Origin of the sequence: Reichenbachiella agariperforans (genome assembly GCF_900142205.1) — a bacterium.
Taxonomy (GTDB): Bacteria; Bacteroidota; Bacteroidia; order Cytophagales; family Cyclobacteriaceae; genus Reichenbachiella; species Reichenbachiella agariperforans.
In genome coordinates this window covers 1,316,139-1,431,481 of the sequence record NZ_FRAA01000001.1, presented here as the reverse complement: position 1 = coordinate 1,431,481, position 115,343 = coordinate 1,316,139, and the positions used below count along the sequence as shown (strand labels likewise).

The 115,343-nt window shown below is 44.5% G+C and carries 87 protein-coding genes and 1 tRNA gene (1 of these 88 only partly in view); 41 read left to right on the top strand and 47 right to left on the bottom strand.

The genetic code is table 11. The annotated features are described in order from the left end of the window. Positions 1 to 226 precede the first annotated feature (226 nt). The 9 genes from BUB99_RS05615 (at position 227) to BUB99_RS05575 (ending at position 19,515) form a co-directional block, all read left to right on the top strand. A complete protein-coding gene (locus BUB99_RS05615; protein WP_084190364.1) occupies positions 227 to 3,934 on the top strand; it encodes a PA14 domain-containing protein in 3,708 nt (1,235 codons plus the stop codon). 324 nt (positions 3,935 to 4,258) lie between these two features. Then, positions 4,259 to 6,076: an arylsulfatase gene (locus tag BUB99_RS05610; RefSeq protein ID WP_073120624.1), complete on the top strand. Its 1,818-nt coding sequence runs from the start codon at positions 4,259 to 4,261 to the stop codon at positions 6,074 to 6,076. Between the two features lie 87 nt (positions 6,077 to 6,163). Then, complete coding sequence (locus BUB99_RS05605; RefSeq protein WP_084190363.1) at positions 6,164 to 9,214, top strand: galactose-binding domain-containing protein; 3,051 nt, start codon at positions 6,164 to 6,166, stop codon at positions 9,212 to 9,214. Between the two features lie 134 nt (positions 9,215 to 9,348). Further along, on the top strand, positions 9,349 to 10,680 hold the full coding sequence (locus BUB99_RS05600) for a hypothetical protein (protein WP_073120231.1): 1,332 nt from the start codon (positions 9,349 to 9,351) through the stop codon (positions 10,678 to 10,680). Positions 10,681 to 10,838: 158 nt separating this feature from the next. Further along, positions 10,839 to 11,570, top strand: coding sequence for an alpha/beta hydrolase (locus tag BUB99_RS05595; protein ID WP_245816803.1), 732 nt, complete (start codon positions 10,839 to 10,841; stop codon positions 11,568 to 11,570). 3 nt (positions 11,571 to 11,573) lie between these two features. Further along, positions 11,574 to 13,502 carry a hypothetical protein gene (locus BUB99_RS05590; RefSeq protein ID WP_073120229.1) on the top strand — a complete coding sequence of 643 codons (1,929 nt, stop codon included), beginning with the start codon at positions 11,574 to 11,576 and terminating at the stop codon, positions 13,500 to 13,502. Between the two features lie 10 nt (positions 13,503 to 13,512). Further along, positions 13,513 to 16,245, top strand: a complete 2,733-nt coding sequence (locus tag BUB99_RS05585) for a hypothetical protein (RefSeq protein WP_073120227.1) — start codon at positions 13,513 to 13,515, stop codon at positions 16,243 to 16,245. A 25-nt stretch (positions 16,246 to 16,270) separates the two neighbouring features. Continuing rightward, the gene (locus BUB99_RS05580) at positions 16,271 to 17,908 is read left to right on the top strand and encodes a sulfatase family protein (RefSeq protein WP_073120225.1); all 1,638 of its coding nucleotides are present in this window, start codon (positions 16,271 to 16,273) and stop codon (positions 17,906 to 17,908) included. 14 nt (positions 17,909 to 17,922) lie between these two features. Further along, entirely contained in the window at positions 17,923 to 19,515 is a 1,593-nt protein-coding gene (locus tag BUB99_RS05575) for a sialate O-acetylesterase (protein WP_073120223.1), read from the top strand. A 106-nt stretch (positions 19,516 to 19,621) separates the two neighbouring features. Here BUB99_RS05575 and BUB99_RS05570 read toward each other — a convergent pair whose 3' ends face one another. The 6 genes from BUB99_RS05570 to BUB99_RS05545 all read right to left on the bottom strand — a co-directional run bounded on the left by BUB99_RS05570 (position 19,622) and on the right by BUB99_RS05545 (position 23,109). Beyond that, on the bottom strand, positions 19,622 to 19,957 hold the full coding sequence (locus tag BUB99_RS05570) for a CREC-EF hand family protein (protein WP_084190362.1): 336 nt from the start codon (positions 19,955 to 19,957) through the stop codon (positions 19,622 to 19,624). Between the two features lie 69 nt (positions 19,958 to 20,026). Then, entirely contained in the window at positions 20,027 to 20,656 is a 630-nt protein-coding gene (locus BUB99_RS05565) for a DUF6702 family protein (RefSeq protein ID WP_073120219.1), read from the bottom strand. Positions 20,657 to 20,665: 9 nt separating this feature from the next. Beyond that, a complete protein-coding gene (locus BUB99_RS05560; protein WP_245816802.1) occupies positions 20,666 to 21,640 on the bottom strand; it encodes a YHYH protein in 975 nt (324 codons plus the stop codon). A gap of 95 nt (positions 21,641 to 21,735) precedes the next feature. Further along, the gene (locus BUB99_RS05555; RefSeq protein WP_073120215.1) at positions 21,736 to 22,212 is read right to left on the bottom strand and encodes a hypothetical protein; all 477 of its coding nucleotides are present in this window, start codon (positions 22,210 to 22,212) and stop codon (positions 21,736 to 21,738) included. Further along, complete coding sequence (locus BUB99_RS05550) at positions 22,205 to 22,510, bottom strand: hypothetical protein (RefSeq protein WP_073120212.1); 306 nt, start codon at positions 22,508 to 22,510, stop codon at positions 22,205 to 22,207. The genes BUB99_RS05555 and BUB99_RS05550 overlap by 8 nt, the downstream gene beginning before the upstream one ends. Next, positions 22,507 to 23,109: an RNA polymerase sigma factor gene (locus BUB99_RS05545; RefSeq protein WP_073120209.1), complete on the bottom strand. Its 603-nt coding sequence runs from the start codon at positions 23,107 to 23,109 to the stop codon at positions 22,507 to 22,509. Before BUB99_RS05545 ends, BUB99_RS05550 begins: the two co-directional genes overlap by 4 nt. 432 nt (positions 23,110 to 23,541) lie before the next feature. Between BUB99_RS05545 and BUB99_RS05540 the strand changes: the two genes are divergently transcribed. The 4 genes from BUB99_RS05540 (at position 23,542) to BUB99_RS05525 (ending at position 30,956) form a co-directional block, all read left to right on the top strand. Further along, the gene (locus BUB99_RS05540) at positions 23,542 to 24,912 is read left to right on the top strand and encodes an alpha-L-fucosidase (protein ID WP_073120204.1); all 1,371 of its coding nucleotides are present in this window, start codon (positions 23,542 to 23,544) and stop codon (positions 24,910 to 24,912) included. 73 nt (positions 24,913 to 24,985) lie between these two features. After that, the gene (locus BUB99_RS05535; RefSeq protein ID WP_073120201.1) at positions 24,986 to 27,340 is read left to right on the top strand and encodes a peptide-binding protein; all 2,355 of its coding nucleotides are present in this window, start codon (positions 24,986 to 24,988) and stop codon (positions 27,338 to 27,340) included. Between the two features lie 54 nt (positions 27,341 to 27,394). After that, the gene (locus BUB99_RS05530; RefSeq protein WP_073120198.1) at positions 27,395 to 28,825 is read left to right on the top strand and encodes a glycoside hydrolase family 30 protein; all 1,431 of its coding nucleotides are present in this window, start codon (positions 27,395 to 27,397) and stop codon (positions 28,823 to 28,825) included. A 142-nt stretch (positions 28,826 to 28,967) separates the two neighbouring features. Continuing rightward, on the top strand, positions 28,968 to 30,956 hold the full coding sequence (locus BUB99_RS05525) for a glycoside hydrolase family 97 protein (RefSeq protein WP_073120195.1): 1,989 nt from the start codon (positions 28,968 to 28,970) through the stop codon (positions 30,954 to 30,956). 418 nt (positions 30,957 to 31,374) lie between these two features. On the opposite strand, the gene BUB99_RS05520 is transcribed toward BUB99_RS05525, so the two are convergent. From BUB99_RS05520 to BUB99_RS05510, 3 genes are all read right to left on the bottom strand, one after another. Further along, positions 31,375 to 32,700: a sugar porter family MFS transporter gene (locus tag BUB99_RS05520; protein ID WP_073120194.1), complete on the bottom strand. Its 1,326-nt coding sequence runs from the start codon at positions 32,698 to 32,700 to the stop codon at positions 31,375 to 31,377. Between the two features lie 132 nt (positions 32,701 to 32,832). Then, entirely contained in the window at positions 32,833 to 34,065 is a 1,233-nt protein-coding gene (locus BUB99_RS05515; protein ID WP_073120191.1) for a glycoside hydrolase family 88 protein, read from the bottom strand. A gap of 55 nt (positions 34,066 to 34,120) precedes the next feature. After that, positions 34,121 to 35,041 carry an ROK family protein gene (locus BUB99_RS05510; RefSeq protein WP_073120188.1) on the bottom strand — a complete coding sequence of 307 codons (921 nt, stop codon included), beginning with the start codon at positions 35,039 to 35,041 and terminating at the stop codon, positions 34,121 to 34,123. Between the two features lie 825 nt (positions 35,042 to 35,866). On the opposite strand from BUB99_RS05510, the gene BUB99_RS05505 reads away from it, so the two are divergent. From BUB99_RS05505 to tsf, 7 genes are all read left to right on the top strand, one after another. Then, on the top strand, positions 35,867 to 36,544 hold the full coding sequence (locus BUB99_RS05505; protein WP_370453770.1) for a response regulator: 678 nt from the start codon (positions 35,867 to 35,869) through the stop codon (positions 36,542 to 36,544). A 12-nt stretch (positions 36,545 to 36,556) separates the two neighbouring features. After that, positions 36,557 to 37,597 (top strand): sensor histidine kinase, encoded by a 1,041-nt coding sequence (locus tag BUB99_RS05500; RefSeq protein WP_073120183.1) that lies wholly within the window; start codon positions 36,557 to 36,559, stop codon positions 37,595 to 37,597. 45 nt (positions 37,598 to 37,642) lie between these two features. After that, positions 37,643 to 38,359 carry an RluA family pseudouridine synthase gene (locus tag BUB99_RS05495; protein WP_215975956.1) on the top strand — a complete coding sequence of 239 codons (717 nt, stop codon included), beginning with the start codon at positions 37,643 to 37,645 and terminating at the stop codon, positions 38,357 to 38,359. Between the two features lie 127 nt (positions 38,360 to 38,486). Beyond that, entirely contained in the window at positions 38,487 to 38,930 is a 444-nt protein-coding gene (gene rplM / locus BUB99_RS05490; RefSeq protein WP_073120180.1) for a 50S ribosomal protein L13, read from the top strand. A 5-nt stretch (positions 38,931 to 38,935) separates the two neighbouring features. Then, positions 38,936 to 39,322, top strand: a complete 387-nt coding sequence (rpsI, locus tag BUB99_RS05485; RefSeq protein WP_073120178.1) for a 30S ribosomal protein S9 — start codon at positions 38,936 to 38,938, stop codon at positions 39,320 to 39,322. Positions 39,323 to 39,358: 36 nt separating this feature from the next. Next, positions 39,359 to 40,117, top strand: a complete 759-nt coding sequence (gene rpsB / locus BUB99_RS05480) for a 30S ribosomal protein S2 (protein WP_073120174.1) — start codon at positions 39,359 to 39,361, stop codon at positions 40,115 to 40,117. 136 nt (positions 40,118 to 40,253) lie between these two features. Beyond that, positions 40,254 to 41,084, top strand: a complete 831-nt coding sequence (gene tsf, locus BUB99_RS05475) for a translation elongation factor Ts (RefSeq protein WP_073120172.1) — start codon at positions 40,254 to 40,256, stop codon at positions 41,082 to 41,084. 276 nt (positions 41,085 to 41,360) lie between these two features. Here the strand turns inward: tsf and BUB99_RS05470 are convergent, their stop codons facing one another. The 16 genes from BUB99_RS05470 to BUB99_RS05395 form a co-directional block, all read right to left on the bottom strand. Continuing rightward, a complete protein-coding gene (locus tag BUB99_RS05470; protein WP_073120171.1) occupies positions 41,361 to 41,750 on the bottom strand; it encodes a response regulator in 390 nt (129 codons plus the stop codon). A gap of 117 nt (positions 41,751 to 41,867) precedes the next feature. Beyond that, complete coding sequence (metG, locus tag BUB99_RS05465; protein WP_073120169.1) at positions 41,868 to 43,931, bottom strand: methionine--tRNA ligase; 2,064 nt, start codon at positions 43,929 to 43,931, stop codon at positions 41,868 to 41,870. Positions 43,932 to 44,017: 86 nt separating this feature from the next. After that, positions 44,018 to 45,682, bottom strand: coding sequence for a transglutaminase domain-containing protein (locus tag BUB99_RS05460; protein ID WP_139280901.1), 1,665 nt, complete (start codon positions 45,680 to 45,682; stop codon positions 44,018 to 44,020). A gap of 230 nt (positions 45,683 to 45,912) precedes the next feature. Then, positions 45,913 to 49,674: a two-component regulator propeller domain-containing protein gene (locus BUB99_RS05455; RefSeq protein WP_170863738.1), complete on the bottom strand. Its 3,762-nt coding sequence runs from the start codon at positions 49,672 to 49,674 to the stop codon at positions 45,913 to 45,915. 602 nt (positions 49,675 to 50,276) lie between these two features. Next, entirely contained in the window at positions 50,277 to 51,551 is a 1,275-nt protein-coding gene (locus BUB99_RS05450; protein WP_084190359.1) for a sugar phosphate isomerase/epimerase family protein, read from the bottom strand. 1,459 nt (positions 51,552 to 53,010) lie between these two features. Further along, positions 53,011 to 54,333, bottom strand: coding sequence for an RIP metalloprotease RseP (gene rseP / locus BUB99_RS05445; RefSeq protein ID WP_073120163.1), 1,323 nt, complete (start codon positions 54,331 to 54,333; stop codon positions 53,011 to 53,013). Next, complete coding sequence (locus BUB99_RS05440) at positions 54,333 to 55,484, bottom strand: 1-deoxy-D-xylulose-5-phosphate reductoisomerase (protein ID WP_073120162.1); 1,152 nt, start codon at positions 55,482 to 55,484, stop codon at positions 54,333 to 54,335. Before BUB99_RS05440 ends, rseP begins: the two co-directional genes overlap by 1 nt. Before the next feature lie 80 nt (positions 55,485 to 55,564). Continuing rightward, a complete protein-coding gene (locus tag BUB99_RS05435) occupies positions 55,565 to 57,061 on the bottom strand; it encodes a GH3 auxin-responsive promoter family protein (protein ID WP_073120160.1) in 1,497 nt (498 codons plus the stop codon). Between the two features lie 141 nt (positions 57,062 to 57,202). Further along, a complete protein-coding gene (locus BUB99_RS05430; protein ID WP_073120158.1) occupies positions 57,203 to 58,249 on the bottom strand; it encodes a M42 family metallopeptidase in 1,047 nt (348 codons plus the stop codon). Positions 58,250 to 58,363: 114 nt separating this feature from the next. Continuing rightward, positions 58,364 to 58,447, bottom strand: a tRNA-Leu gene (locus BUB99_RS05425). A gap of 55 nt (positions 58,448 to 58,502) precedes the next feature. After that, positions 58,503 to 59,468, bottom strand: coding sequence for an L-histidine N(alpha)-methyltransferase (gene egtD, locus BUB99_RS05420; RefSeq protein WP_073120156.1), 966 nt, complete (start codon positions 59,466 to 59,468; stop codon positions 58,503 to 58,505). Then, entirely contained in the window at positions 59,461 to 60,774 is a 1,314-nt protein-coding gene (gene egtB, locus BUB99_RS05415) for an ergothioneine biosynthesis protein EgtB (protein WP_245816801.1), read from the bottom strand. Before egtB ends, egtD begins: the two co-directional genes overlap by 8 nt. A 114-nt stretch (positions 60,775 to 60,888) precedes the next feature. Further along, positions 60,889 to 61,425 (bottom strand): tellurite resistance TerB family protein, encoded by a 537-nt coding sequence (locus tag BUB99_RS05410; RefSeq protein WP_073120154.1) that lies wholly within the window; start codon positions 61,423 to 61,425, stop codon positions 60,889 to 60,891. Between the two features lie 41 nt (positions 61,426 to 61,466). Then, the gene (locus BUB99_RS05405; protein WP_073120152.1) at positions 61,467 to 64,403 is read right to left on the bottom strand and encodes a caspase family protein; all 2,937 of its coding nucleotides are present in this window, start codon (positions 64,401 to 64,403) and stop codon (positions 61,467 to 61,469) included. 22 nt (positions 64,404 to 64,425) lie between these two features. After that, positions 64,426 to 65,952: a hypothetical protein gene (locus BUB99_RS05400; protein WP_073120150.1), complete on the bottom strand. Its 1,527-nt coding sequence runs from the start codon at positions 65,950 to 65,952 to the stop codon at positions 64,426 to 64,428. Positions 65,953 to 66,021: 69 nt separating this feature from the next. Then, entirely contained in the window at positions 66,022 to 66,678 is a 657-nt protein-coding gene (locus BUB99_RS05395; RefSeq protein WP_073120149.1) for a hypothetical protein, read from the bottom strand. A gap of 176 nt (positions 66,679 to 66,854) precedes the next feature. Here BUB99_RS05395 and BUB99_RS05390 point away from each other — a divergent pair, with 176 nt between their 5' ends. Both BUB99_RS05390 and BUB99_RS05385 read left to right on the top strand, forming a co-directional pair. Further along, positions 66,855 to 67,877, top strand: coding sequence for an RluA family pseudouridine synthase (locus tag BUB99_RS05390; RefSeq protein WP_073120147.1), 1,023 nt, complete (start codon positions 66,855 to 66,857; stop codon positions 67,875 to 67,877). Then, positions 67,877 to 69,121 (top strand): lysophospholipid acyltransferase family protein, encoded by a 1,245-nt coding sequence (locus BUB99_RS05385; protein ID WP_073120144.1) that lies wholly within the window; start codon positions 67,877 to 67,879, stop codon positions 69,119 to 69,121. Before BUB99_RS05390 ends, BUB99_RS05385 begins: the two co-directional genes overlap by 1 nt. On the opposite strand, the gene prmC is transcribed toward BUB99_RS05385, so the two are convergent. Continuing rightward, on the bottom strand, positions 69,114 to 69,968 hold the full coding sequence (gene prmC, locus BUB99_RS05380; RefSeq protein ID WP_073120142.1) for a peptide chain release factor N(5)-glutamine methyltransferase: 855 nt from the start codon (positions 69,966 to 69,968) through the stop codon (positions 69,114 to 69,116). The two genes, BUB99_RS05385 and prmC, sit on opposite strands and share 8 nt — an antisense overlap. A 36-nt stretch (positions 69,969 to 70,004) precedes the next feature. On the opposite strand from prmC, the gene ribD reads away from it, so the two are divergent. Then, a complete protein-coding gene (gene ribD, locus BUB99_RS05375; protein WP_073120139.1) occupies positions 70,005 to 71,036 on the top strand; it encodes a bifunctional diaminohydroxyphosphoribosylaminopyrimidine deaminase/5-amino-6-(5-phosphoribosylamino)uracil reductase RibD in 1,032 nt (343 codons plus the stop codon). Between the two features lie 115 nt (positions 71,037 to 71,151). Next, positions 71,152 to 72,057, top strand: coding sequence for a class I SAM-dependent methyltransferase (locus BUB99_RS05370; RefSeq protein ID WP_073120136.1), 906 nt, complete (start codon positions 71,152 to 71,154; stop codon positions 72,055 to 72,057). Between the two features lie 51 nt (positions 72,058 to 72,108). Here BUB99_RS05370 and BUB99_RS05365 read toward each other — a convergent pair whose 3' ends face one another. From BUB99_RS05365 to BUB99_RS05350, 4 genes are all read right to left on the bottom strand, one after another. Further along, complete coding sequence (locus tag BUB99_RS05365; RefSeq protein ID WP_073120133.1) at positions 72,109 to 72,441, bottom strand: type II toxin-antitoxin system PemK/MazF family toxin; 333 nt, start codon at positions 72,439 to 72,441, stop codon at positions 72,109 to 72,111. Next, on the bottom strand, positions 72,428 to 72,676 hold the full coding sequence (locus BUB99_RS05360; RefSeq protein ID WP_073120130.1) for a ribbon-helix-helix domain-containing protein: 249 nt from the start codon (positions 72,674 to 72,676) through the stop codon (positions 72,428 to 72,430). Before BUB99_RS05360 ends, BUB99_RS05365 begins: the two co-directional genes overlap by 14 nt. Positions 72,677 to 72,791: 115 nt before the next feature. Continuing rightward, positions 72,792 to 75,143, bottom strand: coding sequence for a ribonucleoside-diphosphate reductase subunit alpha (locus BUB99_RS05355; protein ID WP_073120127.1), 2,352 nt, complete (start codon positions 75,141 to 75,143; stop codon positions 72,792 to 72,794). Between the two features lie 36 nt (positions 75,144 to 75,179). Then, on the bottom strand, positions 75,180 to 76,169 hold the full coding sequence (locus BUB99_RS05350; protein ID WP_073120125.1) for a ribonucleoside-diphosphate reductase small subunit: 990 nt from the start codon (positions 76,167 to 76,169) through the stop codon (positions 75,180 to 75,182). Positions 76,170 to 76,627: 458 nt separating this feature from the next. On the opposite strand from BUB99_RS05350, the gene rplU reads away from it, so the two are divergent. Both rplU and rpmA read left to right on the top strand, forming a co-directional pair. Further along, positions 76,628 to 76,936 carry a 50S ribosomal protein L21 gene (gene rplU / locus BUB99_RS05345; protein WP_073120122.1) on the top strand — a complete coding sequence of 103 codons (309 nt, stop codon included), beginning with the start codon at positions 76,628 to 76,630 and terminating at the stop codon, positions 76,934 to 76,936. A 9-nt stretch (positions 76,937 to 76,945) separates the two neighbouring features. Continuing rightward, positions 76,946 to 77,215: a 50S ribosomal protein L27 gene (gene rpmA / locus BUB99_RS05340; protein ID WP_073120119.1), complete on the top strand. Its 270-nt coding sequence runs from the start codon at positions 76,946 to 76,948 to the stop codon at positions 77,213 to 77,215. A gap of 168 nt (positions 77,216 to 77,383) precedes the next feature. Here rpmA and BUB99_RS05335 read toward each other — a convergent pair whose 3' ends face one another. The 3 genes from BUB99_RS05335 to BUB99_RS05325 form a co-directional block, all read right to left on the bottom strand. Then, positions 77,384 to 77,986, bottom strand: a complete 603-nt coding sequence (locus tag BUB99_RS05335; protein WP_073120116.1) for a superoxide dismutase — start codon at positions 77,984 to 77,986, stop codon at positions 77,384 to 77,386. A 106-nt stretch (positions 77,987 to 78,092) separates the two neighbouring features. Beyond that, a complete protein-coding gene (locus BUB99_RS05330) occupies positions 78,093 to 78,542 on the bottom strand; it encodes a nucleoside deaminase (protein ID WP_073120113.1) in 450 nt (149 codons plus the stop codon). Next, the gene (locus BUB99_RS05325; protein WP_073120110.1) at positions 78,539 to 79,189 is read right to left on the bottom strand and encodes a DcrB/PsbP domain-containing protein; all 651 of its coding nucleotides are present in this window, start codon (positions 79,187 to 79,189) and stop codon (positions 78,539 to 78,541) included. Before BUB99_RS05325 ends, BUB99_RS05330 begins: the two co-directional genes overlap by 4 nt. Positions 79,190 to 79,286: 97 nt before the next feature. Here BUB99_RS05325 and aspS point away from each other — a divergent pair, with 97 nt between their 5' ends. The 4 genes from aspS to BUB99_RS05305 are packed head-to-tail and all read left to right on the top strand — an operon-like array spanning position 79,287 to position 82,969. Continuing rightward, positions 79,287 to 81,041, top strand: coding sequence for an aspartate--tRNA ligase (aspS, locus tag BUB99_RS05320; protein WP_073120107.1), 1,755 nt, complete (start codon positions 79,287 to 79,289; stop codon positions 81,039 to 81,041). 3 nt (positions 81,042 to 81,044) lie between these two features. Beyond that, positions 81,045 to 82,154, top strand: coding sequence for a BamA/TamA family outer membrane protein (locus tag BUB99_RS05315; protein ID WP_073120104.1), 1,110 nt, complete (start codon positions 81,045 to 81,047; stop codon positions 82,152 to 82,154). 51 nt (positions 82,155 to 82,205) lie between these two features. Beyond that, positions 82,206 to 82,568: a response regulator gene (locus BUB99_RS05310; protein ID WP_073120101.1), complete on the top strand. Its 363-nt coding sequence runs from the start codon at positions 82,206 to 82,208 to the stop codon at positions 82,566 to 82,568. 2 nt (positions 82,569 to 82,570) lie between these two features. Then, positions 82,571 to 82,969: a DUF2721 domain-containing protein gene (locus BUB99_RS05305; RefSeq protein ID WP_073120098.1), complete on the top strand. Its 399-nt coding sequence runs from the start codon at positions 82,571 to 82,573 to the stop codon at positions 82,967 to 82,969. A gap of 62 nt (positions 82,970 to 83,031) precedes the next feature. Here BUB99_RS05305 and BUB99_RS05300 read toward each other — a convergent pair whose 3' ends face one another. The 3 genes from BUB99_RS05300 to BUB99_RS05290 form a co-directional block, all read right to left on the bottom strand. Continuing rightward, positions 83,032 to 83,352: a hypothetical protein gene (locus BUB99_RS05300; protein ID WP_073120095.1), complete on the bottom strand. Its 321-nt coding sequence runs from the start codon at positions 83,350 to 83,352 to the stop codon at positions 83,032 to 83,034. 222 nt (positions 83,353 to 83,574) lie between these two features. Further along, positions 83,575 to 84,612 carry a glycoside hydrolase family 5 protein gene (locus tag BUB99_RS05295; RefSeq protein ID WP_073120093.1) on the bottom strand — a complete coding sequence of 346 codons (1,038 nt, stop codon included), beginning with the start codon at positions 84,610 to 84,612 and terminating at the stop codon, positions 83,575 to 83,577. A 261-nt stretch (positions 84,613 to 84,873) separates the two neighbouring features. Continuing rightward, positions 84,874 to 85,068 (bottom strand): hypothetical protein, encoded by a 195-nt coding sequence (locus BUB99_RS05290; protein ID WP_073120090.1) that lies wholly within the window; start codon positions 85,066 to 85,068, stop codon positions 84,874 to 84,876. A gap of 38 nt (positions 85,069 to 85,106) precedes the next feature. On the opposite strand from BUB99_RS05290, the gene BUB99_RS05285 reads away from it, so the two are divergent. The 5 genes from BUB99_RS05285 to BUB99_RS05265 all read left to right on the top strand — a co-directional run bounded on the left by BUB99_RS05285 (position 85,107) and on the right by BUB99_RS05265 (position 97,408). Continuing rightward, positions 85,107 to 87,740, top strand: a complete 2,634-nt coding sequence (locus BUB99_RS05285; protein WP_073120087.1) for a glycoside hydrolase family 3 C-terminal domain-containing protein — start codon at positions 85,107 to 85,109, stop codon at positions 87,738 to 87,740. An 89-nt stretch (positions 87,741 to 87,829) separates the two neighbouring features. Continuing rightward, complete coding sequence (locus BUB99_RS05280) at positions 87,830 to 90,955, top strand: SusC/RagA family TonB-linked outer membrane protein (RefSeq protein ID WP_221407487.1); 3,126 nt, start codon at positions 87,830 to 87,832, stop codon at positions 90,953 to 90,955. 18 nt (positions 90,956 to 90,973) lie between these two features. Next, entirely contained in the window at positions 90,974 to 92,482 is a 1,509-nt protein-coding gene (locus BUB99_RS05275) for a RagB/SusD family nutrient uptake outer membrane protein (RefSeq protein ID WP_073120084.1), read from the top strand. A gap of 69 nt (positions 92,483 to 92,551) precedes the next feature. Then, positions 92,552 to 95,899 carry an FG-GAP-like repeat-containing protein gene (locus BUB99_RS05270; RefSeq protein WP_084190358.1) on the top strand — a complete coding sequence of 1,116 codons (3,348 nt, stop codon included), beginning with the start codon at positions 92,552 to 92,554 and terminating at the stop codon, positions 95,897 to 95,899. A 123-nt stretch (positions 95,900 to 96,022) separates the two neighbouring features. Next, positions 96,023 to 97,408: an endo-1,4-beta-xylanase gene (locus BUB99_RS05265; protein ID WP_084190357.1), complete on the top strand. Its 1,386-nt coding sequence runs from the start codon at positions 96,023 to 96,025 to the stop codon at positions 97,406 to 97,408. Positions 97,409 to 97,470: 62 nt separating this feature from the next. Here BUB99_RS05265 and BUB99_RS05260 read toward each other — a convergent pair whose 3' ends face one another. From BUB99_RS05260 to BUB99_RS05220, 9 genes are all read right to left on the bottom strand, one after another. Beyond that, positions 97,471 to 99,123: a glycoside hydrolase family 43 protein gene (locus tag BUB99_RS05260; protein ID WP_245816800.1), complete on the bottom strand. Its 1,653-nt coding sequence runs from the start codon at positions 99,121 to 99,123 to the stop codon at positions 97,471 to 97,473. 117 nt (positions 99,124 to 99,240) lie between these two features. Beyond that, positions 99,241 to 100,650, bottom strand: coding sequence for a cytochrome P450 (locus tag BUB99_RS05255; protein WP_221407486.1), 1,410 nt, complete (start codon positions 100,648 to 100,650; stop codon positions 99,241 to 99,243). A 406-nt stretch (positions 100,651 to 101,056) separates the two neighbouring features. Then, positions 101,057 to 101,446, bottom strand: a complete 390-nt coding sequence (locus BUB99_RS05250) for a nuclear transport factor 2 family protein (protein ID WP_073120076.1) — start codon at positions 101,444 to 101,446, stop codon at positions 101,057 to 101,059. 65 nt (positions 101,447 to 101,511) lie between these two features. Next, positions 101,512 to 102,402: an MBL fold metallo-hydrolase gene (locus BUB99_RS05245; protein ID WP_073120073.1), complete on the bottom strand. Its 891-nt coding sequence runs from the start codon at positions 102,400 to 102,402 to the stop codon at positions 101,512 to 101,514. Positions 102,403 to 102,485: 83 nt separating this feature from the next. Next, positions 102,486 to 103,067, bottom strand: coding sequence for a Crp/Fnr family transcriptional regulator (locus BUB99_RS05240; protein ID WP_073120070.1), 582 nt, complete (start codon positions 103,065 to 103,067; stop codon positions 102,486 to 102,488). A gap of 235 nt (positions 103,068 to 103,302) precedes the next feature. Then, positions 103,303 to 103,590 (bottom strand): type II toxin-antitoxin system RelE/ParE family toxin, encoded by a 288-nt coding sequence (locus BUB99_RS20740; protein ID WP_073120067.1) that lies wholly within the window; start codon positions 103,588 to 103,590, stop codon positions 103,303 to 103,305. After that, positions 103,578 to 103,760 (bottom strand): hypothetical protein, encoded by a 183-nt coding sequence (locus BUB99_RS05230; RefSeq protein ID WP_073120064.1) that lies wholly within the window; start codon positions 103,758 to 103,760, stop codon positions 103,578 to 103,580. Before BUB99_RS05230 ends, BUB99_RS20740 begins: the two co-directional genes overlap by 13 nt. Before the next feature lie 685 nt (positions 103,761 to 104,445). Further along, positions 104,446 to 105,099, bottom strand: a complete 654-nt coding sequence (locus BUB99_RS05225; RefSeq protein WP_073120062.1) for a hypothetical protein — start codon at positions 105,097 to 105,099, stop codon at positions 104,446 to 104,448. A gap of 312 nt (positions 105,100 to 105,411) precedes the next feature. Further along, the gene (locus tag BUB99_RS05220; protein WP_073120059.1) at positions 105,412 to 106,377 is read right to left on the bottom strand and encodes a formylglycine-generating enzyme family protein; all 966 of its coding nucleotides are present in this window, start codon (positions 106,375 to 106,377) and stop codon (positions 105,412 to 105,414) included. Positions 106,378 to 106,958: 581 nt separating this feature from the next. Here BUB99_RS05220 and BUB99_RS05215 point away from each other — a divergent pair. The 6 genes from BUB99_RS05215 to dnaN all read left to right on the top strand — a co-directional run bounded on the left by BUB99_RS05215 (position 106,959) and on the right by dnaN (position 113,407). After that, entirely contained in the window at positions 106,959 to 107,777 is an 819-nt protein-coding gene (locus BUB99_RS05215; protein ID WP_073120056.1) for a purine-nucleoside phosphorylase, read from the top strand. A 126-nt stretch (positions 107,778 to 107,903) separates the two neighbouring features. After that, on the top strand, positions 107,904 to 108,815 hold the full coding sequence (gene gldA / locus BUB99_RS05210; RefSeq protein WP_073120053.1) for a gliding motility-associated ABC transporter ATP-binding subunit GldA: 912 nt from the start codon (positions 107,904 to 107,906) through the stop codon (positions 108,813 to 108,815). Then, positions 108,815 to 109,546: a gliding motility-associated ABC transporter permease subunit GldF gene (gene gldF / locus BUB99_RS05205; protein ID WP_073120050.1), complete on the top strand. Its 732-nt coding sequence runs from the start codon at positions 108,815 to 108,817 to the stop codon at positions 109,544 to 109,546. The genes gldA and gldF overlap by 1 nt, the downstream gene beginning before the upstream one ends. Beyond that, the gene (gene gldG, locus BUB99_RS05200) at positions 109,543 to 111,219 is read left to right on the top strand and encodes a gliding motility-associated ABC transporter substrate-binding protein GldG (RefSeq protein ID WP_073120047.1); all 1,677 of its coding nucleotides are present in this window, start codon (positions 109,543 to 109,545) and stop codon (positions 111,217 to 111,219) included. Before gldF ends, gldG begins: the two co-directional genes overlap by 4 nt. Continuing rightward, positions 111,216 to 112,145 (top strand): DUF4340 domain-containing protein, encoded by a 930-nt coding sequence (locus tag BUB99_RS05195; RefSeq protein WP_073120045.1) that lies wholly within the window; start codon positions 111,216 to 111,218, stop codon positions 112,143 to 112,145. The genes gldG and BUB99_RS05195 overlap by 4 nt, the downstream gene beginning before the upstream one ends. Positions 112,146 to 112,279: 134 nt before the next feature. Next, entirely contained in the window at positions 112,280 to 113,407 is a 1,128-nt protein-coding gene (gene dnaN / locus BUB99_RS05190; RefSeq protein ID WP_073120042.1) for a DNA polymerase III subunit beta, read from the top strand. A 186-nt stretch (positions 113,408 to 113,593) separates the two neighbouring features. Here dnaN and BUB99_RS05185 read toward each other — a convergent pair whose 3' ends face one another. Both BUB99_RS05185 and BUB99_RS05180 read right to left on the bottom strand, forming a co-directional pair. Then, complete coding sequence (locus BUB99_RS05185; protein ID WP_139280899.1) at positions 113,594 to 114,715, bottom strand: carboxypeptidase-like regulatory domain-containing protein; 1,122 nt, start codon at positions 114,713 to 114,715, stop codon at positions 113,594 to 113,596. Between the two features lie 184 nt (positions 114,716 to 114,899). Then, positions 114,900 to 115,343: the end of a PAS domain-containing sensor histidine kinase gene (locus BUB99_RS05180; protein WP_073120036.1), read on the bottom strand. Its footprint extends 1,146 nt past the window's final position; 444 of the gene's 1,590 nt are visible here — the last part of the coding sequence; its start codon lies off the right edge, out of view; the stop codon is at positions 114,900 to 114,902.

The following is a 115,343-nucleotide window of genomic DNA, read 5'->3' as shown; positions in this document are numbered from 1 at the left end:
GCCATGATATTTATTCATTATCAAGCCAAACATACTTTTTGGATGATGATTTATACGTAGTGACCCATGAAGGATACGCTAGTAATCCAGTTTCCCTGATCTTGCTACAATACCAGAGGAATGTTATGATTCATGACTATCTGATAGGACTATAGTATTAGCATCAAATTGATCGTATGATCTGAGTTTGACTATTCTCTAGTAGAGGACAAAAAATGAGTATGATATGAAAGAAAAGTTACAAATAATGAAAAAATCCGTGTGGAGCAGATTGTGTTTGATCCTTGCTATTTTATTGATTGGTAGCCAATCCATGGCGCAGTTGATACATCCAGGTATTTCTCACAAGAAGTCTGATTTGGATCGGATGAAAGCAATGGTCGAGGCGGGAGAGGAGCCATGGGCGAGCAGTTTCGAAAAGTTCAAAGAGCAAAGCTCGGCCAGCTACAATTACAATGTCAATGGTAATTTGTCCATCACCACTTTGGACAATGCGGCTGATAGTAGGTTTTTGAATGACGGCTATGCGGCCTACCACAACGCCTTGATGTGGTACATCACAGGAGACGAAAGACACGCGCAAAAATGTGTTGAAATCTTCAATGCTTGGGTGAATTTGACCAGTACTGGAGGGATAGCCCTTTCTCAGGGACGTGGACCTTGGAAGATGTGTGAAGGAGCGGAAATCATCAAACATACCTATGATGGCTGGTCAGAAGAAGACCAAAAGAAATTTGGCGATATGTTGGTGTACCCAGGATGGTCTGGTACCGAAACCCCGACGGGTTCTACTACCTTCTATTGGGGCGTGTATCAAGGAGACCCTTCGAGACATGGCAACCAAGGACTCTTTGCCTATCGGTCACTCATGGCGATGGGTATTTTTCTAGACAATGAAATAATCTACGAAAGAGCCTTGCGATACCTCAAAGGATTGCCGCATAGAGCGGATGATTTGCCTTATCCATCAGGCCCACCAGTTACAGAGCCATTGACGACAGGCAATGAATACTACGAAGAGTTTCGGCAGGTGAGTATAGGTAATGAAATTGAGGATTATGGTTATAATGAAGTAATAGAAAACTACATCTATGAGAATGGCCAATGTCAGGAAAGCTCAAGAGACCAGACACATACGGTAGTGGGAGTTTTGATCATGAATTGTATCTCTGAAATGGCATGGAATCAAGGGGATGATCTCTATGGTCACCTAGACAACCGACAATTGTTGGGCTTGGAGTTTACCATGCGATACAACCTGAGTTGGGAGCATGCTTATCCCGATCAACCCGAGCCCTGGGAGCCTACGGTAGAAAGCGGAGAATACATTCAAAGGACTGACAGATCAGGGAGATGGAGGTCATTGAAAATCAATCCTTATGTAGCGAATAACCTTGAACCAGAAAATTTTGAAAGAGGAACGAATACGCTAATGCCCATCTATGAGATGAACTTGGGGCATTACAAAGACCGAATGATGCTCCCTAGCGAAGATTATAAGTGGATGCAGCGAGGTTTTGAGGTGATGACAGAAGAGATCGGTGTAGAAGATGGAAAAAATGCTGTTGATTATCCTGGCTGGGGTGGGTTGAAGTTTCGTCGTGTCAGCCCTGGAGATCCAGTGAGTGGCTATGATGAGGACGGGTTGCCCATGTATCAGATGAATGTGGTACCGGGAAGTATTGAAGCGGAAAATTTCGATCACTTTGCGCTCAGTGGTGAAGGTAAGGTGTATCATGACGTGGATGACTCCAATACAAGTGGAGAATATCGTACGGACGAAGGGGTAGATATAGCTGTTTGCTCAGAGGGCGGTTACCAAGTGGGAAGTTTAGAAGATGGAGAATGGATGACTTATACCGTACAGGTACCAGCTACTTCTCTGTACAACATCTCTATTAGCTACGCATCGGCGAGTGCTGGGGGGAAAATTAAATTTTCATTCAGCAATGAGGAGGTGACCGAGGAAATCACGGTCCCCAATGGCGTGGGCTATTCAACTGGCCTGGATGATTGGCAGGATTTGGCGATTGCCAATGATGTGATCTTGAGGCAAGGCGTACAGCCTATGAAAATCAGCATCAGCGGAACCTCAGATTCTTTTGTGCTCAATAGTATAAGTATCGAAGATGGCAGTCCACACGAATGTGAAGGAGGACTGGCAGCTGTGGACGCGTCGGATCGTTTTGTCGATGGCGTCAACTACAGTTATTATGAGGGCACTTGGGACAATCTACCAGATTTTGAGCGGTTGTCACCAGCGGCTACTGATATCGCTGATGAGATAGGGCTGATAGAAGGGGTAGATGGAGAGCAATATGCTTTGGTGTTCGAAGGGCACTTTTCTATTCCTATCAATGGTACTTATACCTTCTATACTGAATCTGCCGATGGGTCTCGATTGCTTGTCGATGGAGTGGAAGTAGTGAACAATGATGGGGTACATGATGCGGTAGAGGCTTCTGGCGAGGTTTGTTTGGACGAGGGGTATCACCAGATAGTGGTAGAGTACTTTCACAATGCAGGAGACCAGGCGCTAGCTGTCATGTATGCTGGTCCTACCGTAAGCAAACAAGTGCTTAGCGAAACATATGCTACTGGTGCGTGCGACAATGAACCCGTAGAGACGCCGGATAATCTGGAGGAGGGGATCAGCTATGTGTACTACGAAGGACAATGGAACTCGCTACCGGATTTCTCTACACTGACCCCAGTGGAAGCAGGCAACCTGGACCAGATCAGTCTTAGTCCGAGTAGGGTTGATAATTACTTCGCCATGACCTTTGATGGTTATATCAATATAGAGGAAGAGGCCGATTATACTTTTTATGTCAGTTCTGATGACGGCTCCAAACTGTACATCGATGACATGGAAATAATAGACCATGATGGCTTGCATGGTGCTGAGGACGAACGGTCAGGCAAGATATGTCTCAATCCAGGTTATCATCATTTGTACATCGAATATTTTGAGGCGACAGGGGGCAACTCCATCTCTGTGATGTACGAAGGAGGTAATGTAGCGAAACAGCTCATCTCTGAGGTGTATACAGGGCCCGCACACGAAAAAATAGCGCAGGTGATTGCTTTCCCTGAGTTTCCAAAAGTAGTGGTGGGAGATGATGATTTTGATCCAGGAGCTACGGTGGACTCAGGACGTCCACTGAGTTACACCAGTTCCAATCCTTCGGTAGCTACCATCGTAGCGGGGAAAATTCATGTTGTCAGCAATGGGATTACGACAATTACTGCTTCGCAAGAGGGGAGTTGGGAATATGCTCCTGTAGAAACGTCTCAGGAACTCAATGTATATAGCGTAGCGGGGTGTGAGCTGCCCTGGACGATGCCCACAGTGGTAGTCAAAAATCAAACCTATGAATTCACCTCGGAACCGATCGATATTTCTTGTGTGTCGAGTGTCTCTATTTACCTCAAATTGTTGGCGACTAGTGGTTTGACAGCTGATGATTTTGTCAAGGTTTCTTATCAAGTCGATGGTGGAGAAGTATTGGCTATGCTAGAATCGACAGGAGCGGACTCCAATGGAGAATTTTCATCAGATGAGATCACAGGAAACAACGTACGAGTGATCATCACAGCGTCGAGCAGCACCCCCAATGGGACCTACCAAATGACTGACATATCGGTGAAAGAATATACGATAGAAGAACCGGTTTTGTCATCAGACCCTGAGGCCAGTGGGGTGGGAGTCTATCCTAACCCCGCCAGTGAGACCATGACGATGAGTATCAATAAAGGGGTGTACAGTACATACAGAATCTTTACTATCCATGGCCAAGTCATGAAGGAGGGCAAGATTGCTCCGAGCTCATCTCAGGAAATCATGGATATCAGTGCATTTCCTCAAGGGGTTTATGTCTTGAAATTGTACGGAGGTCAAGCGCCTCTCTCATTGAAGGTACTCAAACAGTAGACGAAGGATATTTATATTCACAACAACAACTGAATACAATATAGAGGCTGTTTCATTTTACTGAAACAGCCTCTTTCGTTTGAAAAGGGACCTAGCGTGTGTAGAGTTTAGAAAGAGCGATGGCCGAGTTTGTAGGGATGGTTCCTTTTTTTGATTGTAGACTCATAATTTATCACTTCTGAACCATAGTTAATACCCCAAGCGTACGCAGATTCAGAGATTTGTTTTTAAGCCATTGCCTCTCGGATTACGTGATATTCAAGACAGGGGTCTTTGCTCGTTTGGAGAGTGGAAGTGATGGAGAGATTAGAAGACAAATTACGAATGATTAGAAGAGTAGCATACCTCGGAGTATTGTGGAGTGCATTGGCTTTGACGTGTCATGCGTCAAATAGCCAATCAAAAGAAAAACCAAACGTCATCCTCATTCTTGTGGATGACCAAGGCTATGGAGACATTGCCGCTTTGGGCAATCCCATCATCCAAACTCCCAACATAGATCAGCTGCACGCCACTAGTGTACGTTTTACCGATTATCATGTCAATCCGACCTGCGCACCGAGTCGTGCCGCACTCATGACGGGGCACAATGCCAACCGAGCGGGGGTCTGGCACACGGTCAATGGCCGCTCGATGATTTTGGAGAGAGAGACCACAGTTGCACAGATCATGCAGGACAATGGCTATGCTACGGGGCTTTTTGGCAAGTGGCACCTAGGGGACAATTACCCTTTTCGTCCAGAGGACAAAGGTTTTGAAGAAGTGCTCACCCACGGTGGTGGGGGAATGGAGCAGACCATGGACTACTGGGACAATGACTACTTCAATGACACCTACATCCACAACGGAAAATTGGAAAAATACGAAGGCTATTGTACTGATATTTGGTTTGAGGAGGCTATGAAGTTTATGGCTGACAAGAAAGATGAGCCATTCTTTGTTTACCTACCTACCAATGCTGCACACTCGCCTTATTTCGTCGAGGATAAATACCTAGAGCCTTACAAGCAGTACGAAGAAGACGGTACGATCCCTATGGCGGCTTTTTATGGCATGATTGCCAATGTAGATGAAAATATCGGCAAGCTGGTCGACTTCCTCAAGGCCAACGAGATCATGGACAATACCATTTTGATTTTCATGACTGACAATGGTACGGCTCAGGGAGCGCGGGTAGAGGGACACCGCCTGGATGGCTTTGTCAACAAAGGCTTCAACGACGGTATGCGTGGCATCAAAGCCAGCAAGTACGAGGGCGGACACCGCGTGCCGCTGTTCATCCATTGGGCAGATGGTGGCATCACCACAGGCACAGACATTGACGAGCTCACTGCTCACTACGACATACTCCCCACCCTGGTGGACATGGCCGGACTCAAAGTGGAGAAAGGGCTGAAGTTTGACGGACAGAGTCTGCTGCCATTGATCAAGGGTAACAATAAGAAATTTGAAGACCGCATCGTGATCACCAACTCGCAGCGCATCGAGGTGCCAGAACCATGGCGCAGAACTTCGCTCATGCAAGGCAAATGGCGACTCATCGATGGCGTTGAGCTTTACAACCTAGAGACCGACCCCGGGCAGCGCAACAATATTGCCGATCAGCATCCTGAGAAAATGGCGGAGTTCAAAGCTTACTATGACAAATGGTGGGCAGAGATATCTCCGAGCTACGAGGATCAGCCTTATATCTATGTGGGGCATGTGGCTGAGAATCCGACCAAACTATACTGCCACGACTGGCACACGGACAAAGTGAGCCCTTGGCACCAGCGCCATATTCGAAGTGGCTATGTAGACAATGGCTATTGGCAAATCAAAGTCGCGGAGGCAGGTACCTACAAAATAAGACTGCGCAGGTGGCCTGTGGAGACCGGTATGATGCTCAATGCACCCTATCCAGTGCGCCCAGCTCTACCAGGTACCAGCGTCGACGAAAGCAAAAAGGGCAAAGCACTTACTATCCAAAAGGCGAGAATATTGGTTCAGGACAAGGACAGGAGTACGGCAGTAGATGGCTGTAGCGAATTCGTGGAGTTTACCGTGGAGTTGGAAGAAGGAGATAGCCAACTCCAAACATGGTTTACACTGGAAGATGGGACCGAACTGGGAGCTTACTTTGTCGATGTGGAAAAGATTTAAGTGAGGGCATCCTCATGAGTAGTGCATGATCTACTACCGTGATGAGGAGAGTATGAAAGACGATTTAATTACTAAATAAAATAAGTTATGAGAATGAAATTTTACCAGAGTATCAATAGAATGAGCAATGGACTGGTGGGTTTGTTTTGCTTGGTTTTGGTACTACTGACCACTACAGTGACACAGGCTCAGGTAGTTGTAGAGTCTCTGGCAGAGTTCATACCATATACCAAAGAGAGCAATGTAGATGTGAAGATAGCACCGGGTACATACACAATCACCGCTGCGGATGTGGTCAATGATTTGTACGAAGAGCAAACAATCATCGGTGCTACCAATAAGGTGCTGCTGCTTTTCGAAGGCAACAACAGTACCTATGACTTTACAGGTGTGACTATCAAAATCGAGACGGCTGTCCTCAGTGCTTATGGTAGTACTAGTGTCAACGAGCTACAGATTGTTGGCAATCATAATGTGCTCAAAAACCTGACGATGGTAGATGACGGATCTGTACACGACAATCCTGGTAGATCAGCCTGCAACATCGTAATGGACGGATTAGGCAATCTGATCGAGGGGTTTCATATGACCATCAAGGGTTCTTTTCCTTACGGCTATGGTGATGCTTTTGGCAAAGGTGCGGGTCCTGTGATTGGTCACCAAAAGCACAGTGCACTCTTGATCAGAGGCGAATCCAACCGAATCAAAGACTGTACTTTGATCCATCATTCTTACGGCCATGCGATTTTTATGCAAGCCGCCAGCAATCCGATCATCGAGGGCTGCTATGTAGAGGGAGAAGTACGTACCACTGATGATATGCTCCTCGAAGAGGGGACAGGATCCCCAGCCGACAATGTAGACTTCATGACGGTATGGGGCTACCGTTTGCCAGCCGGCTACATGCTCAGTCTGGCAGAAGCAGGTATCAGAGCCTACAATGCAGGTACGACTGTGATAGATGGCGATATTATTGAGAGAGGAACTTCCAATCCTGTCGTGAGAAACTGCACCGTCAAGAATATGAGGACAGGAGTGACCATCGCCCATGCTACAGGTACCAAATTCGTAGAAAATTGTACTGCTATTGGTTGTGAAAATGGCTTTTCACTCGCGTCGGGTGACGTGATCAATTGTAGAGCAGACGCCATCTACGGCCCTGTATATGCTTCTACCTACGAAAATGATAAAAGTTTCAATGCGGATATTACCGTAATGCCTCCTAGCGATGACTATTACAATGGGTTAGGCTCAGTCGCCTATATTGGCGGTAGCGAACATCAACTGATCTTGCGTGGCGATCTGGATGACTACCCTGATGGCATGTCGATCAAAGTCGGTGGAGACAAAAATAATATCCGCTTGCTCTATGGCAATCTGCCTCACCAAAACGATTTTGTGGCTAACAACATTGATATCCAAAACCTCACAGGTTTCCCTATCAATCTATCCGACAAGAGCTCCAATGTCACAGGTCAATCCTGTGGCGAGATCAACGATCTGGGTACAGACAATACCATCGCTCAAGTGCCTTGCGACGAGATTTGCGTCGAATTGGAGAGTTTTGATCTGCCTACTGAGACCAAAGACGGGGTGGGTTACAAGCTCTATTCGGGAGAGCATGACGAGATGCCTGATTTTGCGGCTATCTCAGCGACTCACGTAGGACAGATGGCCGACCTCAGTATCAGTGCCGCGGATAGTTTGAGCCAGTTTGCCTTGGTTTTAGAAGGTTTTTTGGAAGCGCCATCGGATGATAGCTATACTTTTTACATCAAGTCGGACGACCATGCCATTCTCAAGATCGATGGCCAAGCGGTGATCAACCATGAAGGATCGTCGCTCCAGGAGGTAAGTGCCAAAGTTTGTTTGCAAGCGGGTAGTCACCTGATGCAAATCCAATACTTGGAGAAAAACGCAGACAAGACCTTTGAAGTGTACTACGAGAGCAGTACCATCGACAAGACGGATGCATTGGCCCTCAAGGTATTAGACGAAAGTCAAAGCCCCAATTTGGCCTTCAAACGCTCAGCGAGTCAGTCTTCTACCGGCTATCAGGGAATCGCTAGTCGTGCCGTAGATGGCAGCACAGACGGTGTCTTTCTGAACAACTCGGTGACCCATAGCATCGCGAATACCTACTACCCCTGGTGGCAAGTAGATTTAGGCAGTATCCGAACCGTTGGAGAAATCAAGATATATAACCGAACAGACAGCAACGCCGATAGGCTAACCAATTTTGTGGTTCAGGTATTGACACGGTCAGGTGAACTGCGCTTTAGCCAGTACATAGAGTCATTGTCAGAGGCCTCATTGATAGTAGATGCTCAGGGGGCTGAGGGAGATATCGTACGTGTCCAAATCCAAGGTGTTGGGACACTGGCTTTGGCAGAAGTGGAAGTTTACGAAGGAGCCGCTTCTTCATTCGGTGCTATTCAGATGATCAAACGAAGCGCGACGCTCTATGCGATCGACGGAGGTGAGGATTCAGAAGAGGACCATGAGATAACCTTGCTGAGACACAGCAATCATATCAACTTGACTTGGAAGGAAATAGACAGAGGCAATGGGTACTACAGCTATCAGCAATATGATACTGATCTCTGCCTCTATGGCGGGGAAGAAAATATAGTAGATCAGCATGTGACTTTGGTCAAATGCGCGATGGAGGATGCTAATCAGCAATGGATGAAAATAGGAGGGGGCAATGATCATTTTCGATTGCTCAAGCGAGGCAGTGAACTGGTGATCGATGGAGGAATGGGAAGGTTTGATGGAGCCAATGTGTTTCTTGGTGAACTGGACGAGACCAGCGAAGATCAGCAGTGGAAGTTTGAAGCTGCAGATGTGGGAAATTTAGAAACCAACGAAAAGGTGCTTTCTACACAAAATAATGAACTCACTCAGGTCATTGCCTACCCGAACCCTGTATCAGGAGAACTAACTCTAACAGTACCTGAATCAAAATATAGTCAATTGGTGATTTACAACATGGACGGTCGAGTGATAGAGAAAAAAACAATTGATCAGAACGTGAATAAACTAGGTGTTGATGTTGGCAGCTTCAATCCTGGTTTGTATGTTCTGATTTTGAGTGGTCGCAAGACATTCAAGCAGATAAAGGTTATCAAAGAGTAAGTTTTCTCAAGTGCCGATGACTGCAGCTATTTCTTGCCCGGAAAAAGCTTGCAGTGTCGGCCTTTTTTAGATTAACATGAAGTGAATGAGAAGGGCTGAAAATAGAATTGATTATGAACAAAATTCGAAGCACAATGATATTTACATTGGTTTTGATTTCTGGAGTACTACAAGCTGCAGAAATCAAGATTAATTCCCTTGCCCAGCTCTCCAATTATGCTGCCAAAAGCGGAAACGTAATCACCATGGAGCCGGGGGTGTATCCTTTGACAGACTATCTATCGATGGACTCCATGAGGGTGCGTCACGATCGTCAGCAGTTCCAGTACATCACCTTCACAGGCAGCAACAATGTCTTTGACTTGACGGGTGTCGAGATCGTGGTAGATACGGAGCTACGGACGGCGCTTCGACCACCCATCCATAGCGATGAGTTCCTGGTCACAGGCAGCGACAACACGATCAAAGGCCTGACCATCCGATGCGTGGGAGATGGTAACTCACCTGGTGGCACAGTCTTGCAGGTGGCAGGTACGGCCAATGTACTGGAGGATATCACGCTGTATGTCAAAGGTTCGTATCCCTATGGCTATGGCGATTTGTTTGGCAAGGGAGGACCAACGGTGATCCGACACAAAAAGCACAGTGGCCTGCTGATCACAGGTAGCGAGACCAAGGTCTATCGTTCCAAAATCTACAACCGCTCTTTTGGCCACTGCTTTTTCGTGCAAAAGAAGGCCGAAAACGTCTATTTCGAAGACTGCTATGCCGAGGGCGAGGTGCGCTCTACCGACGACATCCTGGCAGAGACGTCAGGGCCAGCGGTGGAGGTGGACTTCAGAACCTGGACTCAAAATCGGGAAGGAGAGTATGTCGTCACCCCGGGATACATGAAGTCGCTATGCGAAGATGGCTTTCGTACTTATGGCCAGATCAAAAACATCAATTTCAAAAATTGCATAGCCAAAAACACACGAGCGGGTTTCGAACTGCGCACCAACGAAGGCATACGGCTGGAAAACTGTACCACCATCGGTACCGAGCGCGCCTACTGGATAGGCGATGGCGCAGTGGTCAAAAACTGCCGCGGAGATGCCAACTATGGGCCATTGATGTTTGTCGAAGGCAGCGGAGTAGACGTGGAGCTGATCGTAGACTCTGCCGAATCGGATCGTATGGTGCATTCGCTGGTGACTATCCAGGGAGACCACAACAAGGTGAAACTCATGGCGGAAAAAGGAAAAGAAAGAAAAAAACAGCTACCGATTTTGGTAGGCTATACCCATCCCGAGCATGGCGAATCCATGTCGCCTTATAGCGAGGGAGAGACCTCGGAGCTGACATTGATCAACCAAACGGGCATGCCGATCAAAATAGGCTCGATGGTGAGCAATAGCAAGATCGTGACCAATGGTGAGGTGCTGGAAAACAAAGGACAAAATATCAAAATAGTAAACAAGCGATGAGCTACGATAGCATGAAAAACATAATCCTAGTGGTCTGGTTGTCAGTGGTGGCCATCGGAGGCGCCACGTCGCAAGCGCTGGATGTGGAGGCGCTGGCGGGTGATCGTCAGGAGCCGATCCGTCTCACTTACAAAATCATCGATGGCGATACGCTAGATATGATCTTGCGCTATCCTCCCGACTACAAGAAGTCAAAGAAGTACCCGACCTTCGTCTTCTTCTTTGGCGGTGGATGGAATGGCGGTACCATCAAGCAATTTGAACCTCAGGCAGCATATTTTGCGTCGAGAGGTATGGTGACTGTATTGGTGGATTATAGAGTGAAAAACAGACACCAGACCACACCCTACGAGGCGGTGGCAGATGCCAAGTCTTCGATTCGTTTCCTCCGCAGCAATGCCAAACAGCTCAATATCCATCCGAAAAAGATTGTCGCATCGGGGGGCTCAGCGGGAGGACATCTCGCAGCTGCTTGTGGTGTGTGTCCGGGACTGGATCAGGCAGGAGAGGACTTGAGTGTCAGTTCCAAAGCCAATGCTCTCGTCTTGTTCAATCCGGTCTTCGACAATGGGCCGGAAGGCTTCCAGCATGAGCGCATGGGCGAGCGGTGGCAGGAGATTTCGCCCGCACACAACATCACCGCCGACGCACCGCCGACCATCGTATTTTTGGGACGTGAGGATCATTTGATCCCCGTCAGTATTGCCGAAAACTACCAAGCCAAAATGGAAGCTGCAGGCGCGCGCTGCGAGCTCTTCCTCTACGAGGGAGCAGGTCACGGTTTCTTCAACAACTACAAATACGACGGCAAGTTCTACACACTCACCGTCCGCGAGACCGACCTGTTTTTGATTTCTCTCAAATACCTGAAAGGTGAACCCACAATATAAATCATGAAAAAGCTCATCCTACTTGGCCTCATGGCTCTGGCACTGTATAGCTGCGCTCCTCAGGAGCAAACACCGCTAGATATAGCAGAATACCTCTCGCTGGCAGACTCAGCGGCCATACATCCCAATGCACAACAGCTCGATAGGCTGAAAGGACTCGTGCCAGAAGAGGCCTTTCAGCCCGCGCCGGACTATACCGATCGAGGATATTGGAAAGATTTTGCCAAGACGGACTTGGGACAATACTACCTCAATCAAGCCGCCGAGCTGATCGACAAGAAGCCAGAAGTGCCGATCTCTGACGAAATCTACCGCCGCGCCAATCGGGAGGGCAACCGTGGCATCTACAAGCCGCACTACTACCGTACCATGGATCGATTGGAAAAGTACATCCTGGCCGAGTGCATGGAAAACCAAGGACGCTACCTCGACCCCATCGTCGAGCATACCCAGGCCATATTGGCGATGAAGTCTTGGCTACACCCCAACCACGACGACAAGGACAATACCGTACTGGAGGGCAAAAGAGTGTCGATAGACCTGGGAGCGAGAAAATTCGCTTTGGTGCTGGCGCTGGCCGATGCGGTACTGACTGACAAGCTGCCCGCCACACTGCGCCAAGAGATAGGGACTCAGCTGCGATGGAGGATTACCGATTCCTACCTGCAGTCTACCAAAGAACTGGAGCCGGAAAGCAACAAATGGATTCGCAGCACCAGCAATTGGAACTCTGTCTGTACCAGCGGCACCCTCTTTAGTATCATGGTGACTTCTGATAGCCAGGAAGAAAGACTTCAGGCCATCGGTAGCGCGATCAACAGCATGCGCTACTATATGTCAGGATTTGGCGATGACGGCTACTGCTCGGAGGGGACCGGCTACTGGAGTTACGGCTTTGGTCATTACCTCTATCTGGCCGAGATACTCTATGACTATACGGATGGAAAGATTGATCTATTCACTTTCGATAATCCACAGAAAATGAGGAAGGTGGCCAACTTCCCAGAGACCTATCAAATACATCCCGGTCTGTATGCGCCATTTTCGGATGGGGTGACTCGGGTCAAAAGTGAACATAATTTTGCCTACGTGATGGCGGCTAAGTACTACGGCTCGCAAAAGCCGAGCTACTTCCAGCCCGATGAGGCCGTGCAGTCTATTGTACTCGGTGCAGATTATCAAAACTACATTTCAGATCAAGCAGCGGAGGTTTCACTGCCTGATCATACCTACTTCGACGACTATGGGATCATCATCTCACGAGGACAGCAGGAGCAGCCTTTGTCCATCGCGATCAAGGCGGGACACAATGCCGAAAACCACAATCACAGCGACGTAGGGAGCTATGTGATCGCACTGGGTGATCAGCTACCTGCGGGAGACATAGGAGCACCGTCTTACACTGCGGGGGCTTTTGCACCGACCAATCCGGCTCGCAGCTCTTGGGGGCATCCTGTGCCGAGGATCGACGGGCAGCTACAGTCCAACGGGATCGAATATGCAGGCCAAATCACCATGACTGAGTTTGGAGATCAGGTAGACCGAGCAGAGATGAACTTGCTACCAGCCTACGAGGTGGAGGGGCTGCAGCAGCTCACACGTCGCATGAGCAATGACAAGTCTGGTCAGGGTGAGATTGAGATTGCAGATAGTTTTGTGGCCTCTCGACCACTGACCTTTGGTACGGCCATCATGACGCTGGGCGAGTACCAGATCATTGATGACAGCACCGTGATACTGACCGAAAATGGTGCGAGACTGAAAGCCGTAGTTACTGCAGTTGGGGGTGAGTTTAACCTCAGTGGAGAGCAAGTGCCAGTCGAGCACTTGCGCGAAGGAGCACCAGCCTACCGGATCGGAGTAGATATGGTAGAGCCGCTGACAAGGGGAGAGTTTATAGTGAGATATAGCCCTTTGAGCAACATAGATTAACGAACGAGTCATGAAGATAAGACCACAAATACTACTTGCGCTACTATTGTCTCTATCCTTTTGGGGCAAAGCCCAAATCCCCTTGCCGCAAAACTTGGAGCAAGGCTACCCGCGTATTTACCTCACGCAGGAGGAGAAGAAAGACCTAGAGAAAACGATCCGAAAGGAAGCTTGGGCGCAGGAGGTACTGGCAGGTATTCACGATCGGATAGATGAGCACGTGGAGCGTCATGTCAGCGATCCGGAGTGGATGGTGTCCCGACTGATGATGTACTGGCAGAGCAAGGCGAACAATGTGTATGTAGAGGGGATTTACTATTCTCATGCCGATGGGGAAGCGCCTGTGCCGACCGTACGATATACGGGCTCACGTGACTATACGACCGACTATGCCATGCCAGCCCTTGAGGATATCCTGCCTTATATGGATGATGAGCGGGGGCTTTATTTGGTCAACAAAACCAAAGAAGATCGCCCCATGGAGTGGGTGCATGAGTCTGAGACGGGAGGCATTATTCACCGTCACAATCAGCGCATTCTCGGCTATGCACGCGATGCGGCCTTCTTGTATTGGTTGGAGGGAGATGAGCGCTACGCCCGATTTGCGTACGACATATTCGATACCTATATGATGGGGATGTACTATCGCAGGGAGCCTATCGATCTGTTGCACGGACACATCCAGACACTGGTTGGGCTTACTTGTTTTCAGGTGATCCATGAGAGTACCCTAATCCAAGTGGCAGAGCTATATGATTTTCTACACCGCTATATCGAGCAAAAGCACCCGGGACAAATCGAATACTACGAAGCGACCATCAAGAAATGGAACGATCTGATCATCAAAAACGGCGTGCCGCAAAACAACTGGAATCTGCACCAGGCCAAGATTATCCTCAAAGCAGCCATGGTGCTACAAGACAATGCCGATTACGCCGATGGCAAAGGACGAGAGTACTACATCGACTACATCCTCAACGAGACCTCGGCACGTCAGTGGTCGCTCACCAAGTTTATGGAGTATGGCTATGATTTTGACAATGGCGTGTGGGCGGAGTGCCCCGGCTACTCGCAGGGGGTGACCAAAGACCTGACGCACTTTATGGTGGATTTTCAAAACACCTTCGATCACAACTTGCTGCCCTATATGCCGGTGATGGATGCCGCAGTGACCATGCTGCCTCAGTATCTCTTCCCCAATGGGCAAACGGTGGCCTTCGGGGATACCTACTACGGGCCGGTCACCACAGCGCCGATGAGCGATATGGTCCGCATCGCCCAGCATACGGGTGACAAGCAGCGCGAAGAAGACTATACAGCCATGTATCGCTTGTTCGCTGAGGAGGGGGAAAACGAGGACAAGCGCAAAGTCCGTCCTGAGATTGCTTCGTTTTTTGCCGCCAAGCCACTAGCGCTCAATCCCAAGTATGCCGCTGGCGAAAGGGCTGACTACATCACGCAGACTTTCTACGCGCCCAACGTCAGCTGGCACGTCCAGCGCATGGGTGAGGGACGTGACGGCATGATGGTCTCCCTCAACGGTTCGCTGGGCAATCACATGCACGCCAATGGTATCAATATGGAGCTCTACGGCAAGGGTTTTGTACAGGGAGCAGACCCAGGCAAGGGAGCTGGCTATCTACAGCCGATATACTTAGAGTACTATTCGCAGTTTCCCGCGCACAACACGGTGATGGTCGATGGAGCCTCGTCTTATACCGAGATGCTGAGCTACCACGCTTTTGATCTGATGGGGGAGTATCCTAAGTCCGAGCAGCGGTCGGGCTATTACCCGGCTATTACCTATTCGGATGTGTTTTTTCTCGAACCAGAGACACGCAGCGATCAGAGCCGCTTGGTCAGTATCGTCAAGACCGGTGAGGCCACAGGCTATTACATCGACATATTCCGCTCACGCAAGCAGCGCAAGGGCGACAAGTTTCACGACTACTATTACCACAATCTGGGTCAACAAATGGAGCTGACCGATGAGTCAGACCAGTTGCTCGACTTGAGTCCGAGCGACGAGATGGGTTTTGCCGGAGGGCATCTGTATGCGCTCGACTATATGTGGGACAAGCAGTCTGTGGAGACCGACGAAGACTATCAAGTGGAGTGGACGATCCATCAGCCGGAGGGAGAAGACGATGTGAAGATGAAGCTCTGGATGAAGGGAACCGAAGGCCGTGAAGTCTTTGCCATCAAGAGTCCCCCAAACAAGGCCTTCAAGGGGGGCGGAGGCTTGCCTTATGAGGTAGGCAAGCAGCCCTACCTCACCTTTGCGGCGCGCCAGCATGGCGAGGCTTGGGAGCATCCCTTTGTGGCGGTGTATGAGCCTTACACGTCGGGCGAGGGCTCGCAGATCAGGAGCATCGATGGCTTTGAAGACGAGAGCGGAAGTGCCGAGTTTGTAGGGGTGGCGGTGACGCATCAATCGGGCCGTGAGGACTTTGTGTTTTCGTGCCGAGAGGGGCAGGAGGCTACTTATCAGGGCATGGCGACTGATGCTAGCTATGCATTGATCGGAACGGAAGAAAATGGAGATGTGATCTACTTCATGGGCAATGGCACCACGCTCAAAGGAAAGGGTTTTGAAATCAACACAGAGCAAAAGGGGAATGTGGTTTTGACTCAAAAAGGCGGTAAATTGATCCTGCACAACGAAGTGCCAGTCAACATAAATCAAGGTCAAGGGGAACAGTACTTTGAGCCCGGAGAGTACCGCGAAATAGCATTAAACTAAAGAGAACAATAGAATATATTCATTTATGAAAAATCAATTGATACTATTATTGGGCGTTTTGGCACTAGGGTCGTGTAGCACGCCCAAGGAAGAAGCGAGTAAACCTAAGCGCCCCAATATCCTTTTTATCATGTCGGATGATCACGCCTATCAGGCCATCAGTGCCTACGGCAGTGAGCTGCTCCAGACCCCCAATATCGATCGATTGGCAGATGAGGGGATGCTTTTTACCAACGCTTGTGTGTCCAACTCGATCTGCGCTCCGTCGAGAGCGACGATCCTCACGGGCAAGCACACGCACATCAATGGCAAGATCGACAACCTGATGCCTTTCGATACCACGCAGGTGACTTTCCCTCAGATATTTCAGGCCAATGGCTACCAGACGGCCATGTTTGGCAAGTTGCACTTCGGCAACAACCCCAAGGGCGTGGATGATTTTATGATCTTGCCGGGCCAGGGCTATTACCTCAATCCCGACTTCAATACGCCCGAGGGAGACACCACCATCATGGGCTATGTGACCGATGTGATCACCGACTTGACCCTCGATTGGCTCAAAGAAGATCGCGACGAAGACAAGCCCTTTATGATGATGTATATGCACAAGGCACCGCACCGTCCCTGGTGGCCGAGAGCTGATAAGTTTGCTGAGTTTACACAAAAGCAATTCCCAGAGCCAGAGACCTTGTTCGACGATTATTCAAATCGTGGCACAGCGGCTAAGACTGCAGAGATGAACTTGCTCACACACATGATGTACAGCCACGATAGCAAGATCCGTCCTGAGCTACTAGAGGAGATGGGCGACAAGGCCTCTCCGAAAGTAGAGGAATTCGAAAACGGTTTTTATGGTCCGTATGGAAGAGCTACAGCCGAACAAAAAGCGCAATACGATCCGATTCTGGATAAGATCAATGCCGACTTTGAGCAAAACTGGCCCAACATGACCGAGGAGGAGAAAATGAGATGGAAGTACCAGCGATACATGCAGGACTACCTGGGCTGCATATCCTCTGTGGACGACAATGTAGGTCGTGTCCTGGACTACCTCGACGAAAGCGGCCTGGCAGAAAACACCATCGTAGTGTACACCTCAGATCAAGGCTTCTATCTCGGAGATCACGGCTGGTTCGACAAGCGTTTCATCTACAACGAATCCTTCAAAACCCCACTGATGGTGAGATGGCCGGAAAAGATAAAAGCCGGTGTAGTAGAAAACGAAATGGTGCAAAACCTGGACTTTGCGCAGACCTTGCTAGAGGCCGCAGGGATCAACTCACCGAGCGATATGCAGGGCGAGAGCCTGATGCCTTTGCTCGCGGGTAACAAGGAGCAGTGGGACAGAGATGCCGTCTACTACCACTACTACGAGTACCCGAGCGTGCACATGGTCAAACGGCACTACGGTATCGTGACCAAGGAGTACAAGCTGGCACACTTCTACTACGATATCGACGAGTGGGAGCTCTACGATCGCCTCAACGATCCCAACGAAATGAACAACGTCTATGACGACCCAGCCTACGCTGAGGTAGTCGCAGAGCTCAAAGACAAACTCACCGAACTGCGTGCGAAGTACAAAGACTCACCAGAGCTGGACAGTATCTTTATCGAAAAGTACAAAAATATGCAGATCGAGAAGGGTAACGATTTTTGGTAGGATAGCATGTACGTATGAAAAAACTAAAGATTGTAGTCCTGTTCTTGCTTGCGCCTGTGCTGGCGCAAGCAGACATCTTGCTCCATTCACTATTTGTAGACGGCATGGTGCTGCAGCGCAACAGCGAAGTACCGATATGGGGTTGGGCTGATCCCGGTGAGGCAGTGGCCATCAGTGCCAGTTGGGGCGCAAATGCTCATGCAGTAGCAAGAGCTGACAGCACTTGGCGCGCTACTTTGCAGACTCCAGACGCAGGAGGGCCTTTTCAACTGACTGTCTCAGGTGAAAATACACTGACCATTAGCGACGTGCTGTCTGGTGAAGTGTGGTTGTGTACGGGCCAATCCAACATGGATTTTGCCATGTCTCAATTCACTAAAGATGCTCGGGAAAGCCAGTACCAACCATTGGTCGAATACATGCGAGAAGAGATCGCTAGGGCTAATGATCCTTGGATCAGGCACATCGAGGTGCCGCGAAACACGGCGCTAGATGGCAAGGCGAAGAATTTTGAAGGAGATTGGGTCAGCGTCAACCCTGAGCAGACCGGGCAGATCACGGCTACAGGTTACTTTTTTGCGAAGAAACTGCGGGAGCATCTAAATGTACCCATCGGTTTGGTAGAATGTTCCTGGGGTGGTACGCGTATCCAGCCTTGGATTCCTGAGTCGGCCTATCAGGCCAATCCAGAGATGAAAGCCTATTTTGAAGAGAGTAGGGGGCATACCAGGCGCATTACGGATAGCGTGAGTGTGGAGGATTTCGAAGATGTAGATTTTGAAGCACGCTTTGCTGCCTGGAAGGCCAGTGACCGAAGTAAGTCACGACCTTGGCCAAGAGTACATCCGGCAGAGGACAAGCAACTGCCCGCCACGCTGTACAACGGCATGCTGTCGGCAGTGATACCTTACCACATAGCCGGTGCGATTTGGTATCAGGGCGAGAGCAATTCGCACTTCAAAGAAGACGAGCACGAGCAGTATTTCAAGACATTGATCAATAGCTGGCGATCGGCTTGGGGACAGGGAGATTTTCCATTCTATTACATGCAGTTGGCCAATTATATCACCAAAGACCAGCGATCAGATGTGGGCTGGGCGATGGTCAATGATGCCATACGAAGGGCGCTGGAGTTGCCCAATACAGGCATGGCCGTGCTCATTGATATAGGAGAGGGCAAAGACGTACATCCGCACAACAAAATGGATGCAGGATCGCGTCTCGCACTATGGGCCTTGGCCAATGACCATCAAGTGAAGGTAGATGCGGTGAGTGGGCCGCTATTTGAAAAGGCTAAATTCAAGAAGGGAAAAGCCATCGTATCCTTCGATCATGTGGGCGCAGGTCTAATGATAGCCAATAAACATCTGATGAATCCCGTGGAGGAGGTGAATGAAGCCCTGAAGCACTTCGAGCTTGCCGGAGCGGACGGACAGTGGCATGAGGCCATCGCTGTGATCAAAGGCAAGGATAAAGTAGAGGTCTCTAGTCCACAAGTACCTAAGCCCGCGTATGTACGCTATGCCTGGGCTTCCAATCCCATAGGCGTCAACCTCTACAATAGAGAAGGTTTGCCTGCTGCGGTGTTCTTGTCCAATGGAAAATAAAGAAGGTCGGGGTGTACACCCCGACCTAAACCATCTCCAACCAAATCATTATATTACTGCATCAATTTTGGGTAATGTCAGTTGAATGATGAGTCTTTCGGAGTACTTATCTAGGTCCACCTCCTCTTTGTGGACGAGGAGCATTTTTGATTTCACTTTCCGAAAGGAAACCATCTTCATTGGTGTCTATCTTTGAAAAATCATTGGCCAAAGGGCCAGAAACTTCATCCTTGGCTAGCATGCCATCTTCATTCGCATCCATTTCGGAGAGTAGTTGATCATAGCTAGGAGGCCCTTGTTGACGACCTCCCTGTTGTCCACCACCACCTTGCTGTGACATTCGGGGTTGTTCGTTGTTGGAGCTTTGATTTTTTTGAGAGGCGCATGAAGTGAAGCTTATGATCAGTGCACCAAGCGCCATTGTTTTGATTGTAATTTTCATGTTATTTTTATTTTTCTTTTAGACGTGAGTCTTTTCTTGATCCCTCGATATTGAATCGAAAAAGTAAGTTTATGACGGGTGAGTCACTGTCAATCCCTTCCTTTTGTAGGCCCCTCTCCATAGAAAATACACAGTAAATCCTACCAATAGAGCCAAACTGGGTAGCATTAGCCATGATTGTGTAGCCTTTTGTGTGTTTTCGACTATTGCGTTGTCTTGAAGAGCCAGATCAAGGCGATAGTTATTTTCTTTATGGAGTACAAAAGCTTTCTTTTCCAAACCCTCTTTAGAAATACTAAATAGGCTGCGACTCTGATGGATGTTTTTGAATGCTTGGTTTTGAATTGAAATTTCTTGTATCGAAACGGGAATGCTATGCAGTTCGAAGATCACAGAAGTTGCATGAGCGAGTTGTACAAAACCATGACCGACCTCTACTTGCTTGCCATCGACTCGAAGATCTATTGACTTACGTAGATGATTCACTAGCAACTGATTAAATTCTTCCGCAGTGGTATATGCATTTTCTCCAAATTGCTGCTTTACTACATATTGAAAAGCTGCCGCTGCTGCATTTAGTTGCATTGTCCACTGTTCATTGTGCTGTACTAGTGTGATTGATGAGATATCAGCTTGATGTGCTTTTGCTGAGTTCAGCAAAAGCACTATGCCCAACAAGAACAAAGTTATTTTCTTCATGTCCTTCTTTTAATAGATGTATGCACCATACAGACAGTTGATGAAATTATTGGAACCGGGAGCATCTACATGGTAATGGTAGCCTCTAGTGTCATCATAGTGTCCTCGGCAGGCATCCAGATCATCGGGTTCTGTGCTGTCTTCGTTGAGTTGTGCGAATATGCCGTGACCGTCAATGGCATATCCGATCATAGGAGCATGTCCGTCTTCTTGAGAGATTTGTGCAGATTTACCTGTGGCGGCATGGTAGTGATAGCCTTGGTGTACGTTGATGTGTCCTCCTGCATCATCAAAAGGCGCCAAGGTATAGGCACTCAATATGTTGTCTACTGGGGCGGAAGCGGAAAATTCTACGCCATTGAAAGCGATACCTCTTACCAAGGGGCCAGATGAGTTGGGTCCCATGCCCGCAAAGTATTCGTAGGAAGTAAGTTTGACCGGTGTAGTCGGGATCAACCAAGTGCGGGTCAATTCAGTGATGTAGTCGGGGATACATTCTACGCAATAGTTTTTGTAATCTTCTCCCACATTGGGATTGGCTGCATTGATACAGTCTGTTTCGGTATTGGTCACGTAGACGTCTCCATTTTCGTCATACATCAACCAGGTGTCGTCGCTGTAGAAGTTGGCCATATTGGCAATGAATGCTCCGTCTACGTCGTATACTTCTCCATTTTCTATCCAGATACCTCCAGCCTCCGCATCATCGGATATGTTGTCAGGGCACCAAGGGCCCATTTCATGATCTGTAGGAGTGCTAGCTATGATTTGATAACAAGTAGTATTGGTACCATCCGAAAGCGTACAGTCTACTACAGTAACCGTCGTGCCTTGGAGGAATAGCTCAGAATCTACATCTACTATGGTGCCTATTTCTGTGTCATGATTGAAATTTGTTGTGTTGTTTTCATCTTTACAACTATTGGCTGATAGCATCACAGTAGCTAGTAGCACTGAGGTCATAATCAATCGAATCTTTTGCATGTCTTGTGTTTTAGTCATTTAGACGTGCATAGATTTTTTATCCCTCGCCATAGGAGTGAAAAATTCCCTAGGCCAGTTGTGGCCTAGTTAAGCTACTACGGTCTAAATGGAGGCCTGTCAGGCCTTTTGCCCTGTTGGTCATCCTCAAGCAGGAGGGGCAAAATACTCTTCAATACACTGTCGAAGTGCAGGCTTTGTTTTTCGTCACACAGTCCCTTGAGCTCCTCAAAATGACGATAAGTGACCATGATTTTTTCTTCCTCGAGTTGGAGAATTTTATCTAGTTGAACATTTTCTTTTGCTGTTGTACCGTTGGTAAGTAGTTGATTGAAGAACGCTTTGATTAGTTCTCTTTCTTGCAGATCAATGCCTCGAAGCGTGTGGCGATGTTGCATGGCCATGCCGTCATATATTCTTTTTTGATCCTCATTTAGGTTCAGTTCTTCACTGATTTTGTCTTTGATGTCATTCTGTCTTTGGGGAGGTTTGGGACGAAACAGGAACAGCGACACCCAGGTTATATTGATGACGAGCAAGACGAAAAAACCGATTTTGTATGTTTTGTTATTCATATGCGTACAAGTTGAAATCATTAATCAATTGGGGGTATGCGTCATTTGTTGTGTTACTGGAAGTGAAAGATTTAAAAAAACTAGAAGCCGCCCAGATGTTGGGGCAAATTAATAGTGCAACCACTGCCGCTACTTTGATCCAGTTAGGAGTAGAAGGACCTAGAGGTGTGAGTTGTCGATTCTTCTCAGACAGTGCTTGTTCAATCTTCGCAAAACCGTCACGAGGAGCTTTGGCTCTTTGTATCCCTTCCAGGCTGTTCATGATCTCATTTATGCGATTGTCTTTATCCATGTTCATTTCGACGTGTTTTTATTTTTGATCCCTCGGTCTGGGTAGTGTTTTTCTAACGCTTGTTTCAAATTTTGTTTGGCACGTTGTACCAGTGATTCTATGCTCTTTCTGCTTTGATCCATGATCTCTGCTACTTCTTTGTGAGGTAGACCTTCGATTTGAGTCAGGATGAAGGCCGTTTTTTGATTTTCAGAAAGATTGTCGATGGCACGAAAGAGCAATTTAGCATCTTCTTTGTTTTCTAGCTTTACTCCGGGATGTACAAAATCGGGGGATTCATATTTGATCTCCGTACTGTTTTTGAGGTAAATGGAGGTGAAGATGCCTGCTCTTTTTTGGCTTTTTTTCTTTCGTAGAAAATCCAATGATTTGTTTACAGCGATACGGTAAATCCAGGTGCTGATCGATGAGCTGAATTGAAAGCTATGTGCGGTATGATAGATCGTGACAAAAACATCTTGCAATAGCTCCTCGGCATCTTCAGTGTTTTTGGTGTAGCTGATCAATGTGTTGTATACGCGATCACTATAGTGGGTGAATAGTTGCTCTAGTGCCTCTTGGCTGCCATTTGCGATGGCTTCTATACATTTGTTTTCTTCGATCATTCAATGTGGCTGGTTCATACATCATCCCAATTGGCCTACGTTTTACAAAGTAAATGAAAAAGCAGCTTTCGTAAACCCTAATGATTGCTTTTACCTAGATACTCCTCCAGTATCTCTACGGTGTTCTTTACTCTTTTTCCAGAAGGTATTCTTTGGCTAGCAGCCTAGGAGCACTGCTCATCTCGGCCATACATTGTTGGATTTATAACCATGGTTTTTTTAGTTCTTGCTCTAGAGAAAAATGGAGATTATTTTACATTGAACGATAATTGATTGGTTCAGACACAATAGTTATAAGCATCCGCTTTGCTTTTGTTGAACTTGCGAGTAGATATAGTTGACGAAGTAGTGGGTTGGATTTAGGCTTGATCAGAATAGGTCGTACCTTCACTTTTTATACTTAGGGATACAATTATTATAGTAAAAATTAAGATGAAGAAAGCATTGAATTACTTGTGCGCAGCTCTGTTGATATTCGGAGCGGCATGTCAGCAAAAAGAGAAAGAAGGAAATAAGGAAGCGACAGAAGAGGAAGTAGTCATCAGCGATGATGAGCGTATGGAGTGGTGGCGAGATGCCGGATTCGGGATGTTTATTCACTGGGGTGCCTATGCAGTGCCAGGAGGTCAGCGTGGCGATACCATTTGTGGTGGTGGTGCCGAGTGGATCATGGACAAGCTGGACTATACCATCGAAGATTATGAAAAAGAAGTGGTCGCTGAGTTCAATCCGACAGATTTTGACGCGAACAAATGGGTAGCCATGGCCAAGGATGCAGGAATGAAGTACATCGTGATTACTTCTAAGCATCACGATGGTTTTTGTCTGTGGGATTCTAAAGTGACGGACTATGACATCATGGATGCCTCCGATTTCAAGAGAGACATCATCAAGGAGCTGGCAGAGGCTTGTGAGAAGGAAGGTATCAAGTTTTGCTTCTACCACTCGATCGTAGACTGGCACCACCCCCAGGCTCAAGCGCCACTGTACCCCAATTACAACGCGGGACAGAAAGACCAGACCGTTTTCAATCCTGAGTTTCCCAAATACTACGAAAACTACCTGAAACCGCAGGTTCAGGAGCTCCTGACCAACTACGGAGACATAGGTGTAGTTTGGTTCGATGGAGATTGGATTCCTGACTATACCACAGAGATGGGCAAGGAGATGTATAACATGATCCTGGATATACAGCCTCGTACGATCGTCAACAATCGTGTGGACAAAGGTCGCAATGGCATGGAAGGTATGGACAAAGAAGGCAACTTTGCGGGAGATTTCGGGACACCAGAGCAGGAAATTCCTGATACAGGTATTGATGCGGATTGGGAAGCTTGTATGACCATGAACGGGTCGTGGGGCTACAAACCATCCGACACCAACTGGAAGAGCAGTGAAGATCTGATCCAGAAGCTGGTCGATATCGTGTCCAAAGGCGGTAATTTTCTGCTCAATGTAGGGCCTGATCCGAAGGGGAACTTCCCGCCCGAAAGTGTAGAGCGTCTGGCCGACATGGGCAAGTGGACCAAAGTAAATGGTGAAGCGATTTATGGAGCTCAGGCGAGTCCCTACGAAAGACCTGAGTGGGGAAGATATACGGCTAAGGACGGGATAGTCTATGCCCATGTATTTGAGTGGCCAGAAGATGGCCAATTGGTGATCAATACCGAAATCAAGCCGAAGAAAATCACCCTGTTGGCTGACTCTGCGACTATCTTGGAGTGGGATGCAGACCAGTCTGTGATCATGCTGCCAGCTGAGGTTGTAGACCCAGTCGCGACTGTGATCAAAATAGAATATTAATTAGTTGTTTGAATGAGTAATAGCTGACTGCTTGCCCTGGCAGTTGGCTGACTCATATTCTCCTTTTTTTCTTATGAAGACTTTTATTTACTATCTAACGCTATGGGCGTTAGTTGCTTTGCTGTGGAGCTGTTCAGAGACGGGCCGAACCATCTATGTCAATCCCGAAGGTCAGGCGATGGGCACAGGATCTGCCGCTGATCCCTACAATTCGATCGAAAAAGCCCTGCTGGTGGCCGAACTTTACATGGAGGAGGAAGGAGTTCAGGACATTACCATACATATACAAGCCGGGATCTACCGATTGACTCAACCTATTGTATTATCTGCCGCCCAGAGCGGACTGAACATCATTGGAGCGGGTAGCGATCAGGTCAGTATCAAGGGTTCTGTACTCCTAGACTTGAAATGGGAAACCTATCAAGGAAAGATACAGGTAGCTCCCATCCCTGAAGGTGCAGATTTCGATCAGTTTTATGCCAATGGCCGAGGACAGATTCTCGCTCGCTATCCCAACTACGACGAGGAGGGTGGCGACTGGCAGGGACATGCCGCTGATGCCATCGCGCCTGAGCGCATCCGTACTTGGTCGCATCCCGAAGGAGCCTACTTTCATGCCATGCACCGTGGTAGATGGGGAGGATTCCACTACCAGATAGCAGGAGTAGACAGTACGGGCCAGGCCATCCTAGAGGGTGGACACCAAAACAACCGACCCTCAGCGCCGCACGATCAGTACCGCATGGTCGAAAATGTATTCGAAGAACTCGACAGCCCAGGCGAATGGTTTCTGGATCGAGAAAGTAAAAAACTGTACTACTGGCCAGAGCAGGGACTGGACATGGCGTCTGCAACTTTCGAAGGAGCCGTTTTGGAAAACCTCATTTCCCTACAGGGAAGTGAAGAAAAACCTGTGACAGACATTCGTATCTCAGGGATCAAGTTTGAGCATACCCGTCGTACTTTTATGAACGAGTACGAGCAGTTGCTCCGCAGCGACTGGTCGATCTTTAGAGGAGCGGCATTTTTCATCGAAGGAGCCGAAAACTGTGAGGTACGGGCCTGTGAATTCACCCAGTTGGGTGGCAATGTGATTTTCGTAAGTGGCTATAACCGCCAGATCGACATAGCCGAAAATCACATCCACGAGTGTGGTGCCAGCGCTATTTGCTTCGTGGGAGAGGCCTCTGCTGTGCGGTCACCTTCGTTTCGCTACGGGCAGTTTGTGCCCGTGGCAGAGATGGACACCATCAAAGGCCCTCAGAGCAACGAATATCCTAAGAATTGTACAGCCGAAAATAACCTGGTCTATCGCATCGGCCGGTTGGAAAAACAAAGCGCCGGCGTGGAGATCGCCATGGCAATGGATATCACTGTCCGCCACAACAGCATATATGACGTGCCCCGTGCAGGCATCAACATCGGTGATGGTACCTGGGGAGGGCATGTATTGGAGTACAACGACGTGTTCAATACCGTGTTGGAAACGGGCGATCATGGCTCGTTCAACTCTTGGGGACGCGACCGCTTTTGGCACCCCAACCGTCGATACATGGACAGCCTGACTATGACCAATCGCGCCATGACAGGCTGGGACGCCATCCATACGACCATCATTCGCAACAACCGTTTCCGCTGCGACCATGGCTGGGATATCGATCTCGACGATGGCTCGTCAAATTACCATATCTACAACAACCTCTGCCTCAATGGCGGTATCAAACTGCGTGAAGGTTTTGATCGGGTGGTAGAAAACAATGTAATGGTCAACAATGGCATGCATCCGCATGTGTGGTTTGCCAACTCCGAAGATGTGATCCGTCAGAATATAGCGATGAAAGCCCATCAGGATGTAAGTCAGAGAGGTTGGGGCAAGGAGATAGACCAAAATTTCTTTACGAATGAGGATGCTTTGCAGCTATCTCTAAGCAAGGGATTGGATTCTGCGAGTCGATTTGGAGACCCGCTCTTTGTAGATCCAGCCAGTCTGGACTACCGTGTAGAAGAGGGATCTCCTGCACTGGCTGTAGGTTTTGAAAATTTCCCGATGGATCAATTTGGGGTGCAAGTTCCTGCATTGAAATCCCTGGCCGAAACCCCAGAAGTACCGGATGTAGACATGGCCAGCCAGCAGGCGGTAGTCAACTCGGTGCTATGGCGCGGCATGAAGCTCAAGAGTATCGAAACCATGGCAGAACAGTCTGCTACCGGGCTGCCAGAGATCGCCGGTGTGATGGTACTCAAGATCATGGATCGACAAGCGCAACCGCTCAGGTTGAAGCCCGAAGATGTGATCCTGGAAGTGGACGGAGTGAAGATCAAAACCGTCGATGACTTTTTATCCCTCGACTGGGAAAGACTGGACAAAGAGAAAGCAGCGCTCGTAGTGATGCGCAATCAGTCGGAGAGAAAATACCGCATGAAGTAATGATGGCCTGTTTTTGAAGGGTTCAATATAAACAATGATTTAAAAGAAGGAGCAATGAAAATAAACAGTCTAATAGGTGTTTCGATTGGCGTGTGTCTCTCGATGGGGAGCATGGCGCAGAATGTGGATATGGTCTATACCACCGAAAGCCAACGATGGGTGGAGCCTAAGAAGTTTATGACCAAAACTGAGGCTACTGCTGAAAACACCATATCAGTCTACCCTGAGGAGACTTTGCAGGAGATGGATGGATTTGGTGGGGCATTCAACGAACTAGGTTGGGACGCACTGTCGTATTTGTCACAGTCCGAGTCAGACAAAGTCTTTCAGGAGATGTTTTCGGAGGATGGAGCCAACTTTTCCATGTGCCGCATTCCTATTGGCGCCAGTGACTATGCCTTGAGCTACTATAGCTCCAACGACGTGCCGGAGGACTTTGCGATGCGAGATTTCAATATTGACAGAGATAGATATATACTGATCCCCTTTATCAAAGAGGCCTTGAAGGTCAGACCCGATTTGCAAGTATGGGGGTCGCCGTGGTCTCCGCCAGCTTGGATGAAGGTAAATGAGCACTACGCGATGCGAAACGGTGAATTTGGCAATGCCAAAGATGGAAACAAGATGAATCCAGGAGCGAAGATTTTGAACAACGCGACGGGTTTCAAAATGCAAGAAAGATACCTGGAAGCCTACGCCCTTTATTTCTCTAAGTTCGTATCGGCTTATGCCAATGAAGGGGTGCCATTGTTTGCCATCATGCCGCAAAATGAAATTGCCTTCCAGCCGAACTGGCCGAGCTGTACCTGGAGACCAGAAGACATGGCCTACTTTATTGGTGAGTTTCTTGGACCACAGTTTGAGAAAGACGGGGTGGCATCAAAGATATGGTTGGGCAGCGTCAATGCCTCTGATCCCAATTATGTCAGGACAGTGTTGAACAACGAAAAAGCACAGCAGTATTTGGCCGGTGTAGGTTTCCAATGGGGTGGCGCCAAAGCGATAGCCACGATTCATGACGAATACCCTCAGTTCCAATACATGCAGACCGAAAACAAATGCGGCGAGCATGAAAACGATTGGACTTCTGTGGAAAGGTCATGGAAAGATCTGCTGCACTACATCAATAGCGGAGCAGGCTCCTATATGTATTGGAACATGATCCTCGACGAGACAGGCAGCAGTGCCTGGGGCTGGCCGCAAAACTCCATGGTCGTAATAGATCGCGACAGCAAACAAGTGAAATACACCGACGAGTACTACCTTTTCAAGCATATCTCTCATTTCGTACAGCCGGGAGATCGTTTTTTGAAATCAGAAGGAAAGAACCAATTGGCTTTCAAGAAAGCAGACGGGACAGTGGTCGTCTTACTCTACAACGGCGCGGAGCAAAACAGCCTCCGCACCGTGAATATTGGAGACCAGAAGGTCAATCTGGACCTAAAGCCTAGATCGATCAGTACCGTGACCATAAGTAATTATTAGTAATTCGAGTGAAGGCTGAGGGGGTGTCCTTCAGCCTTTTTTAGTCTCTCTTACTTCTCAAAAATGGATAGTTTGACAACATGTAATCTGCTCGTTTGGTTTACGATTACTTACTGCTCAGGCTTTATGTAGACAATAAAATATGAAAACAGTAAAACAAACACTTTTGATAGTATTCGGGCTAGTGATGTTTTTAACTAGTTGTGACGAGGAACAAAAACTACAGTTGGCCTCTCCCAATGGAAATAGTGAGATCGTATTGAGCCCTGCCAGTCAGGAGGAAGGTGGCTTGGTGAATTTTTCGGTGCTTTACAAAGGTCGTCAGGTGATTTTGCCTTCTTCGCTGCAGTTGCTTACAGAGGATTTGGACTTTGGTTCTAAGGTAGAAATTAGTGAATTGGGGCGTGTTTCGGTAGAGGAAGAATGGACCACTCGTTTTGGTGAGTTGAGCCAAGTACCCAACCGATATAGCCAGGCTAGTTTTCGTCTAAAAGGCGAAAGGGCAGAAGTATTGCTGACTTGCCGTGCTTATGACGAAGGTGTCGCTTTTTCTTATCAAATCCCTAAACAAAACGGACTGGAGGATATTGCCATCGACGATGAGCTGATCCACTACCGTTTTGAACAGGATTTTCCTGTATGGACGACCCCCGAGCGTGAGCCGGGCAAACTGACCGCACAGGGGGAGTATAGTCGTGTGCCACTGAGTGAGTTGCCGTATGGGGCCGAACGCCCATTGGTCATAGAGCAGGACAGTCAGGTCGTAGCTTTGGCCGAAGCTAGGCTGGTAGATTTTGCTCGGCTCAGTTTTAGCGCAGACCCTGCAGGTGGTTTGAGCATCTTGTCGAACCTAGATGGCAAAATGGTGCAGACGGTGCAGGATACGGTCACTGGTGCACTCAAGAGTCAACGTCAAGGGCATTCGAAGGTGAAAGCCCACCTACCTCTACAGTCACCTTGGCGGGTGGTAATGCTGGCCGATGATCATGGCCAGTTGCTAGAACAAAACTACCTGATCCAAAACCTCAACCCTCCAAGCGCAATAGAGGACGAATCCTGGATAGAACCTGGCAAGGTTTTGAGAGAAACAACCCTGACTACTCAGGGAGCTATGGCTGCCATCGATTTTGTGGCAGATCATCAGATGCAGTATGTGCATTTTGATGCTGGATGGTATGGCAATGAGATGAAGGACAGTTCGGATGCTACGACTGTGACTTTGGATCCTAAGCGATCCAAGGGGCCATTCGATATGAAAGCAGTGACAGCTTATGCCAAGAGCAAAGGAATTAAGGTTATGCTCTATGTCAACCGACGTTCTCTGGAGCGACAGTTAGATGAGCTACTGCCGTTGTTTGCTGAGTGGGGCATAGCAGGGATCAAATTTGGTTTCGTACGAGTGGGGGATCAGCAAGCCACCGCTTGGTTGCACGAGGCGATAGCCAAAGCCGCAGCGTATCAGATGGTCGTAGATGTGCATGATGAGTATCGGCCGACCGGTTTTTCGCGAACTTATCCAAACCTGCTCACTCAGGAAGGTATAGCAGGTGATGAAACCAGCGTAAGCAATGAACATACACTCATAACCATGTTTACGCGTATGCTGGCAGGAGCTGCGGACAATACCGTGTGCTACTACAACAAGCGCGTGGAGACGATGGGCTCTCATGCTTCTCAACTGGCCAAAACGGTATGCTTGTTTAGCCCGTTGCAATTTCTCTATTGGTACGACAAACCAGCAGCATCTCCAGAAAAGTTGGATGGTCTTTGGGGGGATACCAAGCATATCGGTAACGAGCCAGAGCTGGCGTTTTTTGATCAAGTTCCGACGACCTGGGACGAGACCAAGGTGCTGGAAGCAGAGATTGCCAGACTAGGGGTTGTTGCTCGACGTAAAGGGGGAAGTTGGTACATTGGAGGAATCTCTGGCCCAGAGACAAGAGCGGTGAATTTAGATTTTTCTTTTCTCGATCGAGGACAAAAATATGTTGCTAAACTATATACTGATGATGAGTCGATAGAGACTCGTACCCATGTGAAAATAGAAGAGCTGGAGTTAACTGCTGAAGATCAATTGGTACTACAGCTGGAAGCCAATACAGGATTTGCTATGTCAATCGAGTTGAGATGAGAAGACGGTTTTCAACTTAGAAGTAGGTTACTTAAGGAGAGCTAATAAAGTTTATCAAGCCATACAGACGCTGTTTTTGTATGGCTTTTTGTTTTTCTGATGCAATAGCGCATCCTGTTAGCATGGGGGATGATAGTAGAGTGCTTTTGCTGAAGCAGTCGATGCATCAGACTGCTCATGAAATGGGAAGTCTGCTTTCGAAAGCCAGCCTTTGAAGATTTATATTTCTACTATGCTGACATCTGATCCCAGAGATAAAATGGGTGGGTGTCAAAAATAAAGAGGCTATTTCTCGGATGAGAAATAGCCTCAAATAACCTTAGACCCTCGAACTTTATTTACTATTTACTAAACTTATTACCAATAAATCAACAGTTAAAAACATTACTTACTACAAGGAAGAAACTCAAGGTATAGGTTATTTTATCAGTTCTTTTTCCAATTCTTCTAGTGACTTTCCTTTGGTCTCAGGCATCATCAGATGCACAAAGAACAGTTGGAGTACCATCAAACCGCCAAAGAAGGCAAAGACCACAAATGGTTCAAATACATTGATCAATACGGCACCAAATAGGGTGATGAGAGCGGCAAATACCCAGTGTACACCACAGCCCCAAGATTGACCGAAAGCACGTACATTGTTGGGGAATATTTCGGAAATGAATACCCAGATCACGGCACCTTGTCCAATGGCATGTGAGGAAATAAACATCAGAATGAAGGCAAGTTTGAACCCTGCCGACGCATCTGTATAAAAGCCAAAAGCTACCATGAATAGACTGATGATGTAGCCTATCGATCCAATGTACATCAGCTGTTTTCTGCCTGCTCTGTCGATAAGATACATCCCAGCAATGGTGAATACGAGGTTGACTAAGCCAATGGCGATGGAACTAAACAAGGAGTCTGAAGTAGCAAATCCTGCTTTTTCTAAAATCTCTGGTGCATAGTAGAGGATGAAGTTGATACCAGAGAGTTGATTAAAGAACGCAATCAAGAAGGCCAGTAAGAGTGGAACACGGTATTTTTTGGAGAAAACCTGTTCTCTTTTGCTACCTACAGGCTGCTGATCTGCGACGATGTCTTCCAATATGTTTTGTGCTTCTTCAAGGCTAGATGTTTTTTGAAGTACTTCCATCGCTGCTTCTTTGTTGTTTTGGTGCAGGACGAGCCACCTTGGGCTTTTGGGAATCCCAAATACCAAGAGCATATAGATCAAGGCAGGGATACCTTCTACACCGAGCATCCAACGCCAGTCGTTGGCCCCACCGACTCCTTCGAGCAGGTAGTTGGAGATGAAGGCAATCAAAATACCAAAGACGATATTGAATTGGTAGAGAGCACCTAATTTGCCCCGGTTGTTCGCTGAGGCTATTTCAGAAATATACGTAGGAGCGGCGATAGAGGAAACACCAACACCTAATCCACCGACAAATCTAAAAAATGAGAAGAGGTATGGATCCTGTGCGAGTGCTGATCCGATTGCCGAAACAAAATACAAAACACCGATACCGATCAGGGTATTCTTTCGTCCGTATTTGTCCGTAGGAAAACCCGCAAACAAAGCACCTATCACGGTGCCCCAGAGTGCCATGGACATGATGAATGTGCCATGAAACCATTCGGAGGTTTGCCATAGCTCTTTGATGGGGAGATTGGCTCCCGATATCACCACGGTATCAAAACCGAATAGAAATCCGGCCATGGCTACTACGATTGCATAATATATTAGTCTTTTGTTCATCTTGTCTTGTTGTTGTCAGGTTTTCACCCATTCAGAACCAACATTCCATCCCCGGTTCATTGTCCGAATCCCATGTTTGGGTTTTGGACAATTGTCGGTTCTGTATATTGGGCGAAAAAATTGTTGCTGTGATTATGACTTGTTCTGCTCTGGCTCGAAACTGGCCAATACAGAATTGACTACTGGTTCTCCCTGTTGCAATTTTTTTAGCCTCAGCAAGGCTTCTACATAATAGTAGTCTGCATAGATGATAGATGCGTCTATTTCAGAGCCGTTGGGCTTATGTCCTGTGGAGTGGAGCAAGAAAGCCGAGTTTTTGTTGCCACTTTGGTAGTTGGTGGACAATTCCTCTAGCATTGCAGTGGCTTTGCTTACATATTCTTGTGCCAGTTCTTCATCGCTGTATTTGGACAGTTCCAATAGGGCAGAGGCGACCAAGGCGGCAGCAGATGCATCTCTTGGCTCGTTGGGGATATTGGGTGCGTCAAAGTCCCAGTAGGGGATCAAATCTTCGGGTAGTCTATCCAAATATACACGGGCTGTTTGGTGTGCTGTTTTCAAGTATTCTGGATTCTTGGTCTCGCGGTACATCATCGTGTACCCGTATACTGCCCAGCCTTGTCCTCTGGCCCACATGGTGTGGTCGGCATAGCCTTGGTGTGTGATGCCTTTGATTTTGTTACCGTTGATGGTATCGTAGATTACTACATGATACGCCGAATAGTCATCTCTGAAGTGGTTGTTCATCGTTTTGTCGGCATGTGTCTCAGCGATGTTTTTAAGCGAATCTGTACCACCATTTTTTGCAGCCCATGAAAGCATCTCTAGATTGATCATGTTGTCTATGATCGTATTGTGGGGATACTCAGTTTTGACAGGCCAAGATAGTATGGTGCCTACAACTGGATTGTACAATGTAGCCAGTGTGTCGGAGGCTTTTAGGATCATTTCTTTGTACTCAGGGTTTTGCGTCAGTCTATAGCCGTTGCCTGCACTGTTGTATACTTGAAATCCAAGGTCGTGATCCGTGGCAGATTCTACAGATAGAGGTTCTAGATACATGGTGAATTGATCTGCAGCGTTTTTCAATTCAGTATCTCCTGTGTATTCGTAGAGGTACCAAAGCGTACCAGGCCAAAATCCGCTGGTCCAGTCTCTGTATTTGACCAATGTCCATTCATCACTGTCGTGTGGGATGTTTCTAGGGATAGAAGCCGAGTCGTTGGGCAACTGTTGGAGTGTTTTTTTGGCTTGTGCCACGCAGTAGTCGAGTTGCTGGTCGACGTTGAATACTTCTTTTTGCTTTTGTTGGCATCCCAGGCCAAGTAGTCCAGCGAGGACAACGATCAAAATGGAATTTTTCATGATAATTATTTATTTCTTCTTGTGGCCTTTTGCTATCAAGAACCTCTGTGTTGATTTATTCTTCGATTAAAAATGCGGCACCAAATACGCCTGCACTGTCTCCCAGTGCAGGTTTGACTATTGGAGCTTGAAATTCGTGATTGAAAACATACGCAGGGATGCGAGATGCTCCCGTTGTATAGATCTCGTCTATGTTGCCTACACCTCCGCCTATCACGATTACATCAGGGTCCACGATGTTGATGACCACACTGATTGCTCGGGCAAATCCATCGGTCAGTCTGTCGAGTGTATCTATAGCGCCTGAGTCAGTTTTTGCTCTAGCTCGTTCGATGATTTCTTTGAGAGGCTTTTGCGTTCCTGTTTTTTGGTGATAGTACCATTCGAGCGATGGGCCTGATAGTATGCTTTCGTTGTCTCCTTCTTTGCCACAAAAGCACGGGCGCCCCTCCATACCAGACAACAAATTGTGACCCCATTCTCCTCCGATACCATGGTGTCCATTGATGATGTGTCCATTGATGACCAACCCACCGCCTACACCAGTGCCCAATATGACTCCAAATACTACTTGAGCGTCGGGATAATGATGTTTGACCACTCCCAATTTTGCTTCTGCCAAAGCAAAGCAGTTGGCATCATTGGCCATTTTGACCTCTATTCCCAGTAGATTTGTGAGGTCTTTTTGCATGGGCTGCCCATTGATGGCTGTAGCATTGCAGTTTTTCATCAAGCCACTGTGTCGATTCATTGTACCTGGAGTGCCGATACCTAGACGAGTAGGTCTACAGCCATGATGTGCTACCATCGAATCCACCAGTTTTTTGACTTGATTGAGTATATGTGGGTAGCCCTTGGAGGCTTCAGTAGGTACTCGTTCTCGATAGAGTACTTTGTTGTCGTTGTACTGATCGAGTATTACCCCTTCTATTTTGGTGCCACCCAGATCGATTCCCCACAGTATTCCTTCTTCCATGTTTGGGAGCTTAATGATTCTAATCTATTTAATTAGCAAATGTTCATCTGGTTTGTAGTCGGTGATGAACGGCTAGACATGGGTGATGTGAATCTCTGAACGAAAAGTTATTTCGATAGAAGTATATTTTAGTCACTCCAAAGTCATCCTTTGCTGCAAGCTAGAGTTGTAGTGAAGTGATGAATTGAAACACTTGATCACAACCTAAGATTGCTTTACAATGATCGAATAAAATGCTTGAGAGGGCTATGACTCATGATTCATAGAGCATAAATCATGAGTCATATTGTGATTTTATATGGATAGAATTGTGTTGTTTACTTGTATTTTAAACGATTAAGCATATCGTAGTTCAATGGTTTTATTTTTATTGGTCCCAGTTGGAGTTAAAACTATGGACTTTAGTACATCTCGCTTGAGCTTCTATCAATCTCAATAGGATACTAGTATCTAGGTTTTAGTATGTAGATAAAAATTTGCTACTTTTTTATCTACAATCTAGTGCCTATCGATCTAAGGTCTTGATTCGGAATGTAGAGAATTTCATTTCCCCCTAAATCTATGGTGCTTTCATCCCATAGTGGGTTAGTTAATATTAGAAGGCTTATTTTTCCAGTAATTCCTATTTAATCCTATTGGAATAAATGCTCAAAATGTTTTGCCTTATGTTTTACCTCACTAACAAAATACTATTGGTATATTTCCATAATGTTACTATTTTGTTACTACTTGCCTTTTTTGGTCGGTAATTGAATAAAAAGTATAAGTTTTGAGGGGTATTTAATCTTAGATTAATACCAATTAATAGGTATAATAAACATGTCTGTGAATAAAAAAATACTGGTTGTAGATGATGAGATTGATATTTTGGATTTGCTGAAATACAATCTAGAGAAGGAAGGGTATCAAGTAGAAGTGGCTGAGAATGGTATGGAGGCAGTGAGAATTGCTAAGACCTTTGTGCCTGATTTGATTCTGTTGGATATCATGATGCCAGGACAGGATGGAGTAGAGACCTGTCGTCAGCTCCGTGAATTCAAAGAATTAGCGAATAGTTTTATTATTTTCTTGACGGCTCGTGTAGAAGAATATTCTGAGGTAGCTGCTTTTGAAAATGGTGCAGATGATTATTTGACAAAGCCTATTAAGCCACGCGCTTTGATGAGTCGAATCAATGCGATATTTAGGCGATCCAAGAAAGAAGTTGATCAAGAGGAAAAGGTCACTGCTGGAGATTTGCATATCGACAAACAAAGCTATACGGTCAAGCGTAATGATGAGGAGTTCTCATTGCCAAAAAAAGAATTTGAATTACTATATTTTTTAGCTCAGCATCCAGGCAAAGTTTTTAGTAGAGATGAGCTGCTTTATAATATATGGGGTACGGATGTCTATGTTTTGGCACGGACAGTAGATGTTCATGTGCGAAAGGTGAGAGAAAAAATTGGTGATGGCTATATCGCTACTATCAAAGGGGTAGGGTATAAGTTTGATGCTGAGTGATCGTAAACTAATATGTTATTAAACTCTAGGGGATTATCTCTTATTTTGTCAGGGTGTATTGCTGCCATTGTTTTAGGTAGTTTGATGCTGTTGCCTGATATTCCTAACTACGCATACTGGCTCGTATTCTTCATTTCGTTTGGTACAGGATATATCTTGATCAATATTGTTTTGGAATTCTTGTTTTTCAAAGAGCTCCGAAGCATCTACAATATGTTTGAGCAGATCAGAGCCAATGATTTATCCCAATTAGAGCCTAATAAGAAATACGGACATAGCTCTATCATTCAAATCCATGAAGAGATCTATGCTTATGCACACGGTAAGCAGAGCGAGATTGAAGAACTAAAGCAGCTAGCGAAATTTAGACGGCAGTTTTTGGCTGATGTTTCTCATGAATTGAAGACACCCATTTTCGCTGCGCAAGGTTTTGTCCATACGCTACTGGACGGAGCTATCGATGATAAGAAGAATCGGATGAAATTCCTCAAGCGAGCGGCTAAGAACTTAGACGGTTTGGACATGCTCGTGCAAGATTTGCTAACCGTCTCTCACATGGAGGCTGGAGATATTACCATGCATCTGGAGCCAGTGAATCTGTGCGAGATGATTTTTGAGATCTTTGATCAGATGGAAAATAATGCTCAGAAGACAGATATTACACTTAAGATGAATCATGAGCGTGATGAGATCATCAAAGTAAAAGCCGATGAGCAACGTATCTATCAGGTGTTGGTTAACCTTATCACCAATGCCATCAAGTACTCGGATGAAGGAGGGGTAGTAGAAGTGTCTGTGGTAGACTTAGGGGAGCGTCAGCAGGTCATTGTCAAGGATACAGGGATTGGTATTCCTCCCGAACACCTCAATCGAATCTTTGAACGCTTCTATAGAGTAGATAAAAGTCGTGCACGTGCGATTGGAGGAACAGGACTAGGGTTGTCTATTGTGAAGCACATCGTGGAGGCTCATGACAGTGATATTCATGTGAAAAGCACACCTGGAGAAGGGTCAGAGTTTAGTTTTGAGCTAGATAAGTATATTGCACAATAGTCGCCATTTCAATTTCTTTGGTTTTCTTTGCCGAAAAGAAGACTAGTGCTGAAGAAAATTAATATTCCAGATCTGATAGTATATGAAGATGACCATTATTTGGTGATCAATAAACCTGCGTCTATTTCTACCTTGGAGGATCGAAACGATGATTACAATGTCTTGTCTCTATTTCGTGAGCATTATCCTGAGATCACTGTATGTCATCGTTTGGATAAAGAAACCAGTGGTGCACTACTCCTAGCCAAGAATGAAGCGGCCTATCGCGCGGCAGCTATGAAGTTCGAGTCTAGAGATGTAGAGAAGGTATACCATGCGCTGGTAGAGGGGCGGTTTATGGATGAGACGATACAGGTCGATATACCACTCAAAATAGCTGGCTCAGGCCGAGTCAAAACAGACCCACGTCAGGGAAAAGAAGCACTGACTCGATTCCGACCCAAGGCATACTTAGGGAATTATACTTTGGTGGAGGCTAAGCCTGTCTCAGGTAGACGTCATCAGATTAGAGTGCATTTGGCTTATCTAGGCTTTCCGATTTGTGGAGACACTTACTATGGTGGCAAACCAGTGTTTTTGTCGGCAATCAAGAAAAAATATAAACTCGCAGAAGGGAAAGAAGAAAGACCTCTGTTTGATCGAGTAGCCTTGCACGCATTTAGTCTTGAAATCAATCCATTTGATGGTCAAGCGATCGAGGTTTCATGCGATTATCCTAAGGATTTGAGCATGATAATCAGCAAGATTGAGAAATTTGGGTGATCCCAGAGAGAAATATGAAGGTACTGCTTTAATTTTTGAACTCTGCCTTGTTTTTTGTCAACAAAATTTCTATTTTTGTGTCCCTTTTTGAGGGCAGTAGGATTTTGACTATAAAATCAATAGAAAAGTGGATTCAATAAGTTATAAGACAGCAATCACCAATAAAGCTACAGCTGACAAGCAATGGGTAGTGGTTGACGCTGAAGGAAAAGTATTGGGAAGGTTAGCAAGTGAGATTGCTAAAATGATCAGAGGAAAGCACAAACCTGGTTTTACACCTAACGTGGACTGTGGAGACAACGTAATCGTTGTGAACTCAGACAAGGTGAAAATGACAGGAAAGAAGTGGACGGATAAAAAATACGTCTCGCATACTGGTTACCCAGGAGGTCAAAGAGTTCAAACCCCTAATCAAGTGAAGGCAAAGTCTTCTACTATCTTGGTAGAAAGAGCCGTAAGAGGCATGCTACCAAAGAACAGACTGGGTAGAGCTTTGTTCAATAATTTATACGTATACGAAGGGGGAGAGCACAAGCACGAAGCACAAACTCCTAAAGAGATAAAACTTTAATCTGAATGGAAGTAACTAACACCATTGGTAGAAGAAAAACATCTGTAGCTAGACTGTATATGTCAGCAGGTAAAGGAGATGTTAAGATCAACAACAGGGACATCAAAGAGTATTTCCCTTTTGAAATTTATCAAACTATCGTTAAGCAACCATTGGTTTTGCTGGAAGAAGACGGTAATTATGATTTGAATATTAATGTTGCTGGAGGAGGAATGAAAGGTCAAGCTGAAGGTATCAGATTGGCGATCTCTAGAGCATTGGTAGAAATCAACCCTGAACACAGACCTCCTTTGAAGAAAGAAGGATTCTTGACAAGAGATCCTAGAATGGTCGAGCGTAAGAAGCCAGGTAGAAGAAAGGCGAGAAGAGCGTTCCAGTTCAGTAAGCGTTAATACAATTTATATTTATATATTATTAAGTAAACTTTAATGGCTAAACTACAGCACAAAGACTTACTTGATGCTGGTGTCCACTTCGGACACTTGACGAGAAAGTGGGATCCTAAAATGGCACCATACATCTTCATGGAGAAGAATGGTATCCATATTATCGATCTACATAAATCGCTTGATTGCCTCGAAGAAGCATCAAATGCACTCAAGCAGATAGTGAAATCAGGACGAAAAGTAATGTTCGTTGCGACTAAAAAGCAAGCGAGAGAAATCGTTTCTGAAGAAGCTAAGAGATTAAGAATGCCTTACGTCACTGATAGATGGTTAGGTGGTATGTTGACTAACTTCGCAACGATCAGAAAATCGTTGAAGAAAATGTCTTCGATGGACAAGATGTTGAAAGATGATGCTTTCAAAAACTTGGCGAAGAGAGAGAAGTTGATGATCAGCAGAGAGAAAGTGAAGCTAGAAAGAATCCTCGGTGGAATCGCTGACTTGACAAGACTACCAGCTGCACTATTCGTAGTAGACATCAAAAGAGAGCATATCGCGATCAAAGAAGCACAGAAGTTGAATATCCCTGTATTTGCTATGGTGGATACTAACTCTGACCCGAATCAGGTTGATTTTCCAATCCCTGCGAATGATGATGCTTTCAAATCTATCCAATTGATCGTAAGTCACATTGGTAAAGAGTTGGAAGAGTCTCTAGCAGAGAGAAAGAAAGACAAGGACGAGGCGAAGCAGAAAGAGGAGGCAGAAGCGAAAGCTCACGCTGACAAAAAAGGAGAGTAATCATACTATTTTGAAATAGTATCAAAAATATAAGAATTGAATCCCAAACTGATGGGATTCAATTTTTGTTTAGACCCGTTTGATTTTTCAGCGGGATTATAGAAATAGAAGTAAAAAAACATAAACGATATTACAAATGGCAATTACTGCACAAGAAGTAAACAAGCTACGTCAGATGACTGGAGCTGGTATGATGGATTGTAAAAAGGCTTTGGTTGAAGCTGAAGGTGATTTTGATACAGCAATCGAATTGCTTAGAAAAAAAGGGCAAAAGGTTTCTGCATCTAGAGCAGACAGAGAGACCAACGAAGGTGTTGTATTCGTGAAAACAAACGCTGACCATACTACTGGAGTAGTGGTAGCATTTTCATGTGAGACCGACTTTGTAGCTAAGAACGAAGAGTTCATGAAGTTAGGGAATGATCTAGCGACTGCAGCTTTCGAAAACAAGCCAGCTGATGCAGCAGGGTTGAAAGCATTGAAGTCTGGTGATGATACTTTTGGTGATAGAATCATCGACATGATCGGTAAAATCGGTGAGAAAATGGATATCATTGCTTATGAAGTGATGGAAGGTGAGGCAATCGTTCCTTACGTTCACGCGGGTAGCAAACTAGGTGTTCTTGTTTCTTTGAAAAACACAGGTGGTAAAGATGTGACTGAGGCAGGTAAAGATGTAGCGATGCAAATTGCTGCTATGAACCCTGTAGCGGTTGATAAAGACGGTGTTGATTCTACTGTAGTAGAGAAGGAAATTGAGATCGGAAAAGATCAGGCAAGACAAGAAGGTAAGCCTGAGGAGATGCTAGAGAAGATTGCTCTAGGTAAATTGAACAAGTTCTACAAAGAGAATACTTTGTTGCCACAAGCATTCGTAAAGGATAACAAGCAGTCTATTGCTCAGTATCTTGATGGTGTGAGCAAAGGGTTGACAGTAGTAGATTTCAAGAGAATCTCTATCGGTTAATTTATAAGATAATTGAAGTTGATTACATGGCCATCTGTATTTATACAGGTGGCTTTTTATGTTTAAAGGAATGAGCTGAGTGCGGGATCAGCCTGTGAAATTTGGGAGAGCCACGTGGTATTTATTATTTCAACCGTTATCCCAATGGCTTTTATAGAAGGTTACTTTCGCAAAGGCAACAACAAACATGTCTAGCCGAATCAGGTAGGTTTCGAATATTTGAATCACGAAATAATCTTCGATCCTTCCCAGCAATAAGGATCAGCCTGAAGAGGCTTACAGGTCGAGTTCTGAAAGGGCTTCTTCTACTGCTTCTTGAATCTCTGCGATATCAAATGGTTTGGTGAAGAAGCGTTGGATGAGTTTTCCGTCGAGTGCTTTTTCTATCTCTTCGTTGTAGTCAAATGCTGTTAGGATAAAGTAAGCGATGTTTTTGAATTTTTCTTTGGCTTGGGTGATGAACTGGATGCCGTTCATAGTGGGCATTCGCATGTCGCTGATCACGACGATAATTTTGTCATGATGCGCTTCTAATTTCTGTAGACCTTCTACTCCAGATAGTGCAGTCACAACGTCATAGATAGACTCAAAGCTTTTTTCAAATAGAAATAAGTTTAGCTCTTCGTCATCTACGTACAATACAGTAATGTCTTTCTTATCAGCCATAATTAATCTTTACTCGCCACTAGAACATAGGTGTTCAAGGTTTAAAGATATATTTTATTTATCAAATCCTGAGATCGTATAGGAAAGAAGACGATCTCAGGGATTTAGTATTAGTTTTTAGCTTATTTGTGAGCCGTTTTGAACCTTTTCATTGGGCTGGACGAGTCTTAGTTTTCCATCAGCATCTTCTGCCATGAGAATCATTCCTTGTGATTCTACGCCCATGATTTTTCTGGGTGCTAGGTTGGCTAGAATAGTTACCTGCTGACCGATCATTTCTTCTGGAGTAAAGTGCTTAGCGATACCGCTTAGGATCGTTCGCGTATCGATCCCTGTATCTACCTTGAACTGTAATAATTTGCTCGATTTGGGTACTTTCTGCGCTTCTAGGATGGTACCTACTCTCATGTCCATTTTGAGGAAGTCTTCGAATACTGCTTCTGCTTTTTGTGGCTCTACGTCTTCTACTGTTTGTTGCACGGGTTTTGATTTTTCTAATTTGTCAATTTGAGCTTCTACTGCTTCGTCTTCTATTTTTTCAAATAGCAGACTAGCTGCTTCGATATTTTGGCCGCTGAATAGCAAATCTGACCTACCGGCATCCGCCCATGTAAAATCTCCCAGATTGATCATCTGAGACAGTTTGTCTGAAGTACGAGGTAAGAATGGGCTTGATAGAATAGAAAGATTTGCTGCGATCTGCAGGGCTATATTCAATATGCTGCCAGTTCTTTTCTCGTTGGTTTTGATGAGTTTCCATGGCTCGGTCTCAGCGAGGTATTTATTCCCTAGGCGGGCCAAGTCCATGAGATGTGCGAGTGCTTCGCGGAATCTGAACTTGTCGATGCTCTCGGATATTCTCGATGGGAACTCAGCTAGTTCTATCAATACCTCTTTGTCGACAGCTTCTAATGCGCCGAGTTTGGGTAGTTTTCCGTCGAAGTATTTGTGCGTTAGTACTACCGCTCTATTGACGAAATTGCCATAGATCGCGACTAATTCATTGTTGTTTCTGGCCTGGAAGTCTTTCCAAGTAAAGTCATTGTCTTTGGACTCTGGGGCATTAGAACACAATACGTATCTGAGTACATCTTCCTTCTCGGGGAAATCCTCGAGATACTCGTGTAGCCAGACCGCCCAGTTGCGAGACGTAGAGATTTTCTCTCCTTCTAGGTTCAAGAACTCATTGGCAGGTACATTCTGTGGTAAGATGTAGTCACCGTGCGCATGTAGGATCGCAGGAAATATGATACAGTGAAAGACGATGTTGTCCTTGCCGATGAAGTGAATCAAACATGATTCATCTTCTTTTTTCTTCTGTGTTTTCCAGTAGTCTTCCCAATTTTTTCCTTTTTCTGCGGCCCAAGCTTTGGTCGCAGAGATGTACCCGATAGGCGCATCGAGCCATACGTATAGTTTTTTGCCTTCTGCATCAGGTAGTGGCACATCTACTCCCCAGTCTAGGTCTCTGGTCATGGCACGAGGCTGTAGGCCTGCTTTGAGCCAAGAACTACACTGCCCGTAGACGTTGGGTTTCCATTGTCCTTGTTTGCCTTCTATGAGCCATCTTTCGAGCCATGGCTGATATTTGTCTAGTGGCAGATACCAGTGCTTGGTAGATTTTAAGATAGGTGTTTTGCCACTCAGTGTAGACTTTGGGTTGATAAGGTCGGTGGAGTTGTGGGATGTGCCACATTTTTCGCACTGGTCTCCGTAGGCGGCATCATAGGCACAGTTAGGACATGTCCCGGTGACATATCGATCTGCGAGGAATTGGTTGTATTCCTCGTCATAGAATTGCTCTGATTGCTTCTCGACGAACTCTCCTTTGTCATAGAGATTGGTGAAGAATTCCTGTGAGGTCTCATGATGAATCGGTGATGAAGTGCGGTGATAGATGTCAAAGTCAATCCCGAATTTCTCAAAAGTATCTTTATTGATCTGATGATATTTGTCAATGATGGCCTGTGGGGTAGTTCCTTCTTTTTTGGCACGTAGCGTGATCGCAGCACCATGTTCGTCACTGCCACATACGTAGGTCACTTCTTTGCCTCTGGCGCGAAGAAAGCGCACATAGATGTCGGCAGGTAAATACGCTCCTGCGATATGACCGATGTGTAGCGGGCCGTTCGCATAGGGTAGGGCTGAAGTAATGGTGTATCTTTTGTAATCTTTTTGCACGTGTCCGTTTTTTCGACAAAGATAGAAAGATTAGAAAGTTATGGAGCTGAAAATACTAGAAGTTCTAAGCTGGCGTGAGACAAGATTTAGTTTTTTATCAATAGGTTCTTCTTGCAGATCGCATCAATCATGTTTTCGGGTTGAGTCCCTTCAAACTTCCAAATGAAAACACTGCCACCTTGCGGTATGACGAGTATCGCCTTGGTCTCTGAAATAGCCTGATAATTGTTCGAGTTTAGGTATTTGTTACGTGATATATCCAGCTGCCCTGTGTGCTGTAGTAGGTATTGTGCGATCCATTGTTCGGACAGCACTGTAGGTGTGACATAGCTCAGCGTGATGTGGTGTGTGTCGTTTTTTAGCTCTAGGAGTAGAGGACTGATTTTGACCGTCGTGTCTTCGGTGAGGGTGTACTTTTTGGGGATGTCAAATGATAGTCCCAGTCCCAGGTTTTCGTAGTGCGTGTCTTTTTGTTTCTCCTCACTTTCGAAGGATGACATAGGGTTTCCATTGCGCAGATAGTTGGTGGTTTGTATTGCAGCGATTTTGGGATGCAGAAATAGTGGGGCAAGCCCATCATGTAGGTCGCTCTTAACCATAGGTAGGTATAGGCTGGGATTGATAGGGCTATGACTGTTGGGATTGAAGATTTGCCACTCTTCGTCGATCCCGATTTCTGTCCAAAGCGCGCTGACCCAATAGCCGTATTGGTAATAGTAGCCATGTACGATGCGTGCTGGGAGGTCGATGGATCTCGCCAGTCTGATGAGGGCTAGGGCGGGGTACTTTGGAGCTGTTCTACGGCAATAGAGAGTTAGCGCCTGTGCCATTTCTAATGAGGAAGCTAGGTCTCGTGATAGCGAATCGGCGATGTAAAACAAGTCTAAATTGTCCTTGTTGATCCAGGGTGTAGACTCGGTACAGTGGGCTAGTTCTAGGCTGTCTGTAGGGAGTGGGTAGAACTGATTGTCTGCCATGCTGGTCTCTAGGGTATCGCCGGCTGTCGTGGTGATCAGGAGTTGGATGGCATTGATGTTTTTTGGATCGGGTAGCCAGATGTTGGACGAAATGATTTTTTGGTCATCTTGTAGGGATAGAAGGGGAGAAGTATGTACGGTTTTTTTCGTTGGACGTATTTCCATTTTGCCGAATGGCCCAGCCTGCTGAGAGGCGTAGCATTGGAAGTCCAAATCGTAGAGGCTCTCTACAGCTGGCAGTTGGGCGATGGAGTCATGGATGACCCAGTATTTTTGGGCACGAATGACCTTGGTGTCGGTTAGCGTTCTGAATACAGTGACGACCTGATGGAGGTCTGGTGAGTAGGTACGGAACCGAATACTGTCTTGGAGATGATGGAGTGTGCTCTGACTGACTTTTTGTGTCCCGTATGGTCCCAAAACCATCTGAAAGTAACTCGAATCACCGAGTGATGTGATCAATGAGTCGTTCGAGTAGGTGGAGTGAATCGTATCTCCTGGTGATAGGCTGATGTCGTTGGTGGCGGATAGTAGCTGACCTATGGCGTCTTCTTGATAGCGGGTCTGGATGAAGATAGAGGTGCTGTCTTGTAGGGTGACGAGGCTGAGCTGCAGCTGCTGCGTGGTGTGGATGGTGTCAGCGATGTGAACGCTCGTTTGGTAAGAGCCCACAGATGTGTTGTTCAGGTCGACTGTATAGGTGTGGATCTGTGCAGCCAGTGGCTGTATGAGGGCAAGAAAAAATAGACTAAGGAGGCAATATACTTTCATCAAATACGGGAGGATTGATAAGGCGACAAGATAAGAAAAATGCTAAGCTTAGGCGCTCGGCTTTTTGAAATTTTGTTAGCCAACTGCTTGATGATGCTGATCGAAGATGGTGTTTGGAATGTGACTGAATGAAACCAAAACGTAAGGTCACCACCAGCCACAGGAATAAAGTGACCATTTGTCTGGTGGTGACCATGTAGAGGCTATAAGACAGCTTTAAGTGAAGGAGAAGGCTACAGTTTGAACTTGTCGACTTCTGAACGTAGGGCATAGGTGATGGAAGACACTTCTTTGCTTTTTTGTAGGTGGTTTTCCATACCCGCCGAAAGTTGAGTCGCCGAGCTGGCGGTTTGTTCAGTACCTGCTGCAGTTTCTTCTGCTATCACTACTATTTCGTCCATCATATTTACCACATTGCCTAGGTCATTTGTTTGCTGATTGGTAGCGGTGACGATATTTTCAGATTTTTTTAAGGTATCTTCATACCCTGTTGAAATGTCTTGGAAAGCAGAAAGTGAGTGTTTGGTGGCCTCACTTCCTTCTGTAATTCTTGAACTCATTTTGGAGACGAGCGAGGCTGTAGAAGAGGTGACCGTTTGTACACCTGAAATAAGTTTTTGGATTTTGGAAGTTGACACTTTCGAATCTTCTGCTAGTTTTCTGATTTCCTCAGCTACGACGGCAAAACCTCTCCCTGCATCACCTGCTTGCGCAGCTTCTATGGCGGCATTGAGCGCTAGAAGGTTGGTTTGTGACGCGACATCTTCTATAATTCTTAGGACGGCGTTGATGTCATTTGATCTTTGTGTTAGGATTTTTATAGCTTCTGTTGTTTCTGCGGAGTAAGATAGTATGTCCTTCATTTGGGTGTCCAGTGTGCCCATTTGTTGCATACCTGCCTGACTCTTTTCAACCCCTATTTTCGTAGCTTCATTGATTTCAAAGGCTTGTCTTTTCATGTCACTAGAAAACTTCAATATTCCTTCTATGATGTTTGATGACTGATCCACATTCGCCACTTGCTGCTGTGCTCCACTACTCATTTGAGCAATGGCAGATGCTATTTCGCTGGTGCTATTATTGATTTCTTCGGTGGTATGGGTCATGTCATCTGTCGAGCTCCCTATCGAAGCTATTTGCTCTTTAAGATTAGAAAGCAGATCGGACAGGGAGTCTAAAGCTGAATTCAGATTCGTCGAAAGCAGTGCCACGTCACCTTTTGCCTCATCTGTATACCTTTTGGATAAATCCCCAGAAGCCATGCCGTCAACGATTCGATTGATTTCAGAAAATGGCTTGAGTACTGACTCAAACATTTTGTTGACAGATACTCCGAGATTTTTCCATTCGCCATCCATGCCGTCTAGGTTGATTCTTGCTTTGAAATTGCCAGACTCTACCGCCTCGGATACGACCAAATTGATTTCACTAACCGCTTTTAATAGACTGTTTTTTTGTGTCTCTAGTTCGGCGTTTTGAGCAATGACTTGCTCGGTGGCATTGTTGATTTGATCATTAAGCTTCTCTTTGTCCTTTTTGTATTTTTTGGATTTCCATATATTGAAATATATAATGGAGGAGACTATGATCAGGATGACGATGGTTCTAAACCACCACGTGTTGTACCAAGCAGGGAGGATGTTCAGGTATATTGAGGCTCCTTTTTCATTCCATATGTTGTCATTGTTGGAGCCTTTTACTCTAAACGTGTATTGGCCTGAGGGTAGGTTTGTATAATAGGCTTGTCGACGATTGCCTGATTGTTTCCATTCACTATCATACCCTTCCATCATGTAGGCGTATTGGTTTTTTTCTGGAGAGGTGTAGTTCAGTGCTACGAATTCGAATATAATATCCGTTTGTTTATGTGTGAGTGTGATGGAATCTGTTTCGGAAATATGCCGGTCAAGGGGCGAGTTGATATCGTCAATAGAGACCTCCTTGTTGTCGAGTTTAAAGTGTGTCACGATGATGTTTGGGATTTCTTGATTGTCTTTGACTTCAGTAGGAGCGAAATGATTAAAACCGTTGATCCCACCTATGTATATATTGCCCTGATCATCTTTATAGGATGAATTCGTACTGAACTCATAGTCTTGCAACCCATCATAGATATCATAGTTTCGGATGGACATGTTTTCGAAATCGATCGAGAATGATATTTTACTCATGCCTTTGTTAGTCGTCACCCAAAAGACACCTGAGTCATCGATGACTAAATTGCTAATAGAGTTGTCAGGTAGTCCATGCCGTTGATCATACCGTTCAAAGCTTTTTTTATCTTCTTTTAATCTATTGAGGCCACCGAGAGTACCTACCCAGATGTTACCATTCAAGTCTTCGTTGATGGTGGTAATGTTATAATGGCTCAAACTGTTGGGGTTGTTCTTGTCATGAATGTATCGTTCAAACTGATCTAGACTTGGGATGTATTTGTTGAGACCATAGCTGGTACCTATCCAGATGTTGTCTTGCGAGTCTTTGAATATACAATTGATCGCTCCTGATGAAAGGCTCGTAAGGTTATCGGGGTTATGAGGGTACGATTGATACTTTTTGGTGACATTGTCGAGCTTGAGAAGTGTACTGGTTCCTATCCAAATGTCATTATCATTACCCTCCGTGATGCAATTGATCGTAGTGTTATCCAAGATGGTTTCAAACGAACCCTTGTCATCATCAAAGAGCAGGAGGCCCTGGTAGGTTCCTATCCAAAAATTATCCTTTCCATCAATAGTGAGCGCCTTCATATGGTCACTGTTGAGCCCTTTGTGGGCGTAAGAGCTTTGTTGGTAGGAAGAGAAAGTGCCCTTTTGGGGGTCGAAAAGATTGAGTCCTCCATAGGCTGTGCCTACCCAGATTCCCTTGTCATTGGCACAGAAACTAGTAACCGAATTGTTACTCAAAGAAGAATCAACATTAAACAAATGCTTGTAGTGATCAAACTTCTGCTTTTCGTTGTGCAAATAATTCAAACCACCACTCCAGGTTCCTATCCAAAAGTTGCCCTTATTGTCCTCATCAAAGCAATAGATGGAATTTTGACTTAAACTTTTGTTATCGGTCTCATTACTTTGGATGTGTATGAATTCGGGTTGGTCATTGGCAGATTCATGATGCTTTAAAAGATTAAGCCCTTGATTAGTACCTATCCAAATGTTGCCATTAGAGTCTTGATCAATAGTTCTGATAAAAGTGCTTGAAATATTGTAGCCTTCTTCTGCGGAATATAATTGCGCTTCATTGTTGTCAAAATCAGTAATCTGGTAGAGTCCATTTCGGTGCGTGCCGTACCAGATGTTGCCCTTGTCATCATAGAGGATATCCTTGATTCTGTTCGATATGTCATCCGAGCTTTGGTTAAAAATCGTGTGGTCAAATACTTTTTTGGTCAGTCGACTGTTTATATCCACGACGAACAAGCCTTGAGAAGCTCCTACTATAAGTTCGCCCTTTTTTCCAAGGCTAAGGTCAGACACAAAACCATAGTGCGTGGTTTTTAATAGACTATTTGAGACTTCACTAAATGACTCTTCGGATGGATTCAGTGTGAATAGCCCCTCTTCGGTTGCGATCCATATTAACCCATTTTCATCTTCTATCAGATCTTTAATTGACTTCTGATTTAGGGTGTTTGGGGATTGACCTTCGCTGTAAAAGCGCTTGAATTTTTCTGAGGTATAATCAAACGAGTTTAGACCATCACTATTGGTGCCTACCCAGAGATTTCCTTTCGAATCCTCTAATAAGCATATGATTTCATTGCCACTAATACTGGTGCTGTCATCGGGGTTTTTGATGTAATGATCAAATGAATACCCGTCATATTTGTTTAAGCCTCCTGTACGGGTACCGATCCAAATGAAACCATTCTTGTCCTGTGTCGTGCAGAAAACCGTACTTTGGGATAGGCCTTCATTTAAGGATAGTTTTTGGAAATTGTATCGATTGTTTTGGGATAGGGCGTTAAAATTTAGCCCAATAAAAAGTATCATATAGACCATTCGTCTGATACCAATTGAAAATCTGTAATTCATCTCACCTCGTCATGCTGTCGATGGTAAATGTACCTTTTTTTGCAAATAACAAGTATTACTATTCGTTCTTCAGTATAACTCATCGATCATTTATGAGTTATTATTGTTTCATTGCTTAATTGAACCAATGAGAATAGCCGACTGTGACTGGGGATTGTGCTAAAGGGAGCATACCCAAAAAGGTAAGCTTACCTCCTCCTTTTTTTAAAGTAGCGAATAGCCAAAGGTAAGTTAACCTCCAGCTATAGGTTAGCTTACCTTTGGGGCCTGGTAAAGCAACCTTTGGGTAAGGGTAAGGGTAAAGGGAAGTTTTGAAAACCGTAACTGTACCTTGGATTTGGAAGAGAAAAATCGGGTATGGTCTCTGCCAATGGATATTATAAATGCCAAGAAGATGTCGGTTGCATTAGGGAATGCGACCGAGCTGGATCCGGCTTTTTGAAATTTCGTTAGCCAACTGCTTCACGATACTGTCATCGATCAAGGTATTACTATTCAAAATAACTGGGGGAATCTACCCGCCCTCGTTCGGAAACGAGGATGAGTGGGGGCAAAGATGTCTAATCCAATATTTGATAGTATAAATATTCCCAAGCCAACTGAACACTATATAGTGGAGGGTAAGAATAATCTTCCACCTCTGTGACCATATATTTTGGCACGTCAAAATCAGGGTGATGAAATAATTCCATCCAATTAATTTTCCCACTTGCGCCCAACTCCTTATAATCCTTGATATGCCAACTTATAAACCGCTTGGGATATTTTTGAAAATAATCAACCGCTTTCACTCCGCCTATATCCATCCAATAAATATCAGCTTGGAAATGAACATATTCAGGATCCGTATTCTCCAATAAATAATCATATATTAGGCTCCCATCGATCACCCCAAATTCATCTGCATGGTTGTGAAAAGCAAAGGTGATACCTTTCTCTTTACATAATTTTCCAATCGTATTGTAATAGTCGCAATAGCGTTGCAATTCCGCTTTGGTTTTAACTGATTTGAGTTGGTTATTGGAGGTCGTTAAGTATTCTACGCCTGCTGCCAAATGGTCGTCTATACATTTCGACCACCATTTCATAGAGCTTTCCCAAGAGTCAGAAGTAGGGAGGTCATGAAACGTCATAGAGCCTAAAAATTGCATTTCTTCAGCTTCTACCACTTTTCGAAATTCAGCAGGTGACATGCCGTAAAATGTACCATCATTATAAACAAAAGTTTCTATATAACTATAGCCCATTCGTCCTAACTCCTGCAACGTTCCCACTGGGTCTTTCAGCATATCTTGATGAACAGAAACTAATTGAATGCCGATTTTTTTATCTTTTGGGTTAGACTTAATATATCGGGTTTTCCAAAGACTTTTACCAGACTCATCAAATCCCTCCAATAGTACATTTGAAAAGCTTTGAAAATCAAATTTGACATGCAGGTAAAAATTGCCCAACATATCTACATCCTGCATTTCCCATTCTTTTTCATTAGAAAAACGTCCTGTTCCTTTGAAAACTATAGCGTCTTTATTCTGTCCTAAAGCAATAATCTGATTGCTATTTGAATCATAAGCAATCAATTCTGTGAGTAGGGGATTGTATTCTCCCTTTTGATATTGAAGTACTTCCACCTGCATGGAGAGCTTGTCCATTTTTGAGATGTTATTCATTTTAATATGAGGAAATGCAGCAACACTATCCGTATCTGAATGGATGCTACTCACCCAATGCCCGACATACTGATGTAAACGGTCAATTTGGGATTCGACGGAATGTTGAGATAAAAGAGGATGGCTGAAAAGACATATTAACACTAACAACTTCGTAACTTTCATATTCTTCTTCTTAATTACTGTTCTTATCAAAGTACCCCTCTAACACTGAACCTGATATGAAGAATGCCTTGACTGTAATAGAAAGTAAAATAGGGCAATAGACCCAAAGTGGCAAGATGAAAGAGGTGCTGACACCTCTAAAAACTCGACGGAGCACCAATCCAGATTCTATATACTCCCAACCAACCCTTCAAGACTTCTTTCTAAGTGAAGATAAATCTTGAAGGGTTTAAGAGGCTCTAGTGGTATTTTTCACTTTGTTTCAATGCTTGGTTTATTGCCTGTGGGGTAAGGTTTGTTTCTGGCAAAGCGCCCTTCTATTTATTCAACTCACCCCATGTCGTTAAGTTAAAACCTGAGTTCGATTAGTAAAGGATATAAATCATCTTCTTAATTCAAGGTTTTTGAAAATTATACTGTCTGAGCGATAGCGAGTTTATAATTTTCTAGCCTTTTTGCTTCCTTTTTTGGCAATGAAAAAAGGAAGAGTCTGTCTGGCTTGAAGACAAAGAACAATTGATGCATTTCAGAAGCGGTTTTAATGAAAGCTAAAATCGAATTTAGGTTTAAACGCATACGCTCCATTGTATCATCCCGACGGAGGGATCTTAGCCATTCTGAAAGGGTTTGTGTTTAGATTTCTCCTATCGTACCGGATAAAAATCTAAACTTAAAGACATAGCGTTCGCATCAGTAGTTACATCGGTTGCACGCCTACCACAGGTTTATTCCCCTCCTACACGTCCGTCAGAGTATTGTACTGAATCAATCTACCACTACAACGTTAGTTTAGAAGCTATCAGACTTTGTGTGTCTTGCTCGACAGGCGTTCGATAAGCAAATCAAGCCGATCTGCCTGCACAATGGCTGTTAGACAAGTGTTTCTATCGCTACAGGCTCTCCAACGGGCGTTGAGGGGGTGTCTTGATTTCGGATAGTGTCCAAATGTGCGTTGAGGGGGGGGCTTGATTTCGGATAGTGTCCAAATGTGCGTTGAGGAGGTGTCTTGATCTCGGATAGTGTCCAAATGTGCGTTGAGGAGGTGTCTTGGTCTAGGATAGTATCCAAACGTGCGTTGAGGAGCTGTTTAGATGTTAGACAGATTCCCCACGGTTATATTAGATTCTTTCAAGCCTATCTAAACAGTATTGAAGTCAGGTTGAAGTCAGGCATGTTGAGCCTACATTTCATTAGTCAAAGAGACAGATCACTCCGTTATTCAAGATTTATGGTTCGAAATTCGTTATTGTTTTTCTTTGAAATAACCACCTGTTATGAGTCTGTGAGGCATTATTCCAATGATTGGAATAATGAATATCGAATATTGATTTCTATCCCCAGTCATACCGACTGATCCCAAGACACTACCTTTCTTATTGTCACGAATGAATGCTACATAAAAAAGCCCCAGACGGTTGGTCTAGGGCTAGGTAAGTGTCATTGTACACGCGCAGTGTCTTTAGAAGATGGCCTTAAATAGATCGTTGAATATCGCAAAAACCATTAGACCTAGGAGTAGTACCATGCCTACTTTCTGTGCTCCTTCGAGGAATTTGTCAGAGGGCTTTTGTCCAGAGACGATTTCGTAAGTCAAAAATACCACGTGTCCTCCATCCAGCGCTGGGATGGGGAGGAAGTTCATGAAGGCAAGCACCATAGATAGGAGCCCAGTCAAGTACCAGAATTTGCTCCAGATCCACTGTCCACCGAACATCTGAGCGATACCGATAGGGCCACTGAGGGATTTGGAGGCAGATACTTCGCCACGGAATATTTTGCCAAAGGCTTTGATGTTGACCCATACCACGTTGAATGCCTGCTGTGATCCTTTGTTGACAGACTCTCCGAAGGTGTACTCCTGATGAGCAAAGTCTAAGAGTATCTCTGGATAGAAACCTAAAGTCCCATCTTCGCCTATCTGTAGTTTGGCCTCTCTGGTCTGACCTGTTTTGCTTTGGATCACTGCTGTGACCTCTTTCTCCTTGTTGGCATCTAGGATGCTTTTGAAGTCTGAGAAATAGTTGGCTGATTTACCTTCGATAGAGATGAATCGATCGCCTTCTTGCAGACCCGCATCCGCGGCGGCACTACCTGCCATTACTTGCTTGATCTCAAAGGGTTTGAGGTAGCTGATGAACTGGCCGTCATATTTTTTCTTGTCAGCATATTTGTTCAAGAATCCATTAGGGAGCGTCAGTGTAAACACAGAGTCGCCTCTCTGAACAGTGTAGCTAGAGTTCTCTTTGAGGATCACATCATTGTTGATCAGCTCTTGGAACCTGCTGTAGTCCTGGCCGTTTACCTTCAGTACTTTGTCACCGTTTTTGAATCCAATTTCTTGTCCTAGTTCATAGGCAGCGATCCCGTTTTGGTTGAGTACATCTTTGGTCAGGTAGGACTCTCCACTGTTGTAGGTGATGACGATGAAAATGAATACGCCTGTGATGACATTGACGATGATACCGCCCATCATGACGATGAGTCTCTGCCAGGCTGGTTTGGCTCTAAACTCCCATGGCTCTGGCTCGGCAGACATGGACGCTGTGTCTAGTGACTCGTCGATCATGCCTGATATTTTGACAAATCCACCGAGGGGAATGGCTCCAAACGAGTATTCTGTTTCGCCGTATTGAAAACCCCAGATTTTAGGAGGGAAGCCGATGGAGTATTTTTCTACTCTCATGCCAAATGCCTTGGCGGCCAATAAGTGTCCTAATTCGTGTAATCCAACTAATATTGATAAGCCCAACATGAGTTGGGCTGCCATGATCAATCCTTCCATTAACTAATGATGTCTAGTGCTATTTTTCTTGTTTCTTTATCTGTCTCCACGTAATCCTCCATGTTTGGATGGGCAATGAATGAGACCTTGTCCATGCATTTTTCTACTACATCGGACATCTCCAAAAATCCTATACGGTCATTTAAGAATTCAGATACAGCTATTTCGTTAGCGGCATTGAGTATACATGGGAGGTTTCCCCCTTGTTTCATCGCTGCAAACGAAAGCGCCAGATTTCTAAACGTCTCTACGTCTGGTTTTTCGAACGTCAAAGATGGGTATTCTGTAAAATCGAACCTAGGAAAAGTAGTTTTAATTCGGTCAGGGTAGGTCATGGCATATTGTATTGGGAGTTTCATGTCTGGGAGCCCCATTTGTGCCTTGATAGAGCCATCTTCGAACTGTACCATGGAGTGGATGATGGACTGAGGATGGACGATCACTTCGATCTGATCTGCTGTGAGTCCAAAGAGCCATTTGGCTTCTATGACTTCCAGTCCTTTGTTCATCAGTGAGGCCGAGTCGATGGTGATCTTTGCACCCATTTCCCAGTTGGGATGTTTGAGGGCAGCTTCTTTTTTGACGGATTGTAAAAACGCTTTGTCTTTGCCTCTAAACGGTCCGCCAGAGGCAGTCAAGATGATTTTTTCGATGGGGTTGCCAACCTCTCCCGTCAGACACTGAAAGATCGCAGAGTGCTCCGAGTCCACTGGCAAGATCGTTGCTTTGTACTCCTGAGTCAGCTCGGTGATGAGCTCTCCAGCCACGACGAGTGTCTCCTTGTTGGCCAGGGCGATTACTTTACCTGCCTTGATGGCGTGTACGGTAGGTTTTAGTCCTGCATAGCCGACCAGAGCCGTGAGGACGATATCGACCGCTTCGATCTCTGCGATGTGGCACAGCCCTGATTCGCCAGCAAATACTTTGATGTCGTGCGGATCCAGTGCCTCGAATACTTGCTCGTATTTGTCGTCATTGCCGATTACCACGACATTGGGCTTGAACTGCAAGGCCTGCTGGATCAGTAGATCCGCATTGTTGTATGCCGAGATGGCTTCTAGTACGAATTGCTCCGGGTTCGCTGCGATCACTTCGAGTGCCTGTGTACCGATCGAGCCGGTAGAGCCGAGTATGGATATTGTTTTCTTCAACTATCTATTGGGTTTTGGGATCGGAAATTGTCATTGGGACTGCTATTCCTTATTAATGTCTATTATCTAAAGTCTTGTGTCTAATATCTAAAATTCATCAATTCATCCGCGATTTTTCTATCATTGGATAGGCGAGGGACTTTGTTTTGTCCGCCTAGCTTTCCTTGCGATTTCATGTAGTTGATAAAAGCATTTTTTTGTAAAGGAACGATTTCTAATTCTTCCAAGATACTGCCGACGATTAAATCTTCATAGTAGGAGTTCAGTTCGGTCAGTTTTTTGTCCAGCGTGGATTTAAAACTGTTGAAGTCAGCAGGTGGTTGATCAAATTCGATAAACCATTGATGGCGGGGTAGGCCAGATTCTGGTGTGACCTGAGGTGCTACGGTGAATTCTACGATTTCCGCCTCTGGATGCTGAGCCAGGGCATGGTTCATGGCTTTTTCCACTTCCTGACCGATGACGTGCTCCCCAAAGGCAGAGATAAAGTGCTTGATTCGTCCTGTAACCAGTATCCTGTAGGGGTCTTTGGAGACGAACTCTATGGTGTCGCCTATCGAGTAGCCCCATAGTCCAGCGTTGCTATTGATGATGAGCGCATAGTTGACACCTAGCTCCACTTCTCCGATACTGAGTCGTGGCGGGTTGTCATCAAAGTACTGATCCGCAGGGATGAACTCAAAGAATATCCCAGAGTTGAGTAGGAGCAATAGCCCTTTCTGATCTAGCGTGTCTTGGTAGGCGATAAAGCCCTCCGAGGCAGGGTAAGTTTCTACTGAGTCGATGGTCTTGCCGATGCTTTCGAATAGCTTTCCACGGTACGGCTCGAAGTTAACCCCTCCATATACAAAGAGAGAAAAATCAGGAAATACGTCTTTGATCGCCTTGCCAGTTTTGGCTGTGATCCGGTCGAAGTACATCTGTACCCATGGTGGAATGCCTGAGATCAGGCTCATGTCTTTCGTAAGCGTTTCCTCTACGATGGCGTCTAGTTTCGTCTCCCAGTCTTCGATGCAGTTGGTCTCATAGCTGGGCATCTGGTTGGAGCGAAGATAACCAGGGACGTGGTGATTAACGATCCCTGAGAGGCGTCCAGTATGGATGCCCGCTGTTTTGGTCATGATAGGACTGCCTGATAGGAATATCAAGCTTTTGTCTAAAAACTGGCTTTGTCCTGAGTTGTGCACATAGGTGAGGAGGGCATTTCGTGCGCTGTTGATATGGTTAGGGATGGAGTCTTTGGTAATGGGGATGTATTTGGTGCCCGATGTAGTCCCTGATGTTTTGGCAAAGTATTCGGGTTTGCCTGGCCATAAGATGTCGCTATCTCCTTGTTTGATTTTCTCAACATAGTCTTTGAGCCCTTCATAGTCTGCCACAGGTACAGCAGACTTGAAATCCTCATAAGTCTCGATATCTGCAAAATGATGATCCTTGCCAAACTGTGTGTGTTTGGCTTTTGAGACGAGGCTCTTTAGGATTTTGTGTTGCGTATTGATGGCATCTAGTGACCATTTTTTCTGGTCGTTGACGATGTACTTGGCAAAAGGCTTACTGAGTGCAGATCGGAATCCCATAGTTTACTTGAGTTGTCGAAATTTTGATCGAGACCAATGATATCACCCGCAATATAAACCCGAAATGAACAATAGCCATTTCAGAGAGAATGGAAATACGCTAGCATGTGTCACGAGATGAAAAAGGTCGAGCCTGAGGTGCTATTCCCAGCTCCAGTCATGACTCGTCAGATTCTCCAACGCTGCTATGAGTAAATCAGTAGATCCCGTGATGTCGTCTTTGTGCGCCATTTCGATCACTTGGTGTAGATGGCGAGTTGGGATAGAGATTGCACCTGCAATTGATCCGTTTTTGCCACGCTGTTGGATACCAGCAGTGTCTGTGCCACCAGCTACTAGGATTTCATTTTGCCATTTGATTTTTTTCGAATCAGCGGTTTGTCTGAGGAACTTGACCATACGTTGATCACAGATAGTCATAGCGTCTAGGATTTTGATGGCCGTACCTTCACCGAGTTTGGTGACGTACTCGTGGGGTTGCGCACCAGGTAGGTCATAGGCGATCGTCGTATCGAGAGCGATCCCAAAGTCAGGGTTGATGCTGTGCGCTGCTACATTGGCACCACGTAGACCGACCTCTTCTTGTACCGAAAATACCGCGTATAGATCTGCCGATGGTGTCTTGATTTTTTTGAGTGTTTCGATTAGGATGAAAACAGAGACTCTGTTGTCAATGGATTTGCAATTGACACAGTCACCCATTTCGATAAGTTCTCTGTCTCGTGTAATCGAATCGCCAATAGCCACGATTTTTTCCACTTCTTCTTTATTCATGCCGAGATCGATGAAGTAGTCCTCCATTTTGGCGACCTTTTGACGCTCCTCTGGGGTCATGACATGGATGGGTTTGCTACCCATCACACCGATCACATCTTCGCGACCGTGGATGATTACACGCTGGGCTGTCAGGGTTTTGGGATCAAAACCACCCAATGGCTGGAATCTAACGAAACCATTGTCGTCGATATGGCTCACGATGAAGCCAATCTCATCCATGTGAGCGGCTACCATTACTTTTTTATCTGTCGACCCTTTTTTGATCGCGATGATATTGCCCATGTTGTCGATACTGTAGGAGTCGACATGATCTTTGATTTCTTCGATGATCAAGTTTCTAATGCGTGACTCGAACCCCGGAGCACCAGCGATTTCACAGACTTTCTTGAGTAGTGGCGTGTTAAATGACATGTTTTTTGTAGTTTTTGATGGTGTGCAGATCACGAGACTGATTGGGATAGGAGCGAACTCGATATGAGTCGCTGGTCTCTGGTGATTTCAGCTTTAGCACAGTTTTATAAAGTGTGCGCACGAGAAGATTCGAACTTCCACGGACGTAAGTCCACCACCCCCTCAAGATGGCGTGTCTACCAATTTCACCACGTGCGCTTAAAATGGAATGCAAAAATAGGATTTAAGATGAATAATCCATGAAAAAAGTCAATTAAACTGCGGACCAAATTGAATCTACAAAGTATCCGTTCTGATCCTCAAGGTTATAGCGTACTTCGAACCCGCATTTTTCTGCTAATTCTTGGATTTCATCTGTCGAATATTTCTTTGATATTTCGGTTTGCATCGTTTCCCATTTCTTGAAAGCGATGATTTCTTCACCGATGAGAACCTCTTGGTCTTTCAAGCTCATGATAGCGCTTTTACATTCTCCTGTTACAGGATTGTAAAACGGGTAGTGCTGGAAACTCTCTAAGTTAAAGTTGCCGCCTAGTTCTTCATTGATTCTGTTGAGCAGGTTCATGTTGAATGCAGCGGTGACGCCTTTCGAATCGTTGTATGCAGCTAGTATTTTGGTAGGGTCTTTTTTTAGATCAACTCCGATCAATAACTGGTCTCCCGTATTGATGTCTTCTCTGATTTTCGAGAGAAAATTCTGCGCTTGATCAAATGAGAAATTACCGATGTTAGAGCCCAAAAATAGAATGACATTGCGACGGGTGCTGGAGTGACTGAGTCTATCCAATACTTGGAAATAGTCTCCCTGCATGGGGGTGATACTTAGTTCGGGGATTGTTTGGGCTAAGGACTGGGCGAGCCCATCGAGTGCATGTTGGGAAATATCTATGGGGATATAGTCAAAGAGCGCTTCTTCTGATACGAAGTGTTGAAGCAGGACTTTGGTTTTGTATCCATCCCCAGCACCGAACTCGACTAGATTAAAGTCTTCTCCATTCGGTGAAAAGGCTTTTAGGATATTGTCTTTTTGGGATTCGAAAATACTGTACTCTGCATCGGTGAGGTAGTATTCGTCCAGTTTCATTATTTGCTGGAAGAGTTCGTCTCCTCGTTTGTTGTAAAAATATTTCGATGATAAAGTCTTTGGTTTACTTTTTAGACCTTTGAGCGTGTCGTTCAGGAAAGTCTTGTTTTGGATGATTTCGATGGTCTCAGGCATGTTGTGCAAGTCGAATACCTGAAAATAACCAATTCAGGTGTGGATGAAAAAAGTTTCTATAAGTCGGTCGGATATGGTCTTTAGGTGTGGCATAGGAACCCCCACGTAAGACCATTTGACTGATCATGAATTTGCCATTGTATTCTCCTAAAGGCCCTGCTTCAGTTTTGTAGTAGGGGTAGGGTAAGTAGGCGGAGTTAGTCCACTCCCATAGATCGCCATAGAACTGGTAGTTGCCTTCGGTAGCGGGTAGAGGACGGTGGTTTTCTTGGTTGACGAAGTTGCTATTCTCTGGAATGGTTGGTTGATGCAGGAGGCATGCGACTTCCCACTCGAACTCCGTAGGGAGTCGCATGCCTTTCCAGTTGGCAAAGGCTGCTGCTTCGTACTGGCTGATATGACTAACAGGTTCGTTTAGATTGATAGGTTGTAGTCCTTCCAAGGTGTAGCTATGCCAGCAATCCTCGATGAAGTGCCAGTGAAAGGGAGCTTGTTTATCTTCTCGCTGTACCCAGTCCCATGCCTCGGCGTACCAGTAGGTGAAATTTCGATAGCCTCCGTCTTTGATAAAGTCAAGATACTCACGGTTAGTGATTAGCCGATCACCGATACGGTAGTCATGCAAGTAGACCTGATGACGACCGTGTTCATTGTCAAAGCTGAATCTATCTCCTTCATGTCCTATGGTGTAGTTGCCGGCAGGTACATTTAAGAATCCTAATGGTTTAGGAGCTGTCTCTATCTGTAGTTTGGGACTGGTTTGATAGGCAGGGAATAGCGGGTTAGTGCCGAGTATATATTTGATGTCGTATAGGAGCAACTCTTGGTGCTGTTGCTCATGTTGGAGGCCAATTTCGATGATTGTTTTCTCTTCGGCTGAGAGGGTTTCTCTCGTGTCGAAAAAGTTGAGCATCTGTTGATCTACAAATGCGCGGTATTTATAGACATCTGCTACAGAAGGTCTCGTGAGATTGCCACGGTTGGTACGAAGGACACGTTTGCCGATGGATTCATAGTAGCTATTAAAGACGTAGTTGTATTCTGGATGATAGACGCAGTAGTCTTTGGAGAAAGCCTCTAGGAGCATCTTCTCAAAAAACCATGTCGTATGTCCAAGGTGCCATTTAGGTGGACTTACATCGACAACAGGCTGGACGACATAGTCTTCTAGATGTAGTGGTTGACATATCTTTTCGGACTGTGCTCTTATCTGCAAGTATTTCTCTTTGAGATGAGAGAGCAAAGAATCTTTGGCGAATTTGGGATTGGAGGCTTGGATAGTCGGGATTGTTTTGGTTCTATACAATTTACGACTATAACGGTAAAATGAGAAAGGCAGTTCCCTAAAAGTAAGTTCTTCGTCATGGATTTTGAATATCGTTACTCATAATCCATGACGCATGTTTTCGTATAAGAGGCTTTATTTCCTATCGATGGTTTCTGTTATGTCTTGTACATCACTGATGTCAAAGATGGGCATGGTCTTTAGTTTGGCATAGTTGGCATACAGTTCTTTAAAGTAGATATCTGTGAACCGATCTTTGTCTACAAACTGGGGACCAACCTCAGGGAATCGAGTAACGATGCTCTCATTAGAGACTTGTAGTAGCACTCTCAGAATCTTTAGGAAATTAATTTCCTCTTGAGTGATCTTGTCATCTGCTTTTATGGTTTGAATGGCGGACTGTAGGAGATTCAGTTCCTCTTCATCTGTCATCTCTACTCGTTGGACTTTTTTGAAATAATCATCAAAAAAATCTATGCCTCTGCGGTTGACATGGTCTATTAGTTCGGCAAGTTCATCTTCAATTTTCAGATCACCAAACACCTTGTCTTTGGCTTTTTGTCTAATTAGGCTTACTTCGTCTTGTGATATGTGTGTGTCACAAATCATAAAGGCAAATACCGTCTTGAGATGTAATCTTTGATAGTCTGTGGGAATGATGGGCTTTGTCATGCTATAAGGTTTTGATACCTGAATTTAATAAATAATGTAGATTATTGAACCTCTGCAAGAGACAATCTACTGATAGAACTCGGTTTTTGTGTCGTAGGATGCTGTCTACCTCCAGTGAGTTCTTGTACGCGTTCGGATAGGTAATAGTCTAGTTCTCTCAGATAAATTACGCCATCGGGTTTGACATCGGCCTTTCCCTCGCCTATTCCTTCGAGTATGGATAGCGCAAAAGCACCATGTCCCCAATCTTGATGTTCAAAAGAATACTCAGCACCTGTAGAAGCAGCCATGATGACGACTCCATATTCTTGCCCCGAGAGTTGGCGAACGGCTTCTGTATTGTTGACTTTGTGTTGTCCCATATTGTTGCCCAGTTGACCACTGTGGCAGGTATCTATGAACAAGACGACTCGCGCTGAAATATTTCCGATCATGTCAGAAAAATCTCGCCAGTCTATGCATGATATTCTAGGGGTCTTGGTACTACCGTCGTAGGGTAGTAGGTAGAAATTGTCGTTCTCATTGAGCCCATGTGAAGCGATGAATATGATAACGAAATCATCCACAGTGGTGAATTCTTCAAGTCGTTGGAACTTCTGTAAAATATTCGCTCTGGTAGCTTTTTCGTTCGTGAGTTTAATGCTAGTGACATTATTGAACATCTTGCCTTGCTGTCCTTTGAATAGCTCATCTATCGCATCTGCATCTTTGTCAGCATGGTTGAGATTGTTGTGCGACTCGGCAAACTCGGAGATTCCTATGGATACCAAATACAGATTGCTCTTTTTGATTTTGGTAGGCACTGGATCTAAAGTAGTTATGGCATTGCTTGCGGAGGCGTCTTCACCTCTAGGCGTAGCTGCTACGGGGCTAGAAGTGTCAGGTTCATTTTCTTCTTCTGGTGCGATGTATTCAAAGGCCACATGGCGCTCTGTAGATAATATTTTAGAGTTTTGATCTGCGACGAATACCGTGAAGGCAAAGCTCTTGTCCGTTTCTTCTGGTAATTCTATTGGGATATCTACACGCTCGGTGCGGTTATCACCAGAAATAGATAATTCAGACTGGTGTATGAGTGGTCGCCCATCTGCTAGTATTTTGATCTGATGTACTGGCGTAGGGGAGGTGATATCGAAGCTGAGTGTGGTCGTATGCCCCTCTACAATAGTGTTAGTCTCTGTAATCCATGTCACGGTTGGGGGAGTGATTTTCTCTTCTGGTTTGTCCGAGAGATTCATCATCTGAGCTACTTTGTCAAAAGATTTAAGCTTCAAAATCTCCTGTATGACATCAGGCCTGTGGTAGAAGGATGCGAAGGCTGATACGTCATGAAAAACAGCTAGATTGTTCTGTCCTTGGTTGATATGCCATCCGATATACTTCTCGCCACCTGCAGATGCTTCATAGAATCCTTGAGGAGTCCATATTACCCACTCATTGTCTGATGCTACGAAGAGAGATGCTAGGTTTTCGCCAGTAATATTATTCCAAATTTTGATGGTCTGATCATTACTTGCTGATAGGAGTAGATCCTTTGATGCAAAATCAGCTAGCGCCCATACCTCTCCTTCGTGTCCTTGAAAACTACCCAACAAGGAGCCTGATACGTTATATTTGTTCAATGAGTAGGAAGAGCCAAGAGCCAGTGCATTGCCTTTATTGATGAAAGTGAATGAACGTACGGTACCGTCTTTTCGGTCATCAGTAGTTATCATACGTCCATCTACTTTGATGGAATTAGAGGACTCTTTACTGATGAATTTGTTGGATGCAGCTTGGGTTGCGCGATGATATTTGTTCTCAGGGTTTAGCTTTCTGTCTAGCGCCAGTTCCTCTAGGTCGAATGCTTTTTCTAGCACTACATCATCTAGGATGCCCGTTGGATTGCTTTGACTGAAGGCTATTTTGTTGGCTGCTTCATCAATTCCCACGCCGAATACACTTTTGCCTTTCCCGACAAAGTTTCTTTCGAGTTGTCCAGATAGGATGTTCCATAGGAGAATGTTCTTGTCATCACCACCAGCAGATGCGACATAGATGCCTTTCTCTTGGTCGAAAGTAGTGAAAGGAGCGGTGGTGATAGCACTTACTACATTGGTATGGTAGCTGAACTGGGTAATTAGTGTCCGGTTAGATAAGTCGTAGACGATACCCACTCTTCCCATGGCGGTAAGATATCGGTTGTCTGCTGATACTTCTAGTGCGTTGACGGCTCCTGGGAGTTCTGTGAGTGGTCCCATGAATTTCCCTGACTTTGTCCATTTGATGATCTGTCCATCTTCTCCGGCGGAGTAGAGTTGATTTCCAGCGTATTTTACATCTCGTATCGCATCCGAGTGGACGATGGACCTGCTGGGGTTTCCTCCAGATACAGACCAGGTTCTTAAATTTCCGTCTTGGTCACCAGCGGCGATGGTACTACCGTCTTCGCTAATGTCTATGCTGTTGATGATGCTCTCGATCCCTGTGATAGTGGCCGATCGTACGGGAGCTCTCATGTTGCTAATGTCCCATGCTATGATGGATTGGTCTGCTGAGCTGCTGATTAACTTTTTTCCGTCCTGAGAGATTGCCAAATCAAGTACGACATTTTGATGTCCCTTTAGGCTTGGTAGTAGTTTTTCTTCCTCTAAGTCAAGGATACGAATCTGTCCTATCTCACTTGGATTCCCTTCTTGATGGTCAAAATAACCACCCAAAAACAGGAATCGTTCATCTTTGGAAAGTACCGAAGTGTATATTCTACCATCAACTCCGTCTTCAATTTCGAATCTATAGGTTTTGGTTAATGTACCTGATGCTACATCCCAGACTCTTACAGTTTTGTCCTCTGAGACAGAGACTAGTTTTTTCCCTTGTTCAGTAAAAGCTAAGCCATGTACAAGCCCCGAATGTCCTTGGTTATCGATGATTAGTTTTTGGGAGAAGAGCTGCTGAGCGGCTAGAGAGAGGACGAGGACAAATAGTAGTGATCTCATATCTTTTGATTGAAACGGTTAATTAGGGGGTCATGGTAGTGATCGATAGGCGTTTTTCGGCCTTTAGAACTTCGGTATTCGTTGATTTTTTGAAACCACGGGTTTTTTGAATGATGGTCTCACTGTCTTCGATAATAAATTTATAGCCATATTTTTCTTGCGTCTGAAGAGGCTCAAAAGGAGTACTTTGTGCATTGAGCTGTAAGATTTCGAAACCAAAGGGCTCGGCGCAGGTGAAGGTTTCGGGTAGCTGATAGGCCTTGTTGACATACTCACGGCTAATGTAGTAGTCGTCGAGTAGCAGCACTTTACTGTCGTCTGCTAGGTGGTAGATGAATCTTAAATAACATTCTCGATTCGCTTTGACGAATAGTTTCATTTCTTCATTTTCTTCAAAGATCAAATTGTCTTTTCCTTTGTTCGTGAAAACGTCAATTTTGAGCCCGCCATCAGTGATTTCGTTTTTTGCAAACTGCTGCATGGACACCATCGCTTCTTGATAGTTTTGCGGTTTGTAGGAGATTTGGTTTTGATCGAGAAAACTCTTGGTGAGGTAGCAGTCTGTACTGGCTATGGCTGTTGAACTGGCGGTTTCTCTTAGTATGGTGGAGACCTTTAGTTTGTCTGCTGCATCCCAGTATATACCATTGAGAACGTAGTAGTCTTGATTGTCGATGTTCTGACTTATTACTTTGAATCCTTGTTGAATGAGTTTTTGTTCAATACTGGCATTTAATCGACGAGAAAATGAGCTAGTCATAGGCGTGTCCTCGTAGGTGAAATTATTGACTCTAATAGGCGTGTCGGTATTGTCTAGCTGTATACTGAGAGAGTAAGCGATAAAGAACGCCGCATCATCGAGTTTAAATTGATCGGTGTTACGGATTGAAATTAAATCATTGTCAATGTTGATTTTGTGTTGATTGAATTCATCCCTTTTGATGGCTGGATGGTTGTACTCTCCAGTCAGTGTGATGAGCATGGTACTTTGCTGCTCGATGTTTCTCAATAAGGTCTGTGTTTCAAATAGCGATTTAAGGGCATTTTCGTTGTTTCCTGCTTGTATTTGATTTTGAATGATCGTGTAGAGCGTATTGATTTGGTTGAGGCTTTTGGCTATTTCATTGCTATAATGGTTGATGACATCCTTCTTTTTAGCATAGGAGATAGCATAGCCAATGTCCTTTCTTTTGTCATAGTAGGTTTCTGTTTTGAGTCCTACGATTGAGGCATTACTTACAGACGTGCTGTTTTTTTTGAATTCTTCGTGGGTATTTGCATTGACGTTGTGGATGTTGAGCGTACTGATACTTTGGATATCGACGAGTATGCTTTCTACCAGTTGCTCGCGGCTATAGCCTTGTAATCTCTCCAGAACTACTTCTTCGGGTTCTCCATTGATGTTGTTTTCGGACATGAAGCCGACCAAATATTCAGATTCAGGAAAATTGGCTTTCCTATGTACGTAGTTGGTCCAGACAGGAGCTTGGGCTAGCGAGTCTACCAAGGGCACAAGAGCGATAAGGAGAAGTAGTGATATGGATTTCATCTGGAAGAAAAAGCATTAATAGCTTAGGGAAGTGAAAAACTCCCCTAAGCGGTTAAATAATTTTATGAATTAGAAGTTCATTAACTTGTCCAACTTTTCTCTGGTTACGTTGGTTTTGTCTTCTAGCTCTTGTGCAATGACATCTTTAGCCGCTTGCTTGGCCATTTCTTGACTATAAGCAATTCTGATTTGGCATTCGAAATTCTTGTCTTGCTTTCTGTAAAGCTCGGTCAATGGGATGACTCTAGCTAGTTTTTGAGAGATCACTTCAGTAGATGCGGAGACCGTTTGCTGGATCGTAGCGGCATCTTCTGCTGATAGTTGCTCTGTAGCGATATTTGTTTCAATAATAGCTGCAATACTAGAACTGATTCTACCTGCTAGGTCTTGTTTTGCTATTGTAGAAGCCTGTAGTTTAGCAGCAGATTGTGTGCCCGCTAGCGCACTACCAGAGCCTACAAAGTAAGCCGGAAAACCATAGTCATCTATTTCAGCTTCTTTCATCCAAGCTTTTTCGATTTGCTTGTCCAGTGGTAAGGTGCCTGGCTGAGTAAACCAATCATCTTTTTCTATCCTTTTAGCTTCTTTTCTAGCGTCTTTGATCGCTTTGTCTTTGAGCTCTTTTTTTAATGCTTTGACGTCTTTTTTGTCTTGTTGTGCCTGAGCTGAAAAAGCAAATACTAGTGCAAAAAGCACTCCTAAGGCGCAAAGGTTTCTAGTTTTCATGTTACAGTGAGTTTAAATAGAATATTTTGATGAATCCAAGTTATGTGTTGGTACTTGAATTGCAAAACTAATTCGATGAATAATATACCTGATAAGGCGACTGTGATATTTTTTTAGAGGAATAGTGCAAGACATACACTGTCTTTTAAAGATTTGAAATAGTAAATTTGCCGACAATGGAAGAGACATACATAGAGGACGGCGAATTATACGAACATCATCGGATTACAATAGATCCAAAACAGGAGCTGCTGCGGTTGGATAAGTTCCTAATGGATAAGCTGCCCAACGTCACAAGAAATAAAGTGCAGGATGGAATCAAGGAAGGTTTTATCAAGGTGAACAGTGAGATAGTAAAGCCTAACTATAAGGTGCGTCCAGGGGATGAAGTGGTTGTAGAACTACCCGAGCCTCCTAATGTGACAGATATCGAACCAGAAGATATACCGCTCAATATCGTCTTTGAAGATGACCATATTCTAGTCGTCAACAAGGAGCCTGGCATGGTTGTGCATCCCGCTTATCAAAACTGGTCTGGTACTTTGGTGAATGCACTCACCTTCCATTTTCAGAATTTGCCTACTATGCCTAATAATGATGGGAGACCAGGGCTGGTACACCGTATTGATAAAGATACTTCTGGGCTGTTGGTCATCGCTAAGACCGAGCTGGCGATGACGAGTCTGGCGAGGCAGTTTTTTGATCACAGTATAGAGCGAACATACTACGCATTGGTATGGGGAGAGCCTACAGAGGAGAAGGGGACTATTGATGTGAACTTAGGTAGAAGCTTAAAAGATCGTCGTATTACCGCGCCATTTCCTGAGGGAGACTTTGGACGAAATGCGGTGACCCACTATGAAGTGCTAAGAAATATGCGCTATGTCTCGTTGATCAAGTGCAACTTAGAGACAGGGCGAACCCATCAGATTCGTGCTCATCTCAAATACATAGGCCATCCACTATTCAATGATGCGACCTATGGTGGTGATCGAGTATTGAAGGGGACTACCTTTACTAAGTATAAGCAGTTTGTAGACAATTGCTTTAAAATTATACCACGACAGGCTTTGCACGCCAAGTCTCTTGGGTTTGTGCATCCAGCTACTAACGAATTTGTTCAATTTGATTCTGAGCTCCCAGAAGATTTCCGTTCGGTGATCGAAAAATGGGAGAACTATGTTAATACTGTTGACTAATGCAAATCATACGTTTCCTTTGGTACTATTCCTTTTGGTTATATGTTCGTACCTGCCTCCATTTTTATTATAAGAGAATCAAAGTAGTCGGCTATGAGAATGTCCCGAAGGGCGTTCCTGTGATCTTTGGTGCTAATCATCAAAATGCGCTCGTTGATCCGCTACTGATGACCACTCATGTGTATCAGATGACGCATTATCTGGTTCGTGCGGATGTATTCAAAAATCCCTTTGTCAAGCGGTTTCTGAATTCACTTAATCTCATGGCAGTGTACCGTGCCCGAGATGGTGTTAATTCGGTCAAGGCTAATCAAGAAGTATTTAGAGCATGTTTTGATGCATTTAAGGAGAACGAATCCTTGATGCTTTTTCCTGAAGGGAGTCATGATAGTCGCTATGTGGTCAAGCCCATGAAAAAGGGAATTGCTCGGATAGCATTGGGAGGGTTGAACCAACCTGATGCACCTGAGGAGCTTTACATCGTACCGATAGGCCTGACTTATTCGGGGCAGACCAAGTTTAGGTCATCGGTGGTGCTACACTATGGTGATGCAATCAAGGTAGAATCGAAAGAAGAGACATCTGCGAATATCGATGCGCTCAAAGATAAGTTTGAACAGGCACTACCAGCGTATCATGCGGCTATGCCAGAGGAAGGTTATGACTATTTAGAGAAGGTGTTTTTTCACAATCAAAATCCTCAGCGACTTATTGAGGACTATGCTCTGATTAATCAGCAGTCTCGTGCATTGGGGGCGAAAGCAAGTGAAGAAGATAAAGAGGCTGTGCTTAGCTTGAGCAAAGAGTTGGAAAAGGGAGGAGTCATTTTTCCATTTGAGTATAAAAAGAACCTGTTTGGAACGGCTTTATTGACTTATGTTGTGAGCCCGTTTGCGATGGTAGGTTTGGTTTTGAACCTTCCTGTTATTTTCATCCCATGGAAAATCATGAAGGGGATCAAAGATGTAGTCTTCACCGATACCATATATTTTGGCGTAGGATTGGTCGCCGCTCCTGCGGTTTGGGGTATATATGCCTCGATAGCTTATAATTTGACAGCTTCGTGGTGGTGGGCTTTGGGCGCAGCATTAGGAGGTGCCATGAGTTTGTTGATCTATGGAAGGTGGTATAAGATACTGACGGTCTATCGCCAAAACCGACGGGTAAGAAAGTCTTCACATTTGTCATCCGTATATAATCAGTTCCTCCAAAAGGTGACCTCACTGAAGGAGTTGGTCAACTGAGTTCTCCTGATACGAAGCGGTCTTTGCCATGGATGTCTTGGAAGATACGAGTTTTGGTATATCCTTTTGAGAGGAGCATTTCGGCTGTTTCGATAGCATACCGTTCATTGATCTCGAAGAAGAGAAGCCCCCCTTTTTTGAGTGCATGCCGGCCTTGTTTTGCGATCTCGGAATAAAAGAGTAGGGGATTTTCATCTTTGACGAATAGTGCCAAGTGAGGTTCGTGGATTAGTACATTGGCATGCATGGATTTCTTCTCAGACTCTAGTACATAGGGAGGGTTACTGATGATGATGTCAAAGTTGGATTCGGCCAGCGACTCGTTCAAGATGTCTATTTTATGTAGCTGAATTTGACAACCGAGAGATTGGATGTTTTGTTCTGCTACCGCTAGTGCATCTGTGCTGATATCATAAGCGTGTATTTCGCTTGCATCAATTTCGTGATACAAAGTGCATGGAATACAGCCAGATCCAGTGCCTATGTCTGCAATTTTGACTTGTGTCCAAGGTTGATATTCTTTGATGAATTGAATCAATGACTCTGTCTCTTGTCTTGGGATGAGTACATGTTCGTTGACATGAAAGCTACGACTATAAAAGTCTGCGACCTCCATGATGTATTGGATAGGTTCGTTGTTTTGGAGACGTGTGATGCTGGTGTCTAACAGTTCTTCTTCTTCTGCTGTAGGTGTATGTGCTGAATTGATGATGATAGAAGTTTGTGTCCATCCAAAAACATATTCTAGGAGTAAAAAACTCAAAGAAGAAGCTTCGGGTGTGTCGTAGTTTGGAGACAGGAGTTGGACGATGGATTGTTGTGTTTCTTTGGGAAAGATGACCTTCATGGAGCAAAAATATGGAAAGAAAAGTATCTTTAACCGATGAATAAAACCTCTGATCAATATTTTATGCAGCGGGCTTTTGATCTCGCCGAAAAGGGTAGAGGTAGTGTGAGCCCCAATCCTATGGTAGGTTGTGTGATTGTCCATGAGGGACGAGTTGTCGGAGAGGGTTGGCATCAAAAATATGGCGAAGGACACGCAGAAGTCAATGCTGTCCATAGCGTGGAAGATACGTCGCTTCTATCAGAAGCCACTGTTTACGTAACTCTAGAACCCTGTGCACATCATGGGAAAACGCCACCATGTGCAGATCTTTTGGTTAAGCATAAAGTGCAGCGCGTCGTGATCGCTAATCATGATCCTTTTCCATTAGTCAACGGTGGAGGGATAGATAAACTGAAAGCTGCAGGGATTGCTGTGGAGGTTGGGGTGTTGGATCACGTCGGACGAGAATTGAATTGTCGGTTCTTTCATGTGGTCGAAAAGCAGAGACCTTACATTGTTTTGAAATGGGCACAGACAGCTGATGGTTTTGTTGCACGAAAAAATTATGATTCCAAATGGATCAGTAACAGCTATTCGCGAAAACTGGTGCACCGATGGCGTGCTGAGGAGGATGCGATCTTAGTAGGTAAGAATACCGTGAAGTATGATGATCCCACACTCAACGTCAGAGATTGGAATGGGACTGACCCACTTCGGATTTTTATAGATAGAAATCTTGAACTGGAGGAGGGATACAAAATCATGGATCGATCCATCCCGACGATTTGTTATAATACAGTTCGTTCGACTGGGTCAGAGAACTTGGTGTATATCAAACTGGATAGTAGGGATTTCCTACATGAAATGCTACAGGACTTGATGAAGCGAAAGGTGCAATCTGTGATCATAGAAGGGGGGAGCGCTGTATTACATACGTTTATTACTGAGAAGCTATGGGATGAAGCGCGTGTGTTTATTTCTCAGAGTGAATTTGGTGAGGGAATATTAGCACCTAGGTTGATTGGGAATCAGATTTCATCTTTAGATATAGAAGGGGATAAGCTAGTTTGTTTTCGTCCGTATTAGAATACTAGGTTGCGCTTGTAATTAAGCCGCTAAAATTCAGGAGTAGCTAGTATTATTCATATCTTACCACAGCTGTAGTGGCAATCCTGCCATTACCTAACCAAAAATATAGATCATGGCTCAACAAGCAGACCTAGACTTTACCTATACCACGATTGACAAAATTTTTCGCCTAAGTATGGGCGAAACTGGGGATTACAGTGGTGCCAAATATGATGGCGATTTTTCAATGACATTGGAAGATGCCCAAAAAGCAAAGCATAAGTTCATAGCGGATAGTCTAAACATCAAAGAGGGTAGCAAGGTGCTAGACATGGCTTGTGGCTGGGCACCTTTCACGCGTTATATTGTTAAAGAACGAGGAGCGACCAGTATGGGGTTGACACTGTCTCAGGGTCAGGCAGATGCCTGTCAGAAAAATGGATTCAATGTGATAGTGAGAGATTGCCGTACGGTAAAGCCGGAGGATTATGGTACGTTTGATGCCATTACATGCATCGGAGGCTTGGAGCATTTTTGTTCAGTGGAGGAGTGGCAGGCTGGCAAACAGGAGCAGGTCTACAAGGATTTTTTCAAGGTGCTTTATGATTTGCTGCCAGTAGGAGGCAGGTACTATATGCAAACGATGACGTTTAGCAAGAATATGCTACCCTTTGAGGAGATCGATATCAATGCAGAGCCAGGTTCTGCTTCGCACGTTCTTGCACTGATGATCAAGGAGTTTCCAGGGTCTTGGTTGCCCTACGGTCCTGAAATGGTGATCGATTGTGCTAAGCCATATTTCAAGCTGATTTCGCAGAGCAGTGGCCGATTGGATTATATCGAGACGATCGGTCAGTGGAGAAAGAAGTTCAGGAAGTTCAATTTGAAGAAGTACGGCTTGTATCTTTCGTTGATCCCGAAGTTCTTGACCAATAAAGAGTTTAGACACCAAGTAGCCGTTTTCAAAGTCAGCCCAAACCGTGTATGCTTTGAGGAGGAGATTATGGATCACTACAGGTTGGTATTTGAGAAGATATGAGGATAGTCAACTGAAAAAAAGCCCATCGTTCGAAAGAACGATGGGCTTTTTTTAGTAGCGTAGTATGTCGTCTAGCCCTTGTTTCAGTTGAGCCAATTGGGCTTTGTCTATGTTGCCTATTTTGTGCTGTAATCTGTCTTTGGAGACCGATCGGATATGAAAAATCAATACTTCAGAGGGTTCTATGAGGTTGTTGAAGGTGTCTGGTTTTAAGACAATATTTCCTTTGTAATTTTTTATTTTGGTAGTCAGAGGACAAACTATGACTACCTTCAGGTATTTGTTCATCAAGTCTCCACTGAGAATGACAGCAGGCCTACGCCCTGCTTGTTCACTACCTTTTACAGGGTTCAGATAAAGTTCCCAGATTTCACCTTGTTTCATCTGTATCACTTAGCTGTGTCATGTATTCGACCATGCCTTCTTCTGCGATGAGTATCGTGTCCTGATCCTGCCCTGCCAATTTATAGGAGGAGACATATTCTGCCCTATTGATTTGGTCTAGATAGATATCTAGTGCCTTTTCGATCAATTTGTTTTTAGGCAACTTGAGTTTTTGAGCAGTGTCATTGAGACGTTGCAAAAGCGAATCGGGTAGGGAAGAAGTAAATGTTGTCATATCTTTTATATTTACGATTTGTAAATATAAAAGATATTAATTATTCTGTTAAAAAAAAGAGTCCTAACAATCAGATTGTTAGGACTCTTTTTTTTAACTTTTGTAAGTTGCTAACTTAGCTACCGCATCCTACACATTCGAAATCTGAATTGGCTTGACCAGCTCTATCGGTCAATTCTGCTGCCTCTGATTCTACTTTTTTGTCTTTGGTAACAGTGAACTTGATCGCATCAGCCGCAGCTTTCGTTCTCAAGTAGTACATGCCTGTTTTCAATCCTTTCTCCCATGCGTAGAAGTGCATAGAAGTCATCTTGCCGAAGTTAGGCTCCTGTAAATGGATGTTCAAACTCTGACTTTGGCAAATGAACGCCCCTCTGTCAGCCGACATATCGATGATCGCTTTTTGTGAAATCTCCCAAACTGTCTTGTAGATGTCTTTGATCTCCTGTGGTATCTCAGCGATGTTTTGAATAGAACCGTTTGCGTTCATGATTCTGTTTTTCATGCTGTCGTCCCAGATGCCAAGCTCTATCAAATCACTCATCAAGTGCTTGTTCACAACAGTGAACTCTCCTGATAGTACTCTTCTCAAGTACATGTTGGACGTGTAAGGTTCGAAGCATTCGTTGTTGCCAAGGATTTGAGAAGTCGATGCAGTAGGCATAGGAGCCAACAGTAATGAGTTTCTAACCCCGTGCTTTTTCACTTCTTGTTTCAAGCTAGTCCAGTCCCATCGATCTGTTGGTGTTACATTCCACATGTCGTACTGGAAGATGCCTTTTGATACTGGTGAACCTTTGAATGTTTCGTAAGCACCCTCTACTTTGGCGATGTCCTTAGAAGCTGTCATTGACGCGAAATAGATTGTCTCGAAGATTTCGCTGTTTAGTTTTCTAGATTCAGGAGAGTCGAATGGCATTCTTAATTTCATGAATGTATCCGCCAACCCTTGTACACCGATACCGATAGGTCTGTGTCTCATGTTTGAGTTCTTAGCCTCTGGTACTGGGTAGTAGTTCACATCAATCACTTTGTTCAAGTTCTTGGTGATCACATAAGTGATGTCATATAGCTTCTGATGATCAAACTCGTTGTTCTCGTTGATGTACATCGGCAATGCGATAGACGCTAGGTTACATACCGCTACTTCGTCAGGAGAAGTGTACTCGATGATCTCTGTACACAAGTTACTTGACTTGATCGTACCTAAGTTCTTCTGATTCGACTTCTTGTTGGCAGCATCTTTGAAGAGCATATATGGTGTACCTGTCTCGATCTGAGATTCGAGGATTTCGAACCATAGGTCTTGTGCCTTGATGGTTTTTCTGCCTCTACCTTCTGATTCGTACTTGGTGTATAGCTTTTCAAACTCCTCACCGTGTACTTCTGCTAGTCCAGGGCATTCGTGTGGACACATGAGGGTCCATTCGCCGTTTTCTTTGACTCTCTGCATGAACAAGTCTGGTGTCCAAAGTGCGTAGAACAAATCTCTTGCTCTCAACTCTTCTTTACCGTGGTTCTTTTTCAAGTCCAAGAAATCAAAAATATCCGCATGCCATGGCTCTAGATAGATCGCAAAGCTTCCTTTTCTTTTTCCCCCGCCTTGGTCTACGTATCTAGCTGTCATGTCGAAGTTCCTCAACATCGGTACGATACCATTGGATACGCCGTTAGTTCCTTTAATATATGATCCAGTCGCTCTTACGTTGTGAATGCTCAGTCCGATTCCCCCTGCAGATTGAGATATTTTAGCGGTTTGTTTCAGTGTGTCGTAAATCCCATCGATACTGTCATCTTTCATTGTTAGTAGAAAACAAGAAGACAACTGTGGCTTAGGTGTACCTGCGTTGAATAGCGTAGGTGTCGCATGTGTAAACCACTTTTCAGAAAGCAAGTTGTAGGTCTCGATAGCCGCTGGGATATCTTCTTTGTGAATGCCTACTGCTACTCTCATGAGCATGTGCTGTGGTCTCTCTACGATCTGGCCGTCTAGCTTCATGAGATATGATCTTTCGAGTGTTTTGAACCCAAAGTAGTCATATCCAAAATCTCTATCGTAGATAATAGAAGAGTCTAGTAGCGCTGCGTTTTCTTTGATGATGCCATATACATCCTTTGCGATCAACGAAGCATTCTCGCCAGTTTTAGGATCTATGTAGGTATACATTCTCTTCATCGTGTTAGAGAATGATTTGCTTGTAGTCTTGTGTAGGTTAGATATAGCGATACGAGCAGCAAGTTTGGCAAAATCCGGGTGGACAGTTGTCAAAGCAGCAGCGGTCTCAGCAGCTAAATTGTCTAGTTCTACAGTCGTTACACCGTCGTAGATTCCATTGATCACTTTTTTAGCGATATCAATAGGCTCAATGAAGGAGGTGTTGAGACCGTAGCAGAGTTTTTCGATTCGGGCAGTCACTTTATCGAACTTCACAGATTCGCGGCGACCATCTCTTTTTATTACTAACATAAGGCGATAGGGAATAAGGGGTTATCTAATATTATATTAAAAGTCTTCGTCTAAACTAAATTTTGGAGAGTCATCATTGCCATCGTTCATGACTCCCGCTTTTTGGTATTCTGCCACTCTTTTTTCAAAGAAATTGGTCTTACCCTGTAATGAGATCATTTCCATGAAATCAAATGGGTTGGTAGCGTTGTACACTTTGTCGCAGTTGAGCTCCATGAGTAATCTGTCTGCAACAAACTCAATGTACTGACACATTAACTCAGAGTTCATTCCGATCAATTTGACAGGAATCGCATCAGTGACAAACTCCTTCTCTATGGTTACGGCATCACAGATGATTTCTTTGATGGTTTCCACAGAAAGTTTGTTGACCAAGTGGTCGTTATATAACAAACACGCAAAATCACAGTGTAATCCTTCATCTCTAGAGATCAACTCATTCGAAAAAGTCAATCCTGGCATCAAACCTCGCTTCTTCAACCAGAAGATAGAGCAGAAAGAACCAGAGAAGAAAATACCTTCTACAGCGGCAAAAGCAATGAGGCGCTCAGCAAAAGATCCATTATCGATCCATCGTAGCGCCCAGTCTGCTTTTTTCTTTACACAAGGGATAGTTTCCACTGCGTGAAACAGCTTGTCTTTTTCTTTATTGTCCTTTACATAAGTATCGATCAGTAGAGAATAAGTTTCCGAGTGAATGTTTTCTATGGCTATCTGAAAACCGTAAAAGAATTTCGCTTCAGTATACTGTACTTCAGAGACAAAGTTCTCCGCAAGGTTCTCATTGACGATTCCATCACTGGCTGCAAAGAACGCTAAAACATGCGTGATAAAATGCCTTTCTCCATCATTTAAATTGTTCCAATCTTTTAGATCTTGACTGAGGTCAATTTCTTCAGCAGTCCAAAAACTAGCTTCTGCTTTTTTGTAGAATTGCCAGATGTCATTCTTCTCGATTGGGAACAAAACGAACCGGTCTTTATTCTCTCTGAGTATAGGTTCATTTTCAATATGTTGATTCGCCATTATAGTTTTATTACACGCTGTTTTTAATCGATATCTTTAAGTCTCTCCCTAGAAACAATAGCAATGAGTCACCGTTCGACATAAAAACCCTGTCGAAATCGATCACTGGCACTTCTTGAATTATTTCTTTGAATTACTTGACCTGTAGGTATGAAGAGTCCTTTGATCAAGCAGTACAAATATGAAAAAAAGACCTCAAAAAATCAATCTCTACACCCGTACCAAAGTGATGTTTTGACCTATGTGGAAAAATAAGTTAAATGTATGATATACAGTGTGATACTACTTGTTTGTGAATTACAACTTGATCTAAAACGAGTGTTTTAGAGGGTATGAAAAAAGTGAAAAAAAAATATTTTTTTTTGTCACGATAAAATGCTAGAGAAACTATTGGGAAAGCGGAGGTTTCGTGTTAGTTTTGCAGTCCGAATTTTTATAAGGCATATTTTAATAATATTATGTACGCAATAGTAGATATAGCAGGAAAGCAGTTCAAAGTAACGCAAGACCAATTCATTTATGCTCCAGCATTGGAGGGTGAAGAGGGCGCTTCCGTAGAGTTTGACAATGTATTGTTAGTGGATAACGACGGTGCGGTCAAAGTAGGTACTCCAACAGTAAAGGGTGCTAAAGTTACAGCCAAGATTCTTTCGCATGTGAAGGACGATAAAGTGATCGTCTTCAAGAAGAAAAGAAGAAAAGGTTACAAGAAGAAAAACGGGCACAGACAAGCCTTGACAAAAATATTGATTGAGACCATAAAATAATATAACACCATGGCACATAAGAAAGGAGCGGGTAGTTCTAAAAACGGAAGAGAGTCACATAGTAAACGACTAGGGGTGAAAATCTTTGGCGGTGAGAAAATCATAGCTGGTAACATCATCGTGAGACAAAGAGGTACAAAGCACCACCCAGGCGTTAATGTTGGAATCGGTAAAGATCATACATTGTTCGCATTGACTGACGGTGTAGTAGAGTTTAGAAAAGGAAGACAAAACAGATCATTTGTATCTGTAGTGTCTAAAGAGGTTGCTCAGGCATAATCTGAAAATATAAACTATCTAGTTCCTTAGCGTTCTAGAGAGGAAGTAAAAAGCACCAAGGAATCCCTTGGTGCTTTTTTGTGTTTATACTTTTGTAGTGTTGGGCATAAAAAAGCCTTGCTAGAAATTTTGCATCTAGCAAGGCGAAATGATTATGTGCGAAACTAATTACTTAGCAGCAGCGAATCTTTTGTTTACTTCGTCCCAGTTGATCACGTTGAAAAATGCTGCGATGTAGTCTGGTCTTCTGTTTTGGTAGTTCAAGTAGTAAGCGTGCTCCCATACGTCCAGTCCAAGGATAGGTGTACCTTCGCATCCTGCTACTGGCATCAATGGATTGTCTTGGTTGGCAGTAGAGCATATTTCTAGCTTACCGTCTTTGACACATAGCCAAGCCCATCCAGAGCCAAATCTAGTGGCTGCAGCTTTGGCGAACTCGTCTTTGAAGTTGTCTAACGAACCGAAAGCTGAATCGATAGCTGTTGCTACGTCTCCAGTAGGGGTTCCTCCACCGTCTGGGCTCAATACTGACCAGAATAGAGAGTGGTTGAAGTGTCCACCGCCGTTGTTTCTGACAGCAGTATTGTCACTGTGGTTTTTAACCAATTCATCAATAGATTTTCCTTCTAGATCCGTACCAGCGATGGCATCATTCAACTTGCTGATGTATGCAGCGTGGTGTTTGCCGTGGTGGATTTCCATTGTCGCCTTGTCAATGTTAGGCTCCAATGCGTCGTGTGCATATGGTAAAGGTGCTAATTCGAAAGCCATGATTTTGTCGTTTTATGTTCAAAATTTATTTACTCGTAAAAGTAGAATTTCTTTAACAGAATGAAAGAGAAACTTATCATTCTATTCTATTAAAAGATTGTTAACGTCAATCTCTCAGTTTTGAGAAAAAAGATGTAACCAAGTTACCACATTCTTTTTCCATGATGCCGCCTGTTACTTTGGCTTTGGGATGGAGCACTTGTCCTTGCAGTCTGCTGTAGCCCCGTTTGTCGTCGTGTGCACCGAAGATGATTTCATCTACTTGTGACCAAAATGTAGCACCAGCACACATGGTACAAGGTTCTAGTGTGACATAGAGTTTACAATTCGTTAAATATTTTGATCCGAGATAATTGGCTGCAGAGGTGATGGCAAGCATCTCTGCATGTGCAGTGACATCATTGAGTCGCTCGGTCTGGTTGTAGGCGCGTGCGATGATTTTATTGTCGCAGACCACTACTGCACCTACGGGAATTTCTCCTTCTTCGAATGCGTACTGTGCTTGTTTTAGCGCTTCCTTCATGAAGGCCTCATCGCTGTGTAGACCTTGTATCATTTGATTTTTCCTTTGATGCGGACATCGTCCATGATCTGGTGTGCGGCTCCTTGCCATTCTTCCTGTAGCTGAGAAGGGCTAGTGAAGTTAAATACTAGAGCATGCTTGCCGACAATGATGTATTGGATATAGGTGTATTTTTGGATGCTGCCTTCGTTGCGAAACGAGTCTTTGTCTGGATTGACAGTGGAGATGAATTCCATGTAGACGGCTTTTCGTCCGTTGATCTCTTTGGTGCCTTCGGAGATGATTTTGACGTCATCATAGAGGTTGAAAACGTTGGATTTTTGAAAATCTGCCATGATTTCAATGTCTTTTTCTACCCACTGGGTGACGGATTGATTGACACCTAGATCGATGGTGAGGTCTCTGTTGGTATAAAGTACTAAAGGACGTTTGGTGGTAAAGTACTTACTGGCGATTTCGTCATCCGTCATCGGTCTGAAATCCGAGGGGATCAGCATGCTGATGTTGTCGGTGACCTGTACAGGACTAAGATCCTGAGTGTAGGATTGGATTAAAATAGATAAGCTTATAAAAAATAGTTGCATGTATGTCTTGTTTGTGCCCGCAATATAAGGCTCATTGTGCAGTTTCACTTCGGTCAATGGACTCATTCGCATGGTCTTGATATATGGATGTTGCATCTCGGAAAAAATCAAAATTAAAGTAGTTCGCTATGAAGCCCAATACCTTACAATGATTAAATTTGCGCCTCGTTTTTTACAAACAAAAAAAATAAGCATGCTTAGAACTCACACATGTGGAGAATTAAGAGCCGAACAGGCGGGTAGCCAAGCGACCTTGTGCGGCTGGGTACAAAAAGTAAGAGATAAAGGTGGTATGGTCTGGATCGATCTTCGTGATAGATATGGTGTCACCCAATTGATATTCGAAGAAGGCGTAACAGATACTAAGGTGATCGAAATGGCTAAAACCATTGGTCGTGAGTTTGTACTCAAGGCTTCTGGTGAAGTGGTAGAACGCTTTGCGAAAAATGATAAGATAGAAACGGGTGATATTGAAATCAAAGTCACCGATTTAGAAATATTGAATGCATCGAAAGTACCTCCATTTATCATCGATAATGATACCGATGGTGGAGAGGAACTCCGAATGAAATACCGATATCTAGACCTGAGAAGAGGAGAGGTGAGGGATAAACTGATGCTTCGTCACAAAATGCTACAGGCGACTCGCAAGTATCTTTCTGACTCCAGCTTTATGGAGGTAGAGACACCTGTACTGATCAAGTCGACTCCCGAGGGGGCTCGTGATTTTGTCGTCCCATCTCGTGTGAATAAGGGTGAATTTTATGCTTTGCCACAGTCACCGCAGACTTTTAAGCAGCTGCTGATGGTTTCGGGTTTTGATAGATACTTCCAGATCGTGAAGTGTTTTAGAGACGAGGATTTGAGAGCGGATAGACAACCAGAATTTACACAGATCGATTGTGAAATGTCTTTTGTGTCTCAGCAGGATATTCTGGATACTTTCGAAGGCTTGACGAGATTCTTGTTTAAAGAAGCACTAGACGTAGAGGTCGGTGAATTTGTACACATGCAGTACGATGATGCGATGAGACTCTATGGGTCTGATAAGCCAGATGTGAGATTCGGGATGCAATTCGTGGAACTGAACGATGTGGCGCAAAATAAAGGTTTCAACGTATTTGATCAAGCGGAACTCGTGGTAGGGATCTGTGCAGAAGGATGTGCAGATTGGACGAGAAAGCAGATCGACGCATTGACGGATTTTGTCAAGAGGCCACAGGTAGGAGCCAAAGGTCTCGTGCATGTTAAATGTAACACAGACGGCACTTTCAAATCCTCGGTAGACAAGTTCTACTCGCAAGAGGATTTGAAAGCATGGGCGGACAAAGCGGGTGCTAAGCCAGGTGATTTGATTCTTGTCCTATCAGGAGGGATCGATGCGACGAGAAAGCAGATGAATGATCTGCGTTTGCATATGGGAGATTTGCTCGAATTGAAAGACCCGATGAATTTTAAGCCACTTTGGGTATTAGATTTCCCACTCCTAGAGTGGGATGAGGATACGCAGCGTTACCATGCTATGCATCACCCATTTACCTCTCCGAAAGAGGAGCAAATTCCGCTGTTGGATACTGATCCAGGTGCTGTGAAGGCCAATGCGTATGATTTGGTGATCAATGGTGTGGAGATTGGTGGTGGGTCGATCAGAATCCATGATCAGAAGACTCAGGCTTTGATGTTCAAGCACCTCGGGTTCAGCGACGAAGAGGCTAAATCACAGTTTGGCTTCTTGATGGAGGCATTCGAATATGGTGCGCCTCCACATGGTGGAATTGCATTTGGGTTCGATAGATTATGCTCGATGTTTGGTGGGTCAGATTCTATCAGAGACTTTATCGCTTTTCCTAAAAATACTTCAGCCAGAGACGTGATGATCGAGTCACCGTCTCCTATTTCGCGTGATCAGTTGGATGATCTCGGGTTAGATTTACTTCCAAGCGAGTAAAACGTGAAAGCCTGGTTGATAGCTATCACCTTCCTGTTGCTAGCCAATGTGGTTAAGGGGCAGGTGGGTGATAGTACTATTGTAAGCCCGGTTAAAGACAAGAAAAAGTATGCTTTCTACCCAGTGGTGGCTTATTCGCCAGAAAGCAAATTGAATTTAGGAGCCATTGCGTTTGTCGTTTTGGATCATGAAAAAAAAGGTGGAACGAGTGAGTTTTACCGTCCTACTTCGATCACACCCTATGTGGTCTTTACTACCAATAAGCAGATATTGGTTAAGTCTGAGTTCGATTTTTTCTTCAAGAGCGGTATCAATCTCAATTTCATCTCACGTATCTACAAGTACCCTGATTCCTATTATGGGGTCGGCAATGATACGGATCCAGAAGCTTACGAACGCTATGGTAACAATTATATCCAGTTGGTAGGTCAGGCGCTAAAGCCGCTCAATAGTAAGGTCTTTTATGGATTGACTTTTGACCTACAGTACAACGATATCCAACCAGATGATGGAGGGATGCTGGAGATACAAAACCCCATTGGGGTGAGTGGCGGGCGCAATGTTGGTATCGGCCCAGCGGCTAATTATGACTCGCGTAATAGTACGTTATATCCTACGGCAGGTATGCTATTCAAGAGTTCGATCGGGCTATATGGTCGTGCGATAGGAGGGGAGTATAACTATGTGACTTACAACTTTGATTTTAGGAATTATTTCGAGTTGCTCGGACCAAAGAATATACTGGCCTATCAGTTTCGAGCCAATTTCATTACTGGGGATGATGTGCCTTTTTATAAGCTTAATGTGATGGCTGGGGACAATTATCTTCGAGGGTTTGATCACCGCAATGTCTACATGGACAGGCAAAGTATGTATTTTCAAGTAGAGGGGCGTCAGGACTTATTTTGGCGGCTAGGTGGAGTGTTGTTCGCGGGTGCGGGTCAGGTGTTTGACACGTTTTCGGAGCTGAATGCGGAGGATGTGCGTTTTGTCTATGGATTTGGTGGTCGGTTTCAGGCCATGAAAGATCAGAAATTGAACTTGAGAATGGATGTCGGCTTTACGGACAATGGTCAGTACGCATTTTATTTGTCTGTGCGAGAGGCCTTTTGATCCTCGGAATTATTAGTTTTGCAGGTAACCAGCTGAATAAGAAATTTATTTATGGCAGAGAAAAAAAAACTACTTTACGTTGATGACGAGGTGGCCAACCTCAATGTCTTCAGAATAGCATTCAAAAGAAGGTATCAAGTAACTACTGCGGGTAGTGCAGAGGAAGGTATGGAGCTACTGGAGAACGAAAAGTATGACGTCATCGTCTGTGATCATCGTATGCCTGGTATGACTGGGGTAGAGATGCTTCAGATCGTCAGTGATAAGTTCCCAGATATGATCAAGATCATTATCTCTGAATATGTCAACGATGAGATCATTCGCCACGCGATTAAGTCCTATGACTTGGATGGTAGCATGGGTAAACCATGGGATGCAGAGGAGTTGATCGCTATGATTGAGAAGAATAATTAACGATGGAGCTGGATATTTCTACACCGGCTTTATTATTCCCCGCCATTACCTTGTTACTACTGGCCTATACCAATCGCTTTTTAGCATTGGCTACCTTGATTCGAGGATTGCACTCGGAGTATCAAAAAAACAATGATTTGAAGTTGGTAGTCGATCAGATCAACAACCTACGCAAGAGGTTAAATCTTGTGAGGCGAATGCAGGCGATGGGGGTACTCAGTTTCCTTTTGACGGTAGCTTGTATGATTGCACTTTTCCAAAAGAGCCACATTATCGCCAATTATTTGTTTGGAGCTAGTCTAGTGTCTTTGCTGATTTCTCTAACATTTTCCCTGATCGAAATTCAGATTTCAACTCGGGCACTCAACATTGAGTTGAGTGATATGGAAGACGCTCGGTGAGTAAAAGCCTGTAAATGGCACAAGCGATTGCTTGCACCTGTGGTTAGTAAGTTGATAGTGGTTTACTTTTTCTTTTTCTGAGCAACTTTGGCCTCTTCGGTTGCTTTTTTTGCCTCCAGTTTAGCTTTTTCTGCTGCTTTTTTTGCTTCCATTTTGGCTTTTTCAGCCGCCTGTTTTGCTTCTAATTTTGCTTTTTTCTCAGCCTCTATTTTAGCTCTTTTTTCAGCTAGAATGGCTTGTTTCTTTTTCTCTTCTTCTACTTTTTTAGCTAGTTCTAGGGTTTTGTATAACCCAGATTGGTTTTCCTTGGAGATCTTAACGATTAGTTCCTTGGGTTCTGACGCAAACAACCCGCTGATGAAAGCACCTAATGATTTAAACATAGTGATATGGTTTATTCTAATTGTTAACCTTTAATAAACAGGCAATGATAAAACCTCTTGCTCAAGAAAAGAAAGCAGGCGGCTAATAATTTAGTTAATGATCTCCTCAGTCTTAATCTTGCGATTTAAAAATGAACGTATCAATGTGTTGCTTAAGTAAGCGGTAGGAATAATCTGGAGAGAGGCTTCACCCAGACCTATCGGCCTGAGTGAAGTCTTCTATTAAGGCTGGTCGTAGTTTCTGTTTCGTAGTATGTTGCGCAGATATAGTCCTGATTCGGTTAGGCTTCCTGCTGTAGGTGTTTGATTGCTTGTCGTACCAGGTAAGAAGATAGATGCGCCTTCTTCTTTTTCAGAGACGGCCCAGTTACACCACGAAAGCTGGTGCTTGTCCAGCCATTGCATCCATTCTTTGGTACTGGCATAGTTGATGTCTCCATCCCCATCGGCATTGATCACACCAAACTCAGATACGAAAATACAGGTGCCTGCAGCAATGGCACGATCTCCGATATCTCTTAAATCTTGTTTATGCGTGCCAGCGTAGAAGTGTAAGACATAGGCCACATTGTTGTCTTCTAGAGGTTTTTGAGCCACTTCGTCTACACGCTGAGACCAAGTGCGTGTACCACAGAGAACGAGATTGTCAGGGTCGTGCTGGCGGATCGCAGCGATTACGGATTGCGCATAGGGCACGAGCACATCCGCCCAAGAATCCTCTAGAGGTTCGTTGTAAATCTCATAGATGACATTCGGTAGGTGTCCATATTTTTTTGCCATCTGGCTAAAGAAATCAACTGCCGACTCGACATCTTCAGATGCTGTATGTGCGTGGTAGTCGATGATCACGTAGAGACCATTGTCTACAGCTGCTTGGATGAGTTGATCTACCTTTTGTAGTTCGACTTCTGGGTTTTCGATATATCCACCGTGGTTTACTCCCATCGCCGCGCGAATGATATCACACTGCCAGTCGTCTGCTAGATAATCGACGATGGTTTTATTGTAGAACTGTCCCTGCCATTGGCTCCAAAAGAAAGACATGCCTCGGAGTTGAGCGACTTCTCCGTGTTCGTTGAGTAGCTGATGTCCTTTGACTTGTAGATTGCCATGTTGCTCTATGGGACTTAGTGTGGGGTGCTCTGTTTCTTCTATTACCGTTTCTGTTTTGGCATCGTCTTCAGAAGTGTCTTCTGTTGTAGAGCAAGCGAAAACTAGCATCATGCATAGGCATAGAATTCCAATGGTTCGAAAGTTCATTTGTAAAGTGTTTATGTCAATAATTATTTCTCAAATGTAAATCGACGACTGTAAGCAAGGGTGCTTGAATATCCCAAATGACGACTGTAAATACTCTGCGTGTTTTTGTAACTATACTGATTAATAGATGGTTGGTTAAGGTGGGTATTGTTTAGTGTAATTTTTTTAGAAGGGAAATGAAAGAAGAAAAGTCCATATGTGTTCTAGGTCAGCCTGAAATAGTACGCATGATGCATGAACTGAAACAAATGATGCATAAACCTATAGAACCTGCTGATTCGCATCAAAATTGATGGTGTATGCTTGATTTGTGCTATTTCTAGAAGAGATACTTCTGTTAATTGCTTCTACGATTTTGAAATAATTAGGAATAAAAATGAAGAGTAGGCGGAAATGGCAATGGCTGATGGATGGGTTGTTGGTTTTGGCATTGGTCGCTCTGTTTTTTGTCCTCATTTCATTTTTGTAAAACTAGTAGTGTTAACAGTGAATTTATGAAGAGCATGATTAAAGTAGTACGCGCAGTAGCGGCGGTAGTAGTGTTGATGGGGTTGTCCATGTGTAGTCAGGAGAATGCCTACCAGTATGCGTATATGAACCCTGATCTAGCCCCAGAAGAAAGGGCGATCGACTTGGTGAACCAAATGACCTTACAAGAGAAGGTGTCTCAAATGAAGTATGACGCGCCTGCGGTACCTCGTTTGGGTATCCCGAGATACAACTGGTGGAATGAGTGCTTGCATGGAGTAGGTCGAGCAGGTGTGTCAACGGTTTTTCCACAAGGAATAGGAATGGGAGCTACTTGGGATGTGAATCTGATGTCTAATGTCGCTACAGTGATCTCGGACGAAGCACGTGCCAAGCATCATAAGTTTATCAGCGAAAATAAAAGAGGGATATATCAAGGGTTGACGTTCTGGACACCTAATATTAACATCTTTCGTGATCCGAGATGGGGCAGAGGCCAGGAAACTTATGGAGAAGACCCCTATTTGACCAGCCGCATGGGTGTGGAGTTTATCAAAGGACTACAAGGTGATGATCCGAAATATTTGAAAGTAGTCGCCACGGCCAAGCATTTCGCAGTGCACAGTGGTCCTGAAAAATCAAGACACGAAGACAACTATCAAACCTCTGACAAGGACTTAAAAGAAACATACCTTCCAGCTTTTAAATCAGCGATCAAAGAAGCTAACGTGCAGTCTGTCATGTGTGCTTACAATAGATATAGAGACGAGGCATGTTGTGGGAGTAATTTACTCCTTACCAATATCCTTAGAAATGAATGGGGATTTGATGGCTATGTGGTATCTGACTGCTGGGCGATCAACGATTTTTATATGCCTAATCGACATGGAGTATCTGACTCACCAGAGGAGGCGTCTGCTCTCGCGGTAAAAAGCGGAACAGATCTCAACTGTGGAGATACCTATGACCCGAATCTGAGCGAAGCAGTACTCAAAGAACTCATCGATGAATCGGAAGTAGACCAAGCGCTCGTTAGATTGATGGCAGCACGGTTCAAGTTAGGAATGTTCGATGATGAAAGTTTGGTGCCTTATGCTAGTATTCCATATAGTGTGGTAGCGAGTGAAAAGCATCACAAGCTATCCAAGAAAGCAGCTTTAGAGTCTATGGTGTTGCTAAAGAACGAAGGAAACTTATTGCCACTGAGCAAGGAGGTATCGACTGTGGCGGTCATCGGACCCAATGCCAATGACAAGCAATCGCTGTTAGGCAATTACCACGGTACGCCTGTTAGTCAGGTTACTCCTTATCAAGGGATCAAGTCGAAGTTGCCCAATGCCAAAGTGATCTATGCTAAAGGATCTGCAGTAGCTGAAGGCTGGCCACTGCTGACACCCATCCCTAGTCAGAACTTAAGGTCTGGTGAAAAGAATGGACTGAAAGGCGAGTATTTTCCGAACGAAAAATGGGAGGGAGACCCAAGTATCTCACGGACCGACGAGACGGTGGACTTTGTATGGTTAGATAGACCGATCAAAGAATTGGCAACTGATACGTTTACGGTTAGATGGACAGGTCAGCTCGTGGCGGATCAGTCGGGAACCTACCGTATTGGGTTCAGAGCCTGTAATGTAGGCAAAGTGTACATCAACGGTGAATTGAGAATTGACTTCCAAGATGATCACCACCCTACGATGAAATACTATGATATGGAATTGACTGCTGGTCAGTCGTATGATATCAAAATCGATTATTACAACTTCCATGCTGATCCACAGGCACAATTGCTATGGGCAAAATTGAATGAAGACCTGTTGACTCCAGCTGTCGCAGCAGCCCAGCAAGCAGATGTAGTGGTGATGTGCCTTGGATTGACGCCAGATATCGAAGGAGAAGAAATGCCTGTAGTGTTAGAAGGGTTTGATTCGGGAGACCGATCAGACATTCAGCTACCTGCTTCACAGCGAAAGCTGCTAAAAGCAATCTATCAATTGAACAAACCGACGGTAGTAGTTTTGATGAACGGGAGCGCCTTGGCAGTGAATTTCGCTGCTGAGAACGTCCCCGCTATTCTAGAGGCCTGGTATCCAGGTGAGTTTGGTGGAGAGGCGATAGCCGATGTGCTATTTGGGGATTACAACCCAGGAGGTAAACTGCCTGTGACTTTCTACAAGTCAACGGAGGATCTACCAGATTTTAAAACGTACGACATGACGAATCGAACTTATAAATACTTCGAAGGAGCGCCTTTGTTTCCTTTTGGTCACGGGTTGAGCTATACCAGTTTCGCTTATGATCAGTTCGATGTAGCGGAGACCAAAGCGGGGGATGTCATGACTGTGTCAGTATCCGTGACCAATACAGGGGACAGAGCAGGAGAGGAAGTGGTACAGTTGTATGTGTCAAATAGAAAGAATAACCCGAATGCAGCGAAGAGATCGCTGGTAGGGTTTGAAAGAATTGTGCTAGAAAAAGGGCAGAGCCAAAACGTGAGTTTTGAAATCTCTGCAGAGCAATATGCACAGATCACACAAGACGGACAGGTGATCGTAGAGCCGGGGGAGTTGGAAGTAATAGTAGGAGGAAAGCAGCCAGGATTTGAAGGCGTGGCTGATGCGAAGAGTTCGCAAGTGTTAACCAAAACAGTGAATATCCTATAACAGATATAGGCTGGGACTATTGGAGTAGTCCCAGCTGCATCGAATTCTGAGAATTCGACTTACTATTTAATTACTAAAAGCAAACTATTATGAAAAAACGATTACTAAAAGTAATTGCTCTCAAAAGAGCAGTGCTATCGATTGTTTTGACACAGTGTCTATTGATGACAGGCGTGATGACGCACGCTTCGTCTCGAACCATGAGTATGGATGACATTACGGTCAAAGGAAAAGTCACAGATGCCGATGATGGATCGGGTCTACCAGGTGTCAACGTCCTCATCAAAGGATCGGCGACTGGTACAGTGACAGATTTGGATGGTAACTATACCATCACCGCAGACGAAGCGGGCACTTTGGTGTTTAGTTTCATAGGATACTTGACACAGGAAGCGCCTATCTCTGGTAGATCTACTGTGGATGTAAGCATGGCACTCGATGTGAAATCACTAGAAGAAGTAGTGGTAGTAGGGTATGGTGAGCAGCGCAGATCAGAAGTGACTGGTGCGATTAGTTCAGTATCCTCCAAAGACGTGGTGTCCGTACCTGTAGCAACAGCCGATCAGGCGCTACAAGGTCGAGCAGCAGGTGTGACTGTGATCAACAATGGATCACCAGGGACATCTCCTACTGTGACCATTAGAGGTCTCAATAGTACCAGTAACAACGGCCCTTTGTATGTGATAGATGGAGTGATATCATCTGGTATGGGCAGTCTTAACCCTAATGATATCGAGTCGATTCAGGTACTGAAAGATGCGTCGACGACTGCTGTATATGGATCCAAGGGGTCTAATGGTGTGATTATGATCACAACCAAAGGCGGCCAGGCTGGTAAAGTGACTGTAGATATCAACGCATACGCTGGTACACAGTGGACTTCCAACCGATATGACTTGCTGGATACGGATGAGTATATTCAATATGCAACTGATGCATTTGGAGCTCCTACCAGAATGACCGATCCACAGTATTCAGCTATGTTAGAAAATGACACGGACTGGCAAGATGAGATTTTTCAGCAGGGCGCAATGCAAAGTTACAATGTAGGTGTATCTGGTGGAGGTGAAAACAGTGCCTTTAGAATTTCTGGAGGATACCTGTCTCAGGAAGGAATTATCATCAGTACAGGTATGGATAGGTATAACTTCAGAGCCAATAGTAATTTTAGCATAGGCAAATTGAAGATCGGTGAGAACGTATCGATTTCTGTCAGTGAACAAAATCCTGAAACAAGCAATGGTGGACGATCAGTGATAGAACACGCGATCAAATCTGCACCATACTTGCCAGTGTACAACGAGAATAATCTTGGTGGTTACCAAGGGCCTAACAGTTCTATTGATGGTCAAGATGCTGAAAACCCAGTAAGAGTTTTGGAGATGGGGTCTATCTCGGATAAGCGCATGACGGTTATCGGTAATATCTATGCGCAATATGAGATCATTTCGGGATTGAATTTTAAATCACAGGTCGGTGGTGAATTCCAGAATTTCGATTACAGATTATTCAAACCATCGTATGATGATGATAGTGATGGAGCAACACATGCACAAAATTTTGCACTAATAGGTCATAGTCAGGGGTCTTTACAGACAGTTATTTTCACCAACAGTTTGAATTATAAGAAGACTTTTGCAGAAAAGCACAACCTAGAGTTGCTAGCACTAGCAGAGCAGACTTCTACGATCACACAAAACCTGAACGCGAGAAGTAACAATGAGATTTCGGATGACGTGAATCAGGTTTCTACTACGGATGTTAACCTTTCTTCTTATACCAATGAGTATATCAGAGTAGGTTACTTGGGTAGAATCAACTACAACTATGATGGTAAGTATTTGGTAGGGGCGTCCATCCGTACGGATGCTTCTTCGAGATTTGGTGCGAACAATAGATGGGGTACTTTCCCGTCAGTATCAGCAGGTTGGAGAGTGAGCGAAGAACCATTCTTACAGGGAGTTAGTGCCATCAGTAATTTGAAATTAAGAGGTAGCTGGGGTAAAACAGGAAACGATAATATCGGTAACTATCTATACTCTACTAATGTTGTATCCAATTTCCACTATGGAATCAATGGAGGCGATGCGTTAGGAGCCACTGCTTCTGGGTTGGCTAATCCTGATTTGAAGTGGGAGGAAACTGCCATGACGAACATTGGTTTGGATCTAGGTTTGTTGAACAATCAGTTCACTTTAGCAGCCGAATACTATATCAATAAGAGTAGCGACATCTTGATGCCACGTGTATTGCCACTTTCTTCTGGGTTCCATAATGGAAGTGTAACAGAGAATATCGGGCAGATGGAGACCAAAGGGGTCGAGTTGAATTTAGGATTCCAAGATTTCGAGGGTGACTTTCAGTGGTCAGCATCACTGCTGTTCGGTACCAGTAAAAATGAAGTGTTGGATCTAGGAGAAAACGATGCGATCACAGGAGCGACATTCGAAGGACAGGATATTTCTAGAACAGAAGTTGGACATCCTGCATTCCAATTCTATGGATGGCAGTTCGACGGGATATTCCAAAATCAAGGAGAGATAGATGCTCATGCGACTCAACCCAATGCTGAACCAGGTGATTTTAGAATAGTAGATGTAGATGGTAACGGAGAAATCACAGATGATGATCGTACCTTCATAGGCAACCCTTTCCCTAAGTTTACATACGGTTTGAACCTCGCTGCATCCTACAAAGGACTTGACTTTAGTCTTTTCTTTAATGGAGTTTCTGGAAACGAAATCTACAATACCAACATCTATGATTTGGAAGGGATGCCGAGATTGTTCAACTCGGGTACTGCAGTACTGGACAGATGGACAGGAGACGGTTCGTCCAATTCCATACCTAGAGCTGGAGGGGCAGGTACTAACCTACAGACATCTAGTCGTTTCGTAGAGGATGGTTCTTTCTCTCGATTAAGAAACGTGACCTTGGGCTATGACTTGACGAGACTAGGAGGGGTAGGTGACATCTTTACCAACTGTAGAGTCTATGTGAGTGCGCAAAACCTATTGACATTTACCAAATACTCAGGACTGGATCCAGAGGTAGGAGCCTATTCCAATAGAGAAGTAAACTCTCCTCCTGGTGCTATTGGTTCTACCCCTACTAATGCCAACGGACAGCCTACGGGCAACTTTGAGTCTGGGGTAGATAGAGGTAATTACCCTATGCCTAAGTCATTCATTGCAGGGATTGAAATCACATTTTAATCGTAAACAGGAATCATTATGAAATTTAACAGATATATAATAGCAGGATTGATGTCTTTATTGGCACTCAATGCCTGTGATCAAGATAAGTTGGAGTTGACCAATCCGAACGATTTGTCTCCTGAGACATTTTTGGTGACTCAGGCGCAAGCCCAGTCTGCAGTCAATGCTGTGTATGCCAACCTTCAGACGAGAGGACTGTATTCTAGAGGGATGTTTTTCTCTATGGATAACATGTCTCATGAGAATTCTGGAAACCCACAACTGGAAGCAGATAAGGTGCAGTATTTGAACTTTACTTTCGATCCGAGTCATGGATTGATTAGAGCATACTGGGAGAGTTGCTACCGTGGAATCAACAAGTGTAACTATGTGATCGATAACGAAGAAAAAATCAGAGCTATCGTTTCGGCTGACTTTACTGATGCGATGAAGGATAACTTTATCGGAGAAGCTAAGTTCATGAGAGCTTATTATTACTTCTTGTTGGGTACTCGGTTTGGAGACATCCCGTTGGTCATCACGACACCTACTTCGGGTGAAGGAACACCGAAGAGCCCCGTGAGTGCAGTGTATGACCAGATCATACTGGATTTAACTGATGCTGCTGATAAGTTGTTCGCGGCAGGTGATGCAGAAAACGGTAGAGCTACCAGTGGAGCTGCTTATGCTTTGATGGGTAAAATGGAGTTATATCGCGGCAATTATGGTGCTGCGAAAACGGCTTTTAACAATATCCTCGGAGATTATTCTTTAGTAGCGGATTATACTGACAACTTCTTGGAAGAGACTGAGTTCAATGCAGAGTCAATTTTTGAAGTGTCTTATGATATAGCTGTAGGGAAGTCTGACCAGTGGAATTCTGACGCTTCGGGTAGTGGATTTATCGCCAGTACTTTCCGTGGACAGGAGTATGGATGGAATGACTGGTACAATGCTTATCCATCAGATGCCTTGGTTGCAGAGTTCGAAACAGGGGATCCTAGGTTGAGCGGCAATTTTTATTTCAATGGAGATGCATTTGCTGGAGGGACAGTGAGCCTTCCTGCCTATGGAGACCCAGCGGTACAGCGTACTCAAGCGTGGAGAAAGTATAGCAACTACTATAAGGATGCCAATGAAAATCAAGAATCTGGGATCAACTTCAGGGTCATTCGTTATGCGGATGTACTGTTGATGATGGCAGAGATCGAGAACGAAGTAGGAACAGCAGCAGATGCGATCGGTTACCTAAATGAGGTCAGAGACCGTGTAGGTATGCCTAATTACGGTACCGCCGTGATGGATGCCGCTGGATATCCAGTAGGTACGAAAGCACAGATTTTTGATGCGATCGTACATGAGCGTATGGTAGAGCTGGCTGGTGAGCAGGTGAGATTTCCGGATTTGGTTCGATGGGGTTTGGCTGAGCAGGAGCTAAGTGCTTTCGGGTTCGAAGCAGGAAAGCATGAGGTTTTTCCTATCCCGCAGCAAGAGATTAATTTTAATAGTAGTCTTTCTAATGATGATCAGAATTTTGGTTATTAAATAGATTGAGTAATAATCGTAGAGGAATGGCTGGTATCAGCCATTCCTTTTTTTAACCTAATGAGGTTTATGGCACACAATTACAAACAGTATTTAATTATCCTTTTGGTCTTATCCCTGTTCGCATGTGATGAGTCTAAGCAACCTCTCCCCTCTACTACCTTATTCGAGAAGGTCTCACCCGCTGTGTCATCTGTACGCTTCGAAAATACCCTCACCGAAACAGATACACTCAATTACTTCAATTACCCCTACATCTACATGGGAGGGGGAGTAGCTGTCGCTGATTTCAATCGCGATGGGTTCAACGATATTTTTTTCACTGGCAACATGGTGGATAACAAACTCTACCTAGGGAAAGGTGATTTTACCTTTGAGGACGTTACAGCACTGTCTCAGACCGCTGGTGATACACGCTGGATGCAGGGTGTGACCATATGTGATGTCAATACGGATGGCAAGGTAGATCTTTATATCAGTGTGTCAGGTCAGACCGATTTATGTAAAAACATTCTCTTGATCAATATGGGAAACAATGATGCGGGTGTGCCATTGTTCGAGGATCAAGCCGAGCAGTATGGTATAGCTGATACAGGACACAGTACCCAAGCTGCGTTTTTTGACTATGACAAAGACGGAGATTTGGATCTTTATGTAGCCAACTATCCCATTACACGTTTTGACTCTCCTAATTTTTACTACGCCCAGATGAACCGAAATGCTAAAAGCAAAGATTCAGATCACCTCTACCGAAACAATGGTGACGGTAGCTTTTCGGATGTGACAAAGGAAGCGGGTGTGCTCAATTTTGGGTTGTCACTGAGTGCCTCTGTAGCGGATATCAATAATGATGGCTGGCAGGATATCTACGTATCCAATGACTTTGCAAGTCCTGATTTTATTTACATGAACAATGGAGACGGCACATTTACCGATCAGTCTAAGGTGGTGACTCGACAGACTTCATTCTATGGTATGGGATCAGACATAGCTGATTATAACAATGATGGTCTGATGGATGTGATCCAAGTCGATATGGCGCCTGAGGACAACCGTCGATCCAAAGAAAATATGTCAGGAATGAACCCCGCTAGTTTTTACGAACTGGTAGACTTGGGATTGCATCACCAGTATATGTACAACTCCCTACAGCTCAATCGTGGCTTGGATGCAGATGGCTTACCTCAACTCAGCAATGTGGCTTGGTATGCGGGGATGTCGTCTACAGACTGGAGTTGGGCACCTTTGTTTGTCGACCTCAACAATGACGGCTGGAAAGATGTCTTCATTACCAATGGCACACGCCGAGATATCAATAACAATGACTTTTTTAAGAAACTAGAGAAAGACGAGGTGTACTTTCCTTCCTCATCCGAGCGAGACAAAATACCTGTCGAAAACGTAAAGAAAATGCCATCAGAGGCTATCACGAACTATGTATTTCAAAACAATGGTGATTTGACTTTCTCCAAAAGGATGAAAGAGTGGGGACTGGATGACAAAAGCTTTTCTAATGGTGCTGCCTACGCAGATTTGGACAATGATGGCGATTGGGATTTGATCGTCAATAACATCGATGAGCCAGTAGGTATCTATCAAAATCATGCGAGTGAAAGCAAAAACTATCTGAAAGTTAAACTCCAAGGGGCTGCGGCTAATCCGCTAGGTGTCGGTGCAAAAGCCTATGTATGGAGTGATGGCATGATGCAAGTGATGGAGATGGTACTGGCTAGGGGATTTCAGTCTTCTGTAGAGCCTCAATTGCTCTTTGGTTTGGGGACTGCTCAGCTCGTAGATTCTTTGTGTGTCGAATGGCCTGATGGGCGAATGCAGACGCTCAATGATGTTGAAGTGAATACGTCCATCAAGCTCGTTCAGGACGAAGCGACACAGCCAGCTAAACAGAAGGAAGGGAAAGGCGAAACCATTTTTGAGGACATAACTATGGCTGCTCAGATGGATTTTGTTCATCAGGAAAACCCATTCGATGACTTTATGTTTCAGGTTTTACTTCCTCACAAGATGTCCAATTTTGGTCCAGCGCTGGCAGTGGGTGATATGAATGGTGATGGCTTGGATGATGTGTATGTAGGAGGAGCGGTTGGTTCTTTGGGACAGGTAATGGTGCAGTCAGCTGATGGTACATTTAGTCCAGTCAGTTTTCAAGATGAACGGGACAAAAACTACGAGGATATGGATGCCGCTTGGCTAGATCTAGATGCAGACGGTGACTTGGACTTGTATGTGGTTAGTGGAGGAAATGCCTATGAAAGAGGTAGTCAAAACTATCAAGATAGAATATACCTCAATGAGGCGGGTAGCCTAAAATGGGCGATGGATTCACAGCCAGAGCTGACAGGAAGCGGCTCGTGTGTGAGAGCCTATGACTATGATAGGGATGGAGATTTAGATTTGTTCGTCGGGGGACGACACAGTCCTAGGAGCTACCCAGAGGCGGGGCAGTCCTACGTATTGGAAAACAAACTGGAGTCTGGCAAACTGTTATTCGAAGATGTGACTGAGCGTGTAGCGCCAGGACTATCCGATGTGGGAATGGTCACAGATGCGCTATGGACAGATATCGATCAGGACGGAACTCAGGATTTAATTTTGGTGGGTGAGTGGATGCCTATTACCGTGTTTGCACAGCGTGATGGAGTTTTTGTCAATCAATCTGCGGATTATTTCGAGGGGAACACGACCGGCTGGTGGTTTAGTATAGATCAGGCCGATTTTGATCAAGATGGTGATTTAGACTATGTACTTGGCAACCTAGGCAAGAACTACAAGTACCAGGCGAGTCCCGAGGCGAGTTTCAATATTTACGCCAGTGACTTTGATAGCAACGGCCAAAAGGATATCGTACTGAGCTATCATAATTTTGGAGAAGAATACCCTGTGCGTGGACGTGGTTGTTCGTCTCAGCAGATTCCTAGTATCAAAAAGAAATTCAAGGACTATCAGTCTTTCTCTCAGGCAAGCGTAGTGGACGTGTATGGTGCGGAGGATTTGGAGACTTCTTTGAATCACAGTGTAGAGCGTTTTGCTAGCGTGTATATAGAAAACCAAGGAAATGGAAAGATGAAGTTGACTGCTTTGCCCAATGAGGCTCAATTGAGTACGGTTAATGATTTAGTCATCCGTGACTTTGATCATGATGACAAACTGGATATCCTGCTAGTAGGAAATCTATATGCGAGCGAAGTGGAGACGCCACGGAATGATGCTGGCTTGGGGTTACTACTCAGAGGAGATGGAAAAGATGGTTTTGAGGTGGTGTCTATGAGCGAGAGTGGTGTTTTTATTCCACATGATAGCAAGAAGGCAGTAGCAATTCAGTTAGGCAGTCAGTCGGGTGTGGTGGTTGCCAACAATGGGGGACGGTTATACTTGTTAGAAGAAAAGGATAAGCAATAAAGAGCTTTTGGTGTGGTGTTTTATTTTGAATCAAAAGAACTCAATCTAAGTTAAATTTTATTCTATGCACGCAGAGACGTGGAGTAGAATAGGGCTATTTTGTTAAAGTCAATAAGAAGAAAAATGAAAGAAGTAATGAGGAATTTTAGAGCATGGGAACAGATCGTAACCTTGTTGTTAGTTTGGGTGGTGCTGTTTATGATGAGTTCGTGTAGCGATGATGGAGGTAAGGAAGAGGAAGCCGTTCAGGTGGTACCTCCAACGCTCAATCCAGTATCTGGTATTACGCAGGAGAGTTTTAGTCTCTCATGGAACAAAGTCTCTGGAGCGGACAACTATCTCGTAGAGGTCGCTACAGATGAAGCGTTTGACAATCTCGTGTCTAGCTATGATCCGTGGACTGCTTATGGCGTGCTGTTGGATGTCGATGGTTTGACTTTGAATACGCCTTATTTTGCACGGATGAGAACCGTTGTTGGAGAGGAGATATCGGCTTATTCTAATGTAGTCATGGCGACTACTTTAGACGAAGAAGGCCCTGAGCCGGAGACGGCGCTCAAGGAGGTCGCTACGACTTTCTCTGTAGGGATGGCGGTGCAGACGAGTCGATTGACGGGGGATTATCTCACGATATTGACGAAAGAGTTTGATCAAATCACTGCCGAGTGGGAGATGAAAATGAGTGTGATGTACCCCTCAAGTGCAGGCTATGACTTCACTCGTGCCGACGAGCTGGTTGAGTTTGCGGAGACCAATGGTTTGGAGATTCATGGGCATTCGCTGATCTGGCATAATTCTACGCCAGCATGGGTAGAAGATTTTGCAGGTACAGATGCTGAGTTTGAGGCGATGGTCAAGGATTATATAATCACGACTGTGACACGTTACAAAGGAAAGATAAAGTCTTGGGATGTAGTCAATGAGGCATTCGAAGATGGATCGGGTAGTTTGAGAAACAGTGTCTTCAGACAAAAAATGGGAGATGACTACATCGAAAAGTGCTACAAGTGGACACGCGAAGCTGATCCAGATGTTCTGATCTTCTACAACGATTACAACATGACGACTGATGCGTCGAAGCTAGGATCGACGATAGACATGGCGGAGGATTTTATCGCCAGAGATGTACCGATCGACGGGATAGGTTTTCAGATGCATATCTCTTACAATGGCCCAGACAGAGCTACGATAGAATCAGCTGCCAAAAAGGTGACAGATACAGGACTTATGCTGCATTTTTCGGAGCTAGACATACGAGCGAATCCTAACAACGATATGAGCGAGCTGACTGTGCAAAGAGCGGTGGATTTACAAGAAAAGTACAAGGAAGTAGTAGAAATCTATAACGCCATCCCTGAGGAGAGTAAGTTCGCGCTGACGGTGTGGGGGCTAAGAGATCAGGATACTTGGTTGATTGATTTTTGGGGTCACCAAGATTGGCCATTGATGTACAACAATGACTTCTCGGTCAAGAAGGCGCACACTGGATTCTTAGAAGGGTTAGAGTAAAACTCATATATCAGTGACAAAACAAGAGAGGCTCGGAATATTCCGAGCCTCTCTTGTTTTGATTATTCTATGGCGGACAAGCGTATCCAGTCTATGTCTGCATAGCCTGGAAGACCTTTGGGGTTGGATTTGCTTGCATAGAGTGCGATTTTAGCACCGATCCATTTTCCTTCTCGCATGGTTTGTTCTGAACCTATGGGGTCGAATGCTTCCCCATCTATACTGTAAGCGTAGCTGGCCTTCCCATTTTTAACTTGAACGCTGAGCCATAGGGTAGATGCTTTGATGTCTTTTGAATCTTCATAGCTAGGGGTGGTGTTTTTTGGAGCATCGGTACAGATGCTTTGCACTACTTGAAGCCCCCCATTTGTTCTCCTGACGACTATCCCCGAATAGTCCATACCGAAAATCATCAAACCAGTTTCTTCCCCCTCTGCTAGATGTGCTACATCTAGCTTGATGGTAGTGAGAAAATCCATGGCGGGGATTTTCTGGGTTAGTATGTTGGGTGACATCCAGAGGTTCTGAGTGCCTGTACTGAGAGGCTGGCTCGTCAACTGGAGGTGACCAGGTCGAGTAGTCAAACTGGCGTATTGTGGTCGGGGGTTGGCGTTCCATTGCCATTGTAGCCCTAAGGTTGGTAGGTCAAATTCATCTGAGTCCTGAGGTGTCCATTGATCGTTACCGTAGTTCGTCTTTGGGTTCGAGTAGTTGAGTACAGGCTCGCCGACTCCTTCTTTGTTTGGGTTGATCCCCATCATAGGCCAACCTTTCTTCCATGTGACGGGTTGTAGATGTGGCACTCGTCCGTAGGGGCCTTTGTCTTGAAAGTGGATGAACCAGCTTTCTCCATTGTCGAGTTCTACCCAGCCTCCTTGGTGAGGGCCGTTTATGTCTGTGTTGCCCTGAGCGAGGACTATTTTGTCTTCATAGGGTCCATAGATGTTTTTGGATCGGAGGATGATTTGCCATCCGGTAGGGACGCCACCGCCTGGCGCAAAGATGTAGTAATACCCATTGCGTTTGTAGAATTTAGGCCCTTCTATCGTTGGGTGGTCTTGATGTCCATCAAAAACAACAGTTCCCTTGTCCAATATTTGTGTACCGTCGGGGGTGAGCTCGACGACCTGTAGTAGACTTTTGACACCCGCTCTACTATGTGCAAATGCATGAATAAGATACATCCTGCCATCATCATCCCATAGGGGGCATGCGTCTATGTTGCCATAGGCTTTTTTGACGAGGACTGGAGCAGACCATTCACTGCGCGGGTCATCGGTCTGTACCATGAATATTCCACGATCAGGATCGCCCCAGTAGATGTAGAATAGTTCCTCGTGATAGCGAATGGAGGGTGCCCATACGCCATTGCCATGCTGTGGTGTGTCAAAATGTGAGTCTTGGTTGGCAGGGAGTGCATGATTGATCAGCGTCCAGTTGACCAGGTCTCGAGAATGAAGTATGGGTAGCCCTGGGACTGCGTTGAACGAGGAGGCTGTCATATAAAAGTCATCGCCGACCCGACATATATCAGGATCTGAGTAGTCAGCATGGATGATGGGGTTGGAGTAGGTGCCATCGTTATTGTCGGGATTCCAAACCTTAGATTGTGCCTGACTCTGGAGCGCAGCTACCCATAACAGCAGTACGAAAATGGATCGAGATGTTTTGTTTGTGAATGTCATCATCTCATAAATATCACCCAATAATCTCATAATTGATAGACGATTAGGAGGCTCGAAGGGTCGTTGTTAATTATTGAATAATAAATTCAGTGTTTGTGTATCAAGCGCCGAGCTGATGGATGTTTTTTTTAATACGAGAGGGGAATTTTAAACCGCTTTTAGTTTAATGAGGAGGTTTTCTGGAAACATGCTGAAAGCAAATACTTCCTTCACTTCTTCGGGCCGTACGGCTAGTTCCAAATCAAAGTTTTTGCAAATCGTGGAGAGGGTAATCACGAGCTCGCTCATCGCGAGTCCTTTGCCTGGACAGAATCTAGATCCACCTCCAAAGGTTCGTATTATATCAGGACTGTGTGCACCACCATGCATGGGACACCCGCTGCTAATCCACCGCTCAGGCATGAATTCGTCAGGTCGGATAAAGTTGTCTGGATGCGTCTGCGCTACCTTGTTTTGCATCATGATGGTTTCGCCTTTTTGAAATAGATAGCCTTCTATCTCTACGTCCTCTAGGGCGGTCATGTATAGGTTGGGCGTCACAGGTTTGATGCGCAGCGATTCTTGAACGACGGCATCTGTATAGGTCAGTGCACTGGCTTCCTCGTATGTGCTGGGGGTGTGGGAGTTGCCATAGATGTCATTGGCTTCTTGGCGGATTTTGTCCACTATGGCTGGGTTTTGTGCCAAGTAGTAGAGGCTCCAGGAGATACTGTTCGAGGTGGTGTCCTCGCCAGCCAGTAGCATGGTGAATACATTGCCAAACACCTCGTCATCGCTGAACGTGCCTTCGTTGGCTTGCTGTACTAGCAAGGCTTCTAGGAAGTTGTTTGGATGGTCTTTGATCTCTGGATGCTCTACCAAGCGTTTTTTCCCTTCCTCGATCAGCTGGTGTACGGTGCTTTTGATTTCGACCATGGCCGTATCGAAAGCCTTGTCTTTTTTGGATTTGATGAGTCGCCAGAGTGGGAGCGGTGCGGTGATTCGGGCATTGATCATCGGGAATATCTTTTCTAGATGCGTTTGGATCACATCCTCGCCTTTTTCGAGTGTGTTCATGGGATACCCAAATGCAATCTCTGTGGTGATGTCTACCGTGTAGCGCATCATTTCTTTTTGTACATCTATGGTTTCTCCTGCTTGGGCCATAGCGTTCCATTTGGTCCATAGTCGGTCTGCGACTTTAGAGATCGTAGGGAAGAAGCCTTCTACATTTTGCCGGTTGAGAGCCTGCATGGTAATGAGGCGGTGTTTTCGCCATGCCTCACCTTCGGCATTGAAAACACCCAAAATACCCATCTCCTTCAAGATCTCTTCGATCTTATCAAAGCGTCTGAATTTCCCCGGTCTCAACCGCAGAATCTCTTTGTTGATCTCTGGCTTGGCTGAGACAATGAACTTCTTGCCGAGCAAGCTGATGGTAAATAGATCCCCTACTTCCTCGACCCATCGTTCCATGACCTGATGCTTGTTGTCCGCCTTGAACTGTGTTAGATGCCCTACGACGAATTTACCTTTGGGGGAAGGGAGTTGGCTGCTGGTGATCGGTGATGTAGTCATAGGTGTCGGAGGATTGTCTTTCGTATCGATAAAACTAATATTCATTTGATACAAAGCGGCATGAATCGCAGGGCAATCGCATTTAAACCTGCATTCTGTAATAAGAAACCTATTGCGGACTAGTCAAGTGGCTGAAATACGGATGTTTTGGGGGATTGGACTTACTACGTCATTGCGACAGAGCGAAGTGACGAGGCTTGTTCGCCGATTAGGAAGGTATCTGTAGGCGGTAATTGCAAATGCCAGCGTCTATTATGACTGATGCGCATTTGCAAGGCGTGCCTCATTTCAAATGCTCGGAAGGTTTTAGTTGCAATTGGGGAATGAGGCTGAGCAGGACGAACGCGTTGCAAACGCGCCCGATCGGAGTGCCATTCCCCTTTATCTACTCGACTGGGCTAGTGTTTTAACGTATTGCTTCGTCAACCAATTTACTGTCTACAAACTGCTCAAAACTAATAATCTTGCCATTGTTTAGTTTCCATATATGGGCAACTCTCGCTTCAAAATACTTGTTCGTTTTTTTATAGGTACCCGAATACGTGCCATAAGCAACTACTTTGTCTTCATTTGCAATATAATCTTCAGGAGTAAATTTATAATCAATCCACTCGCTACCTAAGCGCTTAAAAACATTTTCGGTAACACTTTCTAAGCCAATATAAGTTCCTGCATAAGGAAAGCCTTTGGCTTCTGTCCAAGTAATATTTTCAGCAACATGTTTGGCTAAATTCTTACCGTTTTCTTCTGAAGTTTTACCTTCATACGTGCTTTTTATGATATCTAGATTTGTCATAACATCTTGTTTAAATGAACAACATGACAATGCTAAAAGCATTATCATGTTGATGATTATAGTTCTTACCATTTCATTTCTCCTGTGTTTACTTTGGCACCTAGCATTAAGGCTGTTTCAAAAGTTAGATTTGGATATTTTGATTTTATTGTTGCTATCAACGCTTCGGAAGTTTTATTGCTTTTTAAGGCTTCTTCATAAAATTGAATATAATTCTTCGTGTGGTTTACAGCATCAATAGTGAAATCGGAATTGGTATTTGCGTGTGCAGGGATTACTATTTCAGGTTTTAATTCGCTGATCGTATTTAAGATCGAGATCCAGTTGTTACGAATCTCTGTTGTTTGTGCATCTGCCATCCACAAATTAAATGTTGTGCCAAAAACATTGATACCACCTAAAGCTGTTTTTATGGAAGGAATCCAAACGAAAGTTCTTTTTGGGAAAGTCTCTAATCCAATGATCTCCAATTTTTCGCCTTCTAACTCAATAGCGTTTCCTGTAAGAGCTTGAGGTAAAACAATATTAGAGGTGATCTTATCACCTAATTTTCCGCCCCAAACTTCTAATTTCTTTTGAGCTGTTGCTTTAATGTGCTCTATTGTTGCAGGCGAAGCATAAGCAGTAACCTCTGGGAAATATTTCTTGAATACTTCTAATCCGAAATAAAAATCAGGGTCACCATGTGAAACATAAATCGTGGTTAATTTCTTTCCTGAGTTTTTGATTTCTTGTGCTACCTCTTCGGCATCTGCCAACGTAAATTGTGCATCTATCAATACCGCATCGTTTTTACCTGAGATAATTACTGATGCGACACCAAAGCTGTTTTCTGATGCATTGTACACTTGTAATTTAAATTTGTTTGTTTCTATTGTTTTGAAACTTTGTGCTTGAGCGTCCATATTGAATAAAATTAAAATTGTTACTAATGCTGTTGAAATAATCGATCTCATGTTGCTTGTTTTAAATGATGGTACAAAGATGCGATGACTACCTGCTACAAAACATTGAACAAGTTCAATAAACGAATTTCCGACTACTTTTTACTAGCGATTTTTCGTCTTATTTTACTCAAAAACTCGTGGCTAATGCCCAAGTAAGCGGCAATCTGCAGGTTGGTTAATCGTTGAAATAGGTTGGGATGTTTTTCAATAAAGTCCAAATAACGTTGGTCGGCAGTTTTACTCAAATTATCTATCATTCTTCGTTGCAACGCGATATGCGTTTTTTGAGTCATGACTCTAAACAGTTTTTCTATTTCTGGAATATTATTATAAGAAAACTCTTTGTCTTTTTTTGATATGAGTAATACCTCACTATTCTCTAATGCTTGAATATAAAGTTGTGATGGTTTTTCGTTAGTGAAACTGTCTATATCGGTAATCCACCAATTTTCTTTAGCAAAATAGAGTACTTGTTCAAAGCCATTACTATCTACGTGATATACTCTGAAAAGTCCTTTGATAACAAATCCCTCAAACTTGCAAAGTTGACCTTCTCGCAGTAGAAAGTGTTTTTTTTGAACTTCCTTTTGGTTAAATAAGTTGCAAAAGCTATCTATCTCTTTTGGGGAAAGGGTAATATGATTTAATATATTTTGTTTTAATAACTCTGTCATTTTCGGAGGATTTCTACATTACGACCAACCCTTAGCTATGATGAGTGAGGATTAGAAAACACTAACCTCTCGTCTCGCACATAGCCAGGCCTTATTTCAAATATATTACTTGTGGTGGATTTTCCAATCCCCACGAAAATATCCTGACTATTGGGGTATGATCAAACAAAGTTAACACGAAAGTTCCCGCAGGTGGAAGTCCCCTGCGAGCGGGACGGTAACCGTCACTTGGATTTTATATGTCAAGCAGTTTGGCTGAATGGTGTATTGTTAGAATGTCAATACGCTCATCGGTTGCGGTAATGTAAATTATCCGGTAGTTACCTAGGATTACTTCACGGATTCTTGGAATATTAAGTTCTGGTACAATTCGTCCAGAATTTGGAAAGGTTGCTAGTTGCCTTACCCGTTCACGAATTCGTTGAACCTGAATTCTTGCGTATTTCACAGAGTTTTGTGCGATAAAGTCTGCGATTGCTATGAGATCGTTCTTGGATTGAGGAGTCCAATTTATCTTAACCATTCGGGGAGCTCTTTGTCGAGTTCTTCGTCTGGAATTACCTCGTTAGCTTCAGATTGAACTAGCCCTCTATCAATCTTCTCTAAAAGTATGAGTTCATCTATGGCCTGATCAACCGAGAATTCACTTGGAAGCTGGCTAAACGCGTTTATTACTTTTTCTTTTGTGAGCATGTTCAAATATACAAGATGTTAGGCTCATGATCAAGTGTCCTATTTGCCCACCGTGTGCGCCCAGTATGTGCATGTGTTAACAAAGTTAACACGAAAGTTCCAGCAGGTGGAAGTCCCCTGCGAGCGGGACGGTAATTGCAAATGCCAGCGTCTATTATGGCTGATGCGCATTTGCAAGGCGTGCCTCATTTCAAATGCTCGGAAGGTTTCAGTTGCAATTGGGGAATGAGGCTGAGCAGGACGAACGCGTTGCAAACGCGCCCGATCGGGGATGAGACCTGATCTGTCCAACCTAAGCTTAGTTCGGCTCCCATGTTGCCTTACCTCAGGGCCGAGGTAAGCTTAGTTTCACCCTGTAGTAAGCTTAGGTTGGGGCTCTGGTAAGCTTACCTTCAGGCTCAGGTAAGCTAAGCTTTTGTTCAAAGCGCATAAAGCCTGCTCAAATGCCTTTTTAGAAGGTTTTTGGGTGATGAAATAAATCCCCTGCTGATTTCTGATTCCCCCCTGATGAACACATGATTATGGCTGGGTATTGAGCCAATGAAGGTCGCCAATTAGGAGTAAGCAAGTCTGAAGACTTGCCTTGTATATATGCTTTCAAGTCTCGCTTTGCGCTAAGACTTAAAAGAGCTAGGTGGTGTGAGAGGCGCACTGGCGGTCATTTGACCGTCAGCCGTCTACTCGATTAGCAGCCTTTCGAGTCTCTAATTTTTATAAATTTATCCCAAACTTCTGCGGATTCTCGTTCCAAATATTCGTTGTATTCACTGAAGGTTTTGTATTGACTGTTATCTGCGTAATGCTTGAGACTTAAGTCGAGCCTGACCAAAAGCATGTTCCAAAAAATTCGGCAAAGTTCGCCATCAGTTCCAGTTGTTTTGGTTAACAGGAATTTCATAAATAGAATCCATCTTTTTTGATGAAATTCGGTTGAGAATAATAACCAATTCTGTAAATGGTAAAGGGAATAATGAATTAGAGACTGAACCTCGAATATGTAAGTAATTTCTTGGTTCTCGTAGGAAGGATGTAATTGGAGATCTTCAATATCTACGCATATGTGTTTGATTTTGTATCTGTCAACGAATGCAACCTTGTATATGTAATCGTTTTGGATTTGGTTGTTGTGTTCCGATAAAACTCCTTCCAAATAGTCATTTGCAATCTGAATGTTGTCATGTTCAATTGTTCCTTGGTTGAGCCAGCTTTCAAAGCTGGAGTTCTTATCGATACAGTTTCCAACATCACGTGCCATGTCGTTGGCGTATTTAATTGCCTTGTACCAAACTAACGGTGAAATATTAAGGGTTTCTATATTTACTCTTGACTCTTTGTTCATTGCAGATCGTGGCTGCTAACAACCGAACACGTGACACCACGTCACATATCCGCATTATATTTTTAATTATTTATCTTCTCAAGGTATTCTCTATTCAATGAACCTGATGTGAAGTATGCTTTGAACTGTAATAGAAAGTAAAATAGGGTAATAGATCGAAAGTGACAAGACAAGGGTACGTCCTGAATTCGAATTGCGTAATCAGAATATCTTTCCAAGGTCTTAAGGTCTGTTTTGATGCAAGCTTTGGAGAGGGGGCTAAAACAGCCTAGCCCTTTATGGAAACTGCTATTTAGAATCGAACTCAGGTTATTAGTATTTTTTCTTGATTTCGGTCAAGCATCGGAAGCCTACATCCATGCGATAGGCCTGCACGTCATCTGGGTAGAATAGTTCGTCTGCTGAGAAAGCGGTCATGAAACTTCCGCCGATCGCATAGCCTCCCTGCACGAGCTCCTTGACATTGCCATACAGGTTATAGATGCCTGAGGTAGTCGGCGTGAAGCTGTAGGCATAGGCTGGTATCTCAATGCCTAGCGGTTCATCGGTATCTATTTTGAAATGATGGGTATAGCCAAAGTAGACATCCAGATCTATCAGCGCAGGGTTGGCGAAGCGGTTGTCTATCCATTCGGTATCGAGGTGTTTTTTTTCATCATTGCCCAATTTGTAGTTTTTGATGTAGATGTTTTTGGATGGGATTCCTGCCATTTTTTTCCATTCTGATTCGGTAGGGAGTCTGCCAGCGTAGAGGTAGTAGTTGCCGTCTTTGATGAGTGCCTCTTTGTAGTTTCGGTTGACTTTTTTGGCGCGCCAGTCGCAGTAGGCGCGTGCGTTTTCGTAGCGGATGCCTACGACGGGATAGTAGTAGAACTCAGGATTCAGAAAGTATTTTGACCGGTACTTGGTTTCGAGCTGGGGTAGGTAGGGTTTGTCCGCATATTTGCCAGAGTCCTTCACTACATAGAACAGAAATTCCTGATAGTCTATGTTCGTCACCTCGGTCTGATCCACATAGGTGCCCTCCGCGATAGGGATCGTACCTGGAGGGGTGATGTAGGCTTGACTGAAAAACGGATTGTTTCGATTTTCCTTCCAAGGATCAAATTTCCCTAAATAAAAGACGCTCTTCTCTGACGCCCTATTGACATCATAGAGTTGGTAGATGACGCGACCTTCTTCGCTGTTGTAGGTGTAGTATGAGTCCGTTTTGGCGCTACAGCACCCAGGGTCTGCTGCCTCGGGGTGGTTTTTTTGCGCGGATGCGCAAAAAAACATACACAGAAAAAGGAGTGTCAGTAAACTGCGGTACATGATGAATGTTTAAGTCGTATAGTTGAGCGGGTCGAGGATTACGAAAATATAAGAAGTACGAGAAGTGCGCAACTTTTGGGACGTCCCAAAGTGCAATATCCCTAGAATTAGGTAATTGGCTTCCCTTACTCAGGGCCGTCGTATTTAAAACACTGACTCCTCCAAGGGTTAGGTATTTATAATGCACAGTAGGGGTATAAACTATGGCCTTGATTGTATGGCTAAACCCTTGGGGGGCTGCATATTGGTTTAAATGCAATTGCTCTGGGCTTGCGAATAGGCTCTTCATCGCAACGAAAACCTCATTATATTCGCAGCTTCATTTTAGAAACCTGTGTTCTGTTTTTTTAATGCGCTAATAGGAGAGCAATCAAGATGTTTTTGTCATTGCGACGATTAGGAGAAATCTAAGGCGATATCGTATAGTGACAGCTTAATTATAGAGGTATGGAAAAAGTTTGTAGGAAGCCTTATAGCCAAATTTATTAATCAAACTCAGGTTAGAAGATACTTAGAAGAGTCACCTTATAGCACAGATACAGACGATGACAGCATACGAGCAGATCAAAGAAGCGACCGCATATATCCAGTCCAAGGTGGATTGGACACCCAGTTACGGGATCATCCTAGGGACAGGGCTGGGCGCATTGGTAGACGATATCGAAATCGTCGGGGAGCTCAACTATGAGGATATTCCTCACTTTCCGATCTCTACGGTAGAGTTCCATACGGGCAAACTGATTTTTGGTCGCCTCGGAGGCAAACAGGTGGTGGTGATGAAGGGGCGTTTTCACTACTACGAGGGCTACACGATGCAGCAGGTGAGTTTTCCGGTGCGGGTCATGAAACTGCTCGGGATACAAAAACTGTTCATCTCTAACGCAGCAGGGGCCCTCAATCCAGACTATGGCAAGAGTCACCTGATGATCCTTGAGGACCATATCAACCTCCAGACAGAGAATCCCCTAGTCGGGAAAAATATCGATGCGCTGGGGGATCGTTTTCCGGATATGAGTGAGCCCTATGACCAGTTGTTGATTGGTCGTGCATTGGAGATCGCAGCGCGGCTAGATACCAAGGTGCACCGTGGTGTATATGTAGGAGTCAATGGCCCTAATCTGGAAACGAGAGCTGAGTACAAGTTTCTCCGTATCATAGGCGCGGATGCCGTGGGGATGTCTACTGTACCAGAGACGATCGTAGCACGACAGATGAATATCCCCGTCTTTGCAGTATCCGTGATGACGGATCTCTGCTACCCAGGGCATATCGAGAAGGTCAAAATCCAAGACATCATCGCAGCGGCCATGAAGGCAGAGCCAGCCATGACCCAGTTGATCCGTGAGCTGATCGAATCGGATTGATGTCAGTCATATGTGTGCGAAAACTATTAAATATGGTTAAAAGCGAGGGCTAGATTATTAATTCTCGATTTCAATGATAGTTTTGCATCAGTTTGTCAATCAATAGGAAATTATAAGTACTTCGTCTTGTCAATAGTAGTAGAAAATCTCACCAAGATATACGGTCAGCAGCGTGCCGTCTCGGACATTAGCTTTACGGTCAATAAGGGTGAAATCCTAGGCTTTCTCGGTCCCAATGGTGCTGGTAAATCTACCACGATGAAAATAGCGACCGGCTATCTGATCCCCGATGCGGGACAAGTGATCGTAGCGGGTGAGGATATCGTCCAGCAAACACGCGCCGCTCAGCGAAAGATAGGATACCTGCCAGAGCACAATCCGCTTTATTTGGATATGTATGTGCATGAGTTTTTGCAATTCTCGGCAAGGACTTATCAGATGTCTAAACCTACGGCTCGCATCGCAGAGGTGATCGAGCAGTGTGGGTTGACGAGGGAGCAAAACAAAAAACTAGGACAACTGTCCAAAGGCTACCGCCAGCGTGTAGGGCTGGCGCATGCGCTCTTGCATGAGCCAGAGGTACTGATACTCGATGAACCTACGACTGGACTTGATCCTAATCAGATACTAGAAATCCGGAAACTGATTAAAGAAGTGTCTCGTGACAAGACGGTGATTTTTTCGTCACACATCATGCAGGAGGTTCAGGCGTTGTGTGATAGAGTCGTCCTCATCAACAAAGGCGAGATCATAGCGAATCAATCCATCGCGGATTTCTCCAAAGGTCTCCAAACCGAAGCGGTACTGCGTGTAGAGTTCAAACAAGCGATAGATGTATCGGTATTAGAAGGGCTGGATGTACTGACGAAAGTTACGCATCAGCAGGACGGACACTACAAAGTACATGCTGCCAACAGTGAGGAGGCCAGAAGTGCGATCTTCAAACTAGCAGCCGAACAAAACCTGCCACTGGTCGGCTTGCAAGAGGAGGGAGACTCGCTCGAAGATATTTTCCATCAACTAACGCAGGAGAGCTAATGTTCGCAGTATTCATCAAAGAAATCAATAGTTTTCTCAATAGCCTGATTGCCTACATCGTGATCGCGGTGTTTCTCACGACGATTGGGCTGTTGATGTGGGTGTTCCCAGAGAGTAGTATTTTAGAGTATGGCTATGCAGACATGAGCACACTGTTCAACCTCGGGCCGTATGTATTCATGTTTTTGATCCCGGCGATCACCATGCGCTTTTTTGCGGAGGAGAAACGCACAGGTACGAATGAGTTGCTATTTACTCGTCCGATGACGGCTATTGATATCATCATGGGCAAATACCTGGCAGGGTTCGTACTGGTTGTCTTGTCTGTCTTGCCGACGCTATTGTATTTCTACTCCGTGTATCAGCTAGGCAAGCCTGTCGGTAACCTCGATATATCAGGGACTGTTGGTTCATATATTGGGCTACTGTTGCTCGGTGGAGTGTTTGTTAGTATTGGCGTATTTGCGTCAGCGATCACAGACAATCAGGTGGTGGCATTTGTGGTAGCGGTGTTCTTGAGTTTTGTGTTGTATTCGGGGTTGGAGTCTTTGGCGGCTATTGATATCTGGGGTGCTTCTGCGTTGATATTGCAGCAACTTAGCATCGTGTTTCACTATGGCGCATTGAGCCGTGGGTTGATCGATATGAGTGATATAGTGTATTTCTTGAGTGTCATCGGTGTGATGTTGCTGTTGACGAAGTTGGTATTAGATGCGAGGAAGTGGTCATGAATAAACTAGTCAACATACTGCAGTTTTTGATAGGCGTGATGGTACTTGTGATCATCAACCAGCTGGTGGATCGTTTTCCAATCCGTATCGATCTCACAGAAGAAAAAAGATACTCTATCTCCGATGCGAGCAAAGAAGTTCTGGAGAGTTTGCAAGAGCCTGTTTATGTGGAGGTTTTTCTGGAAGGGGAAATGCCTGCTGGATTTAAACGTCTGCAAAAAGCCATTCGGGAGACGCTCGATCAGTTGGAGTATTACTCCGATGATCAGGTGGTCTATACCTTCAAAGACCCATCTGCTGCCTTGAGTACCAAGGCGCGCAACGAGTATTTTCGTTCGCTGATGCAACGTGGTCTGCAACCTACTAACCTCAACTATACCCGTGATGGCAACAAGACGGAGAAGCTAATATTCCCAGGGGCAATCGTGAGCTACTATGGGAAGGAAATACCAGTACTGCTGCTCAAAGGAAATCAAGGTGCATCGGCCGAGGAGCAGCTGAACCAGTCTATCGAAGGGATAGAATATGAACTGGTGAGTGCGATTCGCAATCTTTCCACGGATGTGAAAAAGAATGTAGGCTTGATCCTAGGACATCAAGAGCCTGACTCGCTGAATCTGGCTGGTTTGACTGGAGCACTGAGCGAAAAGTACAATGTGTTTAAGGTAGATTTACCTAGCCGTACGGCGGATCTGTCGGTCTATGATGCAGTGATATTGCCCAAACCTACGACGCTATTTAGTGCGCAAGAGAAATACCTGCTCGATCAGTACATCATGCAGGGAGGCAAGGCATTGCTGTTCCTCGATGCGTTGCGTGTGAATATGGATAGTGCCTCTGGAGAGGGAACTTATGCTTTCCCTTATGAACTGGGACTAGACGACATGCTGTTCAAGTATGGTGTGCGCATCAATCGCAATTTTGTGCAGGATATTTTCAGCGGGGAGTTTCCTATCGTAGCGGGAATGACTGGGGATCAGCCACAGATACGCATGCTGCCATGGCCTTTCTTTCCGAATATCAACACTTTTGGGGATCACCCGATCACTAAAAATCTGGATGTGATACAGATGAAATTCGTCTCCACGATCGATACGGTCAAGGCGGACGGAGTGACCAAAACACCGTTGTTGATGACTTCTCAGTACTCGATGGTGTCTTCTACACCTGTCAAAGTGGCGTTTAACGAACTGCAAAAGAATCTCAAACCTGAGCGTTTTACGGCAGGGTCGCAGGTGACTTCTTATTTGCTCAAGGGGAATTTTACCTCGTTGTACAAGAATCGGATTTTACCGGATGGCGTGGACAAAACGAAGTTCAAAGAGAATGGGGAAGAAGCTGTAATACTCGTGTGTGCGGATGGAGATATGATCCGAAATGAGTTTGACCTACAGTCTGGAGAACCACTGGAACTAGGGCTGAGCCCGTACAATCAGCAGAAGTTTGCCAATGCTGATTTCGTGCTCAATACGCTGGATTATATGCTCAACGAGGAGGGAGTGATCACCTCTAAAGCCAAAGAAATATCGATCCGTCCGCTCGACAAGGTGAAGGTGGCGAATGAAAAGCTGTGGTGGCAGTTGTTTAACCTGGTGCTACCTATCGTACTGCTCGTTACGTATGGCGTGGTACGAGTCTATTTGAGAAAAAGAAAATATGCAAAGTTCAAATGAGTAAGGTTCAAAAATTAGGTGGAGTATTATTGGTCTTGGTACTGATATCTTCTGTGCTCTTCTTGTTTGATGGGCGTGGAGGGAGTGATCAGATCGACCGTGATCGTTTTGTGATTGCAGACACGGCGGCTATCGATGCGATTCATATCCAATCGACGGATCAGGACATACATGTCGTTCGTCAGGGGGATACTTGGACGCTCAACGATACCTTGGCGATCGATCCATCACTGATGCAGATCACCAATAGCATCATGAGTCAGGTGACTGTACAGCGTCCCGTCAGTCAGTTGAACAAAGCTGAGGTGAGACAACAGCTCGAAAAGACAGGGCAGAAAGTAACGATCTCTTTAGGAGACGAGAGACGTACGTTCTATACTGGAGGGAACCTCCAGAAGACGCAGTCTTACTTTGCTGATGAAGAATTGAAGGAGGTTTATCTGGTAGGGATACCGGGATATCATCACTATATCCCTGGGATATTCGAGTTGACACTCAACCAGTGGAGAGATCGATTGTTATTTGATTCCAACTACCGGAGCATACAGGAGTGGACGATAGATTATGCAAAGGGAGTTGATCTCAAAATGGAATTTGAGGATAGGTTTTTTAGTATCGCTGGTGTGCAGCAGATAGATACTGCGGCGCTGATGAGCTATTTCAACGGTTTTGAGCAGTTTCAACTCAATGACTACCTGAGTCCAGGGAAGTATCCGCGCTATGATAGCTTGTTGACGACAGCACCTATTGCTCATTTGTCATTGACCGATATTGATCAGCGAAAGAATAGAGTGTTGGATATCTATGCCAAGATTCCAGGAGAGCGATTTTATCTTTATTCGGATGCCAATAAGGAAATGATCGTTGTGGACGAAAAGCGTACCGAGGCACTGTTGAAATCTCCTAGCCAGTTCAAAAGAGAGTAATCTGATATACCCCTTTCATTGCTTTATTTTAGGGGTTTTTTATTTGGATTTTATCATTAACTTTGGCTCAAATTCTGAGGAGTGTCTTTCCTCGTGTTTTCATATAACAAGAACATAACAAATTCCTTTAGCTAATGAAATTTATCGTTTCATCCTCGTACTTATTGAAGCAACTCGCAGCTATCAATGGCGTGATCACTACTAATCCTGTAGTGCCAATCCTTGAAAATTTTCTATTCGAAATAGCTGATGGTAAGTTGACGATTACAGCTTCAGATTTACAAACTTCGATGATTACGGAGTTAGAAGTGGAGGCCAAAGAAAATGGCAGCATCGCAGTTCCTTCTAAAATCTTGTTGGAAACATTGAGAAACCTGCCAGAGCAACCGGTGACTTTCACGATTGACGAAAACTCATACAGCATTGAAATCAACTCTGACAATGGTCGATACAAATTGGCTGGGGAGAATGCTACAGATTTTCCTAAAGTCCCTACTGTGTCAGATGGTAGCTCGGTTAATATCTCATCAGATGTATTAGGCAACGCGATCAATAACACCATCCTAGCGACGAGCAACGATGAGTTGAGACCTGCGATGACGGGGGTGTATCTGAACCTATCAGATACCAATACGACCTTCGTAGCGACTGACGGACACAGACTGATCAGATACAGAAGAGTGGATATCGCTTCTGATGCTGGTGCGAGCATGATTATCCCCCGCAAAGCATTAACACTATTGAAATCTACATTGCCATCTGGCAATACCAATGTCAACGTAGAGTACAACGTAGCGAATGCGTTCTTCAAATTTGACGGGATTCACATGGTGTGCCGTTTGATTGATGAGCGTTTCCCGGATTACGAAAATGTGATCCCGTCGAACAACGATAATGAAATGACCATTGATAGATTAGAGCTTTTGGGATCACTCAAACGTATTGCGATCTATGCAAACAAAACGACTCACCAAGTACGCTTGAAGATAGCGGGCAGCGAGTTGGTGATTTCATCAGAGGATTTAGACTTCTCTAATGAGGCAAATGAGCGTCTATCTTGTGATCATGACGGTAGTGATATCGAGATCGGGTTCAATGGTAAGTTCTTGATCGAAATGCTAGCCAATATTAGCTCTACACAGGTAAGTATGAAGTTCTCAGAGCCGAATAAGGCAGGACTACTCTTTCCAGTAGATGGAGACGAAAACGAAGACTTGTTGATGCTGGTGATGCCGGTGATGTTGAGCAACTATTCTGCATAAGAGATAAAGTAAGAACATTCGAAAGGCGAACCATCTAAGAGGGTTCGCCTTTTTAGTTTAGGACTTGCGTGCCATGAATTTAGGTCTGCTGAAACATAACAATAAGCATAAAAATCATACAGTACATTTCTCTTCACTGACCTGCTCTTTACTGAGTCCAGGCATGACTAGTTTAGCAGATTGGAATTATTTTTTCGCTAAGGACTGGCGTTCTTTTTGACTCAGTGCAATATAGGTGTGCCCCTCCCAGAAAGTGTCTGAAAATGATGATGCTTCGTGAAAGAAGATCGCTTCTTCCGCGAGAGTGTTTTCTAGTACGGGTGTTTCATAGATAGTTTCGAAATCAGTGACTAGCATCAGTGCTTCCATACTGTAAGTACGACCGTCTACCGTCCATTCTCCTAGGTAGGATACTCTATGGATGTAGCATGTACCATCGATCTCTTTGTACTCTTCTATCCATTTTACACGAGTCCAAAAGTCTTGATGTGCGATGATAGGATAGTATTCGGCACGGATCACCGCTTTGGTTTCAGAATCTACAAATAATGTACCACTGGCAGTCCCTTTTTTGGTTCTTGGTTCAAAATGAATTTCGAAAACTTCTCGTCCATCGTAGATGGTGAGGTCTTGCTTGGAGAAGTAGTAGGCATCTTTGTTTTCAGAATCTAAAAAACTTGTTTTTCGTCTAGAAGCAGCTTGAACCATATCATGGACGTGACCACTAAACATAGGCATGTCGACTGTGTCGAGTAAGACAAATTCTTTCTTTCTTGTTTTTTCTGCTCTGACCTGTACTTCGTTATCACTGTAGATAGTCGGGAGGTAGATGTCGAAAATCCCCTCTGCGATGAAGTAGTAGTTGTCGCCGTAGCGAATCGACTCTTTGTAATATGATTCTAGTAGTTGATCCTCATATTCGTAGTTGAGGTGGTGGTGACTATATACATCGGCCATGACGTTTTCGGCCGAATAGATTTTGACATCATTCAACATTTGAGTTTGGTTATTCATGGCAATAACTAGATCAGTAGTCCCTGCTGCCAAGGTTAGTTGTTCTGATTTGTATCCCATGTATTTTACCTCTATGTATACACTATCTACTTGTTCGTGTATAGTCAGGACAAACTGCCCATCTAGGTTGCTGGTGGTACCGGAGTGTCCATGTACGATATTGGCAAAAGGTAGGGGAGCATGTGTCTCTGCATCAATCACTCGGCCATATATCATCGTGTCTGATTCGGCTAGTCCTGATAGGCTGGTACATAGGAGGAGAGAGGTTAGCGCATATAGGTTAATCCAATTCATGATAAGTGTATCGGTTACAGTAATCTCTCGAATCAAGCTAATATTAGGTAGGAGGCTGCAAAATTCCTACATACAATAATAGCTGTATGTACACATTTGTCTATCCTCTATTGCTCGAAATTGATCGATGAAAAATGGGGTATTCATCGAAAATGTACGTGTAGATGTAAGTAGATGCTAAGTATTATAGCTGGGTTTCTTTAGGGATGCTGATGAAGACGGTGGTACCATGATCGAGTTGGCTTTCGAGTGTGATTTTCCCTTTTAGCGCATTGATATGATTGTATGCCATATATAGACCTACTCCGCGCCCCTCGATTTGCGGATGTAATTTTTCGTAGAGCTTAAACAGACGATCCTTATAGGCGGTCATATTGATGCCCATGCCATTGTCTTCTATTGCAAATCGATGTTCTAACTCATCAGACTCATATCGCACATTGATAACGGGAGATCTGTCTTTGTGCTTGAATTTGATAGAGTTGTCAATGACCTGCAGAAAGATGTTATTTAGGAAGCCTGGTATAGATAGGATTTCATCCGTCTCTTCGAAATTCGTTTCTATTCGTGCTTGGCTTAGGATGATAACTTCTTCTAGTTCTTGCTCGACTGTCGATAGACATTCTTG

What these genes read in the sequence shown, in the direction of transcription:
- tsf (WP_073120172.1), top strand. Translation starts at nt 40,254, where the DNA reads ATGGCAATTACTGCACAAGAAGTAAACAAGCTACGTCAGATGACTGGA.
- BUB99_RS05300 (WP_073120095.1), bottom strand. Translation starts at nt 83,352, where the DNA reads ATGTTTAAATCATTAGGTGCTTTCATCAGCGGGTTGTTTGCGTCAGAA.
- BUB99_RS05570 (WP_084190362.1), bottom strand. Translation starts at nt 19,957, where the DNA reads ATGAAAATTACAATCAAAACAATGGCGCTTGGTGCACTGATCATAAGC.
- BUB99_RS05395 (WP_073120149.1), bottom strand. Translation starts at nt 66,678, where the DNA reads ATGAAAACTAGAAACCTTTGCGCCTTAGGAGTGCTTTTTGCACTAGTA.
- BUB99_RS05560 (WP_245816802.1), bottom strand. Translation starts at nt 21,640, where the DNA reads ATGCAAAAGATTCGATTGATTATGACCTCAGTGCTACTAGCTACTGTG.
- BUB99_RS05295 (WP_073120093.1), bottom strand. Translation starts at nt 84,612, where the DNA reads ATGAACTTTCGAACCATTGGAATTCTATGCCTATGCATGATGCTAGTT.
- BUB99_RS05245 (WP_073120073.1), bottom strand. Translation starts at nt 102,402, where the DNA reads ATGAGATCGATTATTTCAACAGCATTAGTAACAATTTTAATTTTATTC.
- BUB99_RS05535 (WP_073120201.1), top strand. Translation starts at nt 24,986, where the DNA reads ATGAAGACTTTTATTTACTATCTAACGCTATGGGCGTTAGTTGCTTTG.
- BUB99_RS05405 (WP_073120152.1), bottom strand. Translation starts at nt 64,403, where the DNA reads ATGAGATCACTACTATTTGTCCTCGTCCTCTCTCTAGCCGCTCAGCAG.
- BUB99_RS05325 (WP_073120110.1), bottom strand. Translation starts at nt 79,189, where the DNA reads ATGCAACATCCATATATCAAGACCATGCGAATGAGTCCATTGACCGAA.
- dnaN (WP_073120042.1), top strand. Translation starts at nt 112,280, where the DNA reads ATGAAATTTATCGTTTCATCCTCGTACTTATTGAAGCAACTCGCAGCT.
- BUB99_RS05270 (WP_084190358.1), top strand. Translation starts at nt 92,552, where the DNA reads ATGGCACACAATTACAAACAGTATTTAATTATCCTTTTGGTCTTATCC.
- egtD (WP_073120156.1), bottom strand. Translation starts at nt 59,468, where the DNA reads ATGCCTGAGACCATCGAAATCATCCAAAACAAGACTTTCCTGAACGAC.
- rseP (WP_073120163.1), bottom strand. Translation starts at nt 54,333, where the DNA reads ATGGAAGGATTGATCATGGCAGCCCAACTCATGTTGGGCTTATCAATA.
- BUB99_RS05530 (WP_073120198.1), top strand. Translation starts at nt 27,395, where the DNA reads ATGAAAATAAACAGTCTAATAGGTGTTTCGATTGGCGTGTGTCTCTCG.
- BUB99_RS05365 (WP_073120133.1), bottom strand. Translation starts at nt 72,441, where the DNA reads ATGAAACAAGGTGAAATCTGGGAACTTTATCTGAACCCTGTAAAAGGT.
- BUB99_RS05410 (WP_073120154.1), bottom strand. Translation starts at nt 61,425, where the DNA reads ATGACAAAGCCCATCATTCCCACAGACTATCAAAGATTACATCTCAAG.
- BUB99_RS05360 (WP_073120130.1), bottom strand. Translation starts at nt 72,676, where the DNA reads ATGACAACATTTACTTCTTCCCTACCCGATTCGCTTTTGCAACGTCTC.
- BUB99_RS05520 (WP_073120194.1), bottom strand. Translation starts at nt 32,700, where the DNA reads ATGAACAAAAGACTAATATATTATGCAATCGTAGTAGCCATGGCCGGA.
- BUB99_RS05580 (WP_073120225.1), top strand. Translation starts at nt 16,271, where the DNA reads ATGAAAAATCAATTGATACTATTATTGGGCGTTTTGGCACTAGGGTCG.
- BUB99_RS05500 (WP_073120183.1), top strand. Translation starts at nt 36,557, where the DNA reads ATGTTATTAAACTCTAGGGGATTATCTCTTATTTTGTCAGGGTGTATT.
- BUB99_RS05525 (WP_073120195.1), top strand. Translation starts at nt 28,968, where the DNA reads ATGAAAACAGTAAAACAAACACTTTTGATAGTATTCGGGCTAGTGATG.
- BUB99_RS05555 (WP_073120215.1), bottom strand. Translation starts at nt 22,212, where the DNA reads ATGAATAACAAAACATACAAAATCGGTTTTTTCGTCTTGCTCGTCATC.
- BUB99_RS05400 (WP_073120150.1), bottom strand. Translation starts at nt 65,952, where the DNA reads ATGAAATCCATATCACTACTTCTCCTTATCGCTCTTGTGCCCTTGGTA.
- BUB99_RS05550 (WP_073120212.1), bottom strand. Translation starts at nt 22,510, where the DNA reads ATGAACATGGATAAAGACAATCGCATAAATGAGATCATGAACAGCCTG.
- BUB99_RS05230 (WP_073120064.1), bottom strand. Translation starts at nt 103,760, where the DNA reads ATGCTCACAAAAGAAAAAGTAATAAACGCGTTTAGCCAGCTTCCAAGT.
- ribD (WP_073120139.1), top strand. Translation starts at nt 70,005, where the DNA reads ATGAATAAAACCTCTGATCAATATTTTATGCAGCGGGCTTTTGATCTC.
- BUB99_RS05290 (WP_073120090.1), bottom strand. Translation starts at nt 85,068, where the DNA reads ATGAGGACAAAAAACAGAGCGACCAATGCCAAAACCAACAACCCATCC.
- aspS (WP_073120107.1), top strand. Translation starts at nt 79,287, where the DNA reads ATGCTTAGAACTCACACATGTGGAGAATTAAGAGCCGAACAGGCGGGT.
- BUB99_RS05275 (WP_073120084.1), top strand. Translation starts at nt 90,974, where the DNA reads ATGAAATTTAACAGATATATAATAGCAGGATTGATGTCTTTATTGGCA.
- BUB99_RS05510 (WP_073120188.1), bottom strand. Translation starts at nt 35,041, where the DNA reads ATGGAAGAAGGAATACTGTGGGGAATCGATCTGGGTGGCACCAAAATA.
- BUB99_RS05355 (WP_073120127.1), bottom strand. Translation starts at nt 75,143, where the DNA reads ATGTTAGTAATAAAAAGAGATGGTCGCCGCGAATCTGTGAAGTTCGAT.
- rpmA (WP_073120119.1), top strand. Translation starts at nt 76,946, where the DNA reads ATGGCACATAAGAAAGGAGCGGGTAGTTCTAAAAACGGAAGAGAGTCA.
- BUB99_RS05265 (WP_084190357.1), top strand. Translation starts at nt 96,023, where the DNA reads ATGAAAGAAGTAATGAGGAATTTTAGAGCATGGGAACAGATCGTAACC.
- BUB99_RS05435 (WP_073120160.1), bottom strand. Translation starts at nt 57,061, where the DNA reads ATGGGATTCCGATCTGCACTCAGTAAGCCTTTTGCCAAGTACATCGTC.
- BUB99_RS05610 (WP_073120624.1), top strand. Translation starts at nt 4,259, where the DNA reads ATGATTAGAAGAGTAGCATACCTCGGAGTATTGTGGAGTGCATTGGCT.
- BUB99_RS05220 (WP_073120059.1), bottom strand. Translation starts at nt 106,377, where the DNA reads ATGTTTTTTTGCGCATCCGCGCAAAAAAACCACCCCGAGGCAGCAGAC.
- BUB99_RS05260 (WP_245816800.1), bottom strand. Translation starts at nt 99,123, where the DNA reads ATGAGATTATTGGGTGATATTTATGAGATGATGACATTCACAAACAAA.
- BUB99_RS05565 (WP_073120219.1), bottom strand. Translation starts at nt 20,656, where the DNA reads ATGAAGAAAATAACTTTGTTCTTGTTGGGCATAGTGCTTTTGCTGAAC.
- BUB99_RS05370 (WP_073120136.1), top strand. Translation starts at nt 71,152, where the DNA reads ATGGCTCAACAAGCAGACCTAGACTTTACCTATACCACGATTGACAAA.
- BUB99_RS05310 (WP_073120101.1), top strand. Translation starts at nt 82,206, where the DNA reads ATGGCAGAGAAAAAAAAACTACTTTACGTTGATGACGAGGTGGCCAAC.
- rpsI (WP_073120178.1), top strand. Translation starts at nt 38,936, where the DNA reads ATGGAAGTAACTAACACCATTGGTAGAAGAAAAACATCTGTAGCTAGA.
- BUB99_RS05335 (WP_073120116.1), bottom strand. Translation starts at nt 77,986, where the DNA reads ATGGCTTTCGAATTAGCACCTTTACCATATGCACACGACGCATTGGAG.
- BUB99_RS20740 (WP_073120067.1), bottom strand. Translation starts at nt 103,590, where the DNA reads ATGGTTAAGATAAATTGGACTCCTCAATCCAAGAACGATCTCATAGCA.
- BUB99_RS05545 (WP_073120209.1), bottom strand. Translation starts at nt 23,109, where the DNA reads ATGATCGAAGAAAACAAATGTATAGAAGCCATCGCAAATGGCAGCCAA.
- BUB99_RS05430 (WP_073120158.1), bottom strand. Translation starts at nt 58,249, where the DNA reads ATGTCATTTAACACGCCACTACTCAAGAAAGTCTGTGAAATCGCTGGT.
- BUB99_RS05585 (WP_073120227.1), top strand. Translation starts at nt 13,513, where the DNA reads ATGAAGATAAGACCACAAATACTACTTGCGCTACTATTGTCTCTATCC.
- BUB99_RS05185 (WP_139280899.1), bottom strand. Translation starts at nt 114,715, where the DNA reads ATGAATTGGATTAACCTATATGCGCTAACCTCTCTCCTCCTATGTACC.
- BUB99_RS05600 (WP_073120231.1), top strand. Translation starts at nt 9,349, where the DNA reads ATGATATTTACATTGGTTTTGATTTCTGGAGTACTACAAGCTGCAGAA.
- BUB99_RS05330 (WP_073120113.1), bottom strand. Translation starts at nt 78,542, where the DNA reads ATGATACAAGGTCTACACAGCGATGAGGCCTTCATGAAGGAAGCGCTA.
- BUB99_RS05515 (WP_073120191.1), bottom strand. Translation starts at nt 34,065, where the DNA reads ATGAAAAATTCCATTTTGATCGTTGTCCTCGCTGGACTACTTGGCCTG.
- BUB99_RS05540 (WP_073120204.1), top strand. Translation starts at nt 23,542, where the DNA reads ATGAAGAAAGCATTGAATTACTTGTGCGCAGCTCTGTTGATATTCGGA.
- BUB99_RS05615 (WP_084190364.1), top strand. Translation starts at nt 227, where the DNA reads ATGAAAGAAAAGTTACAAATAATGAAAAAATCCGTGTGGAGCAGATTG.
- BUB99_RS05240 (WP_073120070.1), bottom strand. Translation starts at nt 103,067, where the DNA reads ATGACAGAGTTATTAAAACAAAATATATTAAATCATATTACCCTTTCC.
- BUB99_RS05575 (WP_073120223.1), top strand. Translation starts at nt 17,923, where the DNA reads ATGAAAAAACTAAAGATTGTAGTCCTGTTCTTGCTTGCGCCTGTGCTG.
- BUB99_RS05225 (WP_073120062.1), bottom strand. Translation starts at nt 105,099, where the DNA reads ATGAACAAAGAGTCAAGAGTAAATATAGAAACCCTTAATATTTCACCG.
- BUB99_RS05605 (WP_084190363.1), top strand. Translation starts at nt 6,164, where the DNA reads ATGAGAATGAAATTTTACCAGAGTATCAATAGAATGAGCAATGGACTG.
- gldF (WP_073120050.1), top strand. Translation starts at nt 108,815, where the DNA reads ATGTTCGCAGTATTCATCAAAGAAATCAATAGTTTTCTCAATAGCCTG.
- BUB99_RS05385 (WP_073120144.1), top strand. Translation starts at nt 67,877, where the DNA reads ATGCAAATCATACGTTTCCTTTGGTACTATTCCTTTTGGTTATATGTT.
- BUB99_RS05450 (WP_084190359.1), bottom strand. Translation starts at nt 51,551, where the DNA reads ATGAAAGTTACGAAGTTGTTAGTGTTAATATGTCTTTTCAGCCATCCT.
- BUB99_RS05250 (WP_073120076.1), bottom strand. Translation starts at nt 101,446, where the DNA reads ATGACAAATCTAGATATCATAAAAAGCACGTATGAAGGTAAAACTTCA.
- BUB99_RS05455 (WP_170863738.1), bottom strand. Translation starts at nt 49,674, where the DNA reads ATGATACTTTTTATTGGGCTAAATTTTAACGCCCTATCCCAAAACAAT.
- prmC (WP_073120142.1), bottom strand. Translation starts at nt 69,968, where the DNA reads ATGAAGGTCATCTTTCCCAAAGAAACACAACAATCCATCGTCCAACTC.
- BUB99_RS05195 (WP_073120045.1), top strand. Translation starts at nt 111,216, where the DNA reads ATGAGTAAGGTTCAAAAATTAGGTGGAGTATTATTGGTCTTGGTACTG.
- BUB99_RS05470 (WP_073120171.1), bottom strand. Translation starts at nt 41,750, where the DNA reads ATGGCTGATAAGAAAGACATTACTGTATTGTACGTAGATGACGAAGAG.
- BUB99_RS05280 (WP_221407487.1), top strand. Translation starts at nt 87,830, where the DNA reads ATGAAAAAACGATTACTAAAAGTAATTGCTCTCAAAAGAGCAGTGCTA.
- BUB99_RS05350 (WP_073120125.1), bottom strand. Translation starts at nt 76,169, where the DNA reads ATGGCGAATCAACATATTGAAAATGAACCTATACTCAGAGAGAATAAA.
- rplU (WP_073120122.1), top strand. Translation starts at nt 76,628, where the DNA reads ATGTACGCAATAGTAGATATAGCAGGAAAGCAGTTCAAAGTAACGCAA.
- gldG (WP_073120047.1), top strand. Translation starts at nt 109,543, where the DNA reads ATGAATAAACTAGTCAACATACTGCAGTTTTTGATAGGCGTGATGGTA.
- rpsB (WP_073120174.1), top strand. Translation starts at nt 39,359, where the DNA reads ATGGCTAAACTACAGCACAAAGACTTACTTGATGCTGGTGTCCACTTC.
- BUB99_RS05285 (WP_073120087.1), top strand. Translation starts at nt 85,107, where the DNA reads ATGAAGAGCATGATTAAAGTAGTACGCGCAGTAGCGGCGGTAGTAGTG.
- BUB99_RS05590 (WP_073120229.1), top strand. Translation starts at nt 11,574, where the DNA reads ATGAAAAAGCTCATCCTACTTGGCCTCATGGCTCTGGCACTGTATAGC.
- BUB99_RS05255 (WP_221407486.1), bottom strand. Translation starts at nt 100,650, where the DNA reads ATGACTACATCACCGATCACCAGCAGCCAACTCCCTTCCCCCAAAGGT.
- BUB99_RS05215 (WP_073120056.1), top strand. Translation starts at nt 106,959, where the DNA reads ATGACAGCATACGAGCAGATCAAAGAAGCGACCGCATATATCCAGTCC.
- BUB99_RS05390 (WP_073120147.1), top strand. Translation starts at nt 66,855, where the DNA reads ATGGAAGAGACATACATAGAGGACGGCGAATTATACGAACATCATCGG.
- BUB99_RS05595 (WP_245816803.1), top strand. Translation starts at nt 10,839, where the DNA reads ATGATCTTGCGCTATCCTCCCGACTACAAGAAGTCAAAGAAGTACCCG.
- BUB99_RS05305 (WP_073120098.1), top strand. Translation starts at nt 82,571, where the DNA reads ATGGAGCTGGATATTTCTACACCGGCTTTATTATTCCCCGCCATTACC.